The sequence below is a fragment of the Streptomyces sp. bgisy159 genome, from assembly GCF_965341775.1.
In the GTDB taxonomy this organism is placed as follows: Bacteria; Actinomycetota; Actinomycetes; order Streptomycetales; family Streptomycetaceae; genus Streptomyces.
Genome location: NZ_CBDQZH010000014.1, coordinates 1 through 112689, shown reverse-complemented (window position 1 = coordinate 112689; position 112689 = coordinate 1). Strand labels below are relative to the sequence as shown.

Below are 112689 nucleotides of genomic sequence, written 5' to 3'. Positions count from 1 at the left end.
ACAGCGAACATGCAGCCGACGATAGGCGCCCCGGGGCCCGCGAGAAACACCGGCCGTGTGTGACACACACCCTCTTGCCTGCCGCCGCACGAGGGCCGCGCGTCGCGCCGGACGGAAAACGGGCGCGGGGCCCGTGCGAGCGGCCGTCCCCGGAGGGAACAGCCGCCGAAGCACGGGCCCCGCACCCACAGGCGGTTTCTCGCCCCTCCGGCCAGGCGAGCGGACGGGCGGGGAACGCGGTGAAGGCCGACGCCGGAGCTAGCGCCGGGCGACGCCCTCGGCCCGGGCCGCCGCCGCGACCGCGGCCGTCACCGCCGGCGCCACCCGCTCGTCGAACGGCGAGGGGATGACGTAGTCGGCGGCGAGGTCGTCACCGACCACCGAGGCCAGCGCCTCGGCGGCGGCCAGTTTCATGCTCTCCGTGATCCGCGAGGCGCGGACCTGGAGCGCCCCCGCGAAGATGCCGGGGAAGGCGAGCACGTTGTTGATCTGGTTCGGGAAGTCGGAGCGCCCGGTGGCGACCACGGCCGCGTACTTGTGGGCGACCTCCGGGTGCACTTCGGGGTTCGGGTTGGCCATGGCGAAGACGAACGCGCCCTGGGCCATGGTGGCGACGGCCTCTTCCGGCACCGTCCCGCCGGAGACCCCGATGAACACGTCGGCGCCCGCGAGGGCCTTCTCCAGCGGTCCGCTGATGCCGGCCTTGTTGGTGAACCCGGCGAGCTCCCGCTTCACCGGCGTCAGGTCCTCCCGGTCGGCCGAGACGACACCCTTGCGGTCCGCGACCGCCACATCGCCGATACCGGCCTCGACCAGCATCTTCGCGATGGCCACACCGGCCGCGCCGGCGCCGGAGATGACGGCGCGCAGCTGCCCGAGCTCGCGCCCGCTGAGCCGCGCCGCGTTGCGCAGCGCCGCCAGCGTCACGACGGCCGTGCCGTGCTGGTCGTCGTGGAAGATCGGGATGTCCAGCCGCTCCTGCAGCCGGCGCTCGACCTCGAAGCAGCGCGGTGCCGAGATGTCCTCCAGGTTCACGCCGCCGAACGAGGGAGCGAGCCGGACGACGGTCTCCACGATCTCGTCGACGTCGGTGCACGCGAGGGCGATCGGGACGGCGTCGACGCCGCCGAACTGCTTGAACAGGATGGCCTTGCCCTCCATCACGGGGAGGGAGGCCTCGGGCCCGATGTCGCCGAGCCCCAGCACCGCCGTTCCGTCGGTGACGACGGCGACGACCTGGGACTTCCAGGTGTAGTCGTGGACCAGTTCCGGCTGCTCGGCGATGGCGGTGCACACCCGCGCGACGCCGGGCGTGTACGCCAGGGACAGGTCGTCCTTGTCACGGACGGGGACGGTGGCCTGGACGGCCATCTTGCCGCCCCGGTGCAGCGCGAACGCCGGGTCGAAGGAGTCGAGGGGCTCCGCACCGCCCCCGGGGCCGGCATGGCCCGCCTGATCGGCCTGGTCGGCCGTGTTCTCACTGCGAGGATTCACGATCTCCGCTGACACTGTGTCTTACCCCTTAGGTCTGCGTGGTTGAGGGTGGCCGCCCCTGGTTGAGGGGCGGGCGGGACCGCGCACCGCCCTGTCGATGCATACGGGCAGATACGCGACGAGCGCGCCGCACACGCGCTCTGAGCCCCGGATGAGGGGTGTAAAGCACTTTCTTACCGGACGGACACCACCCGCGACGAGTCCATTCCGTGCAACCTCACATTCCCCGGTCTGTGGATGTTCCACAGCGTCGCCGGCGAGGCGCTCCGCGTGACGTCAGCACCGTCCCGCGCCAGTGACATGACTCATGGGCGAAAAACCGGACAAGTACTGGACAAACCCTCGACAGGGACCCAAGTGACACGAACAGATGCCACCACATTCGCCCACATGCTGAGATAGGCCGAAGATTTTCCGGCTGGAAGCCTTGATTCCCGGAGAAGATGCGGTCGTGTTGTACCGGAGTGGTGTGGTTCGGGGGTCTCCCGTTATCCGATTTTGACATAGCGGTGCCCCTGAATGGCGCAGTCCGAATGGCAAGATGCCGTAATCACACGAGGTCGCGACACCCGAAGGTGTGTGCTCTCGTCGACCCATCGGCAACTCCATCCATCCGCCGGAGGAACCCACCATGACCGCAAGCTCCACCCGACGTACGACCGCCGCGCGCACCCGCCTGGCTGCGGTCGGTTCCCTCGCGGTCGCGGGCGCGCTGATTCTCACCGGCTGCGGTGACCAGACCAAGGACAAGGACTCGGGCAGCAGCGACACCGCGGGCACGAGCAGCGCCCCCCTGGCCGCCAAGCTGCCGCAGTCGATCCGTGACAAGGGCGTCATCCGGGTCGGTTCGGACATCGCGTACGCGCCGGTCGAGTTCAAGGACGACTCCGGCAAGACCGTCGGCATCGACCCGGACATCGCCGAGGCCATGGGCCAGCAGCTCGGCGTGAAGTTCGAGTTCCAGAACGGCACGTTCGACACGCTCATCGGCGGTCTGGCGTCCAAGCGCTACGACGTCGCCATGTCGGCCATGACCGACACCAAGTCCCGCCAGGAAGGCATCGACTCCGAGACGGGCAAGAAGGTCGGCACGGGCGTCGACTTCGTCGACTACTTCACGGCCGGCGTCTCCCTCTACACGAACAAGGGCGACACCAAGGGCATCAAGACCTGGGACGACCTGTGCGGCAAGACCATGGCCGTGCAGCGCAACACCTTCTCCCACGACCTGGCCAAGGACCAGGCGGAGAAGTGCCAGAAGGCCGGCAAGGAAACCCTCAAGATCGAGGACTTCGCCACCAACCCGGAGGCCGAGACCCGGATGCGCGCCAAGGGCGCGGACGTGGTCTCCGCCGACTTCCCGATCGCCGCGTACTCGGTGAAGAACGCGGGCGGCGGCAAGTACTTCGAGATCGTCGGCGACCAGGTCGAGGCCGGTCCGTACGGCATCGCCGTCGCCAAGGACAACACCCAGCTGCGGGACGCCCTGAAGGCCGCGCTCCAGGCGATCATCGACAACGGCGAGTACAAGAAGATCATCGAGAAGTGGGGCGTCTCGGACGGCGCGGTCACCGAGGCCAAGATCAACGGCGGCTCCTGAACCGCCCCGTTCGACTCGGCTCTGAAAGGCACCACCCGTGACTGTTGACGTCAACAAGACGGACGGTCCGGACGCGGCGCCCCCTGCCGGGCCGGAGGCCATCAAGGCCATTCCGGTCCGGCACCCGGGACGCTACGTGTCCGCGATCGTCGCCGTCGCCCTGCTGGGCGCGGTCGTCTACGCCTTCGCCCAAGGCAAGATCAACTGGGGCGCGATCCCCGACTACTTCTTCGACGACCGCATCCTCGACGGCGTCTGGAACACCCTGCTGCTCACCGTGCTCTCCATGGTGATCGGTATCGCCGGCGGCATCCTGCTCGCCGTGATGCGCCTGTCGAAGAACCCGGTGACCTCGTCCATCGCCTGGTTCTACATCTGGTTCTTCCGCGGCACCCCGGTCCTGGTCCAGCTGTTCGTCTGGTTCAACCTGGGCCTGGTCTTCGAGTACATCAACCTGGGTCCGATCTACAAGGACTACTGGTCGTCCTTCATGACGCCGCTGCTGACGGCGCTGCTCGGCCTGGGCCTCAACGAGGCCGCGTACATGGCCGAGATCTGCCGGGCCGGTCTGCTCTCGGTCGACGAGGGCCAGACCGAGGCGGCACACGCCCTGGGCATGAGCCACGGCAAGACGCTGCGCCGGATCGTGATCCCGCAGGCGATGCGCGTGATCGTGCCGCCGACGGGCAACGAGGTCATCAACATGCTGAAGACGACCTCGCTCGTCTCGGCGGTGCAGTACTACGACCTGTTCAAGGAGGCCCAGGACATCGGTCAGCACGCGGGTTCCACGGTGGAGATGTACTTCCTCGCCGCCACCTGGTACCTGATCATGACCTCGGTCCTGAGCGTCGGGCAGTACTACATCGAGCGGTACTACGCCCGCGGCTCCAGCCGGACCCTGCCCCCGACTCCGCTCCAGCGCTTCCGGGCCGCCGTGCTGCCCGCGCGCCGCCCGAAGGGGGTCACGGCATGACGCAGACCGCCACGCCCATGGTCAAGGCCGAGGGCGTCCACAAGTCCTACGGCCCGATCGAGGTCCTCAAGGGCATCGACCTGCAGGTCAACGCCGGTGAGGTGTTCTGCCTGATCGGCCCGTCCGGCTCGGGCAAGTCGACCTTCCTGCGGTGCATCAACCACCTGGAGAAGGTCAACGCCGGCCGGCTGTACGTCGACGGCGAACTGGTCGGCTACCGCCAGAAGGGCGACAAGCTCTACGAGCTCAAGGACAGCGAGGTGGCGCTGAAGCGCCGGGACATCGGCATGGTGTTCCAGCGGTTCAACCTGTTCCCGCACATGACGGCCGTCGAGAACGTCATGGAGGCGCCGGTCCAGGTCAAGGGCGTCAGCAGGTCCCAGGCGCGAGCGCGCGCACTGGAGCTGCTGGAGAAGGTCGGGCTGGCCGACAAGTCCGGCAACTACCCGACGCAGCTCTCCGGCGGCCAGCAGCAGCGGGTGGCCATCGCCCGGGCGCTGGCGATGGACCCGAAGCTGATGCTGTTCGACGAGCCGACCTCGGCGCTCGACCCGGAGCTGGTCGGTGACGTCCTGGACGTCATGCGCGACCTGGCCGAGTCCGGCATGACGATGGTGGTCGTCACCCATGAGATGGGCTTCGCCCGCGAGGTGGGCGACAACCTGGTCTTCATGGACGGCGGCGTGGTCGTCGAGTCCGGCAACCCGCGCGAGGTGCTGACGAACCCGCAGCACGAGCGGACGCAGGCCTTCCTGTCGAAGGTGCTGTAACGGCCGAAGGCGAAGGGGCGGTACGACTGCGCGTACCGCCCCTTCGTCATGCCCGCCGCCGGACGCGGCGCGCCGCCCGGCACGAGCGGCAGGTGTCCGGCCTCGACGGCGTCGACCCCCGGAACCGCCGAAGGGCTCCCCCGTGTCCAGCATCATGCGGAATCGCCACGTCTCCCCCGACACTCGCACGTAATACCCTGGAAGCACGATCAGGTGTTACCCGACCGCCGACATGACCATAGAGCCCATCCGTAAGGACTACATGTGGAACTGGCCTATTACTCGGACTATGCCGTTCGCCTCGTCAACACCGAGGAACCGGTCCGGGGCAAGGACTCCCTGACCTCGATCGAGGCCGTCAGGGAACTGTTCGGGGCCAACCAGTCGGCGGCCCGCCGCGCCGCCGACGCCGACGTGACCCGCTTCCGTTCGGTACGGGCCCGGCTGCGCGCCGTCTTCGAGGCCGCGGACGGCGGCGACGAGACGCTGGCCGTGGACCTGCTGAACTCCTTGCTGCTGGAGTTCCCGGTGAGCCCGCAGATCTCCGGCCACGACCACCGTGACGACGACGGCCGCCCCCTGTGGCACATGCACCTGGCCGACCACCCGTCGAACGCGACGGCGGGCTACGCGGCGATCGCCGCGATGGGCCTGGCCTTCCACCTGACCGAGTACGGGGTGGACCGCCTCGGCCTGTGCGAGGCGCCCCCCTGCCGCAACGCCTACCTGGACACCTCGACCAACCGCTCCCGGCGATACTGCTCCGACCGTTGCGCCACCCGGGCGAACGTGGCCGCCTACCGGGCCCGCAAGCGCCTGGCGGCGGACCGGTCGGAGAGGACCGGCCGGGCGGCCGAGAGGACCCACCGCAGTACGGCGATCGGCGAGCGCTGACCCGTCCGGCGCGGCCGGTACCTGAACCGGACCCGGCCCAGGATCAGCTCGTCCGGCACGGGCCCGTAGTCCGTGCTGTCGCCCCCTGCGTACGCGTTGTCCCCGAGCACCCACCACGCCCCGTCCCGGCGCTCCACGGCCCGTTTCACGACCAGGAGGTCCTGTTGGAACGGGTGCCGCAGTACGACCACGTCGCCGGCCCGCACCCGGGCGCCGTACCGCACGAGCAGCTGATCACCGTCGTGCAGCGTGGGCACCATGGACGGACCGGTCACCTCGGCCAGCCCGAACGGCGCGCCCGTGCGCCCCTGCCCGGTCTCCTGCGACAGCTCCGGCATCGCCGGCACCTCCCCTGTCCGTTCCTCCACCAGTCCCAGTCTCACCCCGGACTTTTGTCCTAAGCCCAAGGGGGCACTCGCGAAAACCCGTCGCTCACGGAGTAATGTCCCACCTGAGAAGACGATCACGAGGAAGGAACGCTGCATGCTTTCCCGCCTGTTTGCTCCCAAGGTCAAGGTCAGCGCGCACTGCGACCTGCCCTGCGGTGTGTACGACCCGGCCCAGGCCCGCATCGAGGCGGAGTCGGTGAAGGCCGTACAGGAGAAGATGGCCGCCAACGACGACCCGCACTTCCAGGCTCGCGCCACGGTCATCAAGGAGCAGCGCGCCGAGCTGGCCAAGCACCATGTGTCGGTCCTGTGGAGCGACTACTTCAAGCCCCCGCACTTCGAGAAGTACCCGCAGCTGCACGTCCTGGTCAACGACACCCTGAAGGCCCTCTCGGCCGCCAAGGCGTCCACCGACCCGAAGACCGGCGAGAAGGCCCTGGAGCTCATCGCCGAGATCGACAAGATCTTCTGGGAGACCAAGAAGGCTTGATCTCTGGTTAGGCGTTCTGACCTGCGGTTTCGCGGGTCATGCCGCCTACCTGTCCGCACCCGGTCCGCAGGCCGCCGAGCACGGCGTCCATGACGGCCCGGGTGCGGTCTTCTTCCCCGGGCCACAGGTGCGCGTAGATCCGCAAGGTGATGACGGCGGACGCGTGCCCGAGAACGAGCTGCACCTGCTTGACGCTCGCGCCACCGGCGATGAGCGCGGAGGCGTAGAAGTGCCGCAGGTCGTGGGTGACCATGTGCGGCAGCTCGACGGGCTTGCGGCCTCCTGCTCGGCGACCTCGTTCTCGGCCGCCTGGAGCGCCCTGCGGGCGCAGTTCCACTCCGTCTTCCGGCGGCGATAGTTGAGGGGCTCGCCCTCCTCCATCGTGAACAGCCACTCCTTGGAGGGGCGTGCGGCGAGGTGCGTGAGGAGGGCGTCGGTGACGACCTCGCCGACCGGTACCGTAGGCCGGGACTTCGCGGTCGTCGGTGGGCCGATCAAGCGGTCGAGGAAGCCTTCCGCCACCTGCAGGTGGCCTATCAGGAGGCCGCCGCACCGGTCTTGGCGGACCTCACCCGCCGCGCGCCACGGGACACAACCACCAGCCGCTTCGAGCAGGACCTTCGCACGGTCATCCCCGACCACGCCGACCGTGTCCTGGCCGATCGCGCCTGGCCCGCCCTGACCACTACCCTCGCCCGCGCCGAAACCGCCGGCCACAACACCCGGCACCTCTTGGCCGAGGTCGCAGCCCAAAGGGAACTCGACAGCGCCGAAAACCCCGCCGAGGTCCTCAACTGGCGCATCGCCGCCCAACCGAACAGACGGACTGAAGCGGCACGCAGGCGCAGCAGCAGCGGTGTTCCCACTCCGATCGCCGTAGTGCATGGGCCGGCGGTGCCCCATATCGAAAGCGCCCGCAGCCAGACGCATGGAGGGCAGGGCCCCCGTCGCTGATCGCTTTCCACCTCGTGACCGTACTCAGCTCCCGCCTCCGGCCGCAGTGATCGCTGCGAGAAGTACGTCGAGGTCTCCGTTGTAGAGGATCGTCTCCTCGCCCTCGGTGGGGACGTCGAAGCGGGCGAAGAAGTCGTCGAGGGCTTCGGGGGTGACAGTCAGCGCGTTGGCGTCCTCGCGCTGGTTGCGTTCGGCCAGGCGTCGCAGCAGCTCGGCTCGGTCGGCGGGGAGGTAGACGACCAGAGGGTGGCCACCCGCTTCGCGTGCGGCCTGCCGCCAGGCGTCGCGCTCGCTGCGGCGCCACAGCCCGTGGTCCAGGACGACGTCGTTCCCGGCCTCGATCTCCTTGATGAACCGCTGCCGGATCGCTGCGACGACGGGCCGCTCGCGCTCGAAGTAGGTGTGCTCGAGGTAGTCCACGCCGTAGCGGCCGTGGAGGCGGTGGACTTCCTCATCGACGGAGAGCCGGGTGAAGCCATGGCCGGCCAGGGCTTGTGCGACGGTGGTCTTCCCCGAGCCGGTCAGGCCGGCCAAGAGAACGGCGAGGGGCACGTGGTCATCCCTTCCGCGACGAGAGTACGCGAGCATCGGACATTGTCTCAGTCCTGACTCGTGTGCGCGTAGGGCCGCCAGCTGGTGAGGATGCCGCGGGCCTCCGCGGGCCAGCCGAAGGGCAATCGGTCCAGGCTCACGCGGCGGAAGGCGAACCGGGGATCACTGATGTTGATCACGCCGCCGTGCTGGCCGACGTGGGCCAGCAGGCGGTCGGCCTCGTCGCGGACGGCCGGGGTGTGTTCCTGCCAGGTGCCGGTGGAGAAGTGTTGGACCCGTCGGCGGAGGTCGTCCAGGATGCCCGAGCGCCACTTGAAGTGGTGGACCGCGCAGATCCGGTCCGCATCCGGACAGTGGCCGGGGGCCCGGTGGTTTCCGGAGGCCACGGTCACATCGTGGCAGGCGAGGACGATCTTTCGCGGGTCGCCGTGCAGAAGCCGGTGGGTGAGGTGGCCGCCGAGGGGATAGGCGAGGTCGAGTCCGCCTTCGGGCCGCCAGCCGGCAAGGCGTCCGCTGGTGGCAACGCGGTCGAGCATCAGCCCGCCGACCACGCGGTGCCCGGCCCTGTCGGCCTGGGTGATCACCTCGGCGAGCGGGGCGGGGTACTGCTGGAACTCATCAGCGTCGGCGAGCAGGTGCCAGCCGGGCCCGGCCCGGTGCCGCAGGGCGTCCCTGAGCTGGGTGTTGGTGTGCTCGTGCCACGGGCCGGTGCTGGTGCCGGTGGGGATGATGCCCAGCTCGCGGACGGCGGCCTGGAGCTCGTGCCGGCGGATGTCGGGGACGTGGTCGGGGAAGTGGAAGGCGATCAGGAACCGCTCGACGCCCAGCCACCGGTAGTGGCGGACCCAGGCGGCCAGCAGGGGCGGCTCGACGGGGCCGACAACAGCGATCAGCGCGGGAGGCGTGCTCAGCATTCAGGACTCCTTCGTACGCAGACAGGCGAAGGTGCGGGTGAGGAAGTCGGCCTGCCCGGCGGCCGACCGCATGCCCAGCAGGCCGGGGGCGTCGGGCCCGGGCAGCGGGGGCGGCTGGCGGATGACGGTGTGCAGGGCGTCGGCGAGCGCGTCCGGGCCGCCGGCAGTGAACGTCAGAGCCCAGGGCTGGCCGTGCAGACGGGCGGCGAGGGCCGCATCGTGGTCGGAGACGATCAGGGGGACGCCGAGGCGGGCGGCATCCATGACGAGCCCGGATTCCTTGCCGGTCCCGGGGCGGCGGGTAACCAGAGCGGCGTCTGAGGCGGCATACACCAGCCGCAGCACGGCTTCACTGACCGGGCCGGGCACGGTGTGCACCCGCAGGCCGGGCCGGTCCCGCCACCGCTTCAGGACGGCTTCGTCGAGCGGGGAGCCGGTGACCACCAGGTGCATCGGCTCCTTCAGACGGGCCAGGGCGGAGTCGACGGTGCCGATGTCCTTGTAGGGCCACCAGCCGCCCACCAGGCAGACCACGGCCTCGGCGGCGGGGATGTCCAACGCGGCCCGGCCGCCCTCGCGTTCAGCGGCGGACAGGCGGCGGCCGTCGTCGACCGCGAAGCCGCCGACCACCGCGGGCAGCTCGGGGAAGGTCGCGGCGAACTGGTCGGCTACGGCCTGCGTCGGATACACCGCGATCACCCGCCCCTCGCCCCGGCGGGCGAGCCGGCCGAGCAGCCGTACGGCGGCGTCCTCGGTGGTGACCGCCTCGTGGACGAACCGCAGGTGCGGCTGGCCGCCCAGGAGGGCGGCGGCGCCGTGCAGGGCCTCGCTCGCGGTCAGGATCACCACCGCGTCGGCGCCGGGCTCCAGCCGGCGGGCGGCCCGCAGGGCCGCCCCCTCGGTGAGGCAGCGGGCGAGGAGGGTGACCTGGTGCGGCAGCCGCCGCAGGCGGCGGGACCAGCGGCGCGACCGGAAGACCCGCTGTCCGGCCGCGGAGAACGCGGCGGTCAACCGGGCGGCGGCCAGCAAACCGCCCGCCGCCCGCCCGGCCGATCCGGTGACCAGCCGGGAACCCGCCTCGCGCAGGGAACGGACCGACTCGGCGGCGATCCCGTGCGGGGCGATGACCAGAGTGCCGGGCCGGGCCTGGGCGAGGGCCACCAGGGTGCGCTGGTGGTGTCCCCCGAGGCGGTTCGCGTACGGCTCGATGAGCACGAGCGGACCCGTCATCCGGACACCGCCTGATCCCCGTGGGCGGCAGTGAACTTCTCGCACAGCCATGCGGGGTCGTTGAGGTGGTCGAACCGCTGCGGATCGCGGGCGGCTTCGCGGGCGAAGGTGACGCCTTCCCGGGCCCCGGCGGCGGCGTAGGCGGCGCACTCGCCGCTGCGGCTCGTCGCCCATGCCTGAAGGCGCTGGCAGGCGTCGTCGTCGGCCATCCCGTACTCGCTGCCGCGAGCCAGCATCGCGCACTCGCGGAAGCCAGCCTTCCAGGCGTGGAAGGGGCTCTGGTTGAACCTCGTGATCCCGGCGGTGTGCTGGGCGAACTCGACCCGGCCGGGCAGAGCGGCAAGCACGTCCACGGCCTCGCCCATCTCCCGCAGGGCACCGCGGCGGATCAGCTTCAGCCCGCCGTAGCCGTAGGTCAGGCCGTTGACCGGATTGACCGCCCGCCACACCCGCATGGACACCCCGTCGTCCAGCGGCTCGACCGTGGCCGGGTCGAAGGCGGTGTCGATGGCGAAGTCGCCGTCGGCGAGGAAGAACTGCTCGCGGTCGACGACCTCGGCGCACAGCCGGTAGGCCCGGCGCATCCCGTGCACGCCGTGCAGGCGCTTGACGGTGCCGCCCAGCGTTCGCTGGAGCCGGGAGTGCAGGGAGTTGGCCATCGGCTCGTCGTACGACAGGAGCACCGCGTCGAAGCCGGTCACGAGATGGCCTCCAGGTAGCGGGCGGCGACCCGAGCGGGGGTGAAGTCGGCGGTGGAGGCGTGGGCCCGTTTGGCGTGCACGGCGTGGAACTCGTCGTCGGTGGCGAGGCGTTCGGCCAGGGCGACGGCTTCGGCCGTCGTGGTGAAGCACAGCTCGGGGTCGATGTGCTCGGCCAGCCAGCCCAGCCGGGGCGAGATGACCGGCAGGCCCATGCCCTGGCAGTCGATCACGCTCATCGACCAGGGGCAGCCGGGCCTGAACGGGGCGATGCCGAAGCGGGCGCCGGCCAGCAGGTTCTTGTAGCGGACGCGGTCGCCCCGGTCGGAGACGACCTGGACGTGCGGCAGAGCGGAGAGCTTGTCCCGCATCTTCTCCGGGCTGTCGTCCAGCCCCTTGCGTTCGGCCCGGCGCTGGCCGAACAGGTCCATCACCCGCAGCCGCACGGTGCCGGAGGCGACCAGGTCGCGGGCCAGGTCCACGAACTGCTCGGTGCCGTAGTGCGCGTACAGCCGGTGGTTGTAGATGCCGATCGCCCCGCCGGCCGCGGGCCGGGCGGCGGGGTCGCGGACCAGGCGCTCATCACGCGGTGCGGGCACCACCCGCAACCGGTCGCCCAGGTCCACGGTCGTCCGGGCGGCGGCGGCCGACACCCAGGAGGCGGCCGTGGAGGAGTGAACCATCACCCGGTCGCAGGCGGCGAGGCCGGCGGCGAAGGCCAGCAGAACCGGCCGGCCCAGCCCCGCGTCGTTCAGAGACGGGTCCAGCAAGAGCTGACCGCCGCTGGTGAAGGAGAACGGCAGGTAGTGGCAGTACCCGGCGAGCAGGGCGTCCGATCCGGCCTCCAACAGAGCCGTGCGGACCGCCGGGGCCTCCTCGACCTGGTTGGCCACCACCACATCCGGCCGCTCGGCCCGGATCAGCGCCACCAGCTCGTCGATGTCCGCCGAGAACCGGGCCCGGTACTTCGTCCCCGGCACCCTGGTCTGGTGGAAGCGGCAGCGGGTGTCCCCGGCCGCAGCCGGGGCCGCGACGGTCACCTCAGCCCCGGCATCCGCCAGGTCCGGGGCCAGCAGGTCCGCGAAGATCCAGCCCGAGTCCGCCGACAGCCGGTCGGGGTTGGAGATGTTCAGCAGGTACAGCACGCGCATGGGGCGTCGCCTCCCTCATCTGCCCGGACGGGTCGATCCGGGTCGGTGAGGGAAGGAAACCGGTGACGTGAGCCGTGACGGGATGATGAACTTGGATCACTCACGGTTCATTCATGCTCACCAACAAGTGACGCGGGGCGGGGCTTCGATGGACGCGCATAGCGAGGAGATCACCGTCGAGCAGGCGGCCGAGGACTTCGCGGCCGAGGTGGCCAGGTGGCGGGAGGTGCGCGGCATGTCCAAGCGGACGTTAGCCAAGGCCATGGGCTTCGACCCGTCCTACGTCAGCCACATGGAGTCCGGCCGCACCAAGCCCACCGAGGAATTCGCCCGGCTCGCCGACGAAGCCCTGAACGCCGGGAAGGCGATCTGGCGCCGCTGGTGCGACTACGAGCAGGCCCGCACCCGCGACAGGCGCCCGCCTGCGGCACCGACAGCCCCGCGCAGGCCCGAGCAGCCGTATGCCACCGGCTCCGCCCTCGTGGTCGAACACGACGCCGCCCACCTGAAGTACGACGGCCGCTCGTACCGGCTCACCATGCGCCGGCTACTGCGGAACACCGGCGCCGAACCGGTGACTCGCTACCTGATCCGCATCAGCGTCGACCGCTACCCCGGCGACCCGGAGCGGTCCAACGCGCACTACCGGGCACACCCGCTGACCTGGGGTGAACTCGACCTCACGGCCACCTGCCGGGGCGAGGCCATGCGCTGGCAGGCCAAGCACGACCGCGACGCCTTCAAGGAAGTCTGGCTGCTGTTCGACAACGAACACGGCCGCTTCCCGCTCTACCCCGGCGAGTCCGTGTGGATCGAGTACGCCTACACCGTCGGCGACGACAAGTGGGGCAACTGGTTCCAGCGCGCCGTCCGTCTGCCCACCGAACAACTCGAAGTCCAGCTCGCCTTCCCCGCCCATCTCGACCCGGTGGTCTGGGGCACCGAGACCTCGATGACCGCCGAAGCCTCTCCGCTGCGGACCCCGCCCGTCCGCAGCGACGACGGTGACCTACGGCAATTCACGTGGATCACGGCCACACCCGCTCTGCACGCTCGGTACCGTCTTGAGTGGCGGTTCAGGGCACGGCCCGAACGCGAAACGGATCAAGGGGAGTTCAGGTGATTGACGTGCGGCCCAGCCAGCAGATGCGAGACCTCGGAGTCGTCCAGCACGACGCCGGCATCCTCGCCGAACCGGCCCGCGCCTTCGACCTGCCCGCCGAGCGCGACGAGGCCGAGCGCATCACCGACGAACTGTTCGCCGCCATGGAGCGGATCGGTCAGGTCCACCCCTTCGCCAAGGGCATGGGCATCGCCGCCCCGCAGATCGGCATCAGCCGGGCCGCCGCAGTCGTCCAGCCGCCCGGCGCCGCACCCGCCATCATCCTGCTCAACCCGAAGATCACCGACCACTCCGAGGAGATGGACGAGCAGTACGAGGGCTGCCTCAGCTTCTTCGACGTCCGCGGCCTCGTCCCCCGCCCCCTGAAGATCACCGTCGAGACCACGGCCCTGACCGGCGAGACCGTCACCACCGTGTACGAACGCGGCCTCGCCCGCCTCGTCCACCACGAGATCGACCACCTCGACGGCCTGCTGTACACCGCCCGTATGCGTGCCGGCGTCGAACCGATTCCCGTGGAGGAGTACCGGCAGACCGGCCGGGCCTGGGCCTACGAGTAGGCCGCTGCCATCAACCCGGCCGATGAAGGGACTCCCGTGGCTCAGCCGACAACCGATGACCAGCCCAAGGCGCTCAAGCCTGCCCTGGAATCCATGACCCTGCTGGTCGCCGCCGTCATCGTCCACGACAAGGCCACCAAGCGTGTCGTCCTCCTCCAGCGCAGCGACCAGGCCAAATTCGCCAAGGGCAAGTGGGATCTACCCGTCGGCAAGAGCGATCCCGGCGAACCGATCACCGAGACGGCCGTCCGTGAGCTGTACGAAGAGACCGGCCTGACCGTGAAGCCGGAGGCGCTCAAGGTCGCCCACGTCATCCACGGCGCCTGGGGCGTAGAGGCCCCCAAAGGCTTCCTCACGGTCGTCTTCGTGGCCCACGAGTGGTCCGGCGAGCCCGAGAACCGCGAACCGCGCAAGCACGCACAGGTCCGCTGGGTCGATGCCGACGCCATCCCCGAGGAATTCGTGGAGACCACCGCCAGCGCACTCCACCGCTATCTCACCGGCGGGCCCCAGGTGTCGCTGGACGGCTGGAAGTAGGCGATTGCGAGGGCACGACGAAGTGACTTCGCTGGCCCCCGCAGTCCGCAGGACACCCGATCGAGACCGTCACACCCCATCGCCAGCAAACGGCAAAAGGCCAGGTCAGCGACGTGCAGCGATCATCGCTACAGGTCACCGACCTGGCCGATTACTAGGAGACCAAGAAGGCCTGACCCAGGTCAGCCTTCCCGATCCGCGATCGGTGCATCATCGTGGGTCACGGAGTATCCGAAGGGGTCCGGCCGGTGAACCGGCCGGACCCCTTCGCCGTGGCCGCCGGGTGAGCCGTGCGGCCGTCGGCGCCGTCATGCGGCCGTGGTCAGGAGGACGACGGCCACGACGAGCACCGTGGACAGGAAGCCGCAGATCCACGCCGTCAGCAGACGGTCGGGCCTGGCCCGGGCGCCGGGGTCCCGCAGCTGGGCGACGGTGGCCTCGGCCACGCGCCCGCGGACGGGGAACAGGGCGACCGGCAGGGAGACGAGGACGACACTGCACAGGAACAGCACCGACGGCCCGGCCACCGGCCCCAGCAGGCTCGCGCCCAGGACCGCGCCGATGACGACCGGGGCCCAGCGGCGGAAGCGACGTGTCCGCCGCCTGTGCCACTCCTCCAGCGCGCCTCGCCGCTCGACGGGGAAACTGCCGAGGATCGGCGGCATGGCGATCATGAAGACCGCCATCGCCCCCAGTGTTATCAGCCACCAGCCGGACTCGGGGATCGAGAACAGCACCTCGTTCGCACGCTCCTTCCGAACGCCGGGCACCGCTTGCCGTGCCGGACATCGTGCCACTCGACCGCACAGGCGTTCACCCCGTGTCATCCTGGTGCCGTGACCCTGGAGGACCTGGTCCGGCTGCGACGGGCGCGCGACCGGATGGACCGTGAGTACGCGCAGCCGCTGGACGTCCCCGCGCTCGCGCGCACCGCCCTGATGTCCCCCGGCCACTTCCAGCGCAGCTTCCGGGAGGCGTACGGGCAGACGCCGTACGCGTATCTGATGACCCGGCGCGTCGAGCGGGCGAAGGCGCTGCTGCGGCGCGGTGATCTCACCGTCACCGAGGTGTGCTTCGCGGTCGGCTGCTCCTCGCTCGGCTCGTTCAGCTCCCGCTTCACCGAGCTGGTCGGCGAGACCCCGAGCGCCTACCGGGCCCGCTCCCACGAGGCGAGCGCGGCCGTGCCGCCGTGCGTGGCGCGCACCTTCACGCGGCCGACCCGGCCCCCGCGGACCTAGGTTGGCCCCATGGACCTGAAACTGCGCCAGTGCTTCATCGCCGTCGACGACCACGACAAGGCCCTGCACTTCTACCGCGACGTCCTCGGGCTGGAGGTCCGCAACGACGTGGGGTTCGAGGGGATGCGGTGGGTCACCGTCGGGTCACCGCTGCAACCGGACGTGGAGATCGTCCTGGAGCCGCCGGGGGCCGGCCCCGACATCTCGCCCGCCGACCGGGAGGCCATGGCCCGGCTGCTGGCCAAGGGCGTGCTGCGCGGGGTCATCTTCACCACCGGCGACTGCGACGCGCTGTTCGCGCGGGTCGAGGAGGCGGGCGCGGACGTGCTCCAGGAACCGATGGACCAGCCGTACGGGGTCCGGGACTGCGCGTTCCGGGACCCGGCGGGCAATGTGCTGCGGTTCATGGAACGCTCCGATGGCTGAGCCCGGCTCGAACGTCCGCTGGGCGTACGCGTTCATCGACCGCCCTGCGGTCGGCTTCCCGGCGGCCTGCGCGTTCTGGACCGCCGCGACCGGTACCCGCCTGTCCGGACTCCGCGGCGAGAAGGAGGAGTTCACCACGCTGCTGGCCGACGGGGCGGACCCTTGCGTGAAGGTGCAGAGCGTCGACGACCCCGACGGCGGCGCCCACCTGGACTTCTCCGTGGCGGACGTGCCGGGGTTCGTGGCGCACGCGGTGGCGCTGGGGGCGGCATCGGCCGCCGTGCACGACGGGTGGGCCGTGCTGCGGTCCCCGGCCGGGCTGTCGTTCTGCGCGGTGCCCTGGCAGGGCGAGGCCGTACGGCCTCCGGTGGTGGCGGGCAGCCGCCTCGACCAGGTGTGTCTGGACGTTCCCCCGTCCGCCTTCGACGGTGAGGTGGCCTTCTGGCGCGATCTGCTGTCCGGCTGGACGGCCCGGCCCGGGTCGCTGCCCGAGTTCCATGTCGTCACGCCCCCGCCCGGGCTTCCGGTACGGATCCTGCTCCAGCGCCTGGGGGACGAGCGGCCCGCCGCGGCCCACCTCGACCTGGCCTGCGGCTCCGGCCGCTCCGCCGTGCGCGACCGGCACGAACGGCTCGGCGCGGCCGTCGTCCGCGAGGGCACCCACTGGACGGTGATGCGCGATCCGGCCGGCGGCACGTACTGCCTCACCGGCCGCGACCCGGACACCGGCGGCCTTGGCCCGCTCCGGCCCTGACGTGCCCCGCGCCGCCCGGGCCGGGGATACCGCCTCAGCCGTCCCCGGTGTCGAGCGACGCGTACGCGCAGACCACCCGCGTCGGCTCCCCTGCCTCGGGGCACGGCGGTACGTCCCCGTCCTGCCGGAGCAGCGGGGCCGCCGGTTCTTCGTCGCGGTACCAGCCGCGCGGCTCGGGCGGCGCCGCCGAGTCCCGCAGCCAGAGGGTGAGCCCACCGGCGGCCACCACCGTGACCGCCCAGAGGGCGACGGCCCACCGCCATGAGCGCACCCGCCGACCGGTCACCGCCACTCCTCGACGGCGACGACGGCGGCCACCGGCAGCGGACCGTACACGTGCGGGAACTCCTCACCGCCGGGCGCCGCGGCCTCGTACCTCAGCGGCACGTCGAGCCGCTGCGGGTCGATGACGAGGACGACCAGGTCGCCGGGGGTCTCGGCGCCGCCCCGTTCGCCGTACAGGAAGGCCGCGACGCCGGGGAGTTGGGCGCGGGTGGAGCAGTGGATGAAGCCCTCCTCGCGGAGGGTGCGCCCTCGGGTGGACCACTCGTAGGTGCCCCGGGCCAGGGCCGCGTCCCAGAGCGGACGCTCGGTGAGGTGGAGGATGTGCGGCGAGGTCTCGGGCATGGCGCCACGCTACCCGGCGGCCCCCTCCCGGTGTGCCGCCCTTGCGCTGTCCTCGGCGCCGGCGGTGTCCGCGGAGCCCCGGGTGCCCGGGGTGGGCTCGGTGTGCCGTTCGCGTGGTCGCTCCCGCTCGCCCTCCCGGGCGTGCCGCCGGTCGTGCTCGGCGGTCCGCGGCTCGTAGGCCTCGCAGTCGAGGTTGCGGCAGGGGCCGGGGACCCAGCGCGGCACCCAGGCCCCGAGGGTCTTGTGCCGTCGGACGGCCGACGCGACCGCCTGTCCGCAGACCGGGCAGACGTACTCTTCCCTGTCCATGTCCCCAGGGTAGGGCGGCGGCCGCCTCAGCGCTTCCTGCTGTACGTGCGCACCAGGACACCGTTGCCGAAGCCGCGCGTGCCGTCGAGGGCGAACCGGGCGAGGCCCGCGTCGGCGCCGCCGAACATCGGCATACCGGCGCCGTACACCAACGGGTAGGTCTTGAGGACGAGTTCGTCGATCTCGTCGATCAACTCCCCGGCGACCTGGGAGCCGCCGCACAGGTAGATTCCCAGCCCGCCGTCCTCCGCCTTGAGTTGCCGGACCCTGTCGGCCAGCTCGCCGGCGATGATCTCGACGTCGGGGTCGGGTGACTCACCCAGGGTGCGGGAGGCGACGTACTGGCGGAGGTGGGCGTACGGGCTGGTCACCCCCTCCTTGAGGCCGACGTCGTAGCTGCCTCGGCCCTGGATGACCGTGTCGAAGCGGTCCAGGGGCCGCTCGTCGATGCCGAAGGCGCGGCGGGCGGCGGTGGGCAGGGCGTCGGCGCCCTCCGTGCACAGGTACCGCAGGAACTCCTCGTCGAGATAGGTGAGCATCGCCGTGGCGTCGCCGTCCGGATCGGCGATGAAGCCGTCGAGCGAGCAGGCGACGTAGTAGGTGAGCTTTCGCAAGCCGGTCTCGTTTCCTCGGGTGCGCTGCCGGTGACCACGCCAGTTGTAGTACTTCATTCGTAGTGGTTGCAAGGTAATAGCTGTACGAAGATCAAGTGGGAGAAGGTGTTCCGCATGTCCGCGTGCCGGGGCGTGCCGGAGGGCGGCCGACGGGCCGACGGGCGGGCAGTCCGGCCGGCGGGCAGACGCTTCGGCCGACGGGTGGGCTCGCGGGAGCACGGGCCACGCAGAAGGCGGGCCCCGCACACCGTGGGGATGTGCGGGACCCGCCGGACCGGGGCCTTCGGGACCGTGCGGAGTCAGGGGCCGCACAGGCCCGAGGCCCCGGGGTCTCACCGGAGCCCCGACGCCGCGTCCTCGGGGACCCGGCGCTCAGCTACCGCGCCGCGCCCTCGCGGACCGGCGCTCAGGTACTGCGTCGCGTCACGAACTCGGCCAGCGCCAGCAAGCCGCCCGCCGCCTCCGGGTCGGGAATGGCGCGGGAGAGTTCGTCCATGGCGTGGGACATCAGGTCGGCCGCCTGTTCCTGCGCCCAGTCCCGCCCGCCCGCCCGCTCGACGGCGAGCACGGTACGCGTGATGCCCTCCTCGTCCTCCTCGTCGTACGGCAGCGCGTACAGCTCGGCGAGCTCGGCGGCGGCCCGGGTGCCGGAGGCGAGCGCGGCGACCACCGGCAGGGACTTCTTGCGCGCGGCGAGGTCGGACCCGGCCGGCTTGCCGGTGCGCCGGGGGTCGCCCCATATGCCGATGACGTCGTCGATGAGCTGGAAGGCGAGCCCGGACTCCCGGCCGAACGCGTCGAGCGCGGCCACGTCCTCCTCGGCCGCCCCCGCGTACAGCGCGCCGAGGGCGCAGGCGCAGCCCAGCAGCGCCCCGGTCTTGGCCTCGGCCATGGTGAGCACCTCGGCGAGGGTGACCTCGCCGGGTGCGCGGCGTTCCAGGGCCGTGTCCGCGTGCTGGCCCTCGCAGAGCTCCACGACACAGGCGGCGAGCCGGGCGGCGGCGGCCGGTGCGGCCGGGTGCGGGTCCTCCGCCAGCAGCATCAGGGCCCGCGCCTGCAGGGCGTCCCCGGCGAGGATCGCGTCGGCGTCGCCGAACACCGTCCAGGCCGTGGCCCGGTGACGGCGCGTCGCATCGCGGTCCATGACGTCGTCGTGCAACAGCGTGAAGTTGTGGACGAGTTCGACCGCCGCGGCGGCCCGGACGGCCGCCGCGCGAGCGGGCGCACCGCCGAGCGCGGCGGCCGCGGTGAGCACCAGCGCGGGCCGGATCGCCTTGCCGGCGTGCCCCGCCGCCGGGGTGCCGTCGGCGCGCTCCCAGCCGAAGTGGTAGCGGGCGATGCGTCGCATCGAGCCCGGCAACGCATCCACGGCGGCGCGCAGTTCGGGGTCGACGGCGGCTCGGGAGACCTCCAGGATGGCCGCCGCCTCCTGGCCGTCGGACGGGCCCGGCCGGCTGCCGGTGTGGCTGACGGTGGACGTGTGTCCCTCCTGCGTCTCGTCGATCTCGGCCGTCTCGGCGGTCTCGACGGGATGGGCGGTCTCGACGGGATGGGCGGAGTCGGTGACGGCGTCGGTGCCGACGGTCTCGATGATGTCGGTGGTCTCCGAGGTCTCGGCGAGGTGCCGCGCCGCACCGGTCTGCGGCCTGGTCTCCGTCATGAAGTCGGTCATGAGGTCCCCCTCTTCCCCCCGGGGTGTACCCGCCCCGGAGGGCGGGGACACGGCGTGCGGGCCGGAAAGGTCACCGCCAGCGGCCGATCTCGACGTTCTCCAGCACGCCGAGCGCGTCCGGTACCAGCACGGCGGCCGAGTAGTACGACGTCACCAGGTACTTGATGATGGCCTGTTCGTTGATGCCCATGAACCGCACGGACAGGCTCGGCTCGATCTCGTCGGGGATGCCGGACTGGCGCAGGCCGATGACGCCCTGGTCCTGCTCGCCCAGACGCATCGCGATGATCGAGCTGGTGCGCGCCTCGGTGACCGGGATCTTGTTGCAGGGGTAGATGGGCACACCGCGCCAGGTGGGGATCCGGTTGCCGCCGACGTCGATGGTCTCCGGCACCAGGCCGCGCTTGTTCAGCTCACGCCCGAACGCGGCGATCGCGCGAGGATGGGCGAGGAACAGCTTGGTCCCGCGCCGGCGGCTCAGCAGTTCGTCCATGTCGTCGGGGCCGGGCACCCCGTCGTGCGGCTGGATCCGCTGGTCGTACTCGCAGTTGTGCAGCAGGCCGAAGTCGCGGTTGTTGACGAGTTCCTGCTCCATGCGCTCCTTGAGCGCCTCGACCGTGAGCCGTAGCTGCTGCTCGGTCTGGTTCATGGGCTGGTTGTAGAGGTCGGCCACGCGCGTGTGGATGCGAAGCACGGTCTGGGCGATGCTCAGCTCGTACTCGCGGGGCCGGGCCTCGTAGTCCACGAAGGTGTGCGGGATGTCGGGCTCGCCGGAGTGGCCCGCGGCGAGGTCGACCTCCTTCTCCCCGTAGCGGTTGGTCCGCTCCTCGGGGGCCGAGCGCCGCTCCTGCAGATGCCCGGCGAGGGACTCGGTGCGCTCCGCGACCTGTTCGACGTCGTGGCGGGACAGGACCAGCACCGTGCACGCGGTGCTCGCGCGGGCCGTGTACTCCCAGATGGCGTCCGGGTCGAGCAGCGCCTGCTCGCCGAGGTAGGCGCCGTCGGCCAGCACGCCGAGCAGCTCGTCCTCGCCGTAGGGGCCGGTGCCGATCTTCTCGACCCTGCCGTGCGCCAGCAGGTAGACCTCGTCGGTCCGGCTGCCGAAGGAGGCGATGATCTGCCCGGCGGGAATCTCCCGCTGCCGGCAACGCCGGGCGAGTTCGGCGAGTGCCTCCTCGTCCTCGTAGCCGCGCAGCGCGGGCAGTTCACCCAGCTCGGCGGGGATGACCTCGACCCGGTCACCGGTCTTGACGAAGGTGACGCGGCCGTCGCCGACCGCGAACGTGAGCCGGCGGTTCACCCGGTAGGTGCCGCCCTGTAGGTCCACCCAGGGCAGCATCCGCAGCAGCCAGCGGGAGCTGATCTCCTGCATCTGGGGTACGGACTTGGTCGTGGTGGCCAGATTCCGCGCGGCACTGGTGCCGAGGCTCTGCTGCGGCCGGTCCTGCCCCGTGCGGATCTCTTCGCCTACCGACATGAGAAATGCCCTCCCACTACGTGCACCGGCGCCGTTCTGCGCCGGGCATCGATCTCACGGGCAACCCTTCCATCACAGAACGTGTCGGTGCTATTACACGAACGAGCGGGATTGGATCATCGCACGACTGGGCAGCCGGAGTGATTCCGTCAGCGCACCCACCCTGACCTGCTCTTTTCATTCGATCTGACGATATGACCCTGTCTGGATCGGTTCGCACGTCATGCGAACGATGTCTGAGGGACCCTCCGCCGTCGGTACAAGCAGCGGTACAGCGATGCGACGCGACGCGAAGGAGAGAACATGGCCACCCCCATGTCCGCGGACCGCTTTCTGCACCGGCTCAGGCAGGAGGGTCTCACCGTCGTCGAGGTCGGCGACTGGCGCCACCACAACCGCAACCACAAGGGCCCGTGGGGGCCGGTCCACGGGGTGATGCTCCACCACACGGTGACCAGGGGCGCCGCGCACACGGTGGAGCTGTGCCGCAGGGGCCGCCCGGACCTGCCGGGCCCGCTGTGCCACGGCGTGATCACCAAGGACGGCACGGTCCACCTCGTCGGCTACGGCCGCGCCAACCACGCCGGCGCCGGCGACGACGACGTGTTGCGGGCGGTGATCGCCGAGAAGCGCCTGCCGCCGGACAACGAGGCCAACACCGACGGCAACCGCCACTTCTACGGCTTCGAGTGCGAGAACCTCGGTGACGGGAAGGACCCGTGGCCGGAGGCGCAGCTGACGGCGATGGAACGGGCCGCGGCGGCAGTGTGCCGGCAGCACGGCTGGACGGAGCGGTCGGTCATCGGCCACCGGGAGTGGCAGCCCGGGAAGGTGGACCCGCGCGGGTTCTCGATGACATGGATGCGGGAGCGGATCCGGGCACGGCTGAAGTGACCGTACGCAGCGCCGCGCGCGGCTGACCGGACAATGGTGGGGTGATCAGACCCACCGGCCCGGACGGTCCGGCCCGTCCCACCGGCCCGCACGGCCCGGCCGCCCCCACCAGCCCGCACGGCCCGGCCGTCCTCGCGTCCCGTCTGCCGTCCCCCCTCGTGGAGGCGGCCGACGAGCGCTTCGCGCGGCACGGCGTGCGGCTGCTGCTCAAGCGGGACGACCTGATCCACCCGGAGCTGATCGGCAACAAGTGGCGCAAGCTGGTGCCGAACCTGGACGCCGCCGCCGGGCGGACCCTGCTGACCTTCGGCGGCGCCTGGTCAAACCACCTGCGCGCCACCGCCGCCGCGGGCCGGCTGCTCGGCCTGCGCACCGTGGGGGTCGTACGCGGCCAGGAACTCGCCGACCGCCCGCTCAACCCGTCCCTCGCCCGGTGCGCGGCCGACGGGATGCGGCTGTTCTTCGTCGACAGGTCGACCTACCGCCGCAAGGGCGAGCCCGACGTCCTCGCGCGCGTGCTGCGCGAGGCGGGCGCCGAGGACGCCTGCGTGGTGCCGGAGGGCGGCAGCAACGCGGCGGCGGTACGCGGGTGCGCGGCGCTCGGTGCGGAGCTGCGCGGCCGGGCCGACGTGGTGGGGCTCGCGTGCGGCACCGGCGGGACCCTGGCCGGACTGGCGGCGGGCCTGGCCCCGGAACAGCGGGTGGTGGGCGTCCCCGTGCTCCGGGGCGGCTTCCTGACCGGGGAGATACGCCGGCTGCAGAGCGCCGCCTTCGGCGGGCCGCGCGGCGGCTGGACCCTCGACGAGCGGTTCCACTTCGGCGGCTACGCCCGCACCACCGGCGAGCTCCACGCCTTCGCGTCGGACTTCGAGCAGCGGCACGGGCTGCCCGTCGAGCGACTGTATGTCGCCAAAATGCTGTACGGACTGCTCACCCTGGCGGGCGAGAGCGCGTTCCCGCGCGGGACCCGGCTCGCGGCGGTGATCACGGGGGCGCCGTTCCCCGGCTGAGGCGGCTCACGCCGCCTCCCGGAACGCCGCGGCCTCCTCCAGGTCGAGGCGGCGCAGCAGGGTGCGCAGCATCTCGTCGTCGATGTACCGGCCGTCGCGGAGACGGACGAACACCTCGCGTTCGGCGCTGATCATCTCGCGGGAGAGCCGGCGGTAGGTGTCGTCGACGGTCTCGCCGGTGACCGGGTTGGCCTGCCCGAGACGCTCCCACACGGCGTTGCGGCGGCGCTCCAGGACCGCGCGCAGCCGGTCGGCCAGCGGGGGCGGCAGGGTGTTGCGGTCGTCGGCGAGGAGTTCGTCGAGGCGCCGCTCGGCGACCAGGGACGCCTGCGCCTGGGCGTTGGCCTCGGCGAGGGTGGCGGCCCGCGGGTCGGGGGCGGGGAACCGCAGCAGGCGGATGAGCGGCGGCAGGGTCACTCCCTGCACCACCAGGGTGCCGATGACGGTGGTGAAGGTCAGGAAGAGGATCAGGTTGCGGTGCGGGAAGCCGGCGTCGCCGTGCTCCACGGTGAGCGGGATGGAGAAGGCGACGGCCAGCGACACCACGCCCCGCATACCGGCCCAGGAGATGACGACCGGCCCGCGCCAGGTCGGGTTCTCCTCGCGCGCGCGGATGCGCGCCGACAGCAGCCGGGGCAGGAAGGTCGACGGATACACCCACAGGAAGCGCACGGCGACGACCACCAGGAAGACGGCGACCGCGTACCAGGCGGCGGCCGCGCCCTCGTACGCGTCGAGGCCCTTGAGGACGACCGGGAGCTGCAGGCCGATCAGGGCGAAGACCGCCGACTCCAGGACGAAGGCGACCATCTTCCACACCGCCTCCTCCTGCAGACGGGTCGCGAAGTCGACCTCCCACGCGCGGTGGCCGAGGTAGAGGGCGACGACGACCACGGCGATGACGCCGGAGGCGTGGAACTGTTCGGCGGCCGCGTAGGCGACGAAGGGGATCAGCAGGGAGAGCGTGTTCTGCAGCAGCGCCTCGCGCACGTGCGTGCGCAGCCAGTGGATCGGCACCATCAGGATCAGCCCCACGGCGAGGCCGCCGACCGAGGCGACCAGGAACTCCTTGATGCCGCCCGCCCAGGAGGCGCCCTCGCCGACGGCGGCCGCGAGGGCCACCTTGTAGGCGGTGATCGCGGTGGCGTCGTTCAGCAGGGACTCGCCCTGGAGGATCGTGGTGATCTTCGAGGGCAGGCCGACGCGGCGGGCCACCGCGGTGGCCGCGACGGCGTCCGGCGGCGCCACCACCGCGCCCAGCACCAGCGCCGCGGTCAGCGGCAGCCCGGGCACGATCAGGTACGCCGCCCAGCCGACGGCGCAGGTCGCGAAGAGCACGTAGCCGACCGAGAGCAGGGCCACCGGCCGGGCGTGCGCGCGCAGGTCCAGGTAGGAGCTGTCGGTGGCCGACAGGTAGAGCAGGGGCGGCAGGACGAGGGGCAGGAACACGTGCGGGTCGAGGGTGTAGCCGGGGACGCCGGGAAGGTAGGACACCGCCAGGCCCACCGCCACCAGCAGCAGCGGCGCCGGCACCGGGGTGCGCCGGGCCGCCGCCGCGACCGCGGCGCTCCCCGCCACCAGCAGCAACAGTGGCATCACGTCCATGTCTTGCCCGCCCTCGTTTTTCCGCGCGGCCGTCCGCACGGCCGTCGTAATCTGGCAATCATGAAACAGTGCACGCACGCCGACGCGCTGCCTCGTCCCGAACCCCGGCCGATCAGCGAGACCTGCCCGGAATGCCTGCGCGAGGGTTCCCACCCGGTGCAGCTGCGGCTGTGTCTGACGTGCGGCCACGTCGGCTGCTGCGACTCCTCGCCGGGACGCCACGCCACGGGCCACCACCGTGACACCGGGCATCCCGTGATGCGGACCTTCGAACCGGGCGAGAGCTGGCGCTGGTGTTTCGTGGACCATGTACTCGTGGTGTGAGGCCGTGTGAGGTGCACCATGGAGGCAGCGCACCCGGCGCACGGTTCGACCGTCTGACGCCTGGGTACGTCAACCCGGCGCGCCCTCTTCCCATTTGGACTCGCAGACCCCCTAGACACGGAGCGTATCCGGAGTTTTACTGTGAGTGACGCCAGGGGGTCAGGGGTCCCGGGGACAGGAAAGTTCACGGCGCGATAGCGTCACCGCAGTACCACACTTCGCGTTACCCCCGGGGGGCGACCCTCGGCCCCGAACAGCTTGTACCACCTTGGAGGTGAGGGTGTCCCAGATCGCAGGCGAGCCCGCGGCGAACCAGGACTTCGTGGAGGTCCGGCTGCCGGCTGCGGGTGCCTACCTGTCGGTGCTGCGGACGGCCACGGCCGGCCTCGCGGCCCGTTTGGACTTCACCCTGGACGAGATCGAGGATCTGCGCATCGCCGTGGACGAGGCCTGCGCGATCCTGCTGCAGCAGGCGGTGCCCGGCTCGGTGCTCAGTTGTGTCTTCCGCCTCGTGGACGACTCACTGGAGGTCACCGTCTCGGCCCCGACCACCGACGGCCACGCGCCCTCGCGCGACACCTTCGCCTGGACCGTGCTGTCGGCCCTCGCGGGGAAGGTCTCCTCCGCCGTCGACGAGGACAGGACGGTTTCGATCAGCCTCTACAAACAGCGCGGCGCCGGCCCCGGGCCGGCGTGAAGGACGGGGACGGGCCGGTGCGGGACGAAGAGCGCGGCACACGTGAGCTGTCCGCCGCGGAGGGCACTGCGGCCCCTCCGGGCGGTTCCGGACGCGGGGCGAGGCCCGTCGAGGGCAGGGACGGCATCGACGGCATCCCCGAGCAGGCCCGGCCGCACCCGGAGGACGCCGCGCCGGGGGCCGGTTCCCCGGGCGGCGGGGACCGGCGCGAGCGGCGCGATGCCGCACAGGGCGCGCCCCGCACGCGACGCGGCGGGGGCTCCCCCGGCCGGGCGGGGGCGACGGCTCGGCACAGGGCGACGGGCGGGACGATGAGCGAGCACGAGCGATACGACGAGCCGGGTGCACCGGGCGTGCCGGGCGCGCAGCACGAGCCTCAGGACCGCAGCGGGGCGCGGGCGATGTTCGTCGAGCTGCGCGCGCTGAGGGACGGCAGCCCGGAGTACGCGGAGCTGCGCAACCAGCTGGTCCGTATGCACCTGCCACTCGTCGAGCACCTGGCGCGCCGCTTCCGCAACCGGGGAGAGCCGCTGGACGACCTCACCCAGGTCGCCACCATCGGCCTGATCAAGTCGGTGGACCGGTTCGACCCGGACCGCGGCGTGGAGTTCTCCACGTACGCGACGCCGACGGTCGTGGGCGAGATCAAGCGGCACTTCCGCGACAAGGGCTGGGCGGTGCGGGTGCCGCGCCGGCTGCAGGAGCTGCGGCTGTCGCTGACCACGGCGACGGCCGAGCTGTCCCAGCTGCACGGCCGCTCCCCCACCGTCCACGAGCTGGCGGAGAAGCTGTCGATCTCGGAGGAGGAGGTCCTGGAGGGCCTGGAGTCCGCCAACGCGTACTCCACGCTGTCCCTGGACGTCCCCGACACCGACGACGAGTCCCCCGCGGTCGCCGACACCCTCGGCGCGGAGGACGAGGCGCTGGAGGGCGTGGAGTACCGGGAGTCGCTCAAGCCGCTGCTGGAGGACCTCCCGCCGCGCGAGAAGCGCATCCTGCTGCTGCGGTTCTTCGGCAACATGACCCAGTCGCAGATCGCACAGGAGGTCGGCATCTCCCAGATGCACGTGTCGCGGCTGCTGGCGCGGACGCTGGCACAGCTGCGGGAGAAGCTGCTGGTGGAGGAGTAGAACGCCGGGCCGGACCGTCGGACCGGCTACTTCCCCGGTGCGCGGCCCGGTCCCCGGATGCCGAGGGCCCGGGTCGTCTCGCCGTTGACGAGCAGCACCAGCGCGGCCACGGCCACCACGGCGAGCAGGATCCCGCCGGGGACGGCCGCGCTGTCGGCCTGGAGCAGGTTGTAGGCGATGGGCAGGGCCATGATCTGGGTGATGACGGCGGGGCCCCGGCTCCAGCCGCGTCGGCCCAGCAGCCCGCGGGCGGCCAGCAACGGCAGCAGGGCCAGCGCCAGCAGCGTGATCCCCAGGGTGACGGCCTGTTCCCGGTCGTCCGGCTCCCCGATCAGCCCGAGCACCGCGATCAGCACCCCGCCGACGAGCAGCGCCAGCCCTTCCAGTCCGACCAGCGCGGCGGCGTAGGTCAGGCGCCGGGGGCGGGGGCCCGCGAGGTCCGGTTCCTGGGTGTCGGGATTCTGCTCAGCGCTCACAGGTGAAGGGTAGCCGCCGGGCTGTGATCCCCGGCCGGATCCCCACCTCGAACTGTGCCCGGTACCCCCCAGTAGGTACGCTGCCATCCATGCGTGCACTTCTCGTGGTCAATCCGGCAGCCACCACTACGAGTGCACGGACGCGTGACGTCCTGATCCACGCGCTGGCGAGCGAGATGAAGCTGGAAGCGGTCACCACCGAGTACCGCGGGCACGCGCGCGACCTCGGGCGGCAGGCCGCGCAGAGCGACGACATCGACATGGTGGTGGCGCTCGGCGGCGACGGCACCGTGAACGAGGTGGTGAACGGACTGCTGCACGACGGCCCCCAGCCCGAGCACCTGCCCGGCCTCGCCGTGGTGCCCGGCGGCTCCACCAACGTCTTCGCCCGCGCCCTCGGTCTGCCCAACGATCCGGTGGAGGCCACCGGCGCCCTGCTGGACGCGCTGCGCCAGGGCAGCGAGCGCACGGTCGGTCTCGGCCTGACTTCCGGCACGCCGGGCACGGAGGACGAGGCGGTGCCCTCGCGCTGGTTCACGTTCAACGCCGGGCTGGGCTTCGACGCCGGGGTGGTGGGCCGCGTGGAGCAGCACCGCGAGCGCGGAAGGAAGTCCACCCACGCGCTCTACGTCCGGCAGGTGGTGCGCCAGCTACTGGGCGAGCCGCACCGCCGGCACGGGACGATCACCCTGGAGCGGCCGGACGCCGAGCCGGTGACCGATCTGGTGCTGTCCATAGTCTGCAACACGGCTCCGTGGACCTATCTGGGCAATCGCCCGATGTACTCGTCGCCTAAGGCCTCGTTCGATACCGGCCTCGACGTACTCGGTCTCAGCCGTCTGTCGACCGCCGCTGTTGCCCGGTATGGCACCCAGTTGCTTCTTTCGTCCCCCGAGCGGGGCCCCCAGGGCAGGCATGCGGTCTCACTGCACGATCTGGAGGGCTTCACCTTGCATTCGAAGGTGCCGCTGCCCCTGCAGATGGACGGTGACCACCTGGGACTGCGCACCAGCGTGACGTTCACAGGCGTACACCGTGCACTGCGTGTGATTGTGTGAGCAGAAGACGCGAAAGTCCTTTCACTCGAACGTTTAGGCCAGGATCCACCCCATGGAAGTACGGCTGTGACCTAGTCGACACCGAGGAATCAAAAAAAACTTTCCGGAAGGGGTTGTATCCGCCGCTGAGGTTTGCGAGTCTCTACGTGGCGATCGGGACAGCCCGCAACACCGGCTCCCACTGATCACCAGAACCCCTCTTCAAACTCACAGGACCTCGCCAGGGAACCTGGCGGTCGGCCCTTCACTTGTTGAGGGATTCGTGAAAGCGTTCACATTCACAAGCAACCTGCACGTAATACCAAGGAGAGGTAGCAGCCATGGACTGGCGTCACAACGCCGTTTGCCGCGAGGAAGACCCCGAGCTCTTCTTCCCCATCGGCAACACCGGTCCTGCGCTGCTGCAGATCGAGGAAGCCAAGGCCGTCTGCCGTCGCTGCCCGGTTATCGAGCAGTGCCTGCAGTGGGCGCTTGAGTCCGGTCAGGACTCCGGCGTCTGGGGTGGTCTCAGCGAGGACGAGCGCCGCGCGATGAAGCGCCGCGCCGCCCGCAACCGGGCCCGTCAGGCCTCCGCCTGACGCACCCACCCCGCAACAGCCTGAGCTTGGCGGCGCGTACGGCGCGTACGCATCTCCCGCCCCCGAGCCGCAGCGCGCAGTACCCCCGAAGCGCTGAGTACCAGCAGCAGGGAGCACTAGCCCTGGACCACATGGTCCGGGGCTCTTTGCTGTCCGGACCATGCGGCCGGGACGGACCGTGTGGCCCGGGACGGACCGACCAGGTGACCGGGTCGGGCCGGGCGCCTACTTCTGCGCCCGCACCGGGATGTCCAGGATCACCTGTGTCCCCCGCTCCGGCGCCGGCACCATGTCGAAGGTTCCGCCCAACTCCCCCTCCACCAGCGTCCGCACGATCTGAAGGCCGAGGTTGCCCGCGGTGTGCGGGTCGAAGCCCTCGGGCAGGCCGACGCCGTCGTCCTGGACCGTCACCAGGAGGCGGGCCTCCTTCGCGGTGCCGCCGCGGACCGCGGACACCTCGACCCTGCCGGTGTCGTCCTGGCGGAAGCCGTGTTCGAGGGCGTTCTGCAGGATCTCGGTGAGCACCATGGACAGCGGGGTGGCGACCTCCGCGTCGAGGATGCCGAAGCGGCCGGTGCGCCGGCCCGTCACCCTGCCCGGCGAGATCTCGGCGACCATCGCCAGCACCCGGTCGGCGATCTCGTCGAACTCCACCTGCTCATCGAGGTTCTGGGACAGCGTCTCATGCACGATGGCGATCGAACCGACCCGGCGGACCGCCTCCTCCAGAGCCTCGCGGCCACGCTCGGAGTCGATGCGGCGGGCCTGCAGCCGCAACAGCGCCGCGACCGTCTGGAGGTTGTTCTTCACCCGGTGGTGGATCTCCCGGATGGTGGCGTCCTTGGTGATCAACTCGCGTTCGCGGCGGCGTAGTTCGGTGACATCCCGGAGCAGGACGAGGGACCCGATCCGGGTGCCCTTGGGCTTGAGCGGGATGGCGCGGAACTGGATGACCCCGTCATGGGCCTCGATCTCGAACTCGCGCGGCGCCCATCCGCTGGCCACCTTGGCGAGCGCCTCGTCGACCGGCCCCCGGGTCGGAGCCAGCTCGGCGGTGGTCAGGCCCAGGTGCTGGCCGACCAGGTCGGCGGCGAGGCCGAGCCGGTGGTAGGCGGACAGGGCGTTCGGAGAGGCGTACTGGACGATGCCGTCCGCGTCGAGCCGGATCAGGCCGTCGCCGACGCGCGGCGAGGCGTCCATGTCGACCTGCTGGTCGATGAACGGGAAGGAGCCGGCCGCGATCATCTGCGCCAGGTCGGAGGCGCTCTGCAGGTAGGTCAGCTCCAGCCGGCTCGGGGTGCGCACGGTGAGCAGGTTGGTGTTGCGGGCGATGACCCCGAGGACCCGGCCCTCACGCCGTACGGGGATGGACTCCACCCGTACCGGCACCTCCTCGCGCCACTCCGGGTCGCCCTCGCGCACGATGCGGCCCTCGTCGAGGGCGACGTCCAGCATGGGGCGGCGGCCGCGCGGGACGAGGTGGCCGACCATGTCGTCCTGGTAGGAGGTCGGGCCGGTGTTGGGCCGCATCTGGGCCACCGAGACGTACCGCGTGCCGTCCCGGGTGGGCACCCACAGCACCAGGTCGGCGAAGGAGAGGTCGGAGAGCAGCTGCCACTCCGAGACCAGCAGGTGCAGCCACTCGAGGTCGGAGTCGCCGAGTGCGGTGTGCTGGCGTACGAGTTCGTTCATGGAGGGCACGTCTGGAGCGTACCCGGGGGCGTGCGGGTGGCCGAAAAAACACCCGCGGGCCGCGGCGCCTGGGAGGGACCCTCAACCCTCCCGGCACCGCAGCCCGGAGCAATATCGGCCGTGGGGTGTGCGGTCCCGGTCGGCCGAAGGTGAGGAGCCGGGGCAGTCAGGGCAGAGAGCTCCGGATCCTCGGTCCGCCCTCCTGTGCGGGGAAGGCGGAAGTCTGCGCGTTCTCGCGTTCACGCACACACGTCGATTGTGGACTAGACCACTCGGTGTGTCCATGCGTTGGAGGCTGTTTCCCAGCAGCCTAACGCGTGGGGGTTCCTGTGCGGACCCAGATGGACAGGGCAATTTCCGCGACCGCCGCCAGTTCCTCCCGGCTCGCCCCGTCCCGCGCCTGTTGCGACATGCCCTGGAAGACGGCCGCCACGTGCCGGGCGAGCGTCTCGGGCCGGTTCGCGGGGAGCGGTTCGCCGGCGGCGGCGCCGACCCGGAGGCGGTCCTCGATGGCGGCGATGCTCGCGTTGCGTCGCCGCCGCAGCGTCTCGGCCACCTCCGGGGTCGTGCAGTTGGTGGCCGCGTGGATCACCATGCACCCGTGCGGGTGCGCCGGGTCGGTGAACTCGGCCGCCGCCTCGCGCAGCAGCCGGGCCACGGCGGCCCGGGCGGTGGGCTCCTCGCGCAGGGCGCGCGCCGTGAAGGAGCCGAACTCGTCGTCGTAGAGGCACAGGGCCTCCTCGAACAGCGAGCGCTTGTCGCCGAACGCCGCGTAGAGGCTCGGGGCGCCGATGCCCATGGCGCGGGTGAGGTCGGAGACGGAGGTCGCCTCGTACCCCTCCGACCAGAAAGCCATCACCGCCTTGCGGAGCGCGGCGCTCCGGTCGAAGGAGCGGGGGCGGCCCCGGCCCCGGGGGGTGGCCTGGGGCTGCCGTGTCGTCTCGCCGGGCTCCATGACCAGGATTCTAGAGCGGCCGCTAGAGAAAGACCGCGGAGGCGGGCGTGCGGGGCGTGCGCGGGGCCTGCGGGGCGGGGGGCACCTCTGTTAGATTGGTCTAAACCACATGGACCCTCCGGGTCCGGTCCCGTCCCTCCCGAGTCCCTCCTCAGAACGGCAGGCCCAGCGTGGAAGTTGTGATCGTCCCGGATGCCAGGGCGGGCGGCGAGCTCATCGCCGAGGCCATGGCGCGGCTCCTGCGGCGCAAGCCCGACGCCCTGCTCGGTGTGGCCACCGGCTCCACCCCGCTGCCCGTCTACGAGGCGCTGGCGGCCAAGGTCCGCTCCGGGGCCGTCGACGCCTCACGCGCGCGGGTCGCCCAGCTCGACGAGTACGTGGGGCTGCCCCGCGAGCACCCGGAGTCCTACCGCTCGGTGCTGCGCCGCGAGGTGCTGGAGCCGCTCGGCATCGGCATGGAGCAGTTCCTGGGGCCCGACGGCACGGCCGAGGACGTACCGGAGGCCTGTGCGGCGTACGACGCCGCGCTGGCCGAGGCGGGCGGCGTCGATCTGCAGCTGCTGGGCATCGGGACCGACGGGCACATCGGGTTCAACGAGCCGTGCTCCTCGCTCGCGTCCCGTACCCGGATCAAGACGCTCACCGAGCAGACGCGGGTGGACAACGCGCGGTTCTTCGACGGGGACATCGCTCAGGTGCCGCACCACGTCATCACCCAGGGCATCGGGACGATCCTCGAAGCGCGCCACCTGGTGCTGCTGGCGACGGGCGAGGGCAAGGCGGACGCGGTGGCGGCGACGGTCGAGGGGCCGGTCGCGGCGGTGTGCCCGGCTTCGGCGCTGCAGCTGCACCCGCATGCGACGGTCGTGGTGGACGAGGCGGCCGCGGCCAAGTTGAAGCTGGCGGACTACTTCCGGCACACGTACGCGGGCAAGCCGGAGTGGCAGGGCGTCTGAGGCCCCTGGAGACGACGACAGGCGCCGGTCCCTGCGGGGAGCCGGCGCCTGTCGTCGTCGTACGGGTCAACTCCCCGCGATGACCTCCGCCGCCGCCGTGCCGGACACCCGGGACGCGCCGTGGGTCGCTATGTGCACGGCGCCTCTGGCCGGGGCCTGGGGGACGCCCATCTCCACCACGACGGTGTCGGGGCGGACCGCCAGGACGGTGTCCAGGGCGCGGCTCATCCAGGGGTGGCGGTGCTCGTCGCGGACCACGGCGACGATCCGGCGGTCCCCGGCCGCCGCCAGCGCCGCGTGCCCGGCGTCGTCACCGGTGAAGGCCGCGGTCTCGGTGCCGGGCAGCCGGCCCGCCAGGTCCGCCGCGACGCCCCAGGGGGTCTCGTCCCCCACTGCGATGTTGGTGACCGGGGCGAAGGCGGCGACGTAGGGCGCGGCGGTGAGCGGGGCGAACGTGCCGACGCAGGTGACGCGCAGGGCGCGGCGGGCGGCGACCAGACCGATGTCGCCGCGGACGTCGTCCGGCCGGCCGGCGGTGGCCCGGGAACCCGTCCAGCGGGCCAGCGCGCGGACGCGTTCGGCCGCGTCGGCGAGGCGTTCCTCGGCCAGCTCGCCCGAGCGGACGGCGGCGACCAGGGCGTCCCGCAGCCGGCGTACCGTCTCGTCGTCGGCGAGGCCGCCGCCCACGCAGATGGCGTCGGCACCGGCGGCGACGGCGAGGACGCTGCCCCGCTCGATGCCGTAGGTGGCGGCGATGGCCCGCATCTCCATGCCGTCGGTGACGATCAGCCCGTCGTAACCCAGCTCCCGGCGCAGCAGGTCGGTCAGGACGCGGCGGGACAACGTTGCCGGGCGGTCCGGGTCCAGGGCCGGCACCAGGATGTGGGCGCTCATCACGGCGCGGGTCCCGGCGGCGATGGCCGCGCGGAAGGGCAGCAGCTCGCGCTCGCCCAGCAGCGCGGCGCCGGCGTCGATGCGGGGCAGCGCGAGGTGGGAGTCGACGGCCGTGTCGCCGTGGCCGGGGAAGTGCTTGGTGCAGGCGGCGACGCCGGCCGACTGCAGGCCGGTGACGTAGGCCGCGGTATGCCGGGCGACCAGCGCCGGGTCGGCGCCGAAGGAGCGGACGCCGATCACCGGGTTGTCGGGGTTGGAGTTGACGTCGGCGGAGGGCGCCCAGTTGAAGTCGACCCCGCACGCGGCGAGGCGGCGGCCCAGTTCGTGTGCGACGGCCCGGGTGAGCTCGGTGTCGTCGACGGCGCCGAGGGCGTGGTTGCCGGGGAAGGAGGAGCCGGTACGGACCTCCAGGCGGGTCACGTCACCGCCCTCCTCGTCGATGGCGACCAGGACGTCGTCCCGTTCCGCGCGCAACTGCGCGGTCAGGGCGGTGAGCTGTTCCGGCGAGGCGATGTTGCGGCCGAACAGGCCGACCGAGGCCAGGCCCTCGCCCAGGCGGCGCAGCAGCCAGTCCGGGGCGGTGGTGCCGGGGAAGCCGGGCTGCAGGACGGTCAGCGCGTCACGGGTGAGGGTGTCGGTACCGCTGGCAAGAGTCGTCATGGAAACGGGGTCATCCCTTCACGGCGCCCGCGGTCAGACCCGCGGCCATCTTGCGCTGGACGAGGAGGAAGAGGGCGACGATCGGGACGGCCATCATGGTGGCGCCGGCCATCATCGGGGCGTACTCGGTGCCGTGCTTGGTGCTGAAGTTGCTGAGCCACACGGTCGCGGTCTGGTTCTGCTGGCTCATCAGCATCAGCGCGTACAGGTACTCGTTCCACGCCTGGATGAAGGCGTAGACGGAGGTGGCGACCATGCCCGGGGCGAGCAGCGGGAAGACGACCCGGACGAACGCCCCGGTGCGGGTGCAGCCGTCGACCATGGCGGCCTCCTCCAGCTCCTTGGGGATGTTGACGATGAAGCCGCGCAGCGTCCACACCGTGAAGGGCAGGACGAAGGTCAGGTAGGTGATGATCAGGCCGGTGAGCCGGTCGTACTGGCCCAGGTCGTTCAGGAGCAGGAAGACCGGGATGATCATGGCGACCAGCGGGACCATCTGGACCGCGAGGATGCCCACGATCACGATCTTTCGGCCGCGGAAGGCGAACCGGGAGATCGCGAGCGCGGCCAGCATGCCGACGACGATCCCGATCAGGACCACGGACAGGGAGACCACGGCGCTGCGGCCGACCGGCCCCCAGAAGTCGGCGATGTCCAGCGCCCGGCTGAAGTTGGACGTCGTCAGTCCGGTCGGGAACAGGCTGGGGTCGGGGTCGATGGCGTCCTTGGCCGGCTTGAACGCCGTGTTGAGCATCCAGTAGACGGGGAAGCCCGCGGTGAGGAAGACCAGGAGACCGAGGAGGTTCCAGCCGAGCCTGGACTTCCCGCGCGGCGCGGCGGCGAGGAGCCCGGCCTTGGTGTCGGCGCTCATTCGACCTCTCCGATCTTCAGCATCTGGCGCATGTACACGGCGACCACACCCAGCAGCAGCACCACGGTGATCAGGGCGATCGCCGAGCCCTGGCCGTAGTCGTTGACGACGAACGCGCGGTCGTAGGAGTAGGTCGTCAGCAGTTGGAACTCGGCCTCCGGGTGGCCGCCTCGCATGACGAAGACCTGCGGGAAGACGCCCATGTCCCAGATCACCGACAGGGTCGTGAGCATCACGATGATCGGCTTGAGGATGGGCAGGGTGACGTACCGGAAGACGCCCCAGGCGCCCGCGCCGTCGAGCCGGGCCGCCTCCTCCAGCTCCCGGGGGACCTGGGTGAGGCCGGCGCTGAGGGTGATGACCACGAAGGGCACGGCGCCCCAGATCACCAGCAGCATGATCACGGCGAGGCCCTGCGGGCCGCTGGCGAACCAGTTGTGGCCGACGAGGTCGACGCCGGGCAGCTTGCTCAGCACGGCGTTCAGGACGCCGTAGTCGGAGTCGAAGAGCCACTTGAAGACGGTGGTGGCGACGATGACGGGCATGCCCCAGCTGGCCACCAGCGCGATGTTGATCAGCGTCTTCACCCAGCCGGAGACGCGCTGCAGCAGCAGCGCGATCAGCATGCCGATCACCATCGTCAGGATCACGCAGCCGGCCGCGAAGACGATGGTGCGCAGCACCACCTGCCAGAACGTGTCGTCGCCGAGCACCTTGGTGAAGTTGTCCACGCCCGCGGACTCGGCGGGCTGGAAGCCCCAGAGCTGGGACTGGCCGAACTTCTGGAAGGACAGGGTGACCAGGCGGACCAGCGGGTAGCCCATCACCAGGGCGAGCACCAGCAGGCAGGGCGCGAGCAGCAGCCACGGAGTGGCGGCGCCGCCCTCCGCGCGCCGTGCGCGCGGCCGGCCCGGGGCGGCCGGTGGCGGCGCCTGCCGCGGTGGCGGCACCTTGGCGGGGGTGGTCGTGTCGGCACTCATCGCGCGCTCCTCAGCGGTCCCTCAGGTCGTACGAAAGCGAAGCCCCAGCGGCCGCGGACGCGGGCCGGGGTCCCCCACGGCGGGCGTGGGCGGAATCCCGCCCGGCCGGACGCCGGTCCGGGACCCCACACGACCGGACGCCGGTCCGGGACCCCGCCCGGCCGGACGGCGGCCACGGGTCCCACAGGCGCCGGACGCCGGCCTCGGGTCCCACACGGCCGGACGCCGGCCACGGATCCCACAGGCCCCGACGCCCGCCCGGGTCCCGCACGGTCGCCGGCGTGCCGGCCCCCGTACGGCCGGACGTCGGTCCGGGCCGAGCGTGGTCGTCCCCCGCGCGGAGTCCGGCCGGGCGGGGCTTCGCGGCCGGGCCGCACCGTGGCCGTCGTGGTGGAGGCCGGCCGGCGCGGCCCGTCGCGGGGCCGGTCCCGCGCGGCCGCCCCGCCGGGGCCGGGACGCACCGCGGTCGTACGTGGGTGGTGGTCCCGTACGGCGGATGCCGTACGGGGGCGCGGGGCCCGCCCCCCGTTGTCCCCCGGGTCTCGACGGGCCCCACGCTCGGGTCACTTGTTGTTGATGACCTCGTCGATCTCGGCGTCCGCCTCCTTGGCGGCCTCCTCGACCGACTTCTTGCCGGTGCCGATGGACTGCAGCATGGTCTGCAGGATCTGCGCCTTCTCGACCTGGCCCCAGCCGGGCGCCATCGGGACGAACCAGTTCAGCTCGGCCGCGGTGGCCGGGACCGCCGTCGCGGGGTCGTTCTTCAGGGTCGCGAGGTCGGTCTTGTTGTTGGGCAGGTTGCCCTTGCCCATCAGGCCCTTCTGGCCGGAGGCGCCGGTGAACGCGTTGATCCACTCCGCGGCGACGGCCTGCGCGTCGGACTTGACCGGGATCGCGAGGTCGGAGCCGCCGAGGAAGACCGGGAGGTTCTTGCCGGACGGACCCGGCATCACGAAGTTCTCCAGGTTGTCCTTGAGCTTGCCGGTCTTGTCGTTCTCCGGGGCGGCGGCGGTCGCGCCCTCCCAGGCCGCACCGAAGATCATGCCGGCGTTGCCCTGGCCGTAGACGATGTAGCGGTCGGACTCGTCCTTGGTCTTGTCGCCGTGCATGTACTTGTCGACGACGTTCTTGAACTCGGTCAGACCCTTGACGGACTCCGGCGAGGAGAGGTTGGCCTTCCACTGGCCGCCCTGCTCCTCGGCGATGGAGCCGCCGGCGTCGTAGACGAAGGACATGGCCGCGTACCAGTCGCGGGTGGGCTGGTACCAGGCGGAGAACTTGTCGCCCTTCTTCTCCTGCACCTTGTCCAGCGCGGCCGTCAGCTCCGCGTAGGTCTTGGGAGCGGTCTTCACGCCCGCCTCGGCGAAGACGTCCTTGCGGTAGTTGCCGACCCGGCCGCCCGCGTAGTACGGCACGCCGTACGTCTTGCCGTCGTACGTCACCGACGCCTTGAGGCCGTCCAGCCAGGCGCCCGAGTTCTCGAACTGGCCGGCGTCGACGGGGGCGAAGGCGCCCTTGACCATGTAGGACAGCATCTCGGTGTTGCCCATCTCGACGACGTCGGGCGCCTTGTCGGTGGCGAGCACCGCGTCGAGCTTGGCGTTCTTGTCCGGCCAGCCGTAGTACTCGTGCTTGATCTTGATGCCGGGGTGCTTCTTCGCCACCGCGTCGTCGGCGGCCTTCACCAGCTCCGGCCAGTTGTTCTGTGCGTCGACGGTGAGCCAGACGGTGAGTTCCTTGACGTCCGCGCCCTTGTCGGAGCCGCCGCCGTTGTCGTCACTGTCCCCGCACGCCGCGACCGAGACCATCATCGCCGCGATACCGATCGCCGCTGCCAGCTTGCGCTTCACGCCACCCTCCTCAGGGATGCCACAAACCCCCCTGCCTCCCCGCGGTCGAGCGTGAACGCGTACCGCCCATGGGGCCGGGACCTGGACCAATGGTGTAGACCAGTAACCGGAGCTTGGCCCAGACCAAAAGGTGTGTCAAGGGTCTCGGATAGGCCCCGACCAGCCGTTATGGGACCTACATATGCAGGAACCTTTAAGTAAGAACCCCTCAAAAAGAAGGCCGTCATGCGGGACACTTCGGGTAGACCACTTGGCGGCGATGGACTAGACCAACCCTGGTCACGGACGGTATACAGAGGGGATCGCGGATCGCGCGGGAATCCCCCCGGGAAGGCAGAGGATGAGCACCGACGTCAGCAGTGCGGAGAACGAGGGTGGGACGACCGTCCGTACCGCGCGCGTGCCCAAGTACTACCGCTTGAAGAAGCACCTGCTCGACATGACCGAGACGCAGGCCCCGGGCACCCCGGTGCCGCCCGAGCGGACCCTGGCCGCGGAGTTCGACACCTCGCGCACCACCGTCCGCCAGGCGCTGCAGGAACTGGTCGTCGAGGGCCGGCTGGAGCGGATCCAGGGCAAGGGCACCTTCGTCGCCAAGCCGAAGGTCTCCCAGGCCCTGCAGCTCACCTCCTACACCGAGGACATGCGCGCCCAGGGGCTGGAGCCCACCTCCCAGCTGCTGGACATCGGGTACATCACCGCCGACGACCGGCTGGCCGGCCTGCTGGACATCGCCACCGGCGGCCGGGTGCTGCGCATCGAGCGGCTGCGCATGGCCAACGGCGAGCCGATGGCCATCGAGACCACCCACCTGTCCGCCAAGCGGTTCCCCGCCCTGCGCCGGTCACTGGTCAAGTACACCTCCCTGTACACCGCCCTCGCCGAGGTCTACGACGTCCACCTCGCCGAGGCCGAGGAGACCATCGAGACCTCGCTGGCGACACCGCGCGAGGCGGGACTGCTGGGCACCGACGTCGGCCTGCCGATGCTCATGCTCTCCCGTCACTCCCTCGACCGGCAGGGCGCTCCCGTGGAGTGGGTGCGGTCCGTCTACCGGGGCGACCGGTACAAGTTCGTGGCACGTCTGAGGCGCCCGGCGGAGTGACCCGGGGCCACCCGGCGGGGGTGGCACCCCCCTCGCGGGGAAATGACAGAACAATATGCGGACCGGGTCTTCCGCTCGGCTTTATCCGTCACCTACATTGCCTGCTCGTTGATCAGGTGATCTGCAAGGGGACGGAGTCGCCAGATGTCACAAGCCCCGGACACACCGACCAGAGAGCCGATGGTGACGCCGTCACGCGTCGTCATCGCCCTCTGCCTGCTCGCGCCCTTCGTGGCGATGCTGTGGGTCGGTTCGTACGCCAAGGCGGACCCGGAGTTCGCCGGGATCCCGTTCTTCTACTGGTACCAGATGCTGTGGGTGCTGATCTCCACCGCGCTCACCCTGGTGGCCTACCGGCTCTGGCAGCGTGACCAGCGTGCCCGTGCCGCCGCGAAGGGGGGTGCGGACGCGTGAACGACGGTGTGAACGGCGTGGCGCTCGCCGTCTTCATCTTCTTCTTCCTGGCCGTCACCGTCATGGGCTTCCTGGCCGCGCGCTGGCGCAAGGCCGAGAACGAGCACAGCCTCGACGAATGGGGCCTGGGCGGGCGGTCGTTCGGCACCTGGGTCACCTGGTTCCTGCTCGGCGGCGACCTCTACACGGCGTACACCTTCGTCGCCGTACCCGCGGCGATCTACGCGGCGGGCGCGGCCGGCTTCTTCGCCGTTCCGTACACGATCCTCGTCTACCCGCTGATCTTCACCTTCCTGCCCCGGCTGTGGTCGGTGTCCCACAAGCACGGCTATGTGACGACCTCGGACTTCGTGCGCGGCCGGTACGGCTCCAAGGGCCTGTCGCTGGCGGTGGCCGTCACCGGCATCCTGGCCACCATGCCGTACATCGCGCTGCAACTGGTCGGCATCCAGGCGGTGCTGGACGTGATGGGCGTCGGGGGCGGCGAGGACACCAACTGGTTCGTGAAGGACCTGCCGCTGTTCATCGCCTTCGGCGTGCTGGCCGCGTACACCTACTCGTCCGGCCTGCGCGCGCCCGCGCTGATCGCCTTCGTCAAGGACACCCTGATCTACATCGTCATCGCCGTGGCGATCATCTACATCCCGATCAAGCTGGGCGGCTTCGACGACATCTTCGCCTCGGCGGGCGAGAAGTTCGCCACGGCCGGGAAGGGCGGCCTGATCCCGCCCGAGGCCGGCCACTGGGGGTACGCGACGCTGGCGCTGGGCTCCGCGCTCGCCCTGTTCATGTACCCGCACTCGATCACCGCGACGCTGTCCTCCCGCAGCCGTGAGGTGATCCGCCGCAACACCACGATCCTGCCGCTGTACTCGCTGATGCTCGGCCTGCTCGCGCTGCTCGGCTTCATGGCGATCGCGGCCGGGGTCAAGGTCGCCAACGGCCAGCTGGCGATCCCCCAGCTGTTCGAGAACATGTTCCCGGCCTGGTTCGCGGGCGTGGCCTTCGCGGCCATCGGCATCGGCGCCCTGGTCCCCGCGGCCATCATGTCGATCGCGGCGGCGAACCTCTTCACCCGCAACATCTACAAGGACTTCATCAAGCCGGACGCCACCGCCGCCGAGGAGACCAGGGTCTCCAAGCTGGTCTCGCTGCTGGTGAAGGTGGGCGCCCTGGTCTTCGTCCTCACCATGGACAAGACGGTCGCCATCAACTTCCAGCTGCTGGGCGGCATCTGGATCCTGCAGACCTTCCCGGCCCTCGTCGGCGGCCTGTTCACCCGCTGGTTCCACCGCTGGGCCCTGCTGGCCGGCTGGGCGGTCGGCATGGTCTACGGCACCCTCGCGGCCTACGGCGTCTCCTCTCCGACCCAGGCCCACTTCGCCGGCTCCTCCAAGGAGATCCCCGGTATCGAGGAGGTCGGCTACATCGGCCTCACGGCCTTCGTCCTCAACGTGGCGGTGACGGTCGTCCTCACCTTCGTCCTGAAGGCCGTCAACGCCCCCGACGGCGTGGACGAGACCCGCCCCGAGGACTACACGGCCGACGCCGGCGACCCGGGCGTGCAGACGGAGCTGCCGGTGGCCACGGGGCACTGACGCCCGCCCCCCGAGGGGCGCGCCGCCGGATCGGGCGCCCGGCACCGTCGGCGCGCGCCGCGCGCCGCATGACCGGTCTCCCGCACGCACCCCGCGGCGGGCCACCGAGAGCACACCGCTCGGTGTCCCGCCGCGTCCGCTCGGTGGTCCACCGCATCCGCTCGGTGGCCGCATCCGCTCGGTGGCCGCGTCCGCTCGGCGTGCGCCCCGAAGCGGGCGCGAAGCGCGGCGCGACCGGCCGGCAGCACCCCTCCCCCGAAATCCGGCGGCCACCGTCGGACCGGTCCGGCACACTCGGCCCCATGGACATCGTCATCCGCCCCGTCACGCCCGCCGAGTACGACACCCTCGCCGAGATCACCGCGCAGGCCTACCTCCAGGACGGGCTCCTCGACTACGGCGAGGAGGACGAGTATCTGCCGGTGCTGAAGGATGTCGCCGCGCGGGCGGCCGCCGCCGAGGTGCTGGTGGCCGTGGACGGCGACCGGCTCCTCGGCGGCGTCACCTTCGTCGCCGGACCCGGTCCGGTCGCCGACATCGCGCGACCCGGTGAGGCCGAGATCCGTGCGCTCGCGGTCGCGCACGCGGCGCGCGGCCGGGGCGCCGGCGAGGCACTCGTGCGGGCCTGCCTGGAGCGGGCGCGGGCCACGGAGGGCTGCACGGCCGTCGTTCTGTCCAGCCAGCGCAGCATGCACACCGCACACCGGATCTACGAACGTCTCGGCTTCGTCCGCACACCCGAGCGGGACTGGAACCCGGTGCCGCACCTGGACGACCTCACTCTCCTCACCTACGAGTTGACCCTCTGAAACCGCCCCGCCACAACATCTGGGGGTGGCGTGACAGGCGAGCACAAGATGTATGCTCATGCTCGCTGTCGCCGCAGGGGAATCCGGTGTGAATCCGGAACTGTCCCGCAACGGTGTACTTGTGCACGTCCTCTCCCCGGAACCGCCGTTCCCGGGCGTCGCCGTGCCCAGGAGTCAGTCCGAGGACCTGCCGACAGCGCGCCCGGCCGCCCGGCCGGGATGCCTGACGTCCGGGCCTCGTGGAATGGGCCGGTGGGCGCGACGCCGCGTGCGCTCGTGCGCCGCCGCCTGCCCCCGCGCGAGGCCCCCGTGCCAGCGAGGGAGAGCCCCACGTGACCATCGCGCCAGCAGACCCGGCCTCAGCCGTCCCGACCGCAGAGGACGCCCCCGGGACCGCCTTGCTGCGGTCCCTCACCGAGCTGACCGCCGACCTGCCCGACGCCGACCCCGGCCGGGTCGCCGCCGCCGCGCTGCGCGGCCGGTCGGCGCGCGCCGACGAGGCGGAGCTGCGCGAGCTGGCCACGGAGGCGGCGGCCGGCCTGATCTCCGAGGACCCCGCGTACTCGCGGCTGGCCGCCCGGCTGCTCACCCTCACCATCCGCGCCGAGGCCGCCTCCCAGGGCGTGACCACGTTCACCGAGTCGATCGCCGTCGGTCACCGCGAGGGCCTGATCGCCGACCGCACCGCCGAGTTCGCCCGGCTGCACGCCGAGCGGCTGGACGCGCTGGTCGACACCGGCGCCGACGACCGCTTCGGCTACTTCGGCCTGCGCACCCTGTACAGCCGCTACCTGCTGCGCCACCCCCTCACCCGCAAGGTCGTCGAGACGCCCCAGCACTTCCTGCTGCGGGTCGCCGGCGGCCTCGCCGAGGACGCGGCGTTCGCTCCGGGGGCGGGTGACCGGGCCGTGGACGAGGTCGCCGCGCTCTACGGCCTGATGAGCCGCCTGGACTACCTGCCGTCCTCGCCGACCCTGTTCAACTCCGGCACCCGGCACCCCCAGATGTCGTCCTGCTACCTCCTCGACTCCCCGCTGGACGAGCTGGACTCCATCTACGACCGCTACCACCAGGTGGCCCGCCTGTCGAAGCACGCCGGCGGGATCGGTCTGTCGTACTCCCGCATCCGCAGCCGGGGTTCGCTGATCCGCGGCACCAACGGTCACTCCAACGGCATCGTGCCGTTCCTGAAGACCCTCGACGCATCGGTCGCCGCGGTGAACCAGGGCGGCCGGCGCAAGGGCGCTGCCGCGGTCTACCTGGAGACCTGGCACTCCGACATCGAGGAGTTCCTGGAGCTGCGCGACAACACCGGTGAGGACGCCCGCCGTACGCACAACCTGAACCTCGCGCACTGGGTGCCGGACGAGTTCATGCGCCGGGTCGCCGCCGACGAGCAGTGGTCGCTGTTCTCCCCCGCCGACGTGCCCGAACTGGTGGACCTGTGGGGTGAGGAGTTCGACGCGTCGTACCGCAAGGCGGAAGCGGCCGGTCTGGCCCGCCGGACCATCCCGGCCCGCGACCTGTACGGCCGGATGATGCGCACCCTCGCGCAGACCGGCAACGGCTGGATGACCTTCAAGGACGCCGCCAACCGCACCGCCAACCAGACCGCCCTGCCGGGGCACGTGGTCCACTCCTCCAACCTCTGCACGGAGATCCTGGAGGTCACCGACGACGGCGAGACGGCGGTGTGCAACCTGGGGTCGGTCAACCTCGGCGCGTTCGCCGACCCGGCGACCGGTGGCCTCGACTGGGAGCGGCTGGACGAGACGGTCCGCACGGCCGTCACGTTCCTCGACCGGGTCGTCGACATCAACTTCTACCCGACCGAGCAGGCGGGCCGCTCCAACGCCCGGTGGCGGCCGGTGGGTCTGGGCGCGATGGGCCTGCAGGACGTCTTCTTCAAGCTGCGGCTGCCCTTCGACTCCCCGGAGGCGAAGGCCCTGTCGACCCGCATCGCCGAGCGCGTCATGCTCGCCGCGTACGAGGCGTCCGCCGACCTGGCCGAGCGCGGCGGCCCGCTGCCGGCCTGGGAGAAGACCCGTACCGCGCAGGGCGTGCTGCACCCCGACCACTACGGGGTGGAGCTGACCTGGCCGGAGCGCTGGGCGGCGCTGCGTGAGCGGATCGCGGCGGTCGGCCTGCGCAACAGCCTCCTCCTGGCCATCGCGCCGACGGCCACCATCGCCTCCATCGCCGGCGTGTACGAGTGCATCGAGCCGCAGGTGTCGAACCTGTTCAAGCGCGAGACGCTGTCCGGTGAGTTCCTCCAGGTCAACTCGTATCTGGTGCAGGACCTCAAGGATCTCGGCGTGTGGGACGCCCGTACCCGTGAGGCGCTGCGCGACTCGGCCGGCTCAGTGCAGGACTTCGCGTGGATCCCCGAGGACGTACGGCGGCTCTACCGCACGGCGTGGGAGATCCCGCAGCGCGGGCTGATCGACATGGCGGCGGCGCGCACGCCGTTCCTCGACCAGTCGCAGTCCCTGAACCTCTTCATGGAGACGCCGACCATCGGCAAGCTCTCCTCGATGTACGCGTACGCCTGGAAGTCCGGGCTGAAGACGACGTACTACCTGCGTTCGCGCCCGGCGACCCGTATCGCCCGCGCCGCGCAGGCATCCGTCCCCGTGCAGCAGGCCGCCGATCCCGAAGCGGTCGCCTGCTCCCTTGAGAACCCCGAGTCCTGCGAGGCCTGCCAGTGATGTCCGAGAAGTCCGAACGCAACGCCCATCTCCTCGACCCGGGCTTCGAGCTGACGCTGCGCCCCATGCGCTACCCCGACTTCTACGAGCGCTACCGGGACGCCATCAAGAACACCTGGACCGTGGAGGAGGTCGACCTCCACTCGGACGTCGCCGACCTCGCCAAGCTCAGCCCCGCCGAGCAGCACCTCATCGGCCGTCTCGTGGCCTTCTTCGCGACGGGCGACTCGATCGTGGCGAACAACCTGGTGCTGACGCTGTACAAGCACATCAACTCCCCCGAGGCGCGGCTGTACCTGTCGCGCCAGCTGTTCGAGGAGGCCGTGCACGTCCAGTTCTATCTGACCCTGCTGGACACCTACCTCCCCGACCCGGAGGACCGGGCCGCCGCCTTCGACGCGGTGGAGAACATCCCGTCCATCCGTGAGAAGGCCGGGTTCTGCTTCAAGTGGATCAACGAGGTCGAGAAGATCGACCGGCTGGAGAGCAGGGCCGAGCGCCGGCGGTTCCTGCTCAACCTGATCTGCTTCGCCGCCTGCATCGAGGGCCTGTTCTTCTACGGCGCCTTCGCGTACGTCTACTGGTTCCGCAGCCGGGGTCTGCTGCACGGTCTGGCCACCGGCACCAACTGGGTGTTCCGCGACGAGACCATGCACATGTCGTTCGCGTTCGACGTGGTCGACACGGTCCGCAAGGAGGAGCCGGACCTGTTCGACGACCGGCTCCAGGAGCAGGTGACCGACATGCTGCGGGAGGCCGTCGAGGCGGAGCTGCAGTTCGCGCGTGACCTGTGCGGCGACGGGCTGCCGGGCATGAACACCGAGTCGATGCGCCAGTACCTGGAGTGCGTGGCCGACCAGCGGCTGACCCGGCTGGGCTTCGCGCCGGTCTACGGCTCCGAGAACCCGTTCTCCTTCATGGAGCTGCAGGGCGTGCAGGAGCTGACCAACTTCTTCGAGCGGCGGCCGTCGGCCTACCAGGTCGCCGTCGAGGGCACGGTCGACCTGGACGAGGACTTCTAGGTCGCTTCCAGGTCCGCGCCGGGCCCGTCGCGCGTCCGCGCCGCGGGTGCCGTGGCAACGGCACCCGCCGGTGCGGACGGACCGGCTCCTACCGGGGGATCGCCCGCAGCCGCAGGTCACGCGGGCGCAGGGTGATGCCGATGCGCGGCCGGGCGTCGGAGCCCGGCGCGTGCTCGAAGGTGAACGCGGAGGCGATCGCGGCGGTGACGAGCGTCAGCTCGGCCATCGAGAAGTGATCGCTGGGGCACTTGCGGTTGCCGACGCTGAACGGGTTCATCGCGTACTTGGGGACCTCCGCGGTCTGGCCGGGCAGCCACCGGTCCGGGTCGAACTCCTCGTGCCGTTCGAAGGAACGGGGGTCGCGCTGGATGGCGTACGGGCTGTACACGATGTCGGCACCGGCGGGGATGCGGTAGCCGCCGAGCACGGTGTCCGTGACCGCCCGCCGGGTGAGGATCCATACGGCGGGGTGGAGCCGCATGGTCTCGGTGATGAGGTTCGCGGTGCGGGTCAGCTTGCGGACGTCGTCGAACGCGACCGGCCGGCCGCCGGTGACGCTCTGTACCTCGTCCCGGACACCGTCGGCCAGGCCCGGGTGCTCGGTGAGGACCTGCAACAGGGACATGACCATGGAACCGACGGTCTCACTGCCCGGGGTGACAATGGCGATGACCTGGTCGTGGATCTCCTGCTCCCCGATCGGCTCACCATTCTCGTCCGTCGCTTCCAGCAAAGCTGTCAGCAAATCGTCCGGCTTTTGACTGCTCGCCCGGCGGTCGGCGACGATCTCGTCGACCAGGAGATGCAAATCGGCCAGCGCGCGGTTGAATTCACGGTTGGCCGGGAACGGCACGCAATAAAGCGGCCCCAGCGGTACCACCATGCGCTGGTACATACCGCTGAACAGAGTGGCGAGCGCAGAGCATATGCGTTCGGCACGCGTATCCGCGTAACTGCCGCGCATCAGGCAGCGGGCGGAAATGCGGACGGCCACCCGGAAGGACTCCGAGGTGACGTCGATGACCTTCCGGGAGCGCCACCGCTCGACGAGCGCGTGTGCCTCCTCCTCCATGATCGGCCCGTAGCCGGGGATCGCGTCGAGCCGGAACGCGGGCTGGATGGTGCGCCGCTGCCGACGGTGCATCGGTCCGTTGGCGGTGGCCACGCCCTCCTTGCCGAGCAGGCTCTCCAGCGACTCCCACAGCGGCCCCGCGATGATGTAGTCGGGGCTGAGGGCGACCGCGCCGGTGAGATCGGGCGAGGTGACGGCGTACACCGTCTTGGGGCCGAGCCTGAGCCGGACGACGTCGCCGTGGTCGCGCAGCTGGGTCAGGAAGGCCAGCGGGTCGCGGGCCAGTTTCCAGCCGTGGCCGAGGAGCGGGACGGCGCCGCCGGCCAGCGGCGGCCGCTCCGGATCGCGGGACGCGGACGTCGTGGCCCTCACCGAGTCGAGGGTCATTTCTCACCTGCCGCTTCGTTGTTGACGTACGGGGGTGTGGAGCGGTCGTCCCAGCTGTCGACCATGTACCGGCCGGACTCGTGGTGGAACCAGTAGACGGAACTGAACCAGTTCCGCATGTTCGACAGACAGGCCTGGACGGCGATGCCGAGTTCCTTTCCGGAAAGGCTGCCGTCGGCCAGGCTCTCGGCGAAGAGAAGGGCTTCGCGTTCCGCCTCCAGGAATTCCGATATGCACTCCTCGACACGCCGTCTGACTTCTTCGACGGCCTCTTCCAGGGTCAGCCCCTCGTGGACGATGAGACTGATTCCGAGATTGTGCACCTCGTCACCCGCTATTTCCTTCGGCAGCGAGCAGAGGTCGTTGTACCAGGCGGCGAATTCCTGGCTGAGCAGAGCCGCCCGGCGGAATGCCGGGTGTTTCCTCACCCTGTCCGGTAGTTCCCGTCCGGCGCTCGGCTCCAGGAGATCGGTCCAGATGCAGTGCGCGAAGGTGAGCCGGCGCAGCGCAAGGTACTCCCCGACCGGGGGCACCCGCCCCTCGGTCCGGTTGCGGAACTCCCGGTCGTAGGCCTCGATCACCTGGTGGAAGTGGCGGGCGAACCGGGCGTTCCAGCTGTCCGGCAGGAACGCGTACAGCCGGCTCACCGTGTCGGCCAGCCCGGCGACCAGCGGGTCCTCGTGGTGCAGCTGCCCTCCGGGGGAGTCGAGCGCCCGGTGCAGCCGGGACTTCAGCCGCCGCCAGGCGGCCGCCCGGCCGTGCACGATGTCACGGTCGTGCCGGTCGTCCCAGACGAAGAACCACGCGCTGTAGTCGGCGATGGCCTGCAGCACCTCGTCGGGGGCGCCGAGGTAGTAGCCCGCCATCAGATCGGTGTAGCACAGGCCGTCGGCATATTCCGCGACCTTGTCCGCCGGCATGAGCCGCTTTTCCAGCAGCCACTCCCGGGTGTTCTCCTGCAACCGCGGCCAATACGGGTGCAGTTGCCGGGGAAACGCCTCTTCGATGACCGGAAGAGCGAGCGAGGGCGGGACCGCGGTGGCCGTCGCCGTGGATGTGGTGCGGTATGTGGTGCTGTATGGGAAAGCTGGCACGAACAACCCCTCTCAGCCGCCTGTGGCCGCACGCCCCTCCCGCCGTGCCGGGCGTGCGCCGTCGTGCATCCCCGCACTTCCCATTCAGCCCTACAACTGTCCGTTCTGGGAACGGATTTGCTTCATTCACTACCCCGGGATGCCGAGAGAGCCCCGGGCCGGACTGGTTACGGATCAGCGGATGTGCATATGCGATCGAACGTCCTACGGACACACGAACGACGCCCGACCGGAGGAAGCCGGTCAGGCGTCAGGGGTTTCGGCGTGGTCTTCGCGGCGACGTCAGTCGTTCGGGACCACGGGATAACGGGGCTCGTTCTCAGCCATCTGCCGCAGCGCGTCCTTGCGTTCACGCTTGGACAGCCGGTCGATGTACAGGTACCCGTACAGGTGGTCGGTCTCGTGCTGCAAACACCGAGCGAAGTATCCGGTGCCGCGGACCCTGATGGGGTTGCCCTTCTCGTCCTGACCGGTGACCTCGGCGTAGTCCGGGCGGGCCAGCGGCGCGTAGGCCGTCGGCACCGACAGGCAGCCCTCGTTGCCGTCGTCCAGCCGACGCCGCTCGGCGGGGAGTTCGACGAGCTCGGGGTTGCAGACCACGCCGACGTGGCGCACGCCCTCGTCGTCCGGGCAGTCGTAGACGAACACCTTCAGGTCGACGCCGATCTGGTTGGCGGCCAGGCCCACCCCCTCGGCGGTGCGCTGCGAGGCGAACATGTCGTCGACCAGCTTCAGCAGCTCCTCGTCGAAGACGGTGACGTCCTTGACCTCACGGTGCAGCACCGGGTTGCCCACCACGGTGATCGGCCGGGACGTGCCGCGCTCGCGGTAGGCCCGTTCGCGCTCCTCGGGGTCCTCGGTGTCGATGACGAAGCCCTCGTCGTCCACGGGAAGCACGCCCGCGTGCTGCTGATCGGTGTCCTGCTGCGCCATGACCGACGTACGCCTTTCCTGCAAGCCAGAGAAGATGATGCGGGTACAGCCTAGACGGGGCTCGCGTCCGCCTCAGCAGACCTCTTCCAGATCCCGCCAGTCCCGGGAGTCGGGACTGTCCGCGACCCAGCCGTCCAGCAGCCCCCGGACCAGCGAGGCCGGCGCGGCCACCCCGCACTCCCGCTCCGGCACCCACAGCTGCCCGTCGGTGCGGTGACCGAGCGGCCCGGGGTGACCCGGCTCGCTGTGGTCGTGCGGGTCGAGGTGGACCCCGTCACCCTCGTCGGACGGCATCCGCGACTCCGAGCACAGGCGGCACAGCAGCCGCACGGACGACGACCAGTCCTCCGCGGCGAACCCGGCGTCCGCGGCCAGCTGCTCCAGCGCGTCCCGGTCGGCCTCGGTGTCCGCCTCCAGCAGGACCACCCAGGTGGGGACCGGCGAGGGCGCCCACAGCTCGATCTCGTCGAAGACGGGGTAGGAGTGCCCGGTGGACGTGGTCCGTTCGCCGTGCGGCACCCCGTCGTGCAGCACCACCTCGCCCCAGCGCCGCCCGGACGACGGCAGCGGGATCGACAGCACCTCGATCCGGGCCGGGTCCAGCCGCCGCCCCCACACCACCTCGGCCTCGCCCTCCGGCGACAGCCGGACCGCCGCGCTGCCCAGGTCCATGCCGACCGGTTCCCCGGCGGCCGTCGCACCGCCCGGGACGGGCAGCCCGTACGCCTGCCAGGCGCGCCGGGCCAGCGGCCAGTCCTGCAGGGCGGTCGCCGCGATGCCGACGTTCCACCAGTCCGGCGCCCCCGCCTCCCGGTCCAGCAGCGCCACCGCGCGCAGCCCCGCCGTGCGCGCCTGCTCCCAGTCGTGCCGGAACTTGTGCAGCAGGGCCAGGTTGAACCAGGACTCGGACAGCCAGGGCTCCAGGTCGGCGGCGCGGGTCAGCAGCGCGCCCGCGTCCTCGTACCGCCCGTCACCGATCAGCGTGAACGCGCGGTCGGTGGCCTGCCGCCAGGAGGCGGAGGGCCGGTGCCGTCCCTTGCCGAAGATCCTCACGATTCCCGCCTGCCAGTTCTGTGGAGTGGGCCGGCTGTGCCCCCGGACAGCCTGTCGGAGACCCTCTCCCTTCGCATCCAACCACGTACGGCTGGAAGGGCGCTCATTACCCATGGGTTACCCACCCGCGGGCGAGGTAAGGCAGCCGCGGGCGAGCACCCTGGCCAGCGCTTCCACCACTTCCGGCGCGTACTCCCCGGCCGCCTGCAACCGCAGCTCCTCCAATGCGGTCAGGGGCCCGTCGGGGCCGGCGGCGCGGACCTTCTCCTCGTAGGCGTTGACCACCCGCACGATGCGGGCCGCCACCGGTTGCTCGGCGCAGGGGTCGGCCTGCCGCTCCACGACCGCCGCGACCTGGGCTCCGGCCCCGGTCTGGCGGACCACGGCGCCGCCGAGCAACGCGATACGGCGCTGCTCGGCCGCCGGCAGCGCCGAGGTGGCGCCGGCCGGCACCGGGTCGACGAGGCTGAGCTGGCCGATGTCGTGCATGAGGGCCGCGTACTCCAGGACGGTGAGGTCGGGTTCGGACAGGCCCAGGTCCCGGCCCACGGCCTGGCTGAGGGCGGCCACCCGGTGGGCGTGCCCGGCCGGGGTGTACCCGGCTATCTCGGTGGCCCGGGCCAGGGACGCGATGGTCTGCCGGTAGGTGGCACGCACGGCCGCGTACCGGCGCAGGGCGAGCTGGGTGAGCAGCAGGGGCAGCGAGAGGACGGGCAGCGCCCACAGCCCCACGACGGCGACCGCGAGCGCCGTGACCGCGCCGGTGGCGCACACCGCCGAGCCGATGCCGGGCACCGAGCACACCTCGTCGCGCAGCAGGGGACCGTACGGCCAGCCGGTGCGCGCGTGGGTCAGCGCGGCGGCGAGCACCGCGTCGCAGAGCACGGTGAGCCCGAGCAGCGCGAGCAGGAGCAGGGCGTAGGCGGGTCCCCGCCAGGACCGGAAGACGCCCTGGTTGAACAGCGGCTGGAAGCACACGGCGGCGAAGGCGGCGGCCAGCACCCGGCGGGCCAGGTGGTCCAGCACCGGCCCCCGGCCGCGCGCTATGTGCGGCACGCAGCCCAGCAGGGAGGCCCCGGCCACCACCGAGACGACCTGGGCGAAGCCGTGCCCGGTCGGCTGCCCGGCGTTCTCCCCGAGCAGCGCGTACGCCAGGGAGCCTGCGGTCCCGAGCGGGGCGGCATCCCGCAGCCCCGGACCGGTCCACCGGGTGAGCTCGCCGACCACGACGAACGCTCCGAAGGCGAGCGCGACGGGCCGTTCCACGACCCCCGCACGCAGGGTGACGAGCAGTGCCCCGGCGGCCACCAGTGCGGCGGTCCCGTGCACCACCCCGAGCAGCCGCGCCCGCCTCACCGCGCGGTCCCGGACCGGTCACCCCGCCCGGCCCGGGCCGGGACGGTCCGGGGTGCGGTGTCGTCGGGCGCGGGGTCCTGCGGAGTGCCGGGCGGAACGGGCTCACCGGCCGGCGGCGCCGGGGTGGGCTCGCCCGCCGACGGCATCGGGCCCGGCTCACCGGCACGCGGCGCCTCGCCGGACCTCCCGGACGGCGGTGGCACGGCGGGCTTCCCGGGCGCCGCCTCACCGGCACCGGCGGGCCTACCGGCCGCCGGTGCCGCGGCGGACGCCTCGTCGGCGGTCACCAGCGGGTGCCAGCCGTGGCGGTCCAGCGCCCGGCCGAGTGCGGTGACCATGCGGGGGTCGAACTGGGCGCCGGCGCACCGCCGCAGCTCGGCGAGGGCGGCGGCGACCGGCCGGGCCCGGCTGTAGGAGCGGGTGGAGGTCATCGCGTCGAAGGCGTCGGCGACGGCGACCACGCGGGCGCACTCCGGGATCTGACGGCCCACCAGCCCGTAGGGGTAGCCGCGGCCGTCGAGCCGTTCGTGGTGGTGGAGGATCGCGGCGCGGGCCTCGCCGAGGAAGTGGATCCCCCGGGTGATCTCGTGGCCGTACTCGGGGTGCAGTTCGATGACCCGCCGCTCCTCGGGCGTCAGCGGGCCGTCCTTGCGCAACAGCCGGGTGGGGACACCGAGTTTGCCGACGTCGTGCAGGATCCCGGCGAAGCGGAGCACCTCGGTCCGCCGGGCGTCCATGCCCAGCTCGCGGGCGATCATCATGGACGCCTGTCCGACCCGCTCGCTGTGGCCGCGGGTGTAGCCGTCCTTGATGTCCACGGCCTGCACCAGCGCCCGGATGGTGGCCCGGTGCGCTGCCCGCTCCCGGTGGTACTGCGCGAACACCCACCAGGCCACGCCCATCGGGAAGAGCACCAGCAGCGCGGCGACCGGCCCGTAGGGGCTGCGCCAGAGCACGGCCATCATCAGCCCGGCCAGCCCGTGCACGGCGAGCGGCGCGAGACAGCGGGAGAACAGCCCCCGCCAGGCCCGGCGCGGCGGCACCCGCTCGGCGAGGACGAGGATCCCGCCGTCCAGCGCGGTGAGCACCGCGCAGTACGCGAGCACGGCGACCGCGGCGGGCACCAGGGCGTACGGGAAGTCGGGCGTGACGACGGCGTCCCGGCCGCCGAGCGACCAGTGGGCGGCGGCCGCGGCCCACACCGCGAGCGCGGACTGGGCGGCCCGCCAGACCCGGCGCGGCCCGGCCGGCCGCTGGTCCACCCGGCACAGCAGCGCACCGGGCAGCGGGACGAGCGCGGCGGCGGGCGGCGGCAGCAGGAACGCCCCGGCGAGCAGCAGGGGGTGGCAGGTGCTCCCGAACCGGCGCCGGGCGATCGGCTCACCCGCGGCGTACAGCGCGGCGAGCAGGCCCACCGGCCACCAGGGCGCGTGCACCTGGGGCAGCGGGGTCAGGCAGGCCAGGGCGGCGAGGGCGGTACAAACGATGAAGGCGAGTGCCCGCCCCGGAATCGCCTCCATGCGGCCCTCCCCAGCCCGTAGGTGTCCGGGCTGGGAGCCTAGGGGCGCGGGCGGCGATCCATGGACGTATCACCCGCCGATTAGCACGTTCGGGTGACGGCGGACCGCTTGGGCGGCGCTCGGGCGACTCAGGCGGCGCGGGCGGCTCAGGATTCCTGGGGCGATACCGGTGCGGCCGGCGCGGACGTGACGTCGGTGGCGTCGGAGCCGGGGCCCGCCTGGCCGGAGCGGATCAGGTCGAGCCGCCCGAGGACCTTGGAGCGCAGGTCGGTCGGCACCTCGTCATGTCCGCAGCACCGCTTGACCAGCTTCTTCACGGCCTCTTCGAGCCCGTACTTCTCCAGGCACGGAGAGCACTCCTTGAAGTGCTGCTTGAACTTGTCGCGATCGACGTCCGGCATCTCACTGTCGAGGAACTCGTACAGATGATCGAGTACCTCACTGCAGTCCGTCTCGTGCGGCTCTCCGCAGCTCATGAGCCCGAGCCTTTCGCTTCGTTCGACTCTCCGGCGCCCGCCGGGACCAGGCCGCGCTCGCGGGCGTAGTCCTCCAGCATTCCGCGCAGTTGACGGCGGCCCCGGTGCAGCCGGGACATCACCGTTCCGATGGGTGTCCCCATGATGTCCGCGATCTCCTTGTACGCAAAGCCCTCTACGTCCGCGAGATACACGGCGATCCGGAACTCCTCGGGAATCGCCTGGAGGGCCTCCTTCACGTCCGAATCGGGCAGGTGGTCGAGCGCCTGCGACTCCGCGGAGCGCAGACCCGTCGACATGTGCGACTCGGCGCGGGCGAGCTGCCAGTCCTCGATCTCCTCGGCCGCGCTCCGCTGCGGTTCACGCTGCTTCTTGCGGTACGAGTTGATGAACGTGTTGGTGAGGATCCGGTACAGCCACGCCTTGAGGTTGGTGCCCTCGCGGAACTGGTGGAAGGACGCGTACGCCTTGGCGTACGTCTCCTGCACCAGGTCCTCGGCGTCGGCCGGATTGCGCGTCATGCGCAGCGCGGCCGAGTACATCTGGTCGAGGAACTCCAGCGCGTCCCGCTCGAAGCGCGCGGTGCGCTCCGCGCCGGTCTCACCGGACGTGTCCGCGGCGAACGTGTCCGCGTTCATGCCCTGGCCCTCGGGCAGCTCCGCCTGGCCGTTGTCGGTCCCTGCGTCGGTACCGGGAACCGGACCCACCTCCTCAAGATTCTGGGCAGGGCCGAAACCGGTCCCGCCAGAATCGGAGGATAGACGACCTTCGGCCGGGACGGGGTGCCGATCGCCGCCCGCCGCCGCTCCACCGGGAGCGGTCCTGGCCGCGTGCAGCACCGTCCACTCCAGGTCGGCGCGGTTGCCTGCGGGCGGGCAGATGGTCGAACCCATGCGGCGGACTTCCTCTCCCACGACGATCAGTGCTGGTCGTCCAGCACGTACGTCGGGCACAACAGCGGCCCGCCGCCCGGCATTCCCCGCGGGTCACGCCAGTGACCGGGTCCACTCGGCGACCTTCGCGGTGATGATCCCCAGCGCGTCCTCCTGGGTGATCTCCGCCCGCTTGGGCACCGCGAACCCGTGGTCGCCGCCGGGCACCTCGGCCAACTCGTACGCCCCCTCGGGGAACTCCCCGGGTCTGCCGAACGGGTCGTTGCCGCCCTGGACGACGAGGGTGGGCACGCCGGCGCCGAGCAGTTCCCCGGCGCGGGACTTCTCCGGCCTGCCCGGCGGGTGCAGCGGGAAGCTGAGCGCGAGCACGGCGTGCGCCCCGAGCTCGGCGGCCGTGCGGCAGGCGACCCGCGCGCCGGCGGACCTGCCGCCGGAGATCACCGGGAGGCCGGGCGCGGCGAGCGCCGGCCAGACACCGCGCCAGCCGGCGTCGAGGGTCCTCGGCGCGGGCGCGACCTTCTTCCCGGCGACCCGCCAGGGCTGCTCGACGAGGGCCACGGTCACTCCGTGCGCGGGCAGTTCGGCGGCGAGGGCCTGGAGATCGCGGGCCTCGACGCCGCCGCCGGCGCCGTGACCGACGGCGAGGACGAACCGAGCCGGGCGCCGCGCCGGCCACCAGGTGACGCGGGCGGTCCCGGCGTCCGTCCCGACGGTCTCGACCGTGGGGTTCTCGATCCTGCCGAGGGCACCGACGGAGTCCGGGGTGCCGGTGCGGTCCGGGGTGCCGGTGCGGTCCGAGGTGCCGGTGCGGTCCGAGGTGCCGGTGCGGTCCGAGGTGCCGGTGGTGTCGGGGGTGCCGGTGGTGTCGGGCATGTCGGGGGTCACATCAGAAGAGTGTGCCCTCCTCCGGCCCCTCCAGCTCCTTCAACAGCTCCGGCCCGTTGTTGCGGACGTTGCTGACGGCCGTGGGAACGGGATAGGCGCGCATCAGCCCGGCGGGCGGGGGCGCGAGCAGGGACCGCAGCTCCGCGACATCGGTGCGGGCGGGGTCCAGCCAGGCGTCCCAGCGGTCGGGCGTGAGCATCAGCGGCATCCGGGGATGGATCTCGGCCAGCGCGTGCGGTCCCTCGGCCGGGGCGACGGCCAGCGGGGCCGACTCCGCCTCGGTGGTGATCACCGAGCAGGTCACCCACCAGGCCCGCGGATGGTCGTCGGGCAGCGTGCGGTCCCGCCAGAACTCGTACAGCCCGGCCATGGCGAACACCGACCCGTCCGCCGGCAGGACGAAGTACGGCTGCTTGCGGGGCCGCTTCTTCCTCCCCTCGACCTCCAGATCGCGCTCCTGCCTGCCGGTGACCCACTCGTAGTAGCCGTCGGCGGGCAGGATGCAGCGGCGGGCGGCGAAGGCCCGGCGGAAGGCGGGCTTCTCGTGCACGGTCTCGGCACGCGCGTTGATCATCCGCGCGCCGCCCTCCGGGGACTTGGCCCAGGACGGCACGAGCCCCCACGTCAGCCGGCGCAGCTGCCGAACCGGACGCGGGTCCCCGGCGTCCTTCACCGGGCGGTCGAGAACCGCGTAGACCTCCTTGGTGGGCGCCACGTTGTAGTCCGGCGCCAGAGCCTCCTCGGGCTCCCACTTCTCGACCTCGAAGATCCCCGCGAGATCCTCGGGCCTGCGACTCGCTGCATACCGTCCGCACATACGTGCCACACTGCCAGGCCCACCCGTCACACGACCACCGCCCTCGGCGACGGTGCCACGCGCCGACCTCCGCCGAGACCACCCAGAGGCCACCCGAAAGCCACCCGAGAGCCAGCAAAGGGAGCAACGCCGAGAATGGACAGCAGCACCGCCGCCACCGCGCTGCCCGATCTCTGGGGCCGGCTCACCGGCATCCAGTCCGACCCCGACGCGTGGGTGGTGTACGCCACACTCGCCGCCGCGTTCGCGGTGGTCGCCCCGCCCGCCCTCTGGCGGCTGTCCCGCAACGCGATCACGATCGCCCACGAGGGCGGGCACGGCCTGGTCGCCCTGCTCACCGGCCGGCAGCTGACGGGCATACGACTGCACTCCGACACCAGCGGCCTCACCCTGAGCCGCGGCAAGCCGTACGGCCTCGGCATGATCCTCACCGCCGCGGCCGGCTACACCGCCCCGTCGCTGCTGGGCCTCGGCGGTGCGGCCCTCCTCGGCGCGGGCCGCATCACCGTCCTGCTCTGGGCGGCGACGGCACTCCTGCTCGCCATGCTGGTGATGATCCGCAACGCCTACGGCGCCATGACGCTGATCCTCACCGGCGGCACCTTCGTCCTGATCTCCTGGCTGACCGGCCCGCAGGTCCAGGCCGCGTTCGCCTACGCGGTCGTCTGGTTCCTCCTCCTGGGCGGGGTGCGCCCGCCCTTCGAACTCCAGGCGAAGCGGTCCCGGGGCGGCGCGGGGGACTCGGACGCGGACCAGTTGTCGAGGCTGACGAACGTCCCGGCGGCCCTGTGGCTGTTCCTCTTCCACGCGGTGTCGCTGTGCTCGCTGATCGGCGGGGGCCGCTGGCTGCTGGGGGTGTGAGCCTCCCCGAACGCACACCCGAAGCGCGCCCCGAGCGCGCCCCGAACACGCCCCGAACACGCCCCGAGTGCGTCCCGCGCATCCCCCGGACGGCGGGCGCACGAGGGGCGCGGTGACCGCGCGAGCGGCCACCACGGCGCCGCAGCGGACCACGACCCCTCCTTATAGAGTGGGCCCCATGGCCCGAACCCCCGCCGAGACCGCCCTCTGGCCGGCCCCCCACGCTCGCGGAGCCGTCGACGCGACGGTCCACGTGCCGGGGTCCAAGTCCGTCACCAACCGCGCGCTGGTGCTCGCCGCCCTGGCGAGCGAGCCCGGCTGGCTGCGCCGCCCCCTGCGCTCCCGCGACACCCTGCTGATGGCCGACGCCCTGCGCGCCATGGGCATCGAGATCGAGGAGGGCGTGGGCCCCGACGGCACCGGCGAGGCCTGGCGGGTGCTGCCGACCGTCCTGCGCGGCCCGGCCCGGATCGACGTCGGCAACGCCGGCACGGTGATGCGCTTCCTGCCGCCGGTGGCCACCCTCGCCGACGGCCCCGTCCAGTTCGACGGCGACCCGCGGTCGTACGAGCGTCCCCTGCACGGCGTGATCGACGCGCTGCGCGTCCTCGGCGCCCGCATCGACGACGACGGCCGGGGCGCGCTGCCCCTCACCGTGCACGGCGGGGGCGCGCTGGAGGGCGGCCCGGTGGAGATCGACGCCTCCTCGTCGTCGCAGTTCGTGAGCGCGCTGCTGCTGTCCGGCCCGCGCTTCAACCAGGGCGTGGAGGTCCGCCACACCGGCCCCACCCTGCCGTCGATGCCGCACATCCGGATGACCGTGGACATGCTGCGCGCGGTCGGCGCCCAGGTCGACACGCCCGAGTCCGGGGGCGAGCCGAACGTCTGGCGGGTCACGCCGGGCGCGCTGCTGGGCCGGGACCTGGTCGTCGAGCCGGACCTGTCGAACGCCCAGCCGTTCCTGGCGGCCGCGCTGGTGACCGGCGGCCGGGTGACGGTCCCGGACTGGCCGGCCCGTACCACCCAGCCGGGTGACCGGCTGCGGGAGATCTTCACCGAGATGGGCGGTTCCTGCGAACTGACGGAGTCGGGTCTGGAGTTCACCGGTTCGGGTGCGATCCACGGGATCGACGTGGACCTGGGCGACGTGGGTGAACTGACCCCCGGTGTCGCGGCGGTCGCCGCCCTGGCGGACTCCCCGTCGACGCTGCGCGGTGTCGCGCACCTGCGGCTGCACGAGACGGACCGCCTGGCCGCGCTCACCAAGGAGATCAACGAGCTGGGCGGCGACGTCACGGAGACGGCCGACGGCCTGCACATCCGCCCGCGGCCCCTGCACGGTGGAACCTTCCGCACCTACGACGACCACCGCATGGCCACGGCCGGCGCGGTGATCGGCCTCGCCGTCGAGGGCGTGGTGATCGAGAACGTGGCGACGACGGCGAAGACCCTGCCGGACTTCCCGGAGCTGTGGACCGGGATGCTCGGGGTCTAGGGGTCCGCCATGCGCCGCTACGGCAAGCACACCGACGAGGACGACATCCGCACCCGCCCCGGCCGCCGCAACACCCGGCCCCGGACGAACATCCGCCCCAAGCACGAGGACGCGGCCGAGGGCATGGTCCTCACCGTGGACCGGGGCCGGCTCACCTGCCTGGTCGAGGACCGCGCCATCATCGCCATGAAGGCCCGTGAACTGGGCCGCAAGGCGGCGGTGGTCGGCGACCGGGTGGCTCTGGTCGGCGATCTGTCGGGCAAGAAGGACACCCTGGCCCGCATCGTCCGCATCGAGGAGCGGTCCTCCGTGCTGCGCCGCACGGCGGACGACGACGACCCCTTCGAGCGGGTCGTGGTCGCCAACGCCGACCAGCTGGCCATCGTCACCGCCCTGGCCGACCCCGAGCCGCGCCCGCGGCTGATCGACCGCTGCCTGGTCGCGGCGTTCGACGGCGGCCTGGAGCCGCTGCTGGTGCTGACCAAGTCGGACCTGGCCCCGCCGGACAAGCTGCTGGAGCTCTACGGCGACCTGGACATCCCGTACGTCGTCACCAGCCGCGAGGAACTGGAGAACGGCGACGCGGCGGGCCGGGTGCGCGAGCACCTCGCCGACCGGGTGACGGCGTTCGTCGGCCACTCGGGCGTGGGCAAGACGACCCTGGTGAACGCGCTGGTGCCCGAGGAGCGCCGTCGGCTGACGGGCCACGTCAACGCGGTGACGGGGCGGGGCCGGCACACCACGACCTCCGCTCTGGCGCTGCCCCTGCTGGGCGCCGACGGGTGGGTGATCGACACACCGGGCGTGCGCTCGTTCGGCCTGGCCCATGTCGACCCCTCCCGGGTGATCCACGCCTTCCCCGACCTGGAGGCGGGCACGGAGGGCTGCCCGCGCGCGTGCAGTCACGACGAGCCGGACTGCGCCCTGGACGCGTGGGTGGCAGAGGGGCACGCGGATGCGGACCGGCTGTACTCGCTGCGCCGGCTGCTGGCGACGCGGGAGCCCACCGAGGGCGACTGACCTCAGCGTTGTTTGGGTGTACACGGGCCCGGTAAGTGCATAATCGCACCGAGCCTGACCAACGGGAGGGACAGCGCATGGCGTGGCTGCTGGTCGTCGTGGCCGGGTTGCTCGAAACAGGCTTCGCCGTCTGCCTGAAGCTCTCCCACGGGTTCACCCGCCTGTGGCCCACCATCGCCTTCGCCGCGTTCGCCCTGGGCAGCTTCGGCCTGCTCACGCTCTCGCTGCGCAAGCTCGACGTGGGGCCCGCGTACGCGGTGTGGACCGGCATCGGAGCGGCGGGTACGGCGATCTACGGGATGATCTTCCTCGGTGACCTGGTGTCCACCCTGAAGATCGTGTCCATCAGCCTGGTGATCGTGGGCGTGATCGGCCTGCAGTTGTCGGGCTCCACGCACTGAAGGGCGCCGCTACGCCTCCTTCGGCGCGGGCCGGGACAGGGCGCACCGCACCAGGTCGGCGACCTCGCCCTCGCCGGGCGGCGCGGCCACGCAGGACAGCGCGAGCCGGACCGCGACCTCGCAGGAGCGGGCCAGGTCGGGGGCGTCGTACGGGAGCGCACCGGGTGCGGTCAGCGTCATGACCGCGCGGTCGCGCACCAGGGTGACGAGGTCGCCGGGCGAGGGCAGTGCGCCGTCGGCCCGCCGTTGCGCCGGTACGGCGGAGGAGGACGGCACCGCCCGGAGTGTCGGCGCGGGCAGGCGTTCGCCCCAGCAGCCGGTGAGCAGAGCGCGGACCAGGACGTTGTCCCTGGCCGCGGAGGCGGTCCACTCGGCGGTGGCGGCGAGCCGCTCCCTGATGTCGCCGTGCCCGGCGAGGGCCCGGTCGACCCCGGCGAGGTAGCCGTCGGCCTCCCTCCGCACCAGCGCCCGGGCGAGGCCTTCCTTGCTGCCGAACTCGTTGTAGAGCGTCTGTCGGGACACCCCGGCCGCGGCGGCCACCTCGACCATCCGCACCGTGGCCCACGGCCGGTGCGCGAGCGCCGAGAAGGCGGCGTCCAGTAGTGACTCCCGGGCTGCAGGCATCATTGCCTCCCTGGGGCAGCGGCTGTGCCCAGATTTTGACGCGCCCCGTCGCCGTGTCAAGCCTTCCGGTCCCCGGTCCCCCGGCTTCCGGTCACCGGCGCGCCGTGGCCCCGTGTGGCCCCGTGTCCCCGTCGGCCGATACGGTTCCCCCATGCCGGACTACCTCGATGACCTGCGCCTCGCCCACGTCCTCGCGGACGCCGCCGACGCCACGACCATGGAACGCTTCAAGGCCCTCGACCTCAAGGTCGAGACCAAGCCGGACATGACCCCGGTGAGCGAGGCCGACAAGGCGGCGGAGGAGCTGGTCCGCGGCCATCTCCAGCGGGCCCGCCCCAGGGACGCGATCCTCGGCGAGGAGTACGGCGTCGAGGGCTCTGGGCCGCGCCGCTGGGTGATCGACCCGATCGACGGCACCAAGAACTACGTCCGGGGCGTCCCCGTCTGGGCCACTCTGATCGCCCTGATGGAGGCCGACGGCGGGGACACCACCCCCTCCGGCGGCCCTGAGAACGGGGAGGGCTACCAGCCCGTCGTCGGCGTGGTCTCCGCCCCGGCGCTCGGCCGCCGCTGGTGGGCGGCGAAGGGACACGGTGCCTTCTGCGGCCGCAACCTGACGTCGGCGAGCCGGCTGCGGGTGTCACAGGTCTCGCGGCTCGCGGACGCCTCGTTCGCCTACTCCTCCCTCTCCGGCTGGGAGGACCTGGGCCGGCTGGACGGCTTCCTGGACCTCGGCCGCGCGGTGTGGCGCACGCGCGCGTACGGCGACTTCTGGCCGTACATGATGGTCGCGGAAGGCGCGGTGGACCTGTGCGCCGAGCCGGAGCTGTCGCTGTGGGACATGGCGGCCACGGCCGTCATCGTCACCGAGGCCGGGGGCACGTTCACGGGGCTCGACGGGCGCCCGGGGCCGCACAGCGGCAACGCGGCCGCCTCCAACGGCCTGCTCCACGACGACCTGCTGGGCCACCTCGGCCCCCGGTGACCGCCGGCGGCCGAGAAGCGAGGGCGCGACAGATGAGCGCATGCGCCCTCGATTGCACACCCGCGCCCTCTTGTTGACCCCCGCTTTGCCTGCCACCCTGAGAGTCCCCCCACTTGTGAACTTGTGAAACGCCGAACAAACGGTGTGGGGGCACTCCAGGAGGTGGCTCCATCCATGCTCGTCCGTGACGCCATGACCACAGTCGTCCTCACCATCGGCCCCGACCACACGCTCCGCCAGGCCGCAACCCTGATGGCCGCCCGCGGAATCGGCGCGGCGGTGGTCCACGACCCCGACGCCGGCGGGATCGGCATCCTCACCGAGCGCGACGTCCTCAACTCCGTCGGCCGGGGCCAGGACCCGGACACGGAACGCGCCCACGCCCACACCACCACCGACGTCGTGTTCGCCGCACCGGCCTGGACGCTGGAGGAGGCGGCCCGCGCCATGACGCACGGCGGCTTCCGCCACCTCGTCGTCCTGGACCACGGCGAGATCACCGGCGTCGTCTCGGTCCGCGACATCATCCGCTGCTGGGCACCGGCCCGGCAGAGCGTGCCCGCCTGAGCAGCCGACCCCGAAATGGACGCTGTCTAAAACAGGCCCTGATCCAAAGTCACACCTATTCGTGACCTGGCCCGCGCTGCTGTTAGGCTGGTCGCATGAGTGACCTTCTGGAACGGCTGCGCGGACGCGGATGGCGGATGACCGCGCAGCGGCGTGTCGTGGCCGAGGTCCTTACCGGTGACCACGTCCATCTGACGGCCGACGAGGTGCACGCCAGGGCGGTCACCAAGCTGCCCGAGATCTCCCGCGCCACCGTGTACAACACGCTCGGCGAGCTGGTCTCCTTGGGCGAAGTCCTCGAGGTCACCACCGACAAGCGCGCCAAGCGGTACGACCCCAACGCCCACCGACCGCACCACCACCTGGTGTGCGCCCGATGCGGCGCGATCCGCGACGTCCATCCCACCGGCGACCCGCTCGCCGAACTGCCCGACTCCGAGCGCTTCGGCTTCACGGTGTCGGACGTGGAAGTGACGTACCGGGGCGTCTGCCCCGACTGCGCGACGGTCTGACGGGCGACAGCCTGACGCGCGCCGACCCGGCACCGCGGCGCCGAACCGATCGCCCCAGGAACGCACTGAGGGCCGGAACCCTCTCGGGTTCCGGCCCTCAGTCTTTTTCAGTAGCGGGGACAGGATTTGAACCTGCGACCTCTGGGTTATGAGCCCAGCGAGCTACCGAGCTGCTCCACCCCGCGTCGATGAATGGAACATTACGTCAAGGATGCAGAGGAAAGCAAATGCGTCTCCCGTGACGGGGGGGCACCCCCTGGGGAGTAATCACGCCGGCAGCTCCTCCCGCAGCGCGTCCCGCAGCCGGGCCGCCCGCTCCGCGACCTCCCCGGGGCCGAGGCTCACCGCACGGTCCGCCCAGTACTGCCCTTCGTCCAGCTCCCCGCGACGCGCGTAGACCAGGGCCAGCCGGAGAGCCGCCCGTCCATGACCGTCGTCGGCCGCCCGGGTCCACCACACGACCGCTTCGGGCTCACTGCCCTCCCTGGCCAGCAGCAGCCCCAGGTTGAACGCGCCGTTGCGCGAGCCGGCCTCGGCGGCTTCGCGGTACCAGCGCGCGGCCTCCACGACGTCGCCGCGGGCGGCCGCCAGCATTCCCACCCGGACCTGGGCGCGCCGGTGCCCCTGGGAGGCGGCCCTCTCGTACCACTCCTCGCACTCGGTCTTCTCGTGCACCGACTCCCCGAGCTCGTGCGCGGGCGCCGGGGGCCGCCGGGCGTCCAGCACCGCGGCCAGCCGGTAGGCGGCCTCCGTGCTGCCGCCCCCGGCCGCGCACCGCAGGTGCCGCTCGGCGTCCTGCTCGTCCCCGTCGCGCAGCCGGGCGATGCCGACCTGCAGCGCGGCCTCGGTGTGCCCGGCCGCCGCCGCCCGCTCGTACCAGCGCAGGGCGTCCGCGTCCTTGCCGCGCCCGGCGTAGAGGATGCCCAGGTTGAACGCGGCGTCGACGCTGCCGGCCTCCGCCGCCTTGGAGAACCACGGCTCGGCGCCGGTGGCGTCCCCGCCCCGCAGCAGCAGGATCGCCAGCGCGTTGGCCGCCTCGCGGTGGCCCGCGTAGGCGGCGTGGCGGTACCACTGCTCGGCCTGGGCGGTACGGCCCTGCTCGGCGCACAGCAGCCCGAGGTTGTAGGCGCCGTTGACGTCACCGGCGTCCATGGCCGCCCGGTACCAGCGCTCCGCGGTCTGGGTCTGGCCGCGCTCGGCGTGCAGCGCGCCCAGGGCGTTGGCCGCGTTGCCGTCGCCCTCCTGGGCGGCGCGCAGCCACCAGATGGCCGCGTTCTCGGTGTCACCGGCGTCCCGCAGCAGGAAGCCCAGCGCGCAGGCGGCCCGGGCCTCCCCGTCCTCGGCCGAGGTCAGGTACCAGCGCCCGGCCTCCTTCAGCTCGCCACGCTTCTCCAGGATCGCCCCGAGATACAGAGCCGCCCGGCGGTGGCCGCGCGCGGCGGCCTGCCGGTACCACTGCTCGGCCTCGGCGGCCGGGGAGACACCGTTGTCACCGCCGGTCTCCCCTGCTCCGGCACGTGCGCGCCGCCGAGCCACACCGTCCCGGGCCGCGGGCCGCCGGCCGGGGCGGTCGTTCCCGGCCCGCCCGGAGCCGGCCTCGGGTCCGGCCGGTTCACCGTGGGCGCGGCGGTCCAGGGCGCGGGCGAGCCGGTAGGCCGCCTCACGGTGGCCCCGCTCGGCGGCGATGCGCATCCACCGCTCGGCCCCGCTGTCCCCCCGGTGCTCCAGCAGGTCGGCGAGCGCGTAGGAGCCCAGCACATGACCCTGCTCGGCGGACTGCCGCAGCCAGTACTCGGCGGCCGGCTCGTCGCCGCGCTCGCGGTGGTGCCGGCCGAGCGCGTGCGCGGCCGCCGTGGAGCCGGCGACGGCGGCCACCCGCCACCATCCGGCCGCCTCATCGGCGTATCCGCGCTGGTGGAGGAGGACGCCCAGGTTGTTGGCGGCGGCCCGGTCACCGGCCGCGGTGGCGGCACGCAGCTGGGGCTCGGCCCCGTCGAGATCGCCCCGGCGCAGCAGCATCGCCCCGAGGACGCTGGCCGCCTCGGCGTCGCCGGCCGCGGCCGCGCACCTCAGGCGTACCTCCTCGGCGGCCTCCCCCGTCTCGTCCGTGGTCTCGTCCGTGGTCTCCTCCGGGGCCGCTTCCTCACCGGAAGCCTGCACAAATCGCCCTGTCTCGAACAGAGTTGCCTTGTCCCCCATAACGTCCATCGTCGCACCACCTGCAACCTGGGTACACCCGGTATACCGCAGCCCGTGAGGTCACTTCAGCGTTTTGTCGACATGCCCACAGAGAGACAAGTCAAACACAGATCCCCCAACTCCCCACGTCGGCGCGGCGATCGCCCCGTCTGTACATGCGTTCGCACACCACGAAGGCCCGGATCCCTGTAAGGATCCGGGCCTTCGTTTTCAGTAGCGGGGACAGGATTTGAACCTGCGACCTCTGGGTTATGAGCCCAGCGAGCTACCGAGCTGCTCCACCCCGCGTCGTGTCGCACAACCGTACCACGACGCGGAGCGGATCATGTCATCAGCCGCTTCCGCCGCTGCTGCTCGGCGCGGGACTCGGGCTCTTGCTCGGACTCGGGCCGGCGCTGCCGCCCGGCTTCGGACTCGGGCTCGCGCCCGACGCCGCGCCACCGGACGCGCTGTTGTTCCTCTCCGCCTCGGCCTGCGCGTCCTCGGCCCGCTTGAGCGCGGCCTCCAGGTCCTTCTGCGCCTTGCCGTACGCCTCCCAGTCGCCCTTCTTGAGGGCCTCCTGGCCGGCGGTGAACGCCTTCTGTGCGTCCTGCAGGGCCTGTTGGACCGTGGCGTCGCCCGTCGGCGGGGGTGTCGTGCCCCCGCCCTCGTCGCTCGGCGGCTTCTGGGGCGTGCCCTCGGTGCCGAAGACCTTGTTGAGCGCCTCCTCCAAGGTGTCCTCGAAGGCGGTGTTGCCTCCATAGGTGACCAACACCTTGCGCAGCAGCGGGTACTTCAGGCCGCCACCGCGGACGTAGACCGGTTCCACGTAGAGCAGTCCGCCTTCGAGCGGCACCGTCAGCAGGTTGCCGTACTCGACCTCGGAGTCACCGCCGCTGAGCAGCCGGATGGTCTCGGCGATGTCCTGTTCGGAGTTGAACTGGCTCTGTACCTGTTTCGGCCCGTTGACGGTGGTGCTCGTCGGCAGCTTCAGAATTCTGATCTTGCCGTAGCCGGAGGTGCCCGCCTCGGAGTCGACCGCCATGAACGCGCTCAGGTTGTCGCGCCCGTTGGGCGTGAACGTCGTCGTCAGCGAGAACGCCTGCGCCTGCTGGTCGGGCAGCTTCATGCTCAGGTAGTACGGCGGCACCGCGTCGCCCGACTTGTTGGTCGGGTCGTCCGGGACCTGCCACACCTCGCTGCCGCTGAGGAAGGTCGTGGCGTCCTTCACGTGGTACCGGGTGAGCAGTTCGCGCTGCACCTTGAACAGGTCCTGCGGGTAGCGCAGATGAGCCATCAGGGACGGCGAGATGTCGGCCCGCTCCTTCACCGTGTCGGGGAAGGCCTTCATCCACGTCTTCAGGACCGGGTCCTCGGTGTCCCACTGGTAGAGCACGACGTCGCCGGTGTACGCGTCGACGGTCGCCTTCACCGAGTTGCGGATGTAGTTGACCTGGTTCTGCTGGGCGACCACCGCGCGGCTGTCGTTGGTCGCGGTCAGCGAGTCGGCGGTCGTGTCACCGAGGGTGGTACGGGACGCGTACGGGTAGCCGTTGGTCGTGGTGTAGGCGTCGACGATCCACTGGATGCGGCCGTCCACGACTGCCGGGTAGGCGTCGCCGTCGATGGTCAGCCAGGGGGCGACCGCCTCGACGCGCTCCTTCGGCGTGCGGTTGTACAGGATCCGAGACCCCTCGCCGATGGCACCGGAGTACAGGATCTGCGGCTCGCCGAACGCCGCCGCGTACGCCGCCCGGTTCAGCGGGTTGGCGAGGCTGACGCCGCTGTCGCCGGTGTAGCTGAACGACTTCTCGCCGCTGTCGTCGGAGTAGTCGACCTCCTTCTGGGGGCCGCCGACGATCGAGTACGTGGTCGTCTTCTCGCCGTAGTAGACGCGCTGCTCGTACGTGCCGAGCTCGCCCTTGGACGGCAGGTCGGACTCGGTGAACACCGGGCGGCCGTCGGAGTCGGCGGCGGTTCCCTTGGCGGCGACCACGCCGTAGCCGTGCGTGTAGCGGAAGTGGTTGTTGATCCAGTTCTGCTTGTCGACGCCGGCCAGGTTCAGCTCGCGCAGACCGATGACCGTGTCCTGGTCGCTGCCGTTCTGGTTGTAGCGGTCCACGTCCAGGTTGGTCGGGAAGGCGTAGTACTTCCTGATCTGCTGGAGCTGCTGGAAGGTCGGCGAGACGATGTTCGGGTCGAGGATGCGGATGCTGGCCGTGTCGTTGACGTCGTCGCGCAGCCCGCTGATGTCCTCGCTGGTGTTGGTGCCCTTGTAGTCGGCGACCTGGGTGTCGTCGATGCCGTAGGCCTCACGCGTGGCCTTGAGGTTCTTCTGGACGTACGGCGCTTCCTTGGCCTGCTCGTTCGGCTGGACCTGGAACTTCTGCACGATCGCCGGGTACAGGCCGCCGATGAGGATCGCGGAGAGCACCATCAGGCCGAAGCCGATGACGGGCAGCTGCCAGGTGCGCCGCCACAGGGTGGCGAAGAACAGCAGGGCACAGATGACGGCGATGCAGAACAGGATCGTCTTGGCCGGCAGGTAGGCGTTGGCGTCGACGTACCGCAGGCCGGTCCAGTTGTCGGTGGCCTTGAAGTCACTGGACTTCACGGCCAGCCCGTACCGGTCGAGCCAGTAGGCGACGGCCTTCAGCGCGACGAAGACACCGAGCAGCACCGACAGGTGTCCGGTGGCCGCCGAGGTGGCACGGGCGCCGGGGCTGGTGATGCGCAGCCCCCCGTACAGGTAGTGGGTGAGCGCGGCGGCGATCAGGGAGAGGATCGTGGCCGCGAACCCGAAGCCGAGCAGGAAGCGGTACCAGGGCAGGTCGAAGGCGTAGAAGGAGACGTCCAGGTGGAACTGGGGGTCCTTCTTGTGGAAGGGCACGCCGTTGACCCACAGCAGCCAGGTGCGCCACTGGCCGGACGCCGAGGCGCCGGCGATCAGCCCCACCAGGGCCGTGATCGACAGCAACAGCCACTTCTTGTACGGGGCGACGGCCATCCGGTAGCGGTCGAGGCTCTGCTGCTCCATCGACATCGCGCTCAACGGAGGCCGCAGCCGGTGCGCCAGCCAGATGTTGAGGCCGACCGCGAGGGCCATGAGCAGGCCGAAGACGAAGAACAGCCCGATCTTGGTCCACAGGGTCGTGGTGAAGACGGACGAGTAGTGCACCGACCGGTACCACAGCCAGTCGGTCCAGAACCCGGCGAACATGGTGAACGCCATGCCGAGCACGGCCAGGACACCCAGTGTCAGCAGCAGGGTCCGGACGCGCCGGGACGGGCGGCCCACTCTGATCCGCGGCCCCGTAGGGCCTCCGCCGCGGTCCGGCATCTGGAAAGCCAAGGTGCGCACCTCGAAGTTCGTGGTCGATCCTCAGGCCCGCGTGTTCGCCGGCCCCTCGTGGCCCCCGTGATCGTGGGCCCACACCTATGCAACTTACTCAGTGTTTACTCAGTTCCCGATTCCGGGTGTGAACGAGGCAGGATTGTGACCATGTCCAAAACTCCCATGGCGGCGAGCCCGCTGACCCGGGCCGTACTCGAGATCGACGAGTACGCCTCCGGCCTCGGCTGGGACCAGCCCGCTCGCCTTTTCGCCCTCGTAGACACCGCACGGCTGCGGGCCGAGGAACCCTCGCTCGCCGCCCAGCTCGGCCTGGAGGACGAGTCCGAGACCACCGGTCTCACCCCGATCGAGCAGGAGGAGATCGCGGCCGACCGTCCGCTCGACGAGTTCCTGGCGACGATCGCCTGGCCGGACGCGGTGACCGGCTGCGCCCTGACCATCGAGCGGCTGATGCTCCCGCCCGCCGCCGAGGCCCAGGTGCCGACCGACCTCGACGAGGCCGCGCTGGCCCGGTGGGTGAGCTCCCACCCCGGGCGTCAGGAGGTCCGGATGACGGTGGCGGTCCTGCGTGACGGCTCCCGCGAGTCGGCGCTGCGGCTGCGCGAGAAGGACAGCCCGACGGAGGTGCTCACCGGCTCGGACCTGGTTCCGGGGCTGGCCGAGGCGCTGGCGGCGACGTTCGAGGACTGACGTCCACAGGAGCATCCGGGGCGGGGTCCCGCCCGGCGCCGGGCGCCCGGTTCCTCAGGGGACGGGGCGCCCCGGCCTTTTCCGGGGTGCGGCCGGCGGCGGCGCGGACGGGCGGCCTGGCAGGGCTGCGTGCCCGTTCAGCCCTTGGTGGTGCACTCGGGCAGGTCGGCGGTGTCGCCGCTGCGGATGTCCTCCAGGGCGCCGAGGGCGTCGTCGATGGTGCTCACCTTGACGAGCCGGAGTCCGTCCGGGGTGTCCTCGGCGGCGGCCGAGCAGTTCTCGGCGGGCGTGAGGAAGTACTGGGCGCCCTTGTTGCGCGCGCCCACCGTCTTCATCTCGATACCGCCGATGGGGCCGACCTTCCCGCTGTCGTCGATGGTGCCGGTGCCGGCGACGAACGTGCCGCCGGTGAGGCTGCCCGGGGTCAGCTTGTCGTAGATGCCGAGCGCGAACATCAGGCCGGCGCTGGGCCCGCCCACGTCGGCGAGCTTGATGTCGATGCTGAACGGGAAGGTGTGGTCCGTGCCGGCGGAGATGCCGACGATGGCCCGCTTCGCACCCCGGTCGTCGGAGGTGGCCGTGGTGATCGTGACGTCGCGCGTCCCGCTCGCCGCCCGGTTCTCCTTCTCGGCGGCCGCCTGCTCCTTGGCCGGCACGATGGTGAACACGACGTCCTGGCCGGGCTGGTGCTTGGTGACCAGTTCGGCGACGTCGGACGGCTCCTTGACCGCGGTGCCGTCGACCGCCTTGATGACGTCACCGGCGTGCAGCTTGCCCTCGGCGGGCGAGTTCTTCACGACCGTGGAGACGATCACCCAGGACTGCACGGGGATGTCCAGCGCCTCCAGCGCGGCGACCTTCGCGCTCTCCTGGGACTGGCTGAACTCCTCGGCGTTCTCCTGGGTGGACTCCTCCTCCGTCTGGCCGTTCGGGTACAGGGTGTCGTGCGGCACGACCTTGTTGTCGTGCGCCAGCCAGCCGTAGACCGCCTCGACGAGGTTCATCCGGTAGTCGGCGCTGGTGACCCGCACGGTCGTCATGTTCAGGTGGCCGTCGGTCGGGTACGTCCTGTGCCCGGAGATCTGCAGCACCGGCTCGCCGTCGTGCTCACCGAGGGTGTTGACCGTCGGCCCCGGCGACATCTCCGAGTACGGCACGGGGAGGAGCACCCCCGCGCACAGGAGCGCGATCAGCATCAGGGTGGAGGCGAGCATCGTCGCGGTGCGGCGTGGCATGCATCGACAGTACGGGACGGCTCTGTCAGCGCACTGTCAGGGCCGCCACCCAGGTCTCGTCCTCAGGCACCGGAGGGCGACTTCTCCCTCGGCTGGGGCCCGGCGGACTTCTCCATGGCGGCACGGAAGCGGGCGTACCCGTCGAGTTCGGGACCATCGCCGCGGATCTTGCGGGTGCGGTTGGCCCAGCTGCCCCAAAGACCGGCTGCCACCGCGGCCACGAGCGGAATCAGCAACCAGGCGAGCGCCGCCATGCCGACCTCCCAAGCCCCTCAGACCGACCCCAACTGACTGATCAGCAGATTAACCATCCGCACGGACAACGCTCACGCCGGGGGTGCGGTTACGCAACCGGAGGGGCCACCCGGCGGACGGCCGTCGGGCGGACAGCGGACGTCGGACGGCGGTACAGGCGCGACGGGCGGCGGTACAGGCGCGACGGGCGGCGGTACAGGCGCGACGGGCGGACAGCGAAGAGCGGAGAGCGGAGAGCGGCCTATCGGCGCAGGGGATGCGGCAGGGGCGGGGCGGGGGCAGAGCCGGGCGGCAGCTTGGGTCAGCAGGCGCCCACCCACTCCTCGGTGCCGTCGGAGAACGTCTGGTGCTTCCAGATGGGCACCTCGTGCTTGAGGTCGTCGATCAGCTTGCGGCAGGCCTCGAAGGCCTCCCCCCGGTGCGGGCAGGACACGGCGACGACGACGGCGAGGTCCCCGACCCGCAGATCACCCACCCGGTGCACGGCGGCCAGGGCACGCACGGGGTACTCGGCGACGACCTTGTCGGCGATGCGCCGCATCTCGGCCTCGGCGCTCGGATGGCACGAGTAGCCGAGCCGGTCGACGTCGGCGCCTCCGTCGTGGTTGCGCACGGTGCCCACGAAGAGTGCCGTGCCGCCGGCCGCGTCGTCCCCGACCGCCCGGAAGACCTCGTCGAGGGACAGGGCGGTCTCCCGGATCGCGATCAGCTTGACGGGGTCCTGCGCGCCCAGTTCACCGGGGTGGTCGTTGGTAGGTGCCATGCCCCCCATCGTGCCGTACGCCGCGGACCACGGGAAAGCACGGAATCACCGGCACGCGCGCGTACGCGTTGGAGCCTCCTACAGGCACGGACCTGGCCCCGGACGGACACCGAGACCGAGGGCCCCTGAGGCCTGTGGCTCCGCTGCAGGCGCTCGGCCACCGCCCGGCGCGGGTGGGGCGGCATGGACCGGCCAGCGCTGGCCGGGCGGTGGCGGGCCGGGCGGCGCTGGCCGGGCGGTGGCGGGCCGGGCGGGTCCGGTCCGCCTCCGGCACACCCGGCCGGTGCGTTCACACCCGGCGTCGCGCCTTGCGGGCCCGGCGCACCACGGCCGCCGCGCCCAGCAGGGCCACCGTCGCCCCCGCGGCACCCGCGGCGGTGGCGTCTTTGCGGCCCAGCCGGCGCCCGGCCACCGTGTGCCGCCCGGAGACCTCCTCCAGCAGCTCCGCCAGGACCTCCTCGTTGGTCCAGCGGGGCCGCCAGCCGGCCTCGTGCAGACGGCTGCCGCTCACCACCCACGGGTACATCGTGTACGCCAGGTCGCCCGCCGGGGACGGCGTCAGCCCGATGCGGTGCAGCCGGGCCGCGGCACCCAGGGCGACCGCCGACGGCAACTCCATGCGCCGGATCCCGGTGAGCTCCTCGACCTCCTCCTGCTCCAGCCAGCCGTCGCAGCCCACGGCCAGTTCCCCGTCCACCTTCTCCAGGACGGCGTACTCCAGGGCACTGCACAGGTCCTCGACGTGGCAGAACTGCCAGGCAGGCCGCGAACCGGCCACGACGAGCAGCCGCGGAGACTCGAAGTACCTGGTCAGGGCGGTGTCCGTACCGCCTACCAGGACCGCGGGGCGGACCACGGTGACATTGAGCCCGGGATGCGCCCGGGGCGCGCGCCTCGCCAGCCGTTCGATCTCCAGCAGGTCGCCCACTCCGGTCGCCTCGGCGGTGGCCCGCAGCTCGGCGTCCTCCGACAGCGGCAGCTCGTTCTCGGGCAGCGCGCCGTACACCATCGCCGAGGTGCACAGCACCGCGCGGCGCACGCCGGCCGCCGCCGCGGCGGTCAGCACGGTCTGCGTCCCGCGGACGTTGTACGCCGTCCGGGCGGCGGCGTCACTCCCCAGGTCGAGATCGAGCGCCAGATGAACGACGACGTCGACGCCGCGCAGCTTGTCCGCGATCGCCGGGTCGCGCACGTCCAGGATGTGCCACCGGGCCGCGTCGCACTCACCACGCCGCTCGTCGATGGCGACGACCTGCTTGATCTCGTCGGACGCGGCGAGCCGCTCGGTGAGCAGCTCGCCCACCCCGGTCGCGGCGCCGGTCACGGCGACGACGGGCCCGCGCCCGCCGCCCGGGGTTGAGCGGTTTCGCGCTGCGCGAACCTGCGGATCTGGGGAACTCACCAGGTGTCTCCAGCGGTTGTCTTCCATACGGGCGCGAGTGACGCGTACGTACCAGGTGGCATCCATCCTGCCGCAGGCCGCGAGTCGGCGGAGCACCGAGGCCCGATCGAGCCGGGGTGTCTACGCTGGGTGGTGTTGCAGGGCAGCCGTGCCGTCGGACGAGAACCGGCGGCCTCAACCAGCCGAGGAATCCCGTGAGTGACACCCCATTCGGATTCGGCCTTCCGCCGGAGGAGCCGGAAGACGGCGACGAGGGCAAGAAGAAGGACCCGCAGAGCGGTGGTGGTCAGGGCCCGGCCAACCCGTTCGGTTTCGGGCTGCCCGGAGCGGGCGGCCCCGGCGGCGACAATCCGTTCGCCGCGATGTTCGGTTCGCTGAACCCCACCGACCTGGGCGCCGCCTTCCAGCAGCTCGGCCAGATGCTCTCCTACGAGGGCGGCCCGGTGAACTGGGACATGGCCAAGCAGATCGCCCGCCAGACGGTCTCCCAGGGCACGCCGGACGGCGTGAAGGACGCGAGCGTCGGCCCGGCCGAGCGCAACGCCGTGCAGGAGGCCGTCCGCCTGGCCGAGCTGTGGCTCGACGACGTGACCTCCCTGCCGTCCGGGGCGGCCACCGCGGTGGCTTGGTCGCGCGCGGAGTGGGTCGAGGCGACGCTGCCGGCCTGGAAGGAGCTCGTCGACCCGGTCGCCGAGCGGGTCGGCACCGCGATGGGCGACGTGCTGCCCGAGGAGATGCAGGCCATGGCCGGCCCGCTGATCGGCGTGATGCGCTCGATGGGCGGCGCCATGTTCGGCTCGCAGATCGGGCAGGCCGTCGGCGTGCTCGCGGGCGAGGTCGTCGGCTCCACGGACATCGGCCTGCCCCTGGGCCCGGCCGGCCGTGCCGCGCTGCTGCCGCTGAACATCGACTCGTTCGGCCGGGACCTCGGCGTGGCCAAGGACGAGGTGCGGCTGTACCTGGCCCTGCGTGAGGCCGCCCACCAGCGGCTCTTCACGCACGTGCCGTGGCTGCGCTCGCACCTGTTCGGCGCGGTCGACGGCTATGCGCGCGGGATCAAGGTCGACACCGCCAAGCTGGAGGACGTCGTCGGCCAGTTCGACCCGCAGAACCCGGAGCAGCTGCAGGACGCCCTGCAGCAGGGCATGTTCCAGCCGGAGGACACCCCGGAGCAGAAGGCCGCCCTGGCCCGTCTGGAGACGGCGCTGGCACTCGTCGAGGGCTGGGTGGACGCGGTGGTGCACGCCGCCGCCAAGCCGCGCCTGACGTCGGCGGACGCGCTGCGCGAGACGCTGCGCCGCCGCCGCGCCTCCGGCGGCCCGGCGGAGCAGACGTTCGCCACCCTGATCGGGCTGGAGCTGCGCCCGCGCCGGCTGCGCGACGCCTCCCGGCTGTGGGCCTCGCTCACCGACGCCCGCGGGATCGACGGCCGTGACGCCCTGTGGGCCCATCCGGACATGCTGCCGACGGCCACCGACCTGGACGACCCGGACGGTTTCGTGCACCGGGAGCACCTGGACTTCTCCGAGCTGGACAAGATGCTCGGCGAGGCCGCCCAGAAGCCCGACCCGCGCAAGAAGGGCACCGCCGAGGACGAGAACGAGGGCGACGGCGCCGAGTGAGCCTGTACGACGACGCGGTCCTGGTACTGAAGGGCTACGAGGAGCAGGCCGAGCTGCGCCAGGTGTACCTGGAGCATCTGGAGACCCACCCGGACGGCATGTGGAAGGCCTGCCGGGACGGGCACGTCACCGCGAGCTCACTGGTGATCGACCCGGTCCGCGGACAGGTGCTGCTGACCCTGCACAAGAAGCTCCGGATGTGGCTGCAGACGGGCGGTCACTGCGAGCCCGCCGACGAGACTCTGGCCGCGGCCGCACTGCGCGAAGGGGCCGAGGAGTCCGGGGTCGCCGGGCTGACCCTGCTGCCCGGAGGCCCGGTGCGCCTCGACCGGCACCTCACCCCGTGCGCCTGGCACCTGGACGTGCAGTACGCCGCCGTGGCGCCACCCGGCTCCCTGGAGGTCATCAGCGACGAGTCGCTGGACCTGCGCTGGTTCGCCTATCACGAGGTGGCGGACGTGGCGGACGACTCGGTCGTACGACTGCTCGAAGCGACCCGCGCACGCCTTTGACGCGTAAGGGGTGACCGACAAGGCGGTCACCCCTTACATCGCGTCCTCGGGACGGGCACCCGCGGCCCACCCCCGGAAGGCCCGGGGGTGGCAACGGTTCCTGCGGGCGTCAGCTCCAGACGTTGCCCTGGTTCTGTCCGCGCGCCCCCTGCTGGCCCATGCCGAACTGCGCGGCGACACCCTGCCCGATCTGTGCGTTCTGCGGTGGCAGCAGCTCGCTGGGCTGGACGAGCGCGAAGCCGCTGCCCATGAAGCTGAGCTCCCAGCCCTCGCCGGTGTTGCCGCGGCGGCGCCACACGCCCGACGAATGGGTCTGCGCCTGCATCTGCACGCGCAGACCGGTCGACCAGGCGACGATGGCGTCCGCGTCGCAGTTGACGTACTTGTCGGGCGTGACCGGCATCAGCAGGGGCGCGCCGGACGTCATCAGGGCGACCCGGCCGCGGCCGGCGATGTTGAGCTGGTACTTCCCGGACCCGGAGATGCCGTAGAGGCTGTCGACGGCGATCACCTCGTGGTGCAGGGAGGAGTCCATGGCGAGCACGTAGCTGCTGTCGACGGTCAGCCCGTCCTGCTCCACCTCCATCACGTGGATGTGCTGGGCGAGGTTGGCGAAGTAGACCGTCCCCTGCCCGTGACAGCGCATCAGGTCCAGGCCCTCGCCGGTGTGGGCGCGCGAACGGCGCTGTCCGTGGGTCTGGTACTCGGCGTCGAACTCGACGAGACCCTGGTAGGCGACCATGGTGCCCTTGCGGGCCAGGACGTCCTCGTGGCCCTCCAGGACGACGCGCAGCATGTGCTTGTTCTGCAGGCTCCAGCGTTCCTGGGTCTGCTGGTCGTTGTAGGCGAAAAGCGGGCTCTGCATGATGGTTGTGGCTCCCCCTCAGCCCCGGAACCGGAGGCGGTCGGTGCTGTCCTCGCTGGGCTGGACGACGACGATGCCCTGACCGGAGAAGGCCATCTGGAAGGCCTCGCCGCTGCCGCGGCCGATCAGCGACTGCGCCTTGAAGCTGCGCTTGCCCTTCACCTTCAGGTTCGGGGACCAGGCGACCAGCGCGTCCGGGTCGACATAGGTCTCGTCCTCACCACCGCCGCAGTCGACGACGATGGGCTTGCCCCGGGAGGTCAGCGCGACCCAGCCCTGCCCGGAGATCTTGGTGTTCCACAGTCCCTGGCCCGCGAACTTGGCGAGCCCCTTGACCCGTTCCACACCCCAGGTGAGGTGGGCGTCGAAGGCGAGCAGGTTGGTCGCGTTGACCGAGATGCCGTCGCCGTTGAGATTGATCACGACGACGTCGGCGCCGTAGTCGGCGAGGTAGAGCAGGCCGTCGCCGGAGCACTTCATCAGGGGCGCGCCCTCGCCGGTCACCCAGTCACGGGCGATCTGCCGCACCGCCGCCGGGCTGGGCTCGTACTGGACGAAGCCCTCGTAGGCGACCATCGAGCCCACGCGCGCGAAGAGGTCGTTCCCGGTCTGCATGGCGACCTTCAGCATGTGGTTGCCGTGGTTCTCCATGCGGGCGGTGACGGGTGCGGGTGCGTAGCCCGCGAGCGGCTGGTTCATGACGGGCTCTCCCTCAGATCTCGTACGGCTGGACGACGACGAAGTTGCCGGGCGCGGCCCGGAACTGGAGGTTGACGCTCTCCCCGGTGGCGCCGGGGTAGGCGTTACGGCGCATCCGGACCTGGCTGGAGACGATCACCTGGGCGGCGGACGACCAGGCGACCACCGCGTTGGCGTCGGCGAAGGTGGTGGGCGTGACGGGCAGCACCACGGGCGTGCCGTGCGTCTTGACGACGATCGTGCCGGTGCCCTGGAACTGCATGGTGAACAGCGCCCCGCCGGGGATGCCGTGGCCCTCGATGCGGCGGACCTCGTGGTGGAGGCTCTCGTCGAACGCGAGGACGTTCTCCGCGGAGACGCAGATGCCGTCGCCCTGCAGCTCGATGGGGTGCAGCATGGTGGCGTTGTCGGCGAGGAACACCTGGCCCTGGCCGGTGCAGCGCATCAGCTGCATCTCCTGGCCGGTGGCGTTCCCGACGATCCGTCCGGCGAACCCGGCGCCCTTGTAGCTGAAGTCCACCTTGCCCTGATAGAGCACCATGCTGCCCTGCCGGGCCAGCACGGGCTGGCCGCCGATACCGAGGTCGACGCGGATCAGCTTCTTGTTCTGCTGCGTCCAGCGCTGCCCGGTCGGCGTCTCCTTGAACTGCTGCAGCGCGGCCGCCACACCGGCTCCGCCCTGGGGCGCGCCCTGCGGCACGCCGTACGCCTGCTGGCCCGGGACCTGGCCGTACGGGGGCTGCTGGCCGTAGCCGGGGGGCGACGGCTGCTGTCCGTAGCCGGGCGGGACGGGGGCCTGCGGGGCGTGGGGCTGGGCCGGGCCGGGCGGCATCGGGGCGGGGGGCTGCCCGTACGGGGCCTGGGCGCCGGCCTGGCCGTACGGCGGCTGCTGGCCGGGCCCGCCGTAGGGCGCCGGGGCAGGGGCGGGCGGCGGCACCTGGGTGCCGCCGGGCGGCGTCATGGGCGCGATGAGGGTGGGCTGGGCGTGCACCGAGGGCGCCGGGGCCGGAGGCGGGGTGGCACCTGGTGGTGCGAAGCCCTGCGACGCGGGTGGCTGAGCCGGGGCGGGCGCCGGAGCCGGGGCGGCGAAGGCGGGGGGCGCGGTGGTCTGCGCGGGCGGGGCGAAGCCGGGCGCGGAGCCGGACTGCGGCGGCTGCGGGGCGGCGGGCGTCTCCTCTTCCAGGACCTCGCCGCCGAAGTTCTTCAGCAGCGCCTCCAGGCCGCCGTCGAAGCCCTGGCCGACGGCGGCGAACCGCCAGACGTCCTTCAGGTAGAAGTCGCCCAGCATCACGGCCCGCTCGGTGGAGAACTCCGCGCCGCTGAAGGCGTACCGGGCCACCTCCTCGCCGCCCGCCACGATCCGGAGGTAACCCGGCTCGATCTGCGACATCTGCCCGGCGCCGTCGAGGGTCGCCGTGAACGACAGCTTCTGGATGTGCGGCGGGATCCGGTCGAGAGTGACCCGGAAGGATTCGGTGTCGCCCGCCTGCGACCCCAGAAGCTGGACGGCCTCCTCGGGTGACTTCGGCTGATTGAAGAAGACGAAGTACCGGTCGTCGGAGAGCCGCTCGTCGGCGTCGAGGCCGAAGCAGCTGATGTCGAAGGTCAGTCCGGGGGCGGAGATCTGCACGCCTACGTACAGATCCGTGCCCGCGGTCAGGTCACTGATCCTGGCCTTGTGGCCGCGTTGGAATTCCCTGGGCATGCGTAACGACCGTCCCCCATCCCGAGTGTGAGTGCGTCGCGCCAGGCTAACCGCAAACTCCGACATCGGACGCAGTCGGTACAGACCCGGTACACAACCCCTGCCGGACGGTTCCGGGAGATCACTGCCCGCGCGCGCGGGGCAGGTGCGGCAACCGGTCGGCGGCCACCACGCCCTCCAGGTAGCCGCGGGCCCGTTCCGTGCGCGGATAGGCCTCCAGCAGCCGCCAGAAGTCGGGCCCGTGCCCCGGCACCAGCAGGTGCGCCAGCTCGTGAAGAAGGACGTAGTCGATGACGTACTCGGGCATGCCCTTGAGGCGGTGCGACAGCCGGATGCTGCCCTCGGCCGGAGTGCAGGAACCCCAGCGGGTGTTTTGGTTGGTCACCCAGCGGACGGAGGAGGGCCGGGCCCGGCCCGCGAAGTACTGCTCGGACAGCCGCTCCGCGCGTTCGGCGAGCTCTGCGTCGCCGGGCACCCGCCGGCTCTCCTGGGCGGCCAGCTTGTCGAGCATGACGCTCACCCAGCGCTGCTCCTCCGCCTCGGACATCCGGGCGGGGATGAGCACGACGGTGCGATCGCCCTCGCGGTACGCGGAGACCGTCCGGCGGCGCCGGGCGCTCCTGCGCACCTCGATCGCGCTCGCCCTGGAACTGCTCGGCGGCTGGCTCGTCGTGCTGCGCTGTGGGGTCGCGGCGCGGTGCGGTGGGTCGGCGGGCACGCCCCGACGTTACCCGCTGTGCACGGGGTAAGTCCCGGCTCCGGAGCGGTTGTCCGCCGAACCCACACGTCCGCCGTTCCTCGTCCGACGGATTTGTACGACGAATCACGCTACCTGTGGACAACTCGCCGCAGCCATCGGCGAATGCGGGCATCCTGGCATTCGTCGGCGGAGCGAGGAGCCCCTCACGCCCCCGCTCCGCCGGTACCCGGACGTCTTCCGGTACGGGCACCGATCCACCACGGGCACCGATCCACCACGAGCACCGCGATCCACGGGGGAAACACATGCATGCGATGGTGAAGCCCGCGCTACGGCGCGGCTGGCGCGATCTCAACACCGTGCAGTTCGGTATGTCTCCGGCACACGCGCTGACGCTGGGCCCGATGGACACCGCGACCGGCCACTTCCTGGACCTGCTGGACGGCACCCGCGGCCCGGAACTCCTGCGCGAGGAAGGACGGCGCATGGATCTGCCGGACGGCCATGTGGACCTGCTGGTGCGGCGCCTGACCGCCGCGGGCCTGATCGAGGACGCCCGGGGCGGCGGCCCGGACGCCGACGCACTGCGCGCGAAGCCGGAGGTACTGGACCGGCTGCGGCCCGACCTCGCCGCGCTGTCCCTGGCCACCTCCGAGCCCGGCGACGCGATGCGGACACTGGCCGCCCGCCGTCGGCTGCGGGTGCAGGTGCGCGGGGCCGGCCGGGTGGGTGCGGTGCTGGCCTCACTGCTGTCGGGCGCCGGTGTCGGCGACGTCGACGTCCGCGACGGCGGCCGGGTCGCGCCGGGCGACGTCGCACCGGGTGGCCTGCCTGTCGAGGCGGTCGGCGAGCGTCGCGAGGACGCCGCCCGCCGCGCGGTGCGCCGGTGCGCGCCCGGCCGCCCGCCCCGCAGAACCACGGGCTCGGCCGACGAAGCGGGCACTCCGGGTCTCTCCTTGGTGGTCCTCGCCCCTCGCGACGACGTCTCGGTGCACTGCCCCGACCCGGCCCAGGCGGCTTCTCTGCTCGACTCGGGCACACCGCATCTCTACGCGGGCGTGGTGGAGGGCACCGGCGTCGTCGGTCCGTTCGTCCTGCCCGGCGAGACCGGCTGCGCCGGCTGTCTGGAGCAGGCCCGCGTCGACCGGGACCCTACCTGGCCGCGTCTCGTCGCCCAGTGGCGCTCCGGGCAGCGGCGGCCGGTCCGCGCCTGCGATCTCGCGCTGGCCACGACGGTCGCGGGCCTGGCCGCCGCCCACGCGCTGGCCTTCCTCGACGGCCGGCCCCCCTCCAGCGCGGGATTCCGCTGGGAGGTCTCCGCTCCCACTCTGCGGTGGCACGCCCGCCCGGTCCGCGCCCACCCGGCCTGCCCGTGCCGGGCGGCCGACCGGGAGGCAGAGTGGGGCAGGGAACGGCGCGAGAATCCAGAGAGCGGAAAACGTAAGGGAGAACACACCCCGAAGGACCGGGCGGCACACGAGACAATGGTTGAGGAACGGCAATCGACTGAGTTACGCCGTACGGCGCACGCGGCGCGGCTGGCTGGGACCTGGAGGGCGCATGTCTGATCTTCCCCGGAAGGCGGTCACCCGGACCGCCAAGCTCGCCGCGCTCCCGCTCGGCTTCGCGGGCCGGGCGACCTGGGGCCTGGGCAAGCGCATCGTCGGCGAGTCCGCGGAGATCGTCGGCCGCGAACTGCAGCAGCGCACCGCCGAGCAGCTGTTCAAGGTGCTCGGCGAGCTCAAGGGCGGCGCGATGAAGTTCGGGCAGGCGCTGTCCGTCTTCGAGTCCGCCCTGCCGGAAGAGGTCGCCGGCCCCTATCGGGCGGCCCTGACCAAGCTGCAGGACGCCGCCCCGCCGATGCCCACGCGTACGGTGCACGCGGTACTCGCCGGGCGGCTGGGCGAGGACTGGCCGGACCTGTTCGAGGAGTTCGAGGACAAGCCGGCCGCGGCCGCCTCCATCGGCCAGGTGCACCGAGCGGTCTGGCACGACGGCCGGGAGGTCGCGGTCAAGGTCCAGTACCCGGGCGCGGGCGACGCCCTGCTGTCCGACCTGAACCAGCTCAGCCGCTTCGCCCGCCTGCTGGGACCCCTGGTCCCCGGCATGGACGTCAAGCCGCTGATCAGCGAGTTGCGGGACCGGGTCGCCGAAGAACTGGACTACGGCCTGGAGGCCGCCGCGCAGCAGGCCCACGCGGAGGAGTTCGCCGACGACCCGGACGTGACCGTCCCGGCCGTGGTCCACCAGTGCGACCAGGTTCTGATCACCGAGTGGATGGACGGTGTCCCCCTGTCCGAGGTGATCGCGGAGGGCACGCAGGAGCAGCGGGACCGGGCCGGCCAGTTGTTGGCGCGCTTCCTCTTTTCCGGGCCGGCCCGCACCGGCCTGCTGCACGCCGACCCGCACCCGGGCAACTTCCGCCTGCTGCCCGGTGGCCCCGGGAAGGAGGACTGGCGGCTCGGTGTGCTGGACTTCGGCACGGTCGACCGGCTCCCGGGCGGGCTGCCCACCCCGATCGGCGAGTCCCTGCGCCTGACCCTCGGCGGCGACGCGAGCACTGTCTACGAGCTGCTGTGTGAGGAAGGCTTCGTGAAGGAGTCGATCGAGCTGGACCCGGATGCGGTCCTCGACTACCTCGTGCCGATCATCGAGCCGGCCCAGGTGGAGGAGTTCACGTTCACCCGATCCTGGATGCGCGGCCAGGCGGCCCGGATCGCCGATCCCCGCTCCCCCGCGTACCAGCTGGGCAAGCAGCTCAACCTGCCGCCGGCGTACCTGCTGATACACCGGGTGACTCTCAGCACCATCGGGGTGCTCTGCCAGCTCGGCGCGACGGTGCGTCTTCGCGAGGAACTGGAGGAGTGGCTGCCGGGCTTCGCCGAGGAACTGAATCGGCCGGACGAGGAGGCGGCCGCGGCGGAGGCATGAGCCCCCGGCCCGGGCGGCCCGGACGCGGCGTGGGGGCCGGCCCGTCGGACGGACCGGCCCCCACCGGAAGCGTTCTCCCTCCCAGTACGGGAGGGAGTTCAGATCACTGCATCACGGTCACTGCATCACGGCCATGGCGAGCGCCCGGCGGGCGCGCAGCGAGGCGCGCTCGGCCCGGCGCTGCATCCGGCGGGCGGCCGCCAGGCGCAGGGCCTGTCGGTCCCGCTCGGCCTCGTGCAGGCGCGTGTGCATATGCGCACGAGCCAGGGCTTCTGGGATGAGTTGCATCTCTCGGTTCCTGTTCTGGCGCGAGTCGATCGCGCCGGTCATGGTGACGAATTCGGTCGCGGAGCCTGCGGGCTCGCTGGTGGACGGCTTCATCGGGGCCTGCTTCTTGGGGTCGTGCGTGAGGGGGCGATCGATCGTTCCTGCGGTGTTCATGCTGTGACCGGGTTCTTGCGCGGGCGGCCACGCGGCCGCTTCCGGGCGACGACGACCCCCTGGACGAACAGCTCGCCACCCCAGACGCCCCAGGGCTCACGCCGCTCCTTGGCGCCGGCGAGGCAGGCCTCCATCAGCGGGCAGGTGCGGCAGAGGGACTTGGCGTACTCGACGTCCGCCGGGGACTCCGCGAAGAAGACCTCCGGGTCGTAGGAGCGGCAGGGGACGGGCACGCCGAGGTTCTCGATGGCGTCGTCGAGCGCGGTGAGCGCGGTGAGCGGGGTCAAGGTGGAGTCCTCCGTGAGGCCGGGCGGCGGGATCGTTTCAGAAGGCGGTACGGACGGGGCGTGCGCTTCGAGTTGCACGGTTCGTCTTCCTCGTCTGGTTGTTCGGCCCGGTTGGGCCGGGAGGCGGTTGGTACCGGGTTGTGCTCTTGCCCGAGGCCCCTTCGCTCCGTCATCCACGTTGGTGGACAAACAGAAGGGCCGCGGATCCCGGATGGGGTTCCGCGGCCCTGAAGGCGCCGACCTGATCAACGATCAGGCTGGATCACTCCAGGGTTCTGGCCCACGGAAGGCCCACATCAGGTGGTGGTGCGTCGTCTGCTTCCGGCTTCCGGCACCGGCCGCCGCAAAGGCATAGGCCTGGGCCTGTGCCTCTACCGCTTCCAGTGCCTTGGTCGGTCGCTCATCGCGCTCACGGACGGGAAGGCCCGCGGGAACGAGGGAGGCGGCGGACGCGGAACGGCCGACACGAATGCCGGACACACCGGTGCCCGGGTTGGAGGCGCCGAGCATGCACAGGGAGACGGTCGAGCAATCGGTCAGTTTGGCGGTGCTGGTGGAGCTGGTGTTGATGATGATCACTTCAATCGCCTCCTCTCAGCGTCTCGGGGGATCGGGGGTGAGCCCGGTCCGTCGGATATGCAAGTACAGCACGGAAGCAGGGCCTTCGAGAAGGCCGCTGTTCGCGTGCTTAAGAACCTATGGGGACTGCTGGGGCATGCGCAAACTATTTTTTCGACGAGTTCGCATCAGTCCCCCTCGGTCCCTCCCTCCACGTCCTGGCCTGCGCAGATGGCCAGCACGTCGGCTCCGTAGCGTTTGAGCTTGCGCATGCCGACCCCCGGGATGCGCGCGAGGTCGCCCGGCTCGTCCGGGACGCTCTCGGCGATCGCCATCAGGGTCTTCTCGGTGAAGACGCAGAAGGCGGGCTGACCGTTGCGCCGCGCCTGGACCTCCCGCCAGGCCAGCAGCCGCCCGAAGAGGCCCTCGTCCATGTCGGACGGGCAGTCCTCGCAGCGCAGCAGCTTCAGCTCGCCGCCGTCGGTGAGGGGCCGGCCGCAGACCCGGCAGCGGGCGGGGGTTCGTCGGGTGCGGCGCGGGGCAGCCGTACTGCCCGTCGACATGCCGGGCATGCCGCGTTCGACACCGGCGCCGGTGCCGTTGGCGCCGCGGCCCTGCGCTGCGCCGGAACCGGGGCGCAGGCCGTCCAGGAAGCGGCTGGGACGGCGGCTGGGACGGCCACCCGGCGAGCGGGACAGCGCCCATGAGACGTGCAGCCGCTCGCGAGCCCGGGTGACGCCCACGTAGAGCAGCCGGCGTTCCTCCTCGATCTGCTCGTCGGTTCTGGCGTAGGTGATCGGCATCATGCCTTCGGCGACACCGACCAGGAAGACGACGTCCCACTCCAGGCCCTTGGCCGAGTGCAGGGAGGCGAGGGTGACGCCCTGGACGGTCGGGGCGTGCTGGGCGTTGGCCCGCTCGTCGAGCTCGGTGACCAGGTCGGCGAGAGTGGCGCCGGGGCGGGCTGCGGCGAAGTCCTGGGCGAGGTTGACCAGGGCGGCGAGAGACTCCCAGCGCTCTCTGACCGCCCCGGAACCGGCCGGCGGCTGAGGGGTCCAGCCCTCGCCGGAGAGAACGGCACGCACTTGGGAGGCCAGATCGACGGCGTCGTCGAGTGCCGAGTCGTTGCCGCCGAAGCGGGCGGCGCCGCGCAGGGCGATGCTTGCCTTGCGGACCTCGGGCCGGTCGAAGAAGCGCTCGGCGCCGCGCAGCTGGTAGGGGATGCCGGCGTCGGCGAGAGCCTGCTCGTAGGTCTCGGACTGGGCGTTGGTGCGGAACAGGATCGCGATCTCGGCGGCCGGGACCCCGGCGCCGAGGAGTTCACGGATGCGGCGGGCCGCGCCCTCGGCCTCGGCGGGCTCGTCGGCGTACTCGGTGTAGCCGGGCTCGGGTCCGGCCGGGCGCTGGGAGACCAGTTCGAGCCGGTGGTCGGCGGCCCGTCCGCGGGCCTGGGCGAGCAGGCCGTTGGCGAGCTGGACGACCTGGGGGGTCGAGCGGTAGTCGCGGACCAGCTTGACGACGGTGGCGCCGGGATGGCGGGTGCGGAAGTCGAGGAGGTGGTCGGGGGTCGCGCCGGTGAAGGAGTAGATCGTCTGGCTGGCGTCGCCGACCACGCACAGGTTGTCGCGGTCGCCGAGCCACAGGTCCAGCAGGCGCTGCTGGAGGGGGCTGACGTCCTGGTACTCGTCGACCACGAAGTGCTGGTACTGGGCGCGGACCTGCTCGGCGATGTCCCGCCGGTCCTGGAGGACGGCGACGGTCAGCAGCAGCACGTCCTCGAAGTCGATGACCGAGCGGTCGCGCTTGAGGTCCTCGTAGGCCGTGTAGAGCTGGGCGATCTCGGCGGGGCCACGGGGCGCCTCACGACCGGCCTTGGCGGCGGCGAGCGGGTAATCGGCGGGAACGGTCTGCGTGACCTTGGACCACTCGATCTCGGCGGTGACGTCCCGCAGCTCACCGCGGTCCAGCCGGATGCGGCAGGCGGCGGCCGCGTCGGCGACGAGCTGCGCCTTCCGGTCGACGAGCCGGGGCAGCGAACCACCGATCGCTTTCGGCCAGAAGTACTGGAGCTGCCGCAGGGCCGCGGAGTGGAAGGTGCGGGCCTGGACACCCTGGGCGCCGAGCTGGCGCAGTCGGCCGCGCATCTCGCCGGCGGCGCGGTTGGTGAAGGTGACGGCGAGCACGCTGGAGGGCTGCAGGATGCCGGCGCGCACCCCGTAGGCGATGCGGTGGGTGATGGCCCGCGTCTTGCCGGTGCCGGCTCCGGCCAGCACGCACACCGGCCCGCGCAGCGCGGTGGCGACCTCGCGCTGCTCGGGGTCGAGCCCTTCGAGCACCGCGTCGGCCGAGTCCGGTACCTGCGGGAAGAGGGTGGAGTGCGTTGCTGGAGTCACACCGCCATGCTGCCAGGTCGCCGGAGGGGGACGAGCCGGTTGTCCACAGGCGGGGCCTCGCAGTCGTACTAATGCGGCAGGGGTCACGTCGGGCGGTGCGGCGGGGGTCATACGGGGCGCGGCGGTGGTGGGAGCGCACGGGGCGCGGCGGTGGGGAATGGTTGAGGGACGGTCGGTGTTCCTGCCCTCGACGGTCTTCCCCGAGCTGTTCCGAGGAGCGATAGCGACATGCAGGGCACTGTGACGATGTACAGCACCACCTGGTGCGGATACTGCCAGCGGCTGAAGAAGCAACTGGACCGCGAGGGCATCACGTACACCGAGATCAACATCGAGCAGGACCCTGAGTCGGCCGCGTTCGTCGAGAAGGCCAATGGCGGAAACCAGACGGTTCCCACCGTTCAGGTAATTCCCTCCGGTGGCACTGAGGTCGTAATGACGAACCCGAGCCTTGCCCAGGTGAAGCAGGCGCTCGGCGTCTGACCCTTGCGAGACGCAGCCCCCGACCGGCCCGATGCTGATCGGGGGCTTTGTGTGCCCTGGGAAGACCGCAGCGGCAGGACCAAGGCCCGCCCCGGCACCTACCGCTGTAGATGCGAGGCCGTCTCGTGAACGCGCCTTACAGGGCGCAGAGAGACTGAGCGCTCCACCTGGCGGCCGTCACCAACAGAACCTCTGAGCGCGCGGTGGCAAAACCGCAGGTTCAGAGCGCGAGCACAGGCCGAGTGGAGAAGTCCTCGCAAAGGTCCTCACCATCCGGGCCATACACGAACTCGACCATGGGTGGGTTTGCGACTGCCCTGTTTCGGATGAGGGCGAGGCCGTGCCGGCCGGGTCAGGGGCCGAGCTCCGCGATGATGGCGCCGCGCAGGAGGTGGCGGGAGCGTTCGAGGGTGAGGGTGCCGCTGAGCCAGCGTTTGCTGAGTCCTTCGACGAGGGCGGTGAGCCGGTGGGCGGCGTCGTCCGGTGAGATGTCGGGGGTGGCGCGGCCGGTCTGCTGGGCGCGGTGGATCAGGTCGCTGGTGTAGTCGTTCCAGCTGTCGGTGGTGGTGCGGAGCTGATCGCGCAGTTCGGGCTGGAAGACGGCGGTGGAGCGCAGTTCGCCCCAGGCGGTGCTGTTCTCGACGACGGCGGGGGTGTCCTGGAGTTCGAGGAGCAGCATCTCTTCCAGGTGGCCGCGGGGGTCGGTATCGGGGTCGCTGGTGGGCTGGGTGTAGTGCTCGGCTCGGGTGTTGATGAAGTCGAGTGTGCGGGCGAGGAGACCGGCCCGGTCGCGGAAGTGGTAGTAGATCAGCGAGGTCGACACGCCGGCCTCCTCGGCCAGCTCTTCGACTCGCAGGCCCCTGATGCCGCGCTGCGCGATGACACGGGCGGCGGCTTCCAGGATGGCGGTGCGGCGGGCGGACACGGTTCGGCTCCCTAGAAAGGTTCCAGGCGGTGACGGAGGCAATGCTACCGTCTCACCCTGACTGAAATTTCAGTCAGGAATTGTTCCGTCCGGGATGGGAGCCGTGCCATGAGGAGACCGAACCGCCGAAGCGTGCTGAGGGGCGGTGCGGCTGCTGCGCTGGCCGCCGCGGGGCTGACAGCCTGCGCCCAGGACCAGGAGAAGAAGTCGGGCCAGCCGTCGGCCGGGGCAGAGGAGAGCGCGGTGCCCGTTCGGAATCGGGCCGAGCTGTTCATGCCGGCGGAGACCCGCGAGCATGTCCGCACGTTCATGTCCTGGCCGCCGCTGGACTCGGTCTGGGAGGACATGGCCGACGACGTCCAGCGCGACATCGCGGGCATTGCCCGGGCGCTGGCCGAGTTCGAGCCTGTAGTCATGCTGGCTGCCCCGGAGGAAGTCAAGGCCGCCCGCCGGGCCTGCGGCTCCGGAGTCGAGGTGATCGCGGTACCCACCGACGACCTGTGGATGCGCGACAGCGGCCCGACCTTCGTCCAGGGCCCGAAAGGCCTCGAGGGCATCGACCTGCACTTCAACGGCTGGGGCGGCAAGCAGGAACACGAGCACGACGCGAAGGTCGCCCGCGCCGTCCTGGAGTACGCCGGCGTCCCCCGCGTCGACGCGCCGCTGGTGGGGGAGGGCGGCTCACTGGAAGTGGACGGCCACGGCACCCTCCTGGTCACCGAGAGCTCTTTGGCCAACCCCAACCGCAACCCCGACCTGAGCCGCGACGAGATCGAGAACTCCCTCAAGAACCTGGTCGGCGCCGACAAGGTGATCTGGTTCGAGGGCGTCAAGGGCCAGGACATCACCGACTACCACGTCGACTCGCTGGCCCGCTTCGCAGAGAACGGTGTCGTCCTGCTCAGCCGCGCCTGGGCCGGCGACGGACCCGACGTGTGGACCCGCGCCCACGACCAGGCACGCGGCGTCCTGGAGAGCACGACCGACGCCCGTGGAAGAAGGTTCGAGATCATCGACCTCCCCGAACCCGACCCTGCCCGGCTCGGCCGCCGCGGGGAGGACTTCCTCGGCTCCTACGCCAACTACTACATCGCCAACGACGCCGTCCTCATCCCCCGCTTCGGCGACCGCAAAGCCGACCAGCAGGCCGCCGCCGTCATCGGCGACCTCTGCCCCGATCGCGAGGTCGTTCAGCTGGAGATCCACGCCGTCGCCGAAGGCGGCGGGGGCATCCACTGCGCCACCCAACAGCAGCCCAAGGCCGCAGAGAGCAGCAGTTCTTGAGGTGTTGTGCGATTCCCGGCGAGGTTGAGGCAAGACCGCGGACCGCGGTGCTTGGTCGGCTACTGCCTCCTGGTGAGGCTGCCGGTGCCGGCTTCGGCGAGGATATCGAGCTTGACCGGGCGCCTCAGCTTGGCGCGGGTGCCCTCGATGTTCTTCGGCAGCAGTTCATGGTCGAGGGCTTCGCAGACGTCGCGGGCCCGGAGGGGACCAGTGGCCTCGTTGAGGACGGCGAGGATGCGGGGATAGTCCGGGTGCTCGGGCAGATGCGACGGAGCGGCCGGGAGTCGGTCGGCGAGAGCGGTGACGGTCTTCCGGGTGATCGCGAGGTGTTCGAGGTGGGTCTCTGCCTCCCGCAGTCGAGCCTGGAGTTCTTCGGTCTGGGTGCGGAGGTCGCCTGCCAGGGCCCGGGTGGCTTCCTCCTGGAGGCCGAGCGCGTCGAGGAGAGAGTCGACAGACCGTGCCGACGGCGCTGTTCCCGGACGGATCGACCCTGACGAACCCGTCACTGGCCCAGGTGAAGCAGAAGGTCGGCGTGTAGCCGGTCGGCGCGCGCACGACGAAGGGCGGCCCCCCATCCGGGAGGGCCGCCCTTCGTCGTGCGGTCAGATGACGCTGCGCGTCGGCAGCGGCTTGCCGTACCAGAGCTCGATCAGGCGGGCGGCGATGGAGATGCCGTACGGCGGCAGGACCTCGCCGGACTCGAAGGCCGCGCCGAGTTCGTCGCGGGAGAACCAGCGGGCCTCGTGGATCTCGTCGCCGTCGACGTCGATGTGCGTGGAGGTGGCGCGGGCCATGAAGCCCAGCATGAGGCTGGACGGGAACGGCCAGGGCTGGCTGGCGACGTACTCCACTTCGCCGACGGTCACGCCGGCCTCCTCGAAGACCTCCCGCCGCACGGCCTGCTCGATCGACTCGCCCGGCTCGACGAATCCGGCGAGCGTGGAGAAGCGGCCCTCGGGCCAGTGGACCTGGCGGCCGAGGAGGATGCGGTCGTCCTCGTCGGTGACCGCCATGATCACGGCGGGGTCGGTGCGGGGGTAGTGCTCGGCTCCGCAGGCGGGGCAGCGGCGGATGTGGCCGGCGGCGGCGATGACGGTGCGCTCGCCGCAGCGGGAGCAGAAGCGGTGGGTGCGCTGCCAGTTCTCCAGGCCCACGGCGTGCACCATGAGGCCCGCGTCGCGCGGTGACAGCAGCAGGCCGGCCTCGCGCAGGCCGGCGGGGCGTGCGGACTGGTCGATGCGGCCGGGCAGAGCGTCCTTCTGGAGCGCGAAGTAGGTGACGCCGTCGGCGTCGGTGCCGAGGAAGTAGCGGTGGGCCTCGGTGAGGGGGGCCTCGAAGGAGGGGGTCATGACGAGCTCGGTCCGGCCGTCGGGTGTCTCGTCTATGAGGACCTGACCGCCGGAGACCACGAAACAGCGCGTCGTGGGGTGGCTCCACGCCGCCGCGAGCCATGCCTCGTCGAGCCGGTGGTGCGCGGCCCGGTCGATGCCGCTCGGGGCGGTGAGCGAGATGGGTCGGTCGGCGTTCTGGTCGGTCCAGGTGGTCACGGGTGCTTCCAACTCCCCCGGTGGAACGGATGTGGCGTCGGGCGGTTCAGCGGGACGTACGGCAGGGGCGACCGGGTGCCGGGCGGTGTCCTGGTGCGGGGCGGTTCTTCCAGTGTGCCCCGCGGGGCGGCGCCAGGGACCGTGCGGTGGTGTCAGGGGGCATGGCGCCAGTTCTCGGCGAGATCGCCCCACAGGTGAGCGCTGGTCTCGGCGCCCTTGAGGAGCAGGTCCAGCTCGACCTTCTCGTTGGGGGCGTGCCAGCCGTCGGAGGGGACGGAGATGCCGAGGAAGAGCACGGGAGCGCCGAGGACCTCCTGGAGGTCGGCGGCCGGCCCGGAGCCCCCTTCGCGGGTGAAGCGGACGGGGCCCTCGAAGGCGCGGCCCATGGCCCGGACGACGGACTGGAGGGCGGGGTGGTCCAGCGGGGTCAGGCACGGGCGGGTGGCGGGGCTGAAGTCGATCTCGTGGCGGATCCCGGCGGGCAGCCGCTCGGCGGCCCAGGCGCGGACGGCCTTCTCGATGTGGTCGGGGTCCTGGCCTGCGACCAGCCGGAACGACAGCTTCACCATGGCCGAGGAGGGGATGATCGTCTTGCTGCCGGGGCCCTGGTATCCGCCGCCGATGCCGTTGACCTCGGCGGTGGGGCGGGCCCAGATGCGCTCAAGGGTGGTGTGTCCGGCCTCGCCGTGGGTGGCGCGCGACTTGGCGGTGCGCAGCCACTGTTCCTCGTCGAAGGGAAGCTCGGCGAAGAGTTCGCGTTCGCGGTCGGTGAGTTCGGCGATGCCGTCGTAGAAGCCGGGGATCGCCACGCGTGCGTGCTCGTCGTGCAGGGCGGCGACGAGCCGGGCGGCGGCGGTGGCCGGGTTGGGCACGGCGCCGCCGAAGGAGCCGGAGTGGATGTCCTGGTCCGGGCCGTACAGCCGGATCTCGCAGTCGGTGAGGCCGCGCATGCCGGTGCAGACGGTGGGGGTGTCCTCGGCCCACATGCCGGTGTCGGAGACGATCACCGCGTCGGCGGCGAGTCGGTCGGCGTGCTTCTCGACGAGGTCCCGGAAGTGGGGGGAGCTGGATTCCTCCTCGCCCTCGATCAGGAGCTTGAGGTTGACCGCGGGGGCGGTGCGACCGGTGGCGGCGAGGTGGGCGCGGACTCCGAGGGTGTGGAAGAAGACCTGGCCCTTGTCGTCGGCGGCCCCGCGCGCGTAGAGGCGGTTTCCGCGGACGACCGGGTCGAAGGGGTCGCTGTCCCAGCCGTCCTCGCGGGCGGCGGGCTGAACGTCGTGGTGGCCGTAGACGAGGACGGTGGGCGCCTCGGGGTCGCCGGAGGGCCACTCGGCGTAGACGGCGGGCGCTCCCTGGGTCGGCCAGACCTCCGCGACGGGGAAGCCGGTGTCCTTGAGCCGGGTGGCGAGCCATTCGGCGCTGCGCCGGACGTCGGGCGCGTGGTCGGGCTGTGCGGAGACCGACGGGATGCGCAGCCACTCGGCGAGGTCGTCGAGGAAGGCGGCGCGGTGCTGTTCGATGTACGCGCGGACGGCGCTGACGTCGCTGTCAACGGGATGGCTCATGGTCACGAGCCTATCGGCCCGCGCCGGCGTCCTCGGCGGGCGGATGAACGGGACCGCCTCGCGCGGAGCGCTCCTCGCGGGCGCGGACGACCGGCTCGTCGTGCGTCAACAGGCGCTCCAGAGCGGCTCGGTCCGGCAGGTCGGCCGGTCGTACGGCCTCTCCGGTGCGGACGTGGAGGAACGTCGCCGTGACCGATTCCACAGGGACGCCCTGCTGTTCGGCCCAGGCGAGCCGGTACAGGGCGAGCTGCAGCGGGTCGCCGCCGCGCCCCCGGCCGGTCTTCCAGTCGACGATCTCGTACGTCACCGTGTCGCCGTCGGTCTCCTGGTAGACGGCATCGATACGGCCCCGTACGACGTGCCCGGCGAGTGTGATCTGGAAGGGCGCCTCGACGCGGTACGGCGTGCGGCGGGCGTACTCGGTGCGTTCGAAGGCGTCCTTGAGGGCACGCAGGTCCCGCTCGTCGGCGATCTCGGCGTCGCGGCCGGGCAGATCGTCCGGCTCCAGGAGCGGAAGGGTCAATTCCGCGAACCGGGATTCCACCCAGGCGTGGAACCGGGTGCCTCGGCGCGCGGCCGGTTGCGGGGGGCGCGGCATGGGGCGCGCGAGGTCCCGCGCGAACCCGTCGGGGTCGTCGGCAAGCAGCATCACCTGGGAGGCGGTGAGCGTGGTCGGCAGGGGGACGTCCGTGACGGCCTGTCTGGCGCGCAGCAGTTCTCCGGCGAGCGCGTCGAGGTCGCGGTCCCAGGAGTCGACGGTACGGGCCTCCTCGGGTGTGAGGCCCCTCGACACCGGCGTGGTGCCCGGGGGCTCGGGGGCCGACGCCTGGTGGGGGACGGCGGGGCGGTTCCGCGCCCCGGAAGGCGTGGCCGGGAAGGGGGCGGTCGGTGGGAGGTCGCCGTCGTGGTGCGGGAGTGCGTCGTCGTGGAGTGCGTCGTCGTACGGGAGTGCGTCGTCGAAGGACTCCGGCTCCTCGTACGGCGGCTCCTCGTACGACGGCTCCTCGTACGGTGACGCGTCGTACGGCGGCTCCTCGTACGGGGGTTCGTCGTCCTCCGGCGGGGGTGGCCAGTCCGGGTCGTCGTAGGTGTCCGGCGGGGGCACCGCGGCCGGGTGGCCGACGTGGAGAGCCTCCTGAGCGCCGAGGGTGTCCAGGTGGGCGAGAACGGTCTCGGCCGCGGCCCGGCGGCGGGCCAGGGCGGCGGCGTCCAGGGGCAGCGGCCACACCTGGTCGGCGGCGGCCTGGTGGAGCGCCGGGTTCTCCTCACCCTCCTCGGGCGCGTCCGCCCAGACCTCGATCTCGCCGTACCCGGCCGCGCAGTGCTCGTACAGCGCCTGGAGGAACTCGGAGGGTCCGCGCGGCTTCTTCTGGCTGGGGCCCCACCAGTGGCCGGAGCCGAGGAGGAGCGAGCGGGGACGGGTGAAGGTGACGTAGCCCAGGCGGAGTTCCTCGGTGTGCTGGTGGTCCTTCATGGCCTCGTGGAAGGCCTTCATGCCCCGCGTGTCCCAGGAGGCGATGTCGGGGAGGGTGTCGGCGTCGCCGCGCAGTTCGTGCGGCAGCACCTTGGCCTGGGCGGTCCACTTCTCGCGGCCCCGCCCGCTGGGGAAGGCGTCGGTGACGAGGCCGGGGACGGCGACGACGTCCCACTCCAGTCCCTTGGACTTGTGCGCGGTGAGCACCTTGACGGTGTTCTCACCGCCGGGAAGGGCGTTGTCGAGACCCTTCTCGTACTGGGCGGACGTGCGCAGGAAGCCGAGGAAGGCGAGGAGGGTCGCCTGGCTCTCGTCGGCGGCGAACGAGGCGGCGATGTCGAGGAAGTTCGACAGGGTCTCTCGGCGGCGGGCGGCGAGGGCGTGCGGCGACGCCGAGAGTTCCACCTCCAGGCCGGTGACGGCGAGGACCCGGTGCAGGACGTCCATGAGGGGGTCGGACAGCGAGCGGCGGAGGTCGCGCAGCTCGGCCGCGAGGCGGGCGAACCGCACGCGCGCGTCGGGCGAGAAGGGCAGCCCGTCGTCGTGTCCTGCGTCGGCGTCGCCGTTGAAGGGTGTCTCCAGGAAGGTGTCGAGGGCGTCGGCGAGCGAGGTGACCTCGGCTGGGTCGGTTCCCGCGACGGCTTCGGCGAGCCTGCGGTCGGGGTCCTCGGTGTCGTCCCCGCGCGCGTGGGTGACGAGCTGCCGGGCGCGCCTCCCGAGGAGGGCGAGGTCGCGGGGGCCGATGCGCCAGCGGGGGCCGGTCAGCAGGCGGACGAGGGCGGCGTTGGCGCCGGGGTCCTGCAGCACCTCGCAGACGGCGACGAGGTCGGCCACCTCGGGCAGATGCAGCAGTCCGGACAGGCCGACGACCTCGACGGGCACGTCACGGGCGACCAGGGCGCCCTGGATCTCCGCGAAGTCGGTGGCGGTGCGGCAGAGGACGGCGATCTCACCGGGCGGAGTGCCGGTGGCGACCAGGTGGGCGACGGAGTCGGCGATCCAGTCGATCTCCTCGGCGTGGGTGCGCAGCAGGGCGCATCGGACGCTGCCGTCACGTTCGGCGCCGGCGGCGGGGCGCAGGGCCTCCACGCCCGCGTGCATGGCGCGCAGCGGTTCGGCGAGGCCGTTGGCGAGGTCGAGGAGGCGGCCTCCGCTGCGCCGGTTCTCGCTGAGCGCCTGGCGGGCGGCGGGACGGCCGTCGGTATGGGAGAAGTGCTCGGGGAAGTCGTCGAGGTTGGCGACGGAGGCGCCGCGCCAGCCGTAGATCGCCTGGCAGGGGTCGCCGACGGCGGTCACGGGGTGTCCGGTGCCGCCGCCGAAAAGGCCGGCGAGGAGGATGCGCTGGGCGACGGACGTGTCCTGGTACTCGTCCAGGAGGACCACGCGGAACTCGTCGCGCAGGACGCGGCCCACTTCCGGGATCCGCGCGAGTTCGGCGGACAGGGCGATCTGGTCGCCGAAGTCGAGCAGGTCCCGTTCCCGTTTGGCGGCGCGGTAGCGCAGGACCAGGTCGGCGAGTTCACGGCGGGCGGCGGCGGCCTCGGGCACTTTGCGCAGGTCGGCGTTGCTGAGCTTGGCGCCCTGGAGGGTGAGCAGCAGCTCGGCGTCGTACGCGCGCAGTTGTTCCGGCCGTACGAGGTGCTCGGCGAGGTCCGCGTCGAGGGCGAGGAGGTCGCTCACCAGGTCGGCGAAGGAGCGGGTGAGCGCGGGGTAGGGGCCGGAGGACTCGCGCAGCACGCGCGCGGCGAGCTGGTAGCGGGTGGCATCGGCGAGCAACCGGGAGGTGGGTTCCAGGCCGATGCGCAGCCCGTGGTCGGTGAGCAGCCGGCCGGCGAAGGCGTGATAGGTGGAGATCACCGGCTCGCCGGGCGGGTTGTCCGGGTCGATCACGTCGGGGTCGGTGACACCGGCCTTCACCAGGGCCTTGCGGACGCGCTCGGAGAGCTCTCCGGCGGCCTTGTTGGTGAAGGTCAGACCGAGGACCTGCTCGGGGGCGACCTGGCCGGTGCCCACCAGCCACACCACACGGGCGGCCATCACCGTCGTCTTGCCCGACCCGGCGCCGGCCACGATCACCTGCGGGGCGGGCGGCGCGGTGATGCAGGCCGTCTGCTCCGGGGTGAACGGGATGCCGAGGAGCTCCTTGAGCTGCTCGGGGTCGGTGATACGGGCGGGCATGTCGTCAGAGGCTAGCGGCGGGCACTGACAGCGGATGCCACATCGCCTTTCCGGTACGGAAGAAGCGCTGGTCACGGCGCATGGTGCGATATGTCACTGCCACCCACCTCGGCGTCGCCGACGCCCGGCGCGTCCGCCGTCGCCCAAGGAGTTGTTGTCCTGGCGGCGTCCGCCGTCACTCGACGACGGGTCCCCGAGGTGGGTCGTTACTCGGCGGGGCCCCCGGCGCGGTAGGTCGTCACTCGACGACGTGCCCCCGGCGGAGCGGGGTCGTCACTCGACGACGTGCCGGCCCTCCGGGCGGGCGCTGCAGGACGCCCGGAACGCGCAGTGGGTGCAGTGCTGGCCGGCCGTCGGGGTGAAGCGTTCGTCGAGCACCTTGCCGGCGGCGGTCGCGAGCAGGTCGCCGACCCACTCGCCCTCCGGCCCGTCGAGGGGCTCCTGCGCCTGCGCCTTGGGCAGCGCGTCGCCGCCGTCGCGCTTGGCGGCGCCCTGGCGCAGATGGACGAGTTCGGCGCCGCCCGGTTCGGGCCGCACACCGTCGAACGCGTCGTCGACGGCCCCCTCGCGGACGGCGAGCTGGTAGACGGCGAGCTGCGGGTGGCGGGCCACCTCGGCGGAGCTGGGAGCCTGCTTGCCGGTCTTGAAGTCGACGACGTAGGCGCGGCCCTCGCCGTCCGCCTCGACGCGGTCCATCTGGCCGCGGATGCGCACCGCGTAGTCGCCGGCGTCGAGGGTGACGTCGAAGTCGTGCTCACTGGTCACCGGGGTGCGTCCGGTGCGGTCCATGACGTGCCAGGTCAGGAAGCGCTCCAGCGCCACGCGCGCGTTGGTCTTCTCCTGCTCCGACTTCCAGGGCGCGTCGAAGGCGAGGGCGTTCCACACCGAGTCGAGGCGCTCCATGAGCACATCGAGGTCGGCCGGGGTGTGGCCGGAGGCCACCTCGTCGGCGAGGACGTGCACCACGTTGCCGAAGCCCTGGGCGGCCGTCGCGGGGGCGTCGGCCTTGACCTCGCGGCCGAGGAACCACTGCAGGGCGCAGGTGTTGGCCAGCTGGTCCAGGGCGCTGCCGGACAGGACGACGGGCTGGTCGCGGTCGCGGAGCGGAACCTTGCTCTCGGTCGGCTCCCACATGCCCCACCAGCGGTAGGGATGCGCGGACGGCACCAGGGGGCGGCCGTCCTCGTCGGTGAGCGCGGCCAGCCGGGCGAGACGGCGGGCGGCGGCCTCCCTGAGGGCCGCGGAGGCGCGCGGGTCGACGGTGGTGGCACGCAGCTCGGCGACGAGCGCGGCGACCGACAGGGGGCGGCGGGGACGGCCGGTGACGTCCTGGGGTTCGACGCCGAGTTCGGCGAGGAAGCGGGAGGGCTGGTCACCGTCGTCGGCGGGCGCCTTGACGGCGGTGACGACGAGCCGTTCACGCGCGCGCGTGGCGGCCACGTAGAACAGTCGGCGCTCCTCGGCCAGCAGGGCGCCCGGGGTGAGCGGCTCGGCGAGTCCGTCGCGGCCGATGCGGTCGGCCTCCAGCAGGGAGCCGCGGCGGCGCAGGTCGGGCCAGAGGCCCTCCTGGACGCCGACCACGACGACGAGCCGCCATTCCAGCCCCTTGGATCGGTGCGCCGTCATCAGCCGCACCGCGTCGGGGCGTGCCGCGCGCCGGGTGAGGGTGTCGGCGGCGATGTCCTCCGCCTCGACCTGCGCCAGGAAGTTCAGGGCGCCCAGGCCGCCGGTGCGCTCCTCGGCGCGCGCGGCGGTGGCGAACAGGGCGCAGACGGCGTCGAGGTCGCGGTCGGCGTTGCGGCCGGCCGCGCCGCCGCGCCGGGCGGCCCGCTCCAGCCGGGCCGGCCAGGGGGTGCCGTCCCAGAGGTCCCAGAGCGCCTCCTCCGCCGTGCCGCCGCCGGCGAGGCGCTCGCGGGCCGTGCGCAGCAGTGCGCCGAGGCGTTGCGCCCCGCGCGCGTACGCCGGGTCGTGGACGGCCAGGCGTTCCGGTTCGGCGAGGGCGCGCGCGAGCAGTTCGTCGGAGGGCGGGGGCAGTGGGTTGCCTCCGGCGCGCTCCTCCTCGCGCAGGGCCCGCCCGAGGCGGCGCAGGTCGGCGCTGTCCATGCCGGCCAGCGGCGAAGCGAGCAGGGTGAGGGCTGTTTCGGTGTCGAGCCAGCAGGCGCGCGTGCCGGTCGGCTCGCCCTGGTCGGTGTCACCCCGCTCGGTCCCGGCTGGGGCGGCCTGGTCGGCCCGGTCCTCGGCCCCCTCCGCGGCGAGCGGGGGAGCGGAGGCCGGAACGGCCTCGTCCGCGTCGTCCGTCGGGGGCACGGCCGAGCCGCTGTCCGTGGCTGCGGCGGCCTCCGCTGCCGGGGCCCCGGCGGCGTCGCCCGTCCGGTCCACGGCCGAGCCGGCGTCCGTCGCGGCGGCTTGCCCCGGGGGGGAAGCCCCCGGCGCGACTGCTTCCCCCGCCAGAGCCCCGGCCACGTCGCCCCCCGGTTCCACTGCGGGCCGGCCGGCATCGCCCGCCTGAGCGCCCGCAGCGCCGTCCTCCGCTGCCGGCCGAGCGCCCGCCGCGCCCGTCTCACCCGCTGGAGCCCCGCCCGCGCCACTGGTGCTCGCTCGAGCCTCGGACGTGTTCGCGTCGCCGCCCGTGTAGCCGCTTGGGATCCCGGGGGTACCGGCGTCGGTTGCCTCGGGTGCTTCGGTCGGCGCGGTCGCGGGCTCACCCGTGTGCGCGGGCCCGTCGTCCCGGCCCCGCGCCTCCGCCGCGGCAGTGGCCACCGCGCGCAGGGCCGTCAGCAGTGGCGCCACCGCCGGCTCGTGGCGCAGGGGCAGGTCGTCACCGTCGATGTCGAGGGGGACGCCGGCGGCCGTGAGAGCGCGGCGGACCGTCGGTATGGTGCGGGAGCCGGCGCGCACCAGGACGGCCATCTCACCCCAGGGGACGCCGTCCTCCAGGTGTGCCCGGCGCAGGATGTCGGCGACGTTGGCGAGCTCGGTGCCCGCCGTCGGGTAGGTGTACACCTCGACGCGTCCGCCGTCCTGAGCGGCGGCCAGGTCGCGGTGGGCGCGCACCTTCTCGGCGGGCAGCCGGGTCAGCGGCATGCGCTGGGTCAGCAGGCGGGTGGCGGCGAGCAGGGCGGCACCGGAGCGGCGGGAGGTCCGCAGTACCTCGACGGGGGCGGGCCGGCCGTCGGGGCGTGGGAAGGCGCGCGGGAAGTCGAGGATGCCGTTCACATCGGCACCCCGGAAGGTGTAGATCGACTGGTCGGGGTCGCCGAAGGCGACCAGGGTGCGGCCGGCGCCCGCCAGGGCGTGCAGGAGCCGCACCTGGGCCGGATCGGTGTCCTGGTACTCGTCGACGTAGACGGCGTCGTACTGCGCGGCGAGCCGGTCGGCGGTGTCCGGGTGGCGGGCGAGGAGGACCGCGCGGTGGACGAGTTCCGCGTAGTCGAGGACGCCCCGCAGGTCGAGGACGTCGAGGTACTCGGCGAGGAAAGCGGCCGCGGCCCGCCAGTCGGGGCGGCCGATCCGGCGGGCGAAGGCGTCGAGGGCGGTGGGGCCCAGGCCGAGTTCGCGGGTGCGGGCGAGGACCGCGCGGACCTCGTCGGCGAACCCGCGCGTGGTGAGGCAGGCGCGCAGTTCGTCGGGCCAGCGCACATGGGCGAGGCCGAGGCGCTGGAGGTCGATCTGTCCGGCCAGCAGTTCGCGGACGGTGACGTCCTGCTCGGGGCCGGACAGCAGCCGCAACGGCTCGACGAACAGCTCGCTGTCCTGATGGGCGCGGACCAGGGCGTAGCAGAACGAGTGGAAGGTGGTCGCCTGGGGGGCGTGGGCGGTGCCCAGGCGCAGGGCCATGCGGTCGCGCAGCTGGACCGCCGCCTTGCGGCTGAACGTGAGCACCAGGATGCGCGCGGGGTCGCCGCCGCGGGCGACGCGGGCGGCCACGGACTCCACCAGGGTGGTGGTCTTGCCGGTGCCCGGACCGGCCAGGACGAGCAGCGGGCCGCTGCCGTGCTCAACCACTGCGCGCTGGGTGGCGTCCAGTCGAGGGGGATGCATCCGGGCCGGTGGCGTGCGGACCAGCCGGTAGGCGCCACGGCTCCCCTGCCGCGCCTGGGGGTGCTGCAGGTGCCTGGTGGAGGAAGAGGAGCTCACGTGGTTCGCCGGTCCTGGTGGGTGTGCGGAACGAGGGGGAGGCCCGCGGCTGACGCTACGCCGCGGGACCGTACGGAAGCAGAGCTTCCTGTTCTTCCCGTACGACGCGCGCGCCTGATGTGCCGCATCCGGCACGCGAAACACGCGAGTCCCTCGGCCCTCGAACGTACGTCATGTCACGGGCGTGCCCGATTTCCCCCGTCCGGGCCACAGGTGCCCCGTGAACCTGCCGAATGGCGGAAGCTGTCAGGTGTGACCCTCCGCGTGTTCGCCGCCGTCCCAGCGCGCCCGTCTCATGTCGATGCGCGGCAGATGACCGTCGGCGGCACGGCTCGCCTCCTTCAGTGGCGTGCTCTCCGCGCGGTAGTGGTCGAGGGCGCGCAGCTCGTGGCCGGGCAGCAGCGCCCCGTCGGCACGCACCACGCGCCACCACGGGACGGCGCCCCCGTAGAGCGACATCACCCGGCCGACCTGCCGGGGGCCGCCCTCGCCCAGCCACTCGGCGACATCGCCGTACGTCATGACCCGCCCGGGCGGGATCAGCTCCGCGACGTCGAGGACCCGCTCGGCGTACTCGGGCAGGGCGTCCGTGTACTCCGGGCGGGCGTCGTCCGGAAGGCTCTGCTCGCTCATCCGTCCCATCCTGCCGCACCCCACCGACAATGCGACGGGCTCGCGCCATCGCGTGATCCTCGCCCGTCGGTGGCGCTTCGGGCAGACTGTCCGACCCCGTGTTTGCACCCTGATGCCCCCGGGGGTCGGTGGGGCATGCCACCATCGTGCGGGCGGTGACCGGTGATACGAGACCAAGAAGAGACGATGAAGCAGCAGGGTGTGCACCCCGGAGACGCGGAGGGCGCCTCTGATGCTGCGTCGCGCCCGGAAGCCGGCGAAGGCCCGAACCCCGGTGAGGAACCGGGCGCGGGCGAGGAACCGGGCACGGGCGGGGAACCGGAAGCCGGCGACGACCCGGACACCGGTCACGACCGGGGCACGGGTCGTGGCGAGGCCGGGTCGCCCCCGGGCGGATCGGGGCCGGCCGACGTGACCCACATCGACGAGGTGGAGGGTGACGAACCTCTCCTCCCCGCGCGCGTGCACCGCCCCTCGGACCTGATGCGCCTGCTGATCGGCGTGCTGGCGATCGTCGTCCTGCTCGCCGTCGCCGCGTTCGCGCACGGGACCACCTCGGGCCTGGAACAGGACATCAACAAGGGCACGGGGCAGGCACCCGACCTGCTGATCAAGATCGCCGGACTGGGCTCCAGCATCGCGATCCTGCTGGTGCCGGTCGCCTTCGCGATCGAACGGCTCATCAAACGCGACGGACTGCGCATCGCCGACGGCGTGCTCGCCGCGGTCCTCGCGCACGGGGTCACCCTGGCGACGGACCTCTGGGTCGCCGAGGCGGCACCGGACTCGATCCAGGAAGCACTCACCCAGCCCTCCCCCGGCGAGATCAACGGCCTGACCGACCCGGTCCACGGCTATCTCGCCCCCGTCATCGCGTACATGACGGCCGTCGGCATGTCCCGTCGGCCGCGCTGGCGTGCCGTGCTGTGGGTGGTGCTGCTCCTCGACGCGTTCTCGATGCTCGTCACCGGCTACACCACACCCTTCTCCATCATCCTCACCGTGCTGATCGGGTGGAGCGTCGCCTACGGCACCTTGTACGCTGTCGGCTCGCCGAACGTCCGGCCCACCGGGCGCACCCTGATGGCGGGCCTGCGCACGGTCGGCTTCCGCCCGGTGAGCGCGGCCCGCGACGAGACGTCGGACGCCGACAACAGCGACCGGGGCAGGCGCTATTTCGTCACCCTGGAGGACGGCCCGCCGCTGGACGTCACGGTCGTCGACCGCGAGCAGCAGGCACAGGGCTTCTTCTACCGCGCGTGGCGCAACCTGACCCTGCGCGGCTTCGCCACCCGCTCCAGCCTGCAGTCCCTGCGCCAGGCGCTGGAGCAGGAGGCGCTGCTTGCGTACGCGGCGATCGCGGCCGGCGCCAACGCTCCCAAGCTGATCGCCACCAGCGAGCTCGGCCCGGACGCGGTGATGCTCGTCTACGAGCACACCGGTGGGCGCACCTTCGACTCGCTGGCGCCCGAGGACATCAGCGACGAACTGCTGCACAACGCCTGGCGTCAGGTCCGGGCGCTGCAGTCGCGGCGCATCGCCCACCGACGGCTGGCCGGTGACGCGATTCTGGTGGATCGTTCCGGCACGGTGGTCCTCACGGATCTGCGCGGCGGCGAGATCGCGGCGGGCGATCTGCTGCTGCGCATGGACGTCGCCCAGCTCGTGACGACGCTCGCCCTGCGGGTGGGCGCGGAGCGGGCGGTGGCGTCGGCGGTCGGTGTGCTCGGCCCGGACGCCGTGGCGGACTGTCTGCCGATGCTCCAGCCGATCGCCCTGACACGCTCCACGCGCGCGACGCTGCGCCGACTGGCCCGGGAGCGGGCGCAGCGCGAGCGGGAGGCCGTGCTGGACGCATCCAGGCATGCCAGGCAGGCCCGGCTGGAGGAGGCCGGTGAGGGCGCCGCCGAGGCCGCGCCCGGAAAGCCGGCACAGGCGGAGCAGCCGGAGAGACGGGAGAAGCTGGAAAAGCTGGAGAAGGTCGGCAAGAAGGCCGTACGCGCGCAGAGCCGGGCCGAGAAGCGGGCCATGGACGAGGCGCTGGAGGAAGCCCGCGAGGAGGATCCGCTGACGCAGATCCGCCATGAGGTCCTGCGGATCCGTCCACAGGCTCCGGTCGAGCCCGCCCGGCTGGAGCGGGTGAGGCCGCGCACACTGATCAGTTTCATCGCCGGTGCCATCGGCGCGTACTTCCTGCTGACCCAGCTCACCCACATCGAGTTCGGGCCGCTCGTGGCCAACGCCGAGTGGGGCTGGGTCGCGGCGGCCGTGCTGTTCTCGGCGTTGAGCTATTTCGCCGCCGCGATGAGTCTGCTGGGGTTCGTACCGGAGCGGGTGCCGTTCCCGCGGACGGTGGCGGCTCAGGTCGCCGGGTCGTTCGTGAAGATCGTGGCACCGGCCGCGGTGGGCGGGGTCGCGCTGAACACCCGGTTCCTGCAGCGCGCCGGGGTCCGGCCGGGGCTCGCGGTGGCGAGTGTGGGCGCCTCGCAGTTGTTCGGGCTCGGCGCGCACATCCTGATGCTGTTGTCCTTCGGCTACCTGACGGGCACCGAGAAGACGCCCTCACTGTCACCGTCCCGGACCGTCATCGCCGGCCTGCTGACGGTGGCCGTGCTGGTGCTGGTGGTGACGTCGGTCCCGTTCCTGCGGAAGTTCGTCGTCACGCGCGTGAGGTCACTGTTCGCCGGTGTCGTCCCGCGCATGCTGGACGTGCTGCAGCGGCCGCAGAAGCTGATCACCGGCATCGGCGGCATGCTGCTGCTGACCGCCTGCTTCGTGATGTGCCTGGACGCCTCGATCCGCGCCTTCGGCACCGACGACACCTCCATCAGCCTCGCCAGCGTCGCCGTCGTCTTCCTGGCCGGCAATGCGCTCGGCTCGGCCGCTCCGACGCCGGGCGGCGTGGGAGCGGTGGAGGCCACCTTGACGGTCGGTCTGATCGCCGTGGGCCTCCCCAAGGAGGTCGCGGCCCCCGCCGTCCTGCTGTTCCGGCTGCTGACTCTGTGGCTGCCCGTCCTGCCCGGCTGGCTGGCCTTCAACCACCTCACACGCAAGGGCGCCCTCTAGGAGGGCCGCCGCCAGGGGCGCGGTCCCTCGGACGGCTCGTGCCACGCGCGCGTGGCGGTGCACGGCTCCAGCATGGGAGCATGCCCAACCGCTTCCGCCGGCGCGCCGCCGCGCTGGCCGCCACCGCCGCCGCGCTGTCCTGCCTGGTGGCGGGGTGCGGCGGCGACTCCGCCGACGACGACCTCACGCGGCAGAAGCTGAGCTGGAAGGACTGCCCGAGCCCGTCCCAGGCGGAGGGCGGCGGCAACGCGCCCTCCCCGCTGCCCGACGGCAGCCGGTGGCAGTGCGCCACCATGAAGGCGCCCCGGGACTGGGCCGAGCCCGAGGGCGACACGATCGGCATCGCCCTGGTGCGGGCCCGGGCCACCGGGGACGGCCCGCGCATCGGCTCGCTGGTGTTCAACTTCGGCGGGCCGGGCGGCTCGGGGGTCGCGACGCTGCCCGCCTTCGGCGACGACTACGCCAAGCTGCGCACCCGCTACGACCTGGTGAGCTTCGACCCACGCGGGGTCGGCGACAGCGCCGGTGTGAAGTGCGAGAGCGACCAGCAGCTCGACGCCTTCTTCCAGCAGGACATGACGCCGGACGACGCCGCCGAGCGCTCCGAACTACTGGACAACACCGAGGAGTTCAATGCCGCCTGCGAAGAGCGCTCCGAGAGGATGCTGCCGCACGTGCGCACCACCGACGCGGCCCGCGACATGGACCTGATGCGCCAGGTCCTCGGCGACGACCGCCTGCACTACTTCGGCATCTCCTACGGAACCGAACTGGGCGGCGTGTACGCCCACCTGTTCCCGAAGCGAGTCGGGCGGGCCGTCTTCGACGCGGTCGTCGACCCGACGCAGACGCCCGAACAGGGTGCTCTGGGGCAGGCCCGCGGCTTCCAGCTCGCGCTCGGCAACTACGCCGCGGACTGTGTCTCGAAGGCCGACGGATGCCCGGTCGGCGACACGCCCGAGGACATCGAGAACCGTATCGCCGGACTGCTGCGGGATCTCGACGCGAAGCCACTGCCGGGCATCTTCCCTCGCGAGCTGACCCAGAGCGCCGCGACCAACGGCATCGCGCAGGCCCTGTACTCCAAGGAGTTCTGGGAGTACCTGACCGAGGGCCTCACCCAGGCCTACGACGGGGACGGCAGGGTCCTGATGCTGCTGTCTGACTCCATGAACGGCCGCAGCCAGAACGGCGAGTACAGCAACATCGTCGCCGCCAACGTGTCCATCAACTGCGCCGACGACCGGCCGCGCTACTCGGCCGATCACGTGCAGAGCCGGCTGCCCGCCTTCCGCGCCGCCTCCCCCCTGTTCGGGGAGTTCCTGGCCTGGTCCCTGGTCACGTGTACCGACTGGCCGGTGGCGGGCGCCGCCGACCACCCGGACGTCCGGGCCGCGGGATCGGCGCCCATCCTCGTCGTGGGCAACACCGGCGACCCGGCCACCCCGTACGGAGGGGCGCGAAAGATGGCAGCGGCGCTGGGTGAGGGCGTCGGGGTCGAGCTGACCTACCGGGGGCAGGGGCACGGCGCGTACGACAGCAAGAACAAGTGTGTGCAGGACGCGGTCGACGGCTACCTCCTGGACGGCAAGGTACCGGCACCGGGGACGGTATGCTCCTGACAACCACCCAGCAACACGACGAAACAGCAGGTCAGCAAGTTATCCACAGGCTCCGACGGTGATTGCGTGATCCGCATACCATGGCCTGACCGCCGTTCGCCGCACGGTGCGGACGGCCCGCTAGGGGGTACACGCATGGCGCGTTTCGTACGGTGGACGGCGATCGCCGCCGCCGCGCTGCTGGTGACGGGCTGCGGGGGCGGCTCGTCGGGCACCGGGGACGACGGCAGGGGAGCTGACGGCAGGGCATCGCGTTCCGCGTCACCGTCGACGGGGGCCTCGGTGGACGCCGCCGTGCCACCGGCCTCACTGACCGGGCAGAAGCTCGACTGGGGCCGCTGCGAGGGCCCGGACGCGCCGGACGACGACTGGCAGTGCGCCACGATGAAGACGCCGCTGGACTGGTCCCGCCCCGGGGGCCGGACGATCGATCTGGCCCTGGTGCGCTCCACAGCGCGCGGCGGGGACCGCATCGGCTCCCTGCTGTTCAACTTCGGCGGGCCGGGCGGCTCGGGGGTGTCGACTCTCCCGGCATACGCCTCGACGGTCTCGTCGCTGCACCAGCGCTACGACCTGGTGAGCTGGGACCCCCGCGGGGTGGGCGACAGCGAGGGCGTGCGGTGCCGCGGCGACAAGGAGATACAGGCCGCCGAATCGGTCGACGTGACCCCGGACACCCCGGCCGAGGAGACGGCGTACCTGGCGGACGCCACCGAATTCGGCAAGGGCTGCCAGAAGGCGGCCGGGGAACTGATGGCGCACGTGTCGACCACCGACACCGCACGCGACATGGATCTGATGCGCCAGGTCCTCGGTGACTCCCGGATGCACTACTTCGGCATCTCCTACGGCACCGAACTGGGCGGCGTGTACGCCCACCTCTTCCCGAAGAACGTGGGGCGGCTGATCCTGGACGCGGTCGTCGACCCCACGGCCGACTCGGTGGGCCACGCGCTCAACCAGGCCCGGGGCTTCCAGCGCGCGCTGGACAACTACCTCCGGTCCACGGGGCAGGACCCCCGGGCGGGTACCCGGAAGATCGCCGACCTGCTCGACCGGATCGACTCCGAGCCGCTGCCGACCTCCTCCGGGCGGAAGCTGACCCAGACTCTGGCGATCACCGGCATCGTGCTGCCGCTGTACAGCGAGAGCGGCTGGCCCACCTTGACCAGCGCGCTGGAGGCGGCCGAGGAAGGCGACGGCTCCGAGTTGCTCTCCCTGGCAGACGGCTACAACGACCGTGACGCCTCGGGCCACTACGGCACCACCACCCACTCGCAGCGCGTCATATCGTGCCTGGACCAGCGGCAGCGGCCGACGGTCGAGCAGACGAAGAAGCGGCTCGGGGAGTTCGAGCGCATATCCCCCGTGTTCGGCTCCTTCCTCGGCTGGGACACCGCCGGCTGGTGCCACGACTGGCCCGTGGCCGGGCAGTTCGACACCCCGGAGGTCAGCGCGGCGGGTTCCGCCCCGATCCTGCTGGTCGGCAACACCGGGGACCCGGCGACCCCGTACGAGGGCGCCCGGCGGATGGCCGACGAACTCGGCGAGGACGTCGGCGTGCTGCTCACCTGGAAGGGCGAGGGCCACGGGGCGTACGGCAGCGGCAGCGACTGCGTCGACTCGACGGTGGACGCCTACCTGCTGAAGGGGACCGTGCCCGAGGACGGCAAGGTCTGTTCCTGACGGCCGGAGGATGCACGACGGCAGAAGCCCACGGCGTCCGAGTGGATCGGAGCCGTGGGCTTCGTCATACGCGCCGGTCGACCGGTGCGGCGGTCAGTAGACCGGCTTGTCGGGCTCGATCTGGTTGACCCAGCCGATGACGCCGCCACCCACGTGGACGGCGTCGGCGAAGCCGGCGGACTTCAGGACGGCGAGGACTTCCGCACTGCGGACACCCGTCTTGCAGTGCAAGACGATCTTCTTGTCCTGCGGCATGCTCTCCAGGGCCGTGCCGAGGAGGAACTCGTTCTTCGGGATCAGCTTGGCGCCCGGGATGGAGACGATCTCGTACTCGTTGGGCTCGCGGACGTCGATGATCTCGATGCTCTCGCCGTCGTCGATCCACTCCTTGAGCTGCTTGGGAGTGATCGTGGAGTCGGCGGCCGCCGCCTGGGCCTCCTCGGAGACGACGCCGCAGAAGGCCTCGTAGTCGATGAGCTCGGTGACGGTCGGGTTCTCGCCGCAGACCGCGCAGCCCGGGTCCTTGCGGACCTTGACCTGGCGGTACTGCATCTCCAGGGCGTCGTAGATCATCAGACGACCGACCAGGGGCTCGCCGATGCCGGCCAGCAGCTTGATCGCCTCGTTGACCTGGATGGAGCCGATGGACGCGCACAGCACGCCCAGGACGCCGCCCTCGGCGCAGGAGGGGACCATGCCGGGCGGCGGGGGCTCCGGGTAGAGGCAGCGGTAGCAGGGGCCGTGCTCCGACCAGAAGACGGAGGCCTGACCGTCGAAGCGGTAGATCGAACCCCACACATACGGCTTGTTGAGCAGCACGCAGGCGTCGTTGACCAGGTAGCGGGTCGCGAAGTTGTCCGTGCCGTCGACGATCAGGTCGTACTGGCTGAAGATGTCCATCACGTTGTCGGCCTCGAGCCGCTCCTCGTGAAGGACCACGTTCACGTACGGGTTGATGCCGAGCACGCTGTCGCGCGCGGACTCGGCTTTGGAACGGCCGATGTCGGACTGGCTGTGGATGATCTGGCGCTGCAGGTTCGACTCGTCGACCTCGTCGAACTCCACGATGCCGAGGGTGCCCACGCCCGCGGCGGCCAGGTACATCAGCGCCGGCGAGCCGAGACCGCCGGCGCCCACGCACAGCACCTTCGCGTTCTTCAGCCGCTTCTGCCCGTCCATCCCCACATCGGGGATGATCAGGTGGCGGGAGTACCTGCGGACCTCGTCTACGGTGAGCTCGGCAGCTGGCTCTACCAGCGGTGGCAGCGACACGGGGACTCCGTTGGTCGGTCAATCAGTACGGTTGTTCTTCCGTAACAGTGCCATGGCCTTTTTCATTCCGAGACACCTGTTCCGATACGCGAGACGATTTCGTCCCAGTAGCCGGGCATGGTCTCCCAGGGATCGACCCGGCCGCCGCCGTCGCCGCGGTCGGTGAACCAGATGGTCGCCGCGCCCTGCCAGCGGGCGATGCGCAGCGCCTCCTCCAGATGCGCGCGGGGCACGCCGTGCGCGAAGTGGCAGAACCGCTCGGGCGGATGGTCCGCCGTCCACTCCGCCACCTGGGACCAGCGGTAGTCGGCCCAGGAGCCCCGGAAGGTGACCAACTGGTCGCCGATCTCGGCGTACCCGGGATGAGGGTGGATGCCGTGACCGAGGACGATGTGGCACTCGTCACGGTCGCCGCGCAGCGCGGCGACCGTACGGCGGACCTCCGGGAGCGCCTCCCTGGTGTCGGGGCAGCGGTCCAGCAGGAATCCGTCGACCTGGTACCAGTCGGCGTACCGCCGCGCGTCGGACAGCAGGTCGACGCGGGCGCGCTGGGCGACGTGGGCCGCGTCGAGGTGGCCGAGGACGCGGACCCCGGCGCGGCGCAGGCGGCCCGCCGCCTCCAGACAGTGCGGGTCGGGCCGGATGCCGGGGCCGTCGGCGACGTTCAGGACGACCCAGTGCAGCGGGGCGCCGGGGAGGGCGAGTTCGCCCCACTCGGCGGGGGCGAGCAACGGATGGGCGAGGCCCGGGATGCCGAGGCCGGCGTGGTCCCCGGTGGTCGAGGTGCCCGTCGCGGTACTGGTCAGATACGGCATGCCGCCTCCATCCAGATGTCGGCGAGGGACTCCTCCAGGTTGATGCGCGGGCGCCAGCCCAGCCGGTCGCGGGCGGTGCGCACATCGGCCTGCTGCCAACTGCCGCAGCCGTCCGGGTAGGGGTAGGCGACCGGGGCCGGGTGGTCGGGGTCGTGCCGGGGATGGCCGATGGGGGCCCGCAGTCCGCCGGGCGGGCCGTCGAGTTCGTGCAGGGCACCCCCGTACCCGGCGACGCGGGCGAGGACCGCGGCCGCGTCCCGCAGCCGTACGGCACGCCCGGAGCCGATGTTGATGACGCCCTGGGCGGCGGAGAGCGAGGCGGCGTGCACGGCGCGGGCGACGTCGCGCACGTCGACGAAGTCGCGCTGCGCGCCGAGGCCGCCGAGTTTGAGCTCGCCGTCGCCGGACTGCATGGCGCGGCGCATCGCCTCGGCGAGCCGGCCGAGCGGGGAGCCGGCCGGGGTGCCGGGTCCGGCCGGCGAGAAGACCCGCAGCACCACGGCGTCCAGGCCGGAACCCAGGACCAGTTCGGTCGCGGCGAGCTTGCTGACGCCGTACGGACCGCCCGGGCGCGGCACGGCGTCCTCGGCGGTGGAGGAGCCCGGCTGGCTCGGGCCGTACTCGGCGCCGCAGCCGATCTGCACCAGCCTGGCCCCGCAGCCGCTGCGGCGCAGCGCCTCGCAGACGGTGGCGACGGCGACGGTGTTGTGCCGGGTGAGGTCGCGGGCGCCGCCGCGGGTGGCTCCGGCGCAGTTGACGACGACCTGCGGGTGGACGGCGTCGAGGAAGCGGGTGAGCGCGCCGGGGCTGCCGGTGGCGAGGTCGAAGCGGACGTCGGCGTCGTCGCCGCGGCCGAGTGCGGTGAGCTGGACGGCCGGGTCGGCGAGCAGACGGTCGGCGACGAACCGGCCGAGGTAGCCGTTGGCGCCGATCAGCAGGACCCTCATCGTGCCGCTCCCGGGGTGTGCGCTCCGGTGGCTCCGGCTCGGGAGGTGGTCATCTGGTTCTCTCCTTCAGAGGTGTCGCGGTTTCCTGAGCAAGGGGCGGTGCGGGCGGTGTGCGCCGTCACGGTCGGTCCGGGTGCGCGTGGGCCGAGGCCTTGGTCAGGGTGCGGGTGGCGTGGATCAACGAGGTCACGGCGGCGACCGCGCAGGCGAGCGCCGGTACGCCGCCCGGACCCCAGCCGGCCACGACGGCGTCGACCGGGGCGGCCAGCGGGGCGCAGCCGGGCAGCCGGCCGGCGAAGACGGCGGCCGTCGCCACCGCCTCGGCGCCGGCAGCCGCCGCCAGGACGGCCTTCGGGGCGTGGCTGAAGCCGTGCACGGTGAGCAGGCGGGCGAGCAGCAGGAGGGTGCCAAGCGCGAGCGTGTGCGCGAGGGCCGGGGGCTCCCGAAGGACCGCCCCGCACAGCACGGCCGGCACCGCCAGCGTGGCCACGAACCCGGCGACGACCACCAGGAGCAGCGGCCGTGCGGAGGCGGCGAAGTCCTCCAGGCCGCGGCTGGCGGCCAGCCTGCGCCGGGCACGCGCGGCGAAGAGGTGCGCGCCCCAGGCGGCGGGCGCGCAGGCCAGCGTGAGGGCGAGCAAGGGGGCGGTCGCGACCGGCCACGCGCCGTCCGGGCTTCCGGTGGGCAGGCCGTCCGGACCGGCGTCGACGGCCGCGCCCAGCAGACCGTCGCCGAATACGGCGTACGCCAGCAACCAGCAGGCCCAGGGGGCCGTGCCGCTCCTGGCGGCGCGGCGGGCACGGTCGTGCGGTGCCAGCGGGCCGTGGCGCAGGAGCGCGCGCACGGCGAGGAAGACAGCGATCGCGCCGACGGCGGCCACGGACAGGCGCACCCGGCCGTCGGTGAGGCGCAGGGCAGTGACGGCCGCGGCGCAGAGGGCGCCGGGCAGCAGAGGCAGCAGGAGCAGGACGGTCCCGGGGTACGGGGGCACGTCAGGGGCGGGGCGCACCGCGCCAGGGCGCGCACGCCGGTCGGCGCGGCGGGGCCCGGGGACCGTCTGACGGGCCGGGGCCTCACCGTCCCGCGGCACGCGCGCGTACATCTCCTCGGCGAGGGAGAAGACGTCCCGGTGCCGGAAGCGGGCGGCCGTGCGGTCGGTGACGCCGTGCGCCTCCAGTCCCGCCGCGATCTCCAAGGGGTCGACGGCCCGCTCGCACAGGTTGCGGTGGCGGTGCATCAGGGCCTTGACGGGGTCGACGGCGCTCCGGCGGGGGGCGGGCGCAGGGCCTTGGTCCTCGGCCCGGTTCGCGGCGGTTCCGTACCCCCGCCGGCGGGTCGCGGCCTGCGTTCCCGGGTCCCGGGACCGGCTGCCCGGGTCTTCCGTGCTGCCCGCTCCCTCCCGCCTGCCCCAGGCTTCGAGCCGGCCCGAACCGTCCGTCCTGCCCGCGTTCTCCCGCCTGCCCAGGCCTTCGAGCCGGCCCGGGCCTCCCGAGCTGCCCGGGTCGCCCGAGCTGCCCGGGTCGCCCGAGCTGCCCGGGTCGCCCGCCCCGGCCGGATCAGCTGGGCTGTCCTGCTCACCCGGCCCGTCCGGCCCCTCCTGGGACCCACGAGCCGCCGACCGGTTTGCCGTCCACTGCCGGGACCGCTCGTCCCACGCGCCGGGGCTGAAGGGAGTGCCGGGCCGCTCGTCCCACGCGCCGGGGCTGAGGGGGGTGCCGGGCCGGTCGTCCCCCTGTCCCACCGGGCGGTCAGGCAGATCGGCGCCGGCCCGGGCAGCGGGCTCGGCTGCCCCGCCGGTCCCGTCCTCACCGGTCTTTCCGCTCAGGTCACGCCGGTCCAGTCCGCCCAGGCCGCTCACAGCGCCCCCTCCCCCGCCGACAGGGCCGGCACCGTGCCGCGTACGGGTGGGCCCGCCGTCCAGCCGGGGGCACGGCGGGCGGTGACACGGGTGGCCAGGCCGGTCCAGCGGCCGGGGACGTGGGCCTCGGCCGGTACGGCGAACGGCAGCGGTGCCCCGGCCGCGTCGAGGACCACCCGGCGGACCGGGCACCGCGCGACGATGTCCAGGTAGATGCCGTGGAACGCGTCGATGTTCTGCTCGACGGTGAACAGCTCGAGCGCGCGGGCGCGCGCCGCAGCACCCAGGCGCACCCGGCGCTCCGGGTCGCGCAACAACGCCACGCACGCCTCCGCGAGCGCCCGCGGGTTGCGTGGCGGCACGACGAGACCGGTGCCGCCGATGACCTCGACGACGGCGCCGACGTCGGTCGACACCGTCGCCCGCCCGCAGAGCATGGCCTCGACGAGCCCCAGCGGGAACCCCTCGACGACACTGGACAGCACGGCCACCTCGCCCGCCCCGTACGCCGCGGCGAGGGTCGGTGCCTCGGGACCGCCGATCTCCTCGAAGGACACCGGGTTGTCGCCGACGGCGTGCGGTCCCTCGGCCTCGTCGGGGAAGAGCTGGGCGGCGAGCGTACGGCAGTGCGCCAGGTACGCCGCGCCCTCCGTTCCGGTCGGCTCTCCGACGATCCGCAGCCGCGCCCGCGGCTGCGCCCTGCGCACCTCGGCGAAGGCGTGCAGCAGGGACACCAGGTCCTTGGCCGGTTCGACGGGCCCGACCCGTACGAGAGTGCCGGGGTCACCGCCGTCCGGGGACTCGCCCACCTCGGCGAAGCGGGTGGCGTCCATGCCCGGGTAGACGGTGCGCAGCTTCGCACGGTCGGCCCCGCACCGTTCCTGCCAGCGGCGGGTGTGCGCGTTGCCGGGCGTGATGCAGGCGGCCTGCCGGTAGACCTCGGTGGCGAGCCGCCCGTGGAAGGCGGCCAGCAGAGCGCGGACGGCGGGGGCGGCGCCCTCCGGGTCGGCACCGTGCGCCAGGTAGTGCGTCCGCAGTCGCACGCCGTACTCCGTCACCAGCAGCGGTACGCCGAAGAAGTGCCGGGCGAGCAGTCCGGGCAGGGCGGCCGGCCCGCCGGACGCCGCGTGGCACAGGTCGACCGCGCCGAGGCCGTCGTCCTCGTACCAGTCGAGTGAGAGGGGGCGCAGGGCGCGCTCCAGGCGCGTGGTGACGGCGAGCAGGTCGGGGACGCGCGCCTCGCGCGCCGTGCGCGGCGCGCCGGGCGCCCGGCAGGCGCGCTCAAGGGCGCGCACGGCTCTCTCCGATCGGAGCGCTCCCGGCAGCCCGCCGGCCTCGCGCGCCAGGTCGGCAAGCCCGTACAGAGCGTTGGCGAAACGGTCCGCCTGGGAGTCGGAACCATCCTGCTCACCCTCGACACGGACGCCCTCGGCCCACGCGCCTTCGCCTCTCACTCCCACGGCCCGCGCGCCTTCGCCTCTCACTCCCACGGCCCGCGCGGCCTCGGCACGCGCGGGCCCGGCAGCCGCGCCTCCGGCATGGCTGCCCTCGCACAGCACGGCCACCAGCGCGCCGTAGCACTCGTCGAAGCGCCGGCGCGCGCGCCGCCCGTACACCACCCCGTCGTCGCCGGACGTCCACAGCGGTGCCGTCCGCACGCGACCGACCTGCGGCGGGAGAGCGACCTGACCGGCCTGCTCCTGCCGTTCGCTGCGGCTGAGCGCGTAGAGGTCGAACTCGTGGTGCCCGAGCCCGCGCACGAGCCGGTCGCACCAGTGTCCGGCGTCACCGCTCACATAGGGATAGCCGCCCTCCGTCAGCAGTCCGATGCGCACGAGTGCACCCCCGTTCTCCCTTCTGGGGAGCCGCCGTTGACCCGGCGGCTCGCAGCGGGACGAACGTATGCGGACGACACGGTGG

102 protein-coding genes, 2 tRNA genes, 3 pseudogenes and 1 riboswitch (1 of these 108 only partly in view) are annotated in these 112689 nt (G+C 72.0%); of the genes and pseudogenes, 44 read left to right on the top strand and 63 right to left on the bottom strand.

Translation table 11 applies throughout. The annotated features are described in order from the left end of the window. Together ACSLTV_RS16420 and ACSLTV_RS16415 are read right to left on the bottom strand one after the other, a co-directional pair. Nucleotides 1–11: the beginning of a zinc-binding dehydrogenase gene (locus tag ACSLTV_RS16420; RefSeq protein ID WP_432134050.1), read on the bottom strand. 955 nt of this gene lie to the left of the window's left edge; only the first 11 of its 966 coding nucleotides appear in the window; the start codon lies at nt 9–11; its stop codon lies beyond the left edge, outside the window. Nucleotides 12–258: 247 nt separating this feature from the next. Beyond that, entirely contained in the window at nt 259–1509 is a 1251-nt protein-coding gene (locus tag ACSLTV_RS16415) for an NAD(P)-dependent malic enzyme (RefSeq protein WP_435612380.1), read from the bottom strand. 616 nt (nt 1510–2125) lie between these two features. Between ACSLTV_RS16415 and ACSLTV_RS16410 the strand changes: the two genes are divergently transcribed. The 4 genes from ACSLTV_RS16410 to ACSLTV_RS16395 all read left to right on the top strand — a co-directional run bounded on the left by ACSLTV_RS16410 (nt 2126) and on the right by ACSLTV_RS16395 (nt 5734). After that, nucleotides 2126–3094 (top strand): ABC transporter substrate-binding protein, encoded by a 969-nt coding sequence (locus ACSLTV_RS16410; protein ID WP_432134048.1) that lies wholly within the window; start codon nt 2126–2128, stop codon nt 3092–3094. A gap of 37 nt (nt 3095–3131) precedes the next feature. Next, nucleotides 3132–4070: an amino acid ABC transporter permease gene (locus ACSLTV_RS16405; RefSeq protein WP_432134047.1), complete on the top strand. Its 939-nt coding sequence runs from the start codon at nt 3132–3134 to the stop codon at nt 4068–4070. After that, nucleotides 4067–4840 carry an amino acid ABC transporter ATP-binding protein gene (locus ACSLTV_RS16400; protein WP_432134046.1) on the top strand — a complete coding sequence of 258 codons (774 nt, stop codon included), beginning with the start codon at nt 4067–4069 and terminating at the stop codon, nt 4838–4840. Before ACSLTV_RS16405 ends, ACSLTV_RS16400 begins: the two co-directional genes overlap by 4 nt. Before the next feature lie 264 nt (nt 4841–5104). Further along, on the top strand, nt 5105–5734 hold the full coding sequence (locus tag ACSLTV_RS16395) for a CGNR zinc finger domain-containing protein (RefSeq protein ID WP_432134045.1): 630 nt from the start codon (nt 5105–5107) through the stop codon (nt 5732–5734). On the opposite strand, the gene sodX is transcribed toward ACSLTV_RS16395, so the two are convergent. Then, a complete protein-coding gene (sodX, locus tag ACSLTV_RS16390; RefSeq protein WP_432134044.1) occupies nt 5638–6072 on the bottom strand; it encodes a nickel-type superoxide dismutase maturation protease in 435 nt (144 codons plus the stop codon). The two genes, ACSLTV_RS16395 and sodX, sit on opposite strands and share 97 nt — an antisense overlap. A 145-nt stretch (nt 6073–6217) precedes the next feature. Here sodX and sodN point away from each other — a divergent pair, with 145 nt between their 5' ends. Further along, complete coding sequence (gene sodN, locus ACSLTV_RS16385) at nt 6218–6613, top strand: superoxide dismutase, Ni (RefSeq protein WP_055634112.1); 396 nt, start codon at nt 6218–6220, stop codon at nt 6611–6613. 7 nt (nt 6614–6620) lie between these two features. On the opposite strand, the pseudogene ACSLTV_RS16380 reads toward sodN, so the two are convergent. Further along, nucleotides 6621–7108: pseudogene (locus ACSLTV_RS16380) on the bottom strand (tyrosine-type recombinase/integrase); the annotation flags it as partial. Between the two features lie 3 nt (nt 7109–7111). Here ACSLTV_RS16380 and ACSLTV_RS16375 point away from each other — a divergent pair. Next, nucleotides 7112–7567 (top strand): annotated as a pseudogene (locus ACSLTV_RS16375) (relaxase/mobilization nuclease domain-containing protein); the annotation flags it as partial. Between the two features lie 24 nt (nt 7568–7591). On the opposite strand, the gene ACSLTV_RS16370 reads toward ACSLTV_RS16375, so the two are convergent. Genes ACSLTV_RS16370 through ACSLTV_RS16350 form a run of 5 tightly spaced genes read right to left on the bottom strand, consistent with a single transcriptional unit; the run spans nt 7592 to nt 12112 of the window. Further along, a complete protein-coding gene (locus tag ACSLTV_RS16370) occupies nt 7592–8119 on the bottom strand; it encodes an AAA family ATPase (RefSeq protein WP_432134043.1) in 528 nt (175 codons plus the stop codon). A gap of 47 nt (nt 8120–8166) precedes the next feature. After that, entirely contained in the window at nt 8167–9033 is an 867-nt protein-coding gene (locus ACSLTV_RS16365) for a glycosyltransferase family 2 protein (protein ID WP_432134042.1), read from the bottom strand. Then, nucleotides 9034–10263 (bottom strand): glycosyltransferase, encoded by a 1230-nt coding sequence (locus tag ACSLTV_RS16360; RefSeq protein ID WP_432134041.1) that lies wholly within the window; start codon nt 10261–10263, stop codon nt 9034–9036. Beyond that, nucleotides 10260–10964 (bottom strand): hypothetical protein, encoded by a 705-nt coding sequence (locus ACSLTV_RS16355; RefSeq protein WP_435612379.1) that lies wholly within the window; start codon nt 10962–10964, stop codon nt 10260–10262. The genes ACSLTV_RS16360 and ACSLTV_RS16355 overlap by 4 nt, the downstream gene beginning before the upstream one ends. Beyond that, entirely contained in the window at nt 10961–12112 is a 1152-nt protein-coding gene (locus ACSLTV_RS16350) for a glycosyltransferase (RefSeq protein ID WP_432134039.1), read from the bottom strand. The genes ACSLTV_RS16355 and ACSLTV_RS16350 overlap by 4 nt, the downstream gene beginning before the upstream one ends. A gap of 148 nt (nt 12113–12260) precedes the next feature. Between ACSLTV_RS16350 and ACSLTV_RS16345 the strand changes: the two genes are divergently transcribed. Genes ACSLTV_RS16345 through ACSLTV_RS16335 form a run of 3 tightly spaced genes read left to right on the top strand, consistent with a single transcriptional unit; the run spans nt 12261 to nt 14332 of the window. After that, nucleotides 12261–13235: a helix-turn-helix domain-containing protein gene (locus ACSLTV_RS16345; RefSeq protein WP_435612378.1), complete on the top strand. Its 975-nt coding sequence runs from the start codon at nt 12261–12263 to the stop codon at nt 13233–13235. Then, complete coding sequence (locus ACSLTV_RS16340) at nt 13232–13795, top strand: peptide deformylase (RefSeq protein WP_432134037.1); 564 nt, start codon at nt 13232–13234, stop codon at nt 13793–13795. Before ACSLTV_RS16345 ends, ACSLTV_RS16340 begins: the two co-directional genes overlap by 4 nt. 36 nt (nt 13796–13831) lie before the next feature. Continuing rightward, entirely contained in the window at nt 13832–14332 is a 501-nt protein-coding gene (locus tag ACSLTV_RS16335; protein WP_432134036.1) for an NUDIX domain-containing protein, read from the top strand. Nucleotides 14333–14640: 308 nt separating this feature from the next. Here the strand turns inward: ACSLTV_RS16335 and ACSLTV_RS16330 are convergent, their stop codons facing one another. Further along, nucleotides 14641–15069: a hypothetical protein gene (locus ACSLTV_RS16330; protein ID WP_432134035.1), complete on the bottom strand. Its 429-nt coding sequence runs from the start codon at nt 15067–15069 to the stop codon at nt 14641–14643. Nucleotides 15070–15168: 99 nt separating this feature from the next. Between ACSLTV_RS16330 and ACSLTV_RS16325 the strand changes: the two genes are divergently transcribed. Genes ACSLTV_RS16325 through ACSLTV_RS16315 form a run of 3 tightly spaced genes read left to right on the top strand, consistent with a single transcriptional unit; the run spans nt 15169 to nt 16750 of the window. Beyond that, complete coding sequence (locus ACSLTV_RS16325) at nt 15169–15570, top strand: helix-turn-helix domain-containing protein (protein ID WP_432134034.1); 402 nt, start codon at nt 15169–15171, stop codon at nt 15568–15570. A 9-nt stretch (nt 15571–15579) separates the two neighbouring features. Beyond that, the gene (locus ACSLTV_RS16320) at nt 15580–15996 is read left to right on the top strand and encodes a VOC family protein (protein ID WP_432155885.1); all 417 of its coding nucleotides are present in this window, start codon (nt 15580–15582) and stop codon (nt 15994–15996) included. Then, complete coding sequence (locus tag ACSLTV_RS16315) at nt 15989–16750, top strand: VOC family protein (protein ID WP_435612377.1); 762 nt, start codon at nt 15989–15991, stop codon at nt 16748–16750. The genes ACSLTV_RS16320 and ACSLTV_RS16315 overlap by 8 nt, the downstream gene beginning before the upstream one ends. A 34-nt stretch (nt 16751–16784) precedes the next feature. On the opposite strand, the gene ACSLTV_RS16310 is transcribed toward ACSLTV_RS16315, so the two are convergent. The 6 genes from ACSLTV_RS16310 to ACSLTV_RS16285 form a co-directional block, all read right to left on the bottom strand. After that, nucleotides 16785–17036 (bottom strand): hypothetical protein, encoded by a 252-nt coding sequence (locus tag ACSLTV_RS16310; RefSeq protein ID WP_432155886.1) that lies wholly within the window; start codon nt 17034–17036, stop codon nt 16785–16787. Then, nucleotides 17033–17377: a DUF952 domain-containing protein gene (locus ACSLTV_RS16305; protein WP_432134030.1), complete on the bottom strand. Its 345-nt coding sequence runs from the start codon at nt 17375–17377 to the stop codon at nt 17033–17035. Before ACSLTV_RS16305 ends, ACSLTV_RS16310 begins: the two co-directional genes overlap by 4 nt. Nucleotides 17378–17386: 9 nt before the next feature. Further along, on the bottom strand, nt 17387–17686 hold the full coding sequence (locus ACSLTV_RS16300) for a hypothetical protein (RefSeq protein ID WP_432134029.1): 300 nt from the start codon (nt 17684–17686) through the stop codon (nt 17387–17389). 26 nt (nt 17687–17712) lie between these two features. Beyond that, nucleotides 17713–18300: a dihydrofolate reductase family protein gene (locus tag ACSLTV_RS16295; RefSeq protein ID WP_432134185.1), complete on the bottom strand. Its 588-nt coding sequence runs from the start codon at nt 18298–18300 to the stop codon at nt 17713–17715. A gap of 406 nt (nt 18301–18706) precedes the next feature. Then, on the bottom strand, nt 18707–19804 hold the full coding sequence (locus ACSLTV_RS16290) for a family 2 encapsulin nanocompartment cargo protein polyprenyl transferase (protein ID WP_432134184.1): 1098 nt from the start codon (nt 19802–19804) through the stop codon (nt 18707–18709). Between the two features lie 238 nt (nt 19805–20042). After that, the gene (locus ACSLTV_RS16285) at nt 20043–21449 is read right to left on the bottom strand and encodes a family 2B encapsulin nanocompartment shell protein (RefSeq protein ID WP_435612376.1); all 1407 of its coding nucleotides are present in this window, start codon (nt 21447–21449) and stop codon (nt 20043–20045) included. Between the two features lie 303 nt (nt 21450–21752). Here ACSLTV_RS16285 and ACSLTV_RS16280 point away from each other — a divergent pair, with 303 nt between their 5' ends. Next, on the top strand, nt 21753–22343 hold the full coding sequence (locus ACSLTV_RS16280) for an N-acetylmuramoyl-L-alanine amidase (RefSeq protein ID WP_432134027.1): 591 nt from the start codon (nt 21753–21755) through the stop codon (nt 22341–22343). Nucleotides 22344–22486: 143 nt separating this feature from the next. Further along, a complete protein-coding gene (locus tag ACSLTV_RS16275; protein WP_435612406.1) occupies nt 22487–23353 on the top strand; it encodes a 1-aminocyclopropane-1-carboxylate deaminase/D-cysteine desulfhydrase in 867 nt (288 codons plus the stop codon). 6 nt (nt 23354–23359) lie between these two features. Here the strand turns inward: ACSLTV_RS16275 and ACSLTV_RS16270 are convergent, their stop codons facing one another. After that, nucleotides 23360–24958 carry a Na+/H+ antiporter gene (locus ACSLTV_RS16270; protein WP_432155887.1) on the bottom strand — a complete coding sequence of 533 codons (1599 nt, stop codon included), beginning with the start codon at nt 24956–24958 and terminating at the stop codon, nt 23360–23362. Nucleotides 24959–25018: 60 nt separating this feature from the next. Here ACSLTV_RS16270 and ACSLTV_RS16265 point away from each other — a divergent pair, with 60 nt between their 5' ends. The 3 genes from ACSLTV_RS16265 (at nt 25019) to ACSLTV_RS16255 (ending at nt 27109) form a co-directional block, all read left to right on the top strand. Then, complete coding sequence (locus ACSLTV_RS16265) at nt 25019–25282, top strand: UBP-type zinc finger domain-containing protein (RefSeq protein WP_432134025.1); 264 nt, start codon at nt 25019–25021, stop codon at nt 25280–25282. Nucleotides 25283–25562: 280 nt separating this feature from the next. Next, nucleotides 25563–25979, top strand: coding sequence for an anti-sigma regulatory factor (locus ACSLTV_RS16260; RefSeq protein WP_137301875.1), 417 nt, complete (start codon nt 25563–25565; stop codon nt 25977–25979). After that, complete coding sequence (locus tag ACSLTV_RS16255; RefSeq protein WP_435612375.1) at nt 25976–27109, top strand: SigB/SigF/SigG family RNA polymerase sigma factor; 1134 nt, start codon at nt 25976–25978, stop codon at nt 27107–27109. The genes ACSLTV_RS16260 and ACSLTV_RS16255 overlap by 4 nt, the downstream gene beginning before the upstream one ends. A 26-nt stretch (nt 27110–27135) precedes the next feature. Here ACSLTV_RS16255 and ACSLTV_RS16250 read toward each other — a convergent pair whose 3' ends face one another. After that, nucleotides 27136–27585 (bottom strand): hypothetical protein, encoded by a 450-nt coding sequence (locus ACSLTV_RS16250; RefSeq protein WP_432134023.1) that lies wholly within the window; start codon nt 27583–27585, stop codon nt 27136–27138. 89 nt (nt 27586–27674) lie between these two features. On the opposite strand from ACSLTV_RS16250, the gene ACSLTV_RS16245 reads away from it, so the two are divergent. Both ACSLTV_RS16245 and ACSLTV_RS16240 read left to right on the top strand, forming a co-directional pair. Continuing rightward, nucleotides 27675–28643, top strand: a complete 969-nt coding sequence (locus tag ACSLTV_RS16245; protein WP_432134022.1) for a diacylglycerol/lipid kinase family protein — start codon at nt 27675–27677, stop codon at nt 28641–28643. 320 nt (nt 28644–28963) lie between these two features. Then, nucleotides 28964–29221 (top strand): WhiB family transcriptional regulator, encoded by a 258-nt coding sequence (locus ACSLTV_RS16240; protein WP_003992873.1) that lies wholly within the window; start codon nt 28964–28966, stop codon nt 29219–29221. Nucleotides 29222–29446: 225 nt separating this feature from the next. Here the strand turns inward: ACSLTV_RS16240 and ACSLTV_RS16235 are convergent, their stop codons facing one another. Further along, complete coding sequence (locus ACSLTV_RS16235; protein ID WP_432134021.1) at nt 29447–30922, bottom strand: sensor histidine kinase; 1476 nt, start codon at nt 30920–30922, stop codon at nt 29447–29449. 301 nt (nt 30923–31223) lie between these two features. Further along, nucleotides 31224–31868: a TetR/AcrR family transcriptional regulator gene (locus ACSLTV_RS16230; protein WP_432134020.1), complete on the bottom strand. Its 645-nt coding sequence runs from the start codon at nt 31866–31868 to the stop codon at nt 31224–31226. 170 nt (nt 31869–32038) lie between these two features. Here ACSLTV_RS16230 and nagB point away from each other — a divergent pair, with 170 nt between their 5' ends. Continuing rightward, nucleotides 32039–32824, top strand: coding sequence for a glucosamine-6-phosphate deaminase (nagB, locus tag ACSLTV_RS16225; RefSeq protein WP_432134019.1), 786 nt, complete (start codon nt 32039–32041; stop codon nt 32822–32824). 66 nt (nt 32825–32890) lie between these two features. Here nagB and ACSLTV_RS16220 read toward each other — a convergent pair whose 3' ends face one another. The 4 genes from ACSLTV_RS16220 to ACSLTV_RS16205 form a co-directional block, all read right to left on the bottom strand. Further along, nucleotides 32891–34378 carry a glycoside hydrolase family 3 protein gene (locus ACSLTV_RS16220; protein WP_432134018.1) on the bottom strand — a complete coding sequence of 496 codons (1488 nt, stop codon included), beginning with the start codon at nt 34376–34378 and terminating at the stop codon, nt 32891–32893. 10 nt (nt 34379–34388) lie between these two features. Further along, a complete protein-coding gene (locus ACSLTV_RS16215) occupies nt 34389–35249 on the bottom strand; it encodes a carbohydrate ABC transporter permease (protein ID WP_432134017.1) in 861 nt (286 codons plus the stop codon). Then, entirely contained in the window at nt 35246–36229 is a 984-nt protein-coding gene (locus ACSLTV_RS16210) for a carbohydrate ABC transporter permease (RefSeq protein ID WP_432134016.1), read from the bottom strand. Before ACSLTV_RS16210 ends, ACSLTV_RS16215 begins: the two co-directional genes overlap by 4 nt. 563 nt (nt 36230–36792) lie before the next feature. Continuing rightward, nucleotides 36793–38079, bottom strand: a complete 1287-nt coding sequence (locus ACSLTV_RS16205; RefSeq protein WP_435612374.1) for an extracellular solute-binding protein — start codon at nt 38077–38079, stop codon at nt 36793–36795. Between the two features lie 340 nt (nt 38080–38419). On the opposite strand from ACSLTV_RS16205, the gene ACSLTV_RS16200 reads away from it, so the two are divergent. The 6 genes from ACSLTV_RS16200 (at nt 38420) to ACSLTV_RS16175 (ending at nt 45735) form a co-directional block, all read left to right on the top strand. Then, on the top strand, nt 38420–39184 hold the full coding sequence (locus ACSLTV_RS16200) for a GntR family transcriptional regulator (RefSeq protein WP_432134014.1): 765 nt from the start codon (nt 38420–38422) through the stop codon (nt 39182–39184). 144 nt (nt 39185–39328) lie between these two features. Beyond that, nucleotides 39329–39598, top strand: a complete 270-nt coding sequence (locus ACSLTV_RS16195) for a DUF3311 domain-containing protein (protein WP_435612373.1) — start codon at nt 39329–39331, stop codon at nt 39596–39598. Further along, nucleotides 39595–41196: a monocarboxylate uptake permease MctP gene (mctP, locus tag ACSLTV_RS16190; protein WP_432134012.1), complete on the top strand. Its 1602-nt coding sequence runs from the start codon at nt 39595–39597 to the stop codon at nt 41194–41196. The genes ACSLTV_RS16195 and mctP overlap by 4 nt, the downstream gene beginning before the upstream one ends. A 302-nt stretch (nt 41197–41498) precedes the next feature. After that, the gene (locus ACSLTV_RS16185) at nt 41499–42005 is read left to right on the top strand and encodes a GNAT family N-acetyltransferase (protein ID WP_432134011.1); all 507 of its coding nucleotides are present in this window, start codon (nt 41499–41501) and stop codon (nt 42003–42005) included. Nucleotides 42006–42057: 52 nt separating this feature from the next. Beyond that, nucleotides 42058–42214: riboswitch (cobalamin riboswitch) on the top strand. A gap of 123 nt (nt 42215–42337) precedes the next feature. Further along, the gene (locus tag ACSLTV_RS16180) at nt 42338–44713 is read left to right on the top strand and encodes a ribonucleoside-diphosphate reductase subunit alpha (RefSeq protein ID WP_432134010.1); all 2376 of its coding nucleotides are present in this window, start codon (nt 42338–42340) and stop codon (nt 44711–44713) included. After that, the gene (locus ACSLTV_RS16175) at nt 44713–45735 is read left to right on the top strand and encodes a ribonucleotide-diphosphate reductase subunit beta (protein WP_432134009.1); all 1023 of its coding nucleotides are present in this window, start codon (nt 44713–44715) and stop codon (nt 45733–45735) included. Before ACSLTV_RS16180 ends, ACSLTV_RS16175 begins: the two co-directional genes overlap by 1 nt. 88 nt (nt 45736–45823) lie before the next feature. Here the strand turns inward: ACSLTV_RS16175 and ACSLTV_RS16170 are convergent, their stop codons facing one another. The 10 genes from ACSLTV_RS16170 to ACSLTV_RS16125 form a co-directional block, all read right to left on the bottom strand. Further along, on the bottom strand, nt 45824–47194 hold the full coding sequence (locus ACSLTV_RS16170; RefSeq protein WP_435612372.1) for a bifunctional albaflavenone monooxygenase/terpene synthase: 1371 nt from the start codon (nt 47192–47194) through the stop codon (nt 45824–45826). Next, nucleotides 47191–48288 carry an epi-isozizaene synthase gene (gene cyc1 / locus ACSLTV_RS16165; protein WP_432155889.1) on the bottom strand — a complete coding sequence of 366 codons (1098 nt, stop codon included), beginning with the start codon at nt 48286–48288 and terminating at the stop codon, nt 47191–47193. The genes ACSLTV_RS16170 and cyc1 overlap by 4 nt, the downstream gene beginning before the upstream one ends. 282 nt (nt 48289–48570) lie before the next feature. Further along, nucleotides 48571–49221 carry a peptide deformylase gene (def, locus tag ACSLTV_RS16160; protein WP_432155890.1) on the bottom strand — a complete coding sequence of 217 codons (651 nt, stop codon included), beginning with the start codon at nt 49219–49221 and terminating at the stop codon, nt 48571–48573. Nucleotides 49222–49293: 72 nt separating this feature from the next. Beyond that, entirely contained in the window at nt 49294–50274 is a 981-nt protein-coding gene (locus tag ACSLTV_RS16155; RefSeq protein ID WP_432134005.1) for a tetratricopeptide repeat protein, read from the bottom strand. 117 nt (nt 50275–50391) lie between these two features. Beyond that, nucleotides 50392–51630, bottom strand: coding sequence for an HD-GYP domain-containing protein (locus ACSLTV_RS16150; RefSeq protein ID WP_432134004.1), 1239 nt, complete (start codon nt 51628–51630; stop codon nt 50392–50394). Further along, nucleotides 51627–53150: an HD domain-containing phosphohydrolase gene (locus tag ACSLTV_RS16145; RefSeq protein WP_435612371.1), complete on the bottom strand. Its 1524-nt coding sequence runs from the start codon at nt 53148–53150 to the stop codon at nt 51627–51629. The genes ACSLTV_RS16150 and ACSLTV_RS16145 overlap by 4 nt, the downstream gene beginning before the upstream one ends. A gap of 146 nt (nt 53151–53296) precedes the next feature. Continuing rightward, entirely contained in the window at nt 53297–53626 is a 330-nt protein-coding gene (gene rsrA / locus ACSLTV_RS16140; protein ID WP_432134002.1) for a mycothiol system anti-sigma-R factor, read from the bottom strand. Next, nucleotides 53623–54333, bottom strand: coding sequence for a sigma-70 family RNA polymerase sigma factor (locus tag ACSLTV_RS16135; RefSeq protein WP_432134182.1), 711 nt, complete (start codon nt 54331–54333; stop codon nt 53623–53625). Before ACSLTV_RS16135 ends, rsrA begins: the two co-directional genes overlap by 4 nt. A gap of 279 nt (nt 54334–54612) precedes the next feature. Then, nucleotides 54613–55254 carry an alpha/beta hydrolase family protein gene (locus tag ACSLTV_RS16130; protein WP_432134181.1) on the bottom strand — a complete coding sequence of 214 codons (642 nt, stop codon included), beginning with the start codon at nt 55252–55254 and terminating at the stop codon, nt 54613–54615. 151 nt (nt 55255–55405) lie between these two features. Further along, nucleotides 55406–56221, bottom strand: a complete 816-nt coding sequence (locus ACSLTV_RS16125; RefSeq protein ID WP_432134001.1) for an SOS response-associated peptidase — start codon at nt 56219–56221, stop codon at nt 55406–55408. A gap of 135 nt (nt 56222–56356) precedes the next feature. Between ACSLTV_RS16125 and ACSLTV_RS16120 the strand changes: the two genes are divergently transcribed. From ACSLTV_RS16120 to ACSLTV_RS16105, 4 genes are all read left to right on the top strand, one after another. Next, nucleotides 56357–57082 (top strand): M50 family metallopeptidase, encoded by a 726-nt coding sequence (locus ACSLTV_RS16120; protein ID WP_432134000.1) that lies wholly within the window; start codon nt 56357–56359, stop codon nt 57080–57082. 178 nt (nt 57083–57260) lie between these two features. Further along, nucleotides 57261–58577 carry a 3-phosphoshikimate 1-carboxyvinyltransferase gene (gene aroA / locus ACSLTV_RS16115; RefSeq protein ID WP_432133999.1) on the top strand — a complete coding sequence of 439 codons (1317 nt, stop codon included), beginning with the start codon at nt 57261–57263 and terminating at the stop codon, nt 58575–58577. 9 nt (nt 58578–58586) lie between these two features. Continuing rightward, nucleotides 58587–59597, top strand: a complete 1011-nt coding sequence (rsgA, locus tag ACSLTV_RS16110; protein WP_432155892.1) for a ribosome small subunit-dependent GTPase A — start codon at nt 58587–58589, stop codon at nt 59595–59597. A 77-nt stretch (nt 59598–59674) separates the two neighbouring features. Then, nucleotides 59675–59998, top strand: a complete 324-nt coding sequence (locus ACSLTV_RS16105) for a DMT family transporter (protein ID WP_432133997.1) — start codon at nt 59675–59677, stop codon at nt 59996–59998. 9 nt (nt 59999–60007) lie between these two features. Here the strand turns inward: ACSLTV_RS16105 and ACSLTV_RS16100 are convergent, their stop codons facing one another. Next, on the bottom strand, nt 60008–60622 hold the full coding sequence (locus ACSLTV_RS16100; protein ID WP_432133996.1) for a TetR/AcrR family transcriptional regulator: 615 nt from the start codon (nt 60620–60622) through the stop codon (nt 60008–60010). Between the two features lie 151 nt (nt 60623–60773). Between ACSLTV_RS16100 and hisN the strand changes: the two genes are divergently transcribed. The 3 genes from hisN (at nt 60774) to ACSLTV_RS16085 (ending at nt 62686) form a co-directional block, all read left to right on the top strand. After that, the gene (gene hisN, locus ACSLTV_RS16095) at nt 60774–61607 is read left to right on the top strand and encodes a histidinol-phosphatase (RefSeq protein WP_432133995.1); all 834 of its coding nucleotides are present in this window, start codon (nt 60774–60776) and stop codon (nt 61605–61607) included. 174 nt (nt 61608–61781) lie between these two features. After that, complete coding sequence (locus ACSLTV_RS16090; RefSeq protein ID WP_432133994.1) at nt 61782–62174, top strand: CBS domain-containing protein; 393 nt, start codon at nt 61782–61784, stop codon at nt 62172–62174. Nucleotides 62175–62269: 95 nt separating this feature from the next. Beyond that, nucleotides 62270–62686, top strand: coding sequence for a Fur family transcriptional regulator (locus tag ACSLTV_RS16085; RefSeq protein WP_432133993.1), 417 nt, complete (start codon nt 62270–62272; stop codon nt 62684–62686). 111 nt (nt 62687–62797) lie between these two features. Here ACSLTV_RS16085 and ACSLTV_RS16080 read toward each other — a convergent pair. From ACSLTV_RS16080 to ACSLTV_RS16065, 4 genes are all read right to left on the bottom strand, one after another. Continuing rightward, a tRNA-Met gene (locus ACSLTV_RS16080) sits at nt 62798–62871 on the bottom strand. A gap of 82 nt (nt 62872–62953) precedes the next feature. Continuing rightward, nucleotides 62954–64894: a tetratricopeptide repeat protein gene (locus ACSLTV_RS16075; protein ID WP_435612370.1), complete on the bottom strand. Its 1941-nt coding sequence runs from the start codon at nt 64892–64894 to the stop codon at nt 62954–62956. A gap of 205 nt (nt 64895–65099) precedes the next feature. After that, a tRNA-Met gene (locus ACSLTV_RS16070) sits at nt 65100–65173 on the bottom strand. A 43-nt stretch (nt 65174–65216) separates the two neighbouring features. Beyond that, nucleotides 65217–68204 (bottom strand): UPF0182 family membrane protein, encoded by a 2988-nt coding sequence (locus tag ACSLTV_RS16065; RefSeq protein ID WP_432134180.1) that lies wholly within the window; start codon nt 68202–68204, stop codon nt 65217–65219. Nucleotides 68205–68366: 162 nt separating this feature from the next. Here ACSLTV_RS16065 and ACSLTV_RS16060 point away from each other — a divergent pair, with 162 nt between their 5' ends. After that, the gene (locus ACSLTV_RS16060; RefSeq protein ID WP_432133991.1) at nt 68367–68909 is read left to right on the top strand and encodes a PPA1309 family protein; all 543 of its coding nucleotides are present in this window, start codon (nt 68367–68369) and stop codon (nt 68907–68909) included. A gap of 137 nt (nt 68910–69046) precedes the next feature. On the opposite strand, the gene ACSLTV_RS16055 is transcribed toward ACSLTV_RS16060, so the two are convergent. From ACSLTV_RS16055 to ACSLTV_RS16040, 4 genes are all read right to left on the bottom strand, one after another. Further along, complete coding sequence (locus ACSLTV_RS16055) at nt 69047–70144, bottom strand: YlbL family protein (RefSeq protein ID WP_432133990.1); 1098 nt, start codon at nt 70142–70144, stop codon at nt 69047–69049. Nucleotides 70145–70206: 62 nt separating this feature from the next. After that, nucleotides 70207–70398, bottom strand: a complete 192-nt coding sequence (locus tag ACSLTV_RS16050) for a hypothetical protein (protein WP_432133989.1) — start codon at nt 70396–70398, stop codon at nt 70207–70209. Between the two features lie 302 nt (nt 70399–70700). After that, nucleotides 70701–71162 carry a molybdenum cofactor biosynthesis protein MoaE gene (locus tag ACSLTV_RS16045; RefSeq protein ID WP_432133988.1) on the bottom strand — a complete coding sequence of 154 codons (462 nt, stop codon included), beginning with the start codon at nt 71160–71162 and terminating at the stop codon, nt 70701–70703. 289 nt (nt 71163–71451) lie between these two features. Next, the gene (locus tag ACSLTV_RS16040; RefSeq protein ID WP_432133987.1) at nt 71452–72564 is read right to left on the bottom strand and encodes an SDR family oxidoreductase; all 1113 of its coding nucleotides are present in this window, start codon (nt 72562–72564) and stop codon (nt 71452–71454) included. A gap of 194 nt (nt 72565–72758) precedes the next feature. Here ACSLTV_RS16040 and ACSLTV_RS16035 point away from each other — a divergent pair, with 194 nt between their 5' ends. Both ACSLTV_RS16035 and ACSLTV_RS16030 read left to right on the top strand, forming a co-directional pair. Continuing rightward, nucleotides 72759–74186: a zinc-dependent metalloprotease gene (locus ACSLTV_RS16035; RefSeq protein WP_432133986.1), complete on the top strand. Its 1428-nt coding sequence runs from the start codon at nt 72759–72761 to the stop codon at nt 74184–74186. Continuing rightward, nucleotides 74183–74698 carry an NUDIX hydrolase gene (locus tag ACSLTV_RS16030; protein WP_432155896.1) on the top strand — a complete coding sequence of 172 codons (516 nt, stop codon included), beginning with the start codon at nt 74183–74185 and terminating at the stop codon, nt 74696–74698. The genes ACSLTV_RS16035 and ACSLTV_RS16030 overlap by 4 nt, the downstream gene beginning before the upstream one ends. 109 nt (nt 74699–74807) lie before the next feature. Here the strand turns inward: ACSLTV_RS16030 and ACSLTV_RS16025 are convergent, their stop codons facing one another. The 4 genes from ACSLTV_RS16025 to ACSLTV_RS16010 all read right to left on the bottom strand — a co-directional run bounded on the left by ACSLTV_RS16025 (nt 74808) and on the right by ACSLTV_RS16010 (nt 78685). Next, nucleotides 74808–75563: an AIM24 family protein gene (locus tag ACSLTV_RS16025; RefSeq protein WP_435612369.1), complete on the bottom strand. Its 756-nt coding sequence runs from the start codon at nt 75561–75563 to the stop codon at nt 74808–74810. Nucleotides 75564–75581: 18 nt separating this feature from the next. Continuing rightward, complete coding sequence (locus ACSLTV_RS16020) at nt 75582–76262, bottom strand: AIM24 family protein (RefSeq protein WP_432155898.1); 681 nt, start codon at nt 76260–76262, stop codon at nt 75582–75584. 13 nt (nt 76263–76275) lie between these two features. Beyond that, a complete protein-coding gene (locus ACSLTV_RS16015; RefSeq protein WP_435612368.1) occupies nt 76276–77967 on the bottom strand; it encodes a TerD family protein in 1692 nt (563 codons plus the stop codon). Between the two features lie 121 nt (nt 77968–78088). Beyond that, entirely contained in the window at nt 78089–78685 is a 597-nt protein-coding gene (locus tag ACSLTV_RS16010) for a M48 metallopeptidase family protein (protein WP_435612367.1), read from the bottom strand. Nucleotides 78686–78972: 287 nt separating this feature from the next. Here ACSLTV_RS16010 and ACSLTV_RS16005 point away from each other — a divergent pair, with 287 nt between their 5' ends. Continuing rightward, nucleotides 78973–80235: a TOMM precursor leader peptide-binding protein gene (locus tag ACSLTV_RS16005; RefSeq protein ID WP_435612366.1), complete on the top strand. Its 1263-nt coding sequence runs from the start codon at nt 78973–78975 to the stop codon at nt 80233–80235. Then, complete coding sequence (locus tag ACSLTV_RS16000) at nt 80228–81598, top strand: ABC1 kinase family protein (RefSeq protein ID WP_435612365.1); 1371 nt, start codon at nt 80228–80230, stop codon at nt 81596–81598. The genes ACSLTV_RS16005 and ACSLTV_RS16000 overlap by 8 nt, the downstream gene beginning before the upstream one ends. 117 nt (nt 81599–81715) lie before the next feature. Here the strand turns inward: ACSLTV_RS16000 and ACSLTV_RS15995 are convergent, their stop codons facing one another. The 4 genes from ACSLTV_RS15995 to ACSLTV_RS15980 all read right to left on the bottom strand — a co-directional run bounded on the left by ACSLTV_RS15995 (nt 81716) and on the right by ACSLTV_RS15980 (nt 85277). Further along, on the bottom strand, nt 81716–82039 hold the full coding sequence (locus ACSLTV_RS15995) for a hypothetical protein (protein WP_435612364.1): 324 nt from the start codon (nt 82037–82039) through the stop codon (nt 81716–81718). Beyond that, nucleotides 82036–82404 (bottom strand): WhiB family transcriptional regulator, encoded by a 369-nt coding sequence (locus ACSLTV_RS15990; RefSeq protein ID WP_005480495.1) that lies wholly within the window; start codon nt 82402–82404, stop codon nt 82036–82038. The genes ACSLTV_RS15995 and ACSLTV_RS15990 overlap by 4 nt, the downstream gene beginning before the upstream one ends. Before the next feature lie 174 nt (nt 82405–82578). Further along, nucleotides 82579–82905, bottom strand: a complete 327-nt coding sequence (locus ACSLTV_RS15985; RefSeq protein ID WP_435612363.1) for a hypothetical protein — start codon at nt 82903–82905, stop codon at nt 82579–82581. Nucleotides 82906–83072: 167 nt separating this feature from the next. After that, nucleotides 83073–85277, bottom strand: coding sequence for an ATP-dependent DNA helicase UvrD2 (locus ACSLTV_RS15980; protein WP_435612362.1), 2205 nt, complete (start codon nt 85275–85277; stop codon nt 83073–83075). A gap of 228 nt (nt 85278–85505) precedes the next feature. On the opposite strand from ACSLTV_RS15980, the gene ACSLTV_RS15975 reads away from it, so the two are divergent. Continuing rightward, nucleotides 85506–85760, top strand: coding sequence for a mycoredoxin (locus ACSLTV_RS15975; RefSeq protein WP_432133975.1), 255 nt, complete (start codon nt 85506–85508; stop codon nt 85758–85760). Nucleotides 85761–86112: 352 nt separating this feature from the next. On the opposite strand, the gene ACSLTV_RS15970 is transcribed toward ACSLTV_RS15975, so the two are convergent. Then, nucleotides 86113–86685 (bottom strand): TetR/AcrR family transcriptional regulator, encoded by a 573-nt coding sequence (locus ACSLTV_RS15970; protein ID WP_071387677.1) that lies wholly within the window; start codon nt 86683–86685, stop codon nt 86113–86115. 108 nt (nt 86686–86793) lie between these two features. Between ACSLTV_RS15970 and ACSLTV_RS15965 the strand changes: the two genes are divergently transcribed. Continuing rightward, nucleotides 86794–87969, top strand: coding sequence for an agmatine deiminase family protein (locus ACSLTV_RS15965; protein WP_435612361.1), 1176 nt, complete (start codon nt 86794–86796; stop codon nt 87967–87969). A gap of 59 nt (nt 87970–88028) precedes the next feature. Here ACSLTV_RS15965 and ACSLTV_RS15960 read toward each other — a convergent pair whose 3' ends face one another. Further along, entirely contained in the window at nt 88029–88370 is a 342-nt protein-coding gene (locus ACSLTV_RS15960; RefSeq protein WP_435612405.1) for a hypothetical protein, read from the bottom strand. A 50-nt stretch (nt 88371–88420) separates the two neighbouring features. Between ACSLTV_RS15960 and ACSLTV_RS15955 the strand changes: the two are divergent. After that, nucleotides 88421–88507, top strand: a pseudogene (locus tag ACSLTV_RS15955) (NrdH-redoxin); the annotation flags it as partial. A 64-nt stretch (nt 88508–88571) separates the two neighbouring features. On the opposite strand, the gene nudC reads toward ACSLTV_RS15955, so the two are convergent. The 5 genes from nudC to ACSLTV_RS15930 form a co-directional block, all read right to left on the bottom strand. Further along, nucleotides 88572–89516, bottom strand: coding sequence for an NAD(+) diphosphatase (gene nudC, locus ACSLTV_RS15950; RefSeq protein ID WP_432155904.1), 945 nt, complete (start codon nt 89514–89516; stop codon nt 88572–88574). 152 nt (nt 89517–89668) lie between these two features. Beyond that, nucleotides 89669–91081, bottom strand: coding sequence for a dipeptidase (locus ACSLTV_RS15945; RefSeq protein WP_432133972.1), 1413 nt, complete (start codon nt 91079–91081; stop codon nt 89669–89671). 10 nt (nt 91082–91091) lie between these two features. Next, nucleotides 91092–94733: a UvrD-helicase domain-containing protein gene (locus tag ACSLTV_RS15940; protein WP_435612360.1), complete on the bottom strand. Its 3642-nt coding sequence runs from the start codon at nt 94731–94733 to the stop codon at nt 91092–91094. Nucleotides 94734–95006: 273 nt separating this feature from the next. Continuing rightward, a complete protein-coding gene (locus ACSLTV_RS15935; RefSeq protein WP_435612404.1) occupies nt 95007–98774 on the bottom strand; it encodes a UvrD-helicase domain-containing protein in 3768 nt (1255 codons plus the stop codon). 342 nt (nt 98775–99116) lie between these two features. After that, complete coding sequence (locus ACSLTV_RS15930) at nt 99117–99503, bottom strand: MGMT family protein (RefSeq protein WP_435612359.1); 387 nt, start codon at nt 99501–99503, stop codon at nt 99117–99119. Nucleotides 99504–99689: 186 nt separating this feature from the next. On the opposite strand from ACSLTV_RS15930, the gene ACSLTV_RS15925 reads away from it, so the two are divergent. From ACSLTV_RS15925 to ACSLTV_RS15915, 3 genes are all read left to right on the top strand, one after another. Then, nucleotides 99690–102569 carry a lysylphosphatidylglycerol synthase domain-containing protein gene (locus tag ACSLTV_RS15925; RefSeq protein WP_435612358.1) on the top strand — a complete coding sequence of 960 codons (2880 nt, stop codon included), beginning with the start codon at nt 99690–99692 and terminating at the stop codon, nt 102567–102569. An 80-nt stretch (nt 102570–102649) separates the two neighbouring features. After that, complete coding sequence (locus ACSLTV_RS15920; protein WP_435612357.1) at nt 102650–104191, top strand: alpha/beta hydrolase; 1542 nt, start codon at nt 102650–102652, stop codon at nt 104189–104191. A 135-nt stretch (nt 104192–104326) separates the two neighbouring features. Beyond that, the gene (locus ACSLTV_RS15915; RefSeq protein WP_432133967.1) at nt 104327–105877 is read left to right on the top strand and encodes an alpha/beta hydrolase; all 1551 of its coding nucleotides are present in this window, start codon (nt 104327–104329) and stop codon (nt 105875–105877) included. Nucleotides 105878–105970: 93 nt separating this feature from the next. On the opposite strand, the gene moeZ is transcribed toward ACSLTV_RS15915, so the two are convergent. The 5 genes from moeZ to ACSLTV_RS15890 form a co-directional block, all read right to left on the bottom strand. Beyond that, entirely contained in the window at nt 105971–107149 is a 1179-nt protein-coding gene (gene moeZ / locus ACSLTV_RS15910) for an adenylyltransferase/sulfurtransferase MoeZ (RefSeq protein WP_432133966.1), read from the bottom strand. Between the two features lie 62 nt (nt 107150–107211). Further along, nucleotides 107212–107964 (bottom strand): spherulation-specific family 4 protein, encoded by a 753-nt coding sequence (locus tag ACSLTV_RS15905; RefSeq protein ID WP_432133965.1) that lies wholly within the window; start codon nt 107962–107964, stop codon nt 107212–107214. Next, on the bottom strand, nt 107952–108911 hold the full coding sequence (locus tag ACSLTV_RS15900; RefSeq protein ID WP_435612356.1) for an NAD-dependent epimerase/dehydratase family protein: 960 nt from the start codon (nt 108909–108911) through the stop codon (nt 107952–107954). Before ACSLTV_RS15900 ends, ACSLTV_RS15905 begins: the two co-directional genes overlap by 13 nt. A gap of 118 nt (nt 108912–109029) precedes the next feature. After that, entirely contained in the window at nt 109030–110769 is a 1740-nt protein-coding gene (locus ACSLTV_RS15895) for a hypothetical protein (protein ID WP_435612355.1), read from the bottom strand. Then, nucleotides 110766–112604 (bottom strand): DUF3492 domain-containing protein, encoded by a 1839-nt coding sequence (locus tag ACSLTV_RS15890; RefSeq protein WP_435612354.1) that lies wholly within the window; start codon nt 112602–112604, stop codon nt 110766–110768. The genes ACSLTV_RS15895 and ACSLTV_RS15890 overlap by 4 nt, the downstream gene beginning before the upstream one ends. Nucleotides 112605–112689: the final 85 nt, after the last annotated feature.

What these genes read in the sequence shown, in the direction of transcription:
- ACSLTV_RS16305 (WP_432134030.1), bottom strand. Translation starts at nt 17,377, where the DNA reads ATGCCCGAGACCTCGCCGCACATCCTCCACCTCACCGAGCGTCCGCTC.
- ACSLTV_RS16360 (WP_432134041.1), bottom strand. Translation starts at nt 10,263, where the DNA reads ATGACGGGTCCGCTCGTGCTCATCGAGCCGTACGCGAACCGCCTCGGG.
- rsrA (WP_432134002.1), bottom strand. Translation starts at nt 53,626, where the DNA reads ATGAGCTGCGGAGAGCCGCACGAGACGGACTGCAGTGAGGTACTCGAT.
- ACSLTV_RS16300 (WP_432134029.1), bottom strand. Translation starts at nt 17,686, where the DNA reads ATGGACAGGGAAGAGTACGTCTGCCCGGTCTGCGGACAGGCGGTCGCG.
- ACSLTV_RS16185 (WP_432134011.1), top strand. Translation starts at nt 41,499, where the DNA reads ATGGACATCGTCATCCGCCCCGTCACGCCCGCCGAGTACGACACCCTC.
- ACSLTV_RS16210 (WP_432134016.1), bottom strand. Translation starts at nt 36,229, where the DNA reads ATGAGTGCCGACACGACCACCCCCGCCAAGGTGCCGCCACCGCGGCAG.
- ACSLTV_RS16120 (WP_432134000.1), top strand. Translation starts at nt 56,357, where the DNA reads ATGGACAGCAGCACCGCCGCCACCGCGCTGCCCGATCTCTGGGGCCGG.
- ACSLTV_RS16240 (WP_003992873.1), top strand. Translation starts at nt 28,964, where the DNA reads ATGGACTGGCGTCACAACGCCGTTTGCCGCGAGGAAGACCCCGAGCTC.
- ACSLTV_RS16000 (WP_435612365.1), top strand. Translation starts at nt 80,228, where the DNA reads ATGTCTGATCTTCCCCGGAAGGCGGTCACCCGGACCGCCAAGCTCGCC.
- ACSLTV_RS16145 (WP_435612371.1), bottom strand. Translation starts at nt 53,150, where the DNA reads ATGGAGGCGATTCCGGGGCGGGCACTCGCCTTCATCGTTTGTACCGCC.
- ACSLTV_RS15940 (WP_435612360.1), bottom strand. Translation starts at nt 94,733, where the DNA reads ATGCCCGCCCGTATCACCGACCCCGAGCAGCTCAAGGAGCTCCTCGGC.
- ACSLTV_RS16170 (WP_435612372.1), bottom strand. Translation starts at nt 47,194, where the DNA reads ATGACCCTCGACTCGGTGAGGGCCACGACGTCCGCGTCCCGCGATCCG.
- sodX (WP_432134044.1), bottom strand. Translation starts at nt 6,072, where the DNA reads ATGCCGGAGCTGTCGCAGGAGACCGGGCAGGGGCGCACGGGCGCGCCG.
- rsgA (WP_432155892.1), top strand. Translation starts at nt 58,587, where the DNA reads ATGCGCCGCTACGGCAAGCACACCGACGAGGACGACATCCGCACCCGC.
- ACSLTV_RS16015 (WP_435612368.1), bottom strand. Translation starts at nt 77,967, where the DNA reads ATGCCCAGGGAATTCCAACGCGGCCACAAGGCCAGGATCAGTGACCTG.
- ACSLTV_RS16045 (WP_432133988.1), bottom strand. Translation starts at nt 71,162, where the DNA reads ATGGCACCTACCAACGACCACCCCGGTGAACTGGGCGCGCAGGACCCC.
- ACSLTV_RS16200 (WP_432134014.1), top strand. Translation starts at nt 38,420, where the DNA reads ATGAGCACCGACGTCAGCAGTGCGGAGAACGAGGGTGGGACGACCGTC.
- ACSLTV_RS16345 (WP_435612378.1), top strand. Translation starts at nt 12,261, where the DNA reads ATGGACGCGCATAGCGAGGAGATCACCGTCGAGCAGGCGGCCGAGGAC.
- ACSLTV_RS15930 (WP_435612359.1), bottom strand. Translation starts at nt 99,503, where the DNA reads ATGAGCGAGCAGAGCCTTCCGGACGACGCCCGCCCGGAGTACACGGAC.
- ACSLTV_RS16005 (WP_435612366.1), top strand. Translation starts at nt 78,973, where the DNA reads ATGCATGCGATGGTGAAGCCCGCGCTACGGCGCGGCTGGCGCGATCTC.
- ACSLTV_RS16410 (WP_432134048.1), top strand. Translation starts at nt 2,126, where the DNA reads ATGACCGCAAGCTCCACCCGACGTACGACCGCCGCGCGCACCCGCCTG.
- ACSLTV_RS16320 (WP_432155885.1), top strand. Translation starts at nt 15,580, where the DNA reads ATGGACCTGAAACTGCGCCAGTGCTTCATCGCCGTCGACGACCACGAC.
- ACSLTV_RS16350 (WP_432134039.1), bottom strand. Translation starts at nt 12,112, where the DNA reads ATGCGCGTGCTGTACCTGCTGAACATCTCCAACCCCGACCGGCTGTCG.
- ACSLTV_RS16105 (WP_432133997.1), top strand. Translation starts at nt 59,675, where the DNA reads ATGGCGTGGCTGCTGGTCGTCGTGGCCGGGTTGCTCGAAACAGGCTTC.
- ACSLTV_RS15995 (WP_435612364.1), bottom strand. Translation starts at nt 82,039, where the DNA reads ATGAACACCGCAGGAACGATCGATCGCCCCCTCACGCACGACCCCAAG.
- ACSLTV_RS16090 (WP_432133994.1), top strand. Translation starts at nt 61,782, where the DNA reads ATGCTCGTCCGTGACGCCATGACCACAGTCGTCCTCACCATCGGCCCC.
- ACSLTV_RS16265 (WP_432134025.1), top strand. Translation starts at nt 25,019, where the DNA reads ATGAAACAGTGCACGCACGCCGACGCGCTGCCTCGTCCCGAACCCCGG.
- hisN (WP_432133995.1), top strand. Translation starts at nt 60,774, where the DNA reads ATGCCGGACTACCTCGATGACCTGCGCCTCGCCCACGTCCTCGCGGAC.
- ACSLTV_RS16230 (WP_432134020.1), bottom strand. Translation starts at nt 31,868, where the DNA reads ATGGAGCCCGGCGAGACGACACGGCAGCCCCAGGCCACCCCCCGGGGC.
- ACSLTV_RS16025 (WP_435612369.1), bottom strand. Translation starts at nt 75,563, where the DNA reads ATGCAGAGCCCGCTTTTCGCCTACAACGACCAGCAGACCCAGGAACGC.
- ACSLTV_RS16055 (WP_432133990.1), bottom strand. Translation starts at nt 70,144, where the DNA reads ATGCCACGCCGCACCGCGACGATGCTCGCCTCCACCCTGATGCTGATC.
- sodN (WP_055634112.1), top strand. Translation starts at nt 6,218, where the DNA reads ATGCTTTCCCGCCTGTTTGCTCCCAAGGTCAAGGTCAGCGCGCACTGC.
- def (WP_432155890.1), bottom strand. Translation starts at nt 49,221, where the DNA reads ATGGCGCAGCAGGACACCGATCAGCAGCACGCGGGCGTGCTTCCCGTG.
- ACSLTV_RS16365 (WP_432134042.1), bottom strand. Translation starts at nt 9,033, where the DNA reads ATGCTGAGCACGCCTCCCGCGCTGATCGCTGTTGTCGGCCCCGTCGAG.
- ACSLTV_RS15900 (WP_435612356.1), bottom strand. Translation starts at nt 108,911, where the DNA reads ATGAGGGTCCTGCTGATCGGCGCCAACGGCTACCTCGGCCGGTTCGTC.
- ACSLTV_RS16075 (WP_435612370.1), bottom strand. Translation starts at nt 64,894, where the DNA reads ATGGACGTTATGGGGGACAAGGCAACTCTGTTCGAGACAGGGCGATTT.
- ACSLTV_RS16315 (WP_435612377.1), top strand. Translation starts at nt 15,989, where the DNA reads ATGGCTGAGCCCGGCTCGAACGTCCGCTGGGCGTACGCGTTCATCGAC.
- ACSLTV_RS16220 (WP_432134018.1), bottom strand. Translation starts at nt 34,378, where the DNA reads ATGACGACTCTTGCCAGCGGTACCGACACCCTCACCCGTGACGCGCTG.
- ACSLTV_RS15935 (WP_435612404.1), bottom strand. Translation starts at nt 98,774, where the DNA reads ATGCATCCCCCTCGACTGGACGCCACCCAGCGCGCAGTGGTTGAGCAC.
- ACSLTV_RS15920 (WP_435612357.1), top strand. Translation starts at nt 102,650, where the DNA reads ATGCCCAACCGCTTCCGCCGGCGCGCCGCCGCGCTGGCCGCCACCGCC.
- ACSLTV_RS15965 (WP_435612361.1), top strand. Translation starts at nt 86,794, where the DNA reads ATGAGGAGACCGAACCGCCGAAGCGTGCTGAGGGGCGGTGCGGCTGCT.
- ACSLTV_RS16020 (WP_432155898.1), bottom strand. Translation starts at nt 76,262, where the DNA reads ATGAACCAGCCGCTCGCGGGCTACGCACCCGCACCCGTCACCGCCCGC.
- ACSLTV_RS16060 (WP_432133991.1), top strand. Translation starts at nt 68,367, where the DNA reads ATGTCCAAAACTCCCATGGCGGCGAGCCCGCTGACCCGGGCCGTACTC.
- ACSLTV_RS16280 (WP_432134027.1), top strand. Translation starts at nt 21,753, where the DNA reads ATGGCCACCCCCATGTCCGCGGACCGCTTTCTGCACCGGCTCAGGCAG.
- ACSLTV_RS16400 (WP_432134046.1), top strand. Translation starts at nt 4,067, where the DNA reads ATGACGCAGACCGCCACGCCCATGGTCAAGGCCGAGGGCGTCCACAAG.
- ACSLTV_RS16085 (WP_432133993.1), top strand. Translation starts at nt 62,270, where the DNA reads ATGAGTGACCTTCTGGAACGGCTGCGCGGACGCGGATGGCGGATGACC.
- ACSLTV_RS16125 (WP_432134001.1), bottom strand. Translation starts at nt 56,221, where the DNA reads ATGTGCGGACGGTATGCAGCGAGTCGCAGGCCCGAGGATCTCGCGGGG.
- ACSLTV_RS16100 (WP_432133996.1), bottom strand. Translation starts at nt 60,622, where the DNA reads ATGCCTGCAGCCCGGGAGTCACTACTGGACGCCGCCTTCTCGGCGCTC.
- ACSLTV_RS16175 (WP_432134009.1), top strand. Translation starts at nt 44,713, where the DNA reads ATGTCCGAGAAGTCCGAACGCAACGCCCATCTCCTCGACCCGGGCTTC.
- ACSLTV_RS15915 (WP_432133967.1), top strand. Translation starts at nt 104,327, where the DNA reads ATGGCGCGTTTCGTACGGTGGACGGCGATCGCCGCCGCCGCGCTGCTG.
- ACSLTV_RS16065 (WP_432134180.1), bottom strand. Translation starts at nt 68,204, where the DNA reads ATGCCGGACCGCGGCGGAGGCCCTACGGGGCCGCGGATCAGAGTGGGC.
- ACSLTV_RS16195 (WP_435612373.1), top strand. Translation starts at nt 39,329, where the DNA reads ATGTCACAAGCCCCGGACACACCGACCAGAGAGCCGATGGTGACGCCG.
- ACSLTV_RS15905 (WP_432133965.1), bottom strand. Translation starts at nt 107,964, where the DNA reads ATGCCGTATCTGACCAGTACCGCGACGGGCACCTCGACCACCGGGGAC.
- ACSLTV_RS16285 (WP_435612376.1), bottom strand. Translation starts at nt 21,449, where the DNA reads ATGTCGGTAGGCGAAGAGATCCGCACGGGGCAGGACCGGCCGCAGCAG.
- ACSLTV_RS16050 (WP_432133989.1), bottom strand. Translation starts at nt 70,398, where the DNA reads ATGGCGGCGCTCGCCTGGTTGCTGATTCCGCTCGTGGCCGCGGTGGCA.
- ACSLTV_RS15945 (WP_432133972.1), bottom strand. Translation starts at nt 91,081, where the DNA reads ATGAGCCATCCCGTTGACAGCGACGTCAGCGCCGTCCGCGCGTACATC.
- ACSLTV_RS15925 (WP_435612358.1), top strand. Translation starts at nt 99,690, where the DNA reads ATGAAGCAGCAGGGTGTGCACCCCGGAGACGCGGAGGGCGCCTCTGAT.
- ACSLTV_RS15975 (WP_432133975.1), top strand. Translation starts at nt 85,506, where the DNA reads ATGCAGGGCACTGTGACGATGTACAGCACCACCTGGTGCGGATACTGC.
- aroA (WP_432133999.1), top strand. Translation starts at nt 57,261, where the DNA reads ATGGCCCGAACCCCCGCCGAGACCGCCCTCTGGCCGGCCCCCCACGCT.
- ACSLTV_RS16270 (WP_432155887.1), bottom strand. Translation starts at nt 24,958, where the DNA reads ATGGACGTGATGCCACTGTTGCTGCTGGTGGCGGGGAGCGCCGCGGTC.
- ACSLTV_RS16215 (WP_432134017.1), bottom strand. Translation starts at nt 35,249, where the DNA reads ATGAGCGCCGACACCAAGGCCGGGCTCCTCGCCGCCGCGCCGCGCGGG.
- ACSLTV_RS16245 (WP_432134022.1), top strand. Translation starts at nt 27,675, where the DNA reads ATGCGTGCACTTCTCGTGGTCAATCCGGCAGCCACCACTACGAGTGCA.